This is a genomic window from Bradyrhizobium sp. 26S5 (assembly GCF_036923295.1).
Classification (GTDB): domain Bacteria; phylum Pseudomonadota; class Alphaproteobacteria; order Rhizobiales; family Xanthobacteraceae; genus Bradyrhizobium; species Bradyrhizobium septentrionale.
The window spans coordinates 2,857,706-2,973,048 of record NZ_CP145948.1; the positions used below are offsets into that span (position 1 = coordinate 2,857,706).

Here is a 115,343-nt window from a genome sequence, read left to right on the forward strand (position 1 = left end):
ATTGCGCGCACGCTGATGGGCAATCCGTCGCTGGTGCTGCTCGATGAGCCCTCGGAAGGCCTGTCGCCGAAGATCGTCGAGCAGATGGTCGATGCGATCCTGGCGATGAAGAAAGAGGGCGTCAGCATCGTCGTCTCCGAGCAGAATCTGCATTTCGCCCGGCTGATCTCGGATCGCGCCTACATTATCGAGCGCGGCCGGATCTGTTTCGGCGGCACCATGGCGGAGCTCGATGCGCGTCCGGATGTCCGCGACGCGCATCTGTCGCTGTAAGGGCGGGGTAAAACAATGGCGAGGAGTGCTGCACAGAAGCGAAACGGGAAGGCGGCGAAGCCGGGTTACGTGCTGGACGAGCAGATCGGCTTCATCCTGCGTCAGGTGTCGCAGCGCCACGCCACGATCTTCGCCCGCGAGATCGGCATCAACCTGACGCCGACGCAATGGGCCGCGCTCTCGAAGCTGTCGGAGGTCGGCGCCTGCTCGCAGAACCAATTGGGGCGGCTGACCTCCATGGACGTTGCGACCATCAAGGGCGTGATCGATCGCCTGACCGCGCGCGGCCTGACCGAGACCTCGCCCGATCCCGACGATGGCCGCCGGCTGATGGTCAGTTTGACGCGCGCCGGCCAGCAGATGGCCGACAAGGCCGCGCCGAACGCGTTTGTGATTTCGAAGGAGACGCTGGCGCCGCTCGACGCCAAGGAGCGCGAGACGCTGATGGCGCTGCTCGGTAAGTTGCGGTGATCTATCTATCACCGTCACCCCCGCGCAAAGGCTTCGCCTTTGTCGCTGGAGGAGCCGCGCGGAGCGCGGCGTCTCGAAGGGTCGACGGCCCGGCTGTCTGCCATGGGCCGTGCATCCTTCGAGGCTCGCCCAGCGCCGCAAGGCTCGCACCTCCAGCGACAACGGCAGAGCCGTTGCGCGGGGATGACGGGTCATCTATCGCGCCTACGTCGCCACGACCTCCGCCACCTTGCTTGCTGACGGGCGCATCACGCGCGAATTATGTCGCAACACCAAGGGCCAGCGCGACGGCGCCGACCAGCACCAGGCTGAGCGCCCAAACCGCGTCCAGATTGAACCAGCTCCGCGCCACGAATTTGAGACCCAGATAGCGGTAGACCAGCCACGCCAGACATCCACCGGCGGCGATCATCGCGCCGGCATGGACGAGGGAGACCAGCACGGCCATCGTGAGGCTGGTGTCGATCAGGCTGTTGGCGGCGGCGTGGCCCTGGTCCGGCGCAGCCTCGCGGCACAGCCCCAGATAGATCGGCACCAGCATCAGCGCCGCGCCGTGGGCGATCGCCACCGCGAAGGACCACAAGGCGAGTTGCGTCGGTGGTATCCGCGCCAGGGCCCGTGGATGGCGCCGGTCGATCAGCCGATAGAGGCCGAACAAGATCACAAGCAGGCTGGCGCCGATCCGGATCGTGCGCTGCCATTCGACAAGAGTGACGAGCAATGCAAAGGGCAGGATCACGAGCAGCATCGCCAGCAGGTGGCCGATTGCCAGCGGGCCGAGCGCGGCGAGCAGCGCGCGCGAACTCCTTTGCATCAAACCCGCTGAAACCGCGAGCGGCCAGCCCATGCCCGGGTTGATCCCGTGGTAGAGGCCGCTCGCGATGACCGCCAGCCAGAGCCAGGCCGGTGTCCAGTGGGCTGCACTCACATTCAGGCCGACGGATAGCAGAACGAATCCGTCGAGCAGTCGCCGCCGTCGAGCCGGATCTGGTGGGCGCGGTAGCCGTCGGGGAAGGTGACCCAGTAGTTCTTTGCCAGTTCAAGGCCGCCGCCCGGGCTCGCATTCGCCATCACCTGGGCGCCGGGAATGCCTTGCGGATAGAACTGGTCGTCCCAGGTCGAGTAGAGCGAATTGGTCCAGTAGACCCGCTTGCCGTCGCGGCTGATCTCGACCATTTGCGGACCGCCGGCAAATGGCTGGCCGTTGGGGTGAGGAGTGCGGCTGACGATACCGCCGATGCGGACCGATCCGGCGAGCTTTGGCTTGCGCGGATTGCTGACATCGTATTGGCGCATCTCGCCGGTGGCCCAGCAGGCGACATAAAGGAATTTGTCGTCCATCGACAGATCGATGTCGGTCACCAGCGGCGGCACGGCGCCGAAGCCTTGCAGCAGCGGCGGCAGTTGCTCCTTCGGTGCGGGCTCGGGCGGTATCGTCACCGTCTTCTCGATATGAAACTTGCCGCCCTCGCGCCACCAGGTCCAGATCGAACCTTCGAGGTTGGTGGTATCGACCACGACCCCGACGAAGCCGTATTCGCGAACCGGATCGTGCGCGGGACGTACCTCCAGCGCCATTTGATGGTTGGCGCCGAGATCGATGGTTTGGACATTGCGCCGCGCGCGCAGATCCCAGAAGTGGAGGCGATGTCCGTATTTGTTCGAGAGCAGGTCCTCCGGCACGATCCCGTTCTCGAATTGCGGCGGCAGCGCCCATTCGCTGCTCACCATGTAGTCGCGCGGCAGGTTCCACCAGAAGTCATAGTGCTTGGTCTGGGGACCGCGATCGATCTCCCAGCGTCCGAGCACCTCGAATGTCTCGCAGTCCATGATGAAGACGCCGGGCGGCCCATCGGTGCCGTCCTTGCCGCCGCCGCCGAGCGTGGAGACGTAAATGCCGTCCGGTCCGCAGTGGATCGTATGCGGCCGCGAATAGCCGGTCTTCCTGAACACCTCCTCGGGCTCGATGATCTTGTGGATCTTGGCCTGCGTCGGATCCGGCTTGGTGTCGATGATGTAGATCCGCGACGACCGCATGCCGGGGACGATGAGATAGCGACGCTCGATAAAGGCATGTCCCGCAAGCGGCGACAACGCCGACGAACACGCGTTCCAGCCGAAATGGTGAAACTCGTCGCCCTTGTTGGGCATCGTCACGGTGTGGACGATCTTGCTGTAGGTCGGCGAGCCCGGCTTGACGTCGATGACGGCGAGCGCGTCGGGCTTTGAAAAGTCCGGGCTGAGCAGCACGGTGTAGGCGAAGTTCTCTGCCGGAGCTTCCATCGCAAGCTTCGGCGACGCGTGAAACGTGGGATCTGGCCTGATCGTCATCGTGCTGCCTCCTGTTTGTCTGCTGTGGACCAACACGGCGCGGCGGCATGCGGCAGGAACTAATCCGGATCGTCGCGTGTCTCTTGTGAGTGCCGCCGGCTAGGTTCGCGTGGCGGCACGATACACCCCAATGGTGACAGGTGAAAACAAGGTTCAGCTTCGGAGGCGGCGCGGCAAAGACGCGCGGCGCCGTGCCCGTGATCCAGCAGCTTCTTCAAGAGGTTGGATAAGCGCCGCTTTGCTGTCCTCTACGGACCAATCTTTCACCGTCACCCTGAGGAGCGCGCAGTGCGTCTCGAAGGGTCGACGGCCCGGTTCTTGGCCGCGGGCCGTTCATCCTTCGAGGCACGCTGCGCGTGTACCTCCAGCCACAACGGCGAAGCCGTTGCGCGGGGGTGACGAGGCCACTTATCGCGATTACTTCGCCACGATCTCCGGCACCTTGCCCGCGGGCGGGGTGTTGCGGCTGCGCTGGGTACGGACGATGCCGTCGATAATGGTCATGCCGATGCCCGGGAGATCGCCGAGCTGAACGCTCTCCAGGATGTTCCTGCCCGGCGAGTGCTGGGCCTTGTCCATCAGCACGAAATCGGCGGAGCGGCCGACCTCGATCAGGCCGCAATCGAGCTCGCGCATCCGCGCGGTGTTGCCGGTGGCGAGGCAGAACGCCAGCTCGGCGGGCAGTTCCCCCAGCGAGGACAGCAGCGAGACCATCCGCAAAATGCCGAGCGGCTGCACGCCGGAGCCGGCCGGCGCATCGGTGCCGAGGATGACGCGGTGCAGGTCGCCCATCTCGCGCGCGATGCGCAGCGTGAACAGCGCCGAGCGCTCATTGCCGTTATGCACCAGCTCGAGCCCGCGCTTGCAGCCCTCGCAGATGCAGCGGATCTGGTCGTCCGGCAGCGCGGTGTGGCCGCCATTGATGTGGCCGACCACGTCGGTGTCGGCCTCCAGCACCACGTCCTTGTCGATCAGGCCGGAGCCGGGGATCGAGGGGCCACCGGTGTGGATCGTGCTCTGGATGCCGTATTTGCGGGCCCAGCCGACCATCTTCCGCGCGGTGGGGCCGTCCTTGACGCCGCCGAGCCCGACCTCGCCGAGCAGCTTGACGCCGGCGGCGGCCAATTCCTTGAAATCGTCCTCCACCATCTCGCATTCGATCACCGGCGCGCCGGCATGCACTTTCACGCCGCCCGGCCGCAGCGTCCAGAACGCGCGCTGCGCGAAGATCGCCATCGCCTTCAGTCCGACCACGTCGCGCGGACGCCCGGGCATGTGCACCTCGCCGGCCGAGATCATGGTGGTGACGCCGCCGTGCAGATAGCTGTCGATCCAGTTGATCTGGTTCTGCCGCGGCGTCCAGTCGCCGGCGACGGGATGGACGTGGCTGTCGATCAGGCCGGGCGCGACCGTGGTGCCGTTGGCATCGACGATGGTGGTCGCGCCTTCGGTGTCGACGTCCTTGAACCGGCCGATCGCGGTGATCTTGCCGTTCTCGGCGACGATGGTATCGGCGTCCAGAATCGGCCTTTCCAGGGCTCCCGACAGCAGTAGCCCGATATTGCGGATCACCAGCTTGCTGGGGCCGGTGGCCTGGGGCGCGTCGTGAGCCATGGGTGTTTTCCTTCTGTTTCTGCCGAAATTGCCCGGGAATTTGAGCCCGGCTTGACTTTCGGATCAAGCCGGATTATTCGTTTGTATACGAATGATCGTATACAAACGATCCGGCCGGTCAACGGGGTTCAAGTCCTCGACCCGCCGCAGCACAGATCAGGGATTGGTGCGATGAGCAATTTCAACCAGGAAAGCGTCCTCAGCGTTCATCACTGGACCGACACGCTGTTCTCCTTCACCACCACCCGCAACCCGTCGTTCCGCTTCCGCAACGGCGAGTTCACCATGATCGGTCTCAAGGTCGGCGAGAAGCCGCTGCTGCGGGCCTACAGCGTCGCCAGCGCGAATTACGAGGACACGCTCGAGTTCTTCTCGATCAAGGTTCCGGACGGCCCGCTGACCTCGCGCCTGCAGCACCTCAAGGAAGGCGACGAGATCATTGTCAGCCGCAAGGCCACCGGCACGCTTGTCATCGACAACCTTGAGGACGGCCGCAACCTCTATCTGGTCGGCACCGGCACCGGCCTCGCCCCGTTCCTCAGCGTGATCAAGGATCCCGAGACCTATGACCGCTTCGAGAAGGTCGTGCTGCTGCACGGCTGCCGCCGTGTCAAGGAGCTCGCCTATGGCGAGATGATCACCGAGCGGCTGCCGCAGGACGAACTGATCGGCGATCTGGTGCGCGACCAGCTGATCTACTACCCGACCGTGACGCGCGATCCGTTCCGCAACCGCGGCCGCATCACCGACCTCATCACCTCGGGCAAGCTGTTCGCCGACATCGGTCTGCCAGCGCTCGATCCCGCGCATGACCGCGTCATGATCTGCGGCTCGCCGGCGCTGGTCGCCGGCACCCGCACGCTGCTGAATGGCCGCGGCTTCGTCGAGGGCAATCACGGCGAGCCCGCGCAGTTCGTGGTCGAGAAAGCGTTCGCCGAGCGCTGATCTTCGCACTGATCTCCAGCCCCGTCATTGCGAAGAGTTCGCGACAAAATTGCAATGCAATTTTGCGCTGAAGCGACGAAGCAATCCATCTTCCGGTACAGCCGGAAGCAATGGATTGCTTCGCTCCGCTTGACAAAGCTGATGCGGCTTACGGCCGGACCGCCGGCGCTTCGATCGGCATGCCGCGCGCCCGCGACATCAGGTAGAGCTCGAGCTCGACGAGCTCCGGCGAACCATAGTCGTAGGCCTGCGCGCGGATGCCGGTGATGCAGGCGCGCAGCCGCCGCTGCAGCGACCCGAGCGACTGCCATTCCAGCCGATAGAGCGGATAGCCGGTCGGCTGCGCCTGCGTGATCGCGCTGCCCGCGAGCTTCTTGTCCCAATTGTCGTCGTGGCAGTTAGTGCAGCCGAGATTGAGCTGGCCCTGCCGCTGCATGAACAGTGCGTGGCCCTTCTCGACGAAGGGCGCGAGCTCCGGATCGTCGCCGGTTGCGATCGGCATCCCGCGCGACTGCTGTGCGACATAGGCTGATAGCGCCAGCAGCTCGCGGCTTTCATAGGCGAATGGTGACGCCTGCTGGTGGTTGGTGCGGCAGAGGTTGATCCGCCCTTCGAGGTCAACCGGCTTTCCCAGGGCCTTCTCGAACGCCGGATAGTGTGCCGCGACGCCCTTCATGCTGACGCGCGCATCATGGTGGCAGTCGGCGCAGGCCTTGTCCGCGCTGCCGGCCTTGCGCTTCCACAAAGCCTCGCCGTCGAGCACAAACAGCATGCCGGGATTGGCGGTGTCCTCGTCCTGCATCGCCCTGGTGTCCGCGCTCATGAAGCTATAGCCGGAGCGGCGCTCGGCCTGCGGGATCTCGGTGGCGCGCGCTGCGCCCGCCATCGCCGTCAGCAGCGCAATGCAGACCGCAATCCTCATTCGACCGTGATCGAAGCCTGCGCGGTCTCCGAAAACCCCTTGTCGCCGATCCACTCGAATTCGAACTTGCCGCTTTCGGTCACGGTGGTGAAGAAGGTGATGAACGGATTGGCGGCGATTGCCGGATAAAGGTCGGCGCGGAAGATCTGTGTACCGTTGAAGCGACAAGTGAAGCTTGTGATGATGTCCCGCGGCACCACGTCGCCCGACGCGGTGTGGCGGTAGCCGGTCTCCATGGTGTGCGACATCAGCGTCTTGATCTCGATGATGCTGCCGCGCCTGGCCTTGGCCGGCACGTTGATCAAAGCCGATGGCATCAGATCGCCTCCTCGGTGCAGGCGGCGAGCGTCACCACGACATCAGCGGTCGCCGACCAGAACGTGTCGTCGGAGAGCCGCGCAATCGCCGTGACCTTCTGGCTGTCGGCGAGGCGGATGCGGGTCGATACCTGGGCGCGGCCGGCGCGCGGTGTGAGATAGAAATTGCCGATGTTCGGCTGCGGGTTCTTCTCGTTGAAGATGTGGATGCTCTTCACATACTCGTCCGGCGTCATCGGGCTCGCGACGCTGACCGTCATCGGCACGGTGTTGCCGTTCTCGACCAGCGGCGGGATGTCGAGCTTCACCTTGCCGGTCCGCACATCGGCTTCGCCGACGACATTGCGGATCGCGGACTGCAGCATCGCGGGCGTGGCGTCGGCCGGCCGCACGATCACCAGCACCGCGGCACCGCCGGTGAGGCTCAGGAACGTGCGACGTGTGGTGTGGTCCGAATTCGTCATTCCTAGGTCCTAGTTCCGTAGCGTTACCAGATAGGCCACGATGTCCTCGATCTGCTCCGCCGACAGGATCGGCTTGTCGCGCCATGAGGTGCCGACGCGCGTGAGCCCATCGACTCGATAGTAGGACGGCATGATCGTCGCCGCGTTGAGATGCGCCGCATCGACCAGCCGGAGCCGCAACTGTCCTTCCGACCAGCGGGCGCCGCTCCCAGTGAGGTTCGGCGCGAGGTCGCCCTGGAACGCCTGCTCCGGAAATGGGCCGCTGTGGCAGAGGATGCAAGTCGAGGAACGCTCGACGATCAGCGCACGGCCACGAGTCGCGTCGCCCTTTGTTGCCGTCAGCGGTTGCGGGATCGCCTCGCCGACCACGGTATAGGGGCGCAGTGCTTCGGCGCCGGCAGGCACGTTAGCTGCGAACGCGGCTACTGCGAGCAACGCCATGAGGGAGAGCCTAGCCAAAGGCCTCTCCCGTGATGGTCCTGAACCAGTCAAGCGCCTGATCAGCCTCGCGTTGGCGCACCTCGCGCGGCGCGTCGACCGGGCTCGTGGTCACCTCGGCCTCGCCGTATTGATCTTCCTTCGGCTGATAGATGCCCTTCAGGGAGAAGGCGTAGCCCGGGGCGACCGTGTTGTAGCATGCGCCATCGAGCCGCGGCATCTCCGGCGCCTTGCCTGCAAGTGAATTCACGATCGCCGCCGCACAGGCCCGGCCTTGCGCGGCCGCCGCGGAAGCGGATTTCGGAATCCCGCCGGCGATCGCGGCGTCGCCGATGACATGGATGTTGGGCACGAGCTTCGAGGCAAAGCTGACCGGATCGATCGGGCACCAGCCGGTGTGGTCGGCGGCACCGGCGATCTCGGCGATGCGGCCGGCTCGCTGCGGCGGGATCACATTGGCGACCGCGGCGGTGTAGTTGCCGAAGTCTGTGACGATCTCATTGGTCGCCGGATTGACCGACGTCACCCGGCCGCCTTGTGATAGCGCGATCCGTTCAATCATGCCGGGATAGAGTTCCGCCCAGGCTCTCTCGAACAGCTTCTGCTGCGAGTAATTGTCCTTGGCGTCGAGCACCAGGATTTTTGAGCGGGGCTTCTTCGCTTTCAGATAATGCGCGATCAGGCTGGCGCGCTCGTAGGGTGCCGGCGGACAGCGCAGCGGCGCGGCGGGGACGGCGATCACGACGAGGCCGCCATCATCCATGGCTTCGAGCTGCCCGCGCAGCAGCATGGTCTGCGCGCCGGCCTTCCAGGCGTGCGGCATCTTCTCCGCCGCCGCCTCGTCATAGCCGGAGAGCGCGTCGAAGCGCATATCGATGCCGGGCGCGAGCACGAGCCCGTCATAGAGGAGCGTTGTGCCATCAGAGAGAACGATGCTACGCGCTTGCGCATCGACTTTAGTGGCTGCCTGTGCGGCAACCGCGATGCCGTCGGCTGCGACCTTGTCGTAGGTGAATTGCTGCGCGGAAAGCTCGCGCAGGCCTGCGATCACCTCGTTGCTGAACGGGCAGGCGGTGAAAATCTTGTTCGGTTCGACCAGCGTAACCTGAAGTTTTGCGTCGAGTCGCCGCAGCGCCCGCGCACAGGCCGCGCCGCCGAAGCCGCCGCCGATCACCGCGATCCGCGGCGCGCCTTGCGCCAACGACGGATGCGCCAACGCGGCCGCCGCTACGATAGTAGCGGCGCCACGGACGACATCCCTGCGCGTCTGAAGACGCGAGACGGCCATGCACGATAATCCTGGGGAGGGGGCGGCGGCCGCTCGGGCCGCCGCTTCTGGTTTGATCAGGCGAAGCTGATGTTCTGGTTGCGCAGCGGGAAGTTGCGGATGCGTTTTCCCGTCGCCGCGAAATAGGCGTTGAGCACCGCCGGCGCCGCGACGCCGATGGTCGGCTCGCCGACGCCGCCCCAGAACCCGCCGCTCGGCACCATCACCGATTCCACCTTCGGCATTTCGTTGATGCGCATCGAGTTGTAGGTGTCGAAGTTGGTCTGCTCGATGCGGCCATCCTTCACGGTGCAGCCGCCGTAGAACAGCGCGCTGAGGCCATAGACGAAGGAGCCCGCGATCTGTCGTTCCACCTGCGCCGGATTGACGACATAGCCGGGATCGGTGGAGGCGACGATGCGATGCACCTTGATCTTGCTGCCGTCGGTCACCGAGATCTCGGCAGCGCCGGCAACATAGCTGCCATAGCCCATCACCTGCGCGATGCCGCGATAGACGCCCTTCGGCGCCGGCGTGCTCCAGCCGATCTTCTCGGCCACGGCGTTGAGCACCGCGAGGTGCTTGGGGTTCTTGCCCATCAGCTTGCGGCGGAATTCGAGCGGGTCCTGGCCGGCAGCCAGCGCCAGCTCATCCATGAAGCATTCCATGTAGATCGCGTTGTGATTGACGTTGACGCCGCGCCAGAAGCCCGGCGGGACGTGCGGGTTGCGCATCGAATGCTCGACCAGCAGGTTCGGCACCGAATAGCCGATCGCGGCCTCGCCGGCTTGCGCGACGCCCTGGAACGCGGCGGGGTCCATGCCGTTCTGCAGCGCTTCCGGGCGCACGGAGAACAGGATGGATTGGCCGGACAGCCGGTAGTGCAGCGCGACCAGGTTGTTGTCGGCATCGAACGCGCCGGTCAGCTTGCACTGCGTGATCGGGTGATACTTGCCGTGCTGCATGTCTTCTTCGCGCGACCACAACAGCTTGATTGGCGTGCCCGGCATCTGCTTGGCGATCGCCACCGCCTGCCGCACATAGTCGGTCATGCCGCGCCGGCCGAAGCCGCCGCCGAGCATCAGCTTGTGCACGTCGACCTTGTCCGCCGGCAGGCCCGAGGCCTCGAGCGCTGCGGCGAACGCCGCCTCGCCATTCTGGGTGCCGCACCACACCTCGCACTTCTCAGGCGTGTAGAGCACGGTGGCGTTCATCGGCTCCATCGTGGCGTGGTTCTGGTAGGGATAGCTGTAGACCGCCTCGACCTTCTTGGCCGCACTGGCGATCGCCGCCTTGGCATCGCCGTTCTGGTTGCCGACATAGGCCGGCTGGGTATTGTCGAGACCCTCGGCGAGCCATTTTGCGATCGTCTCGCTGGAGACCTTTGCGTTGGAGCCTTCGTCCCAGACGATCGGCAGCGCATCTAGCGCGGTCTTGGCGTGCCACCAGGTGTCGGCGACGACGGCCACGGCGCTGTCGCCGACCGGCACCACCTTCCTGACGCCCTTCATGCCGGCGATCTTGGCTTCGTCGAAGCTTTTCACCTTGCCGCCGAACACCGGGCAGTCCTTGATCGCGGCGTTCAGCATGCCGGGCAGCTTGACGTCGATGCCGTAGGTCATCTTGCCGGTGGTCTTGTCGACGGTGTCGAGCCGCTTCAGACCCTTGCCGGCGATGGTCCAGTCCTTCGGGTCCTTCAGCTTGACGTCGGCCGGCGGCTCGAGCTTGGCCGCGGCTTCTGCAACCTTGCCGTAGGTCGTGGTCTTGCCCGACGGCGTATGGGTGATGACGCTGTTGGCCGCCTTGCACTCCGAGGCCGGCACCTTCCACTCATTGGCCGCCGCCTGGATCAGCATCACGCGTGCCGTGGCGCCGCCCTTGCGGACATAGTCCTGCGAGGTGCGGATGCCGCGGCTGCCGCCGGTCGAGAAATCGCCCCAGGCGCGCTTGCGGGCGACGCTCTGGCCGGGCGTCGGATATTCGGTGGTGACCTTCGACCAGTCGCACTCCAATTCCTCGGCGACGAGCTGGGCAAGACCGGTGAGCGTGCCCTGGCCCATCTCGGAGCGGGCGATGCGGATCACCACGGTGTCGTCGGGTCGGATCACGACCCAAGCGTTGACTTCCGGTGCACCGTCGGCCGCGCGCACCACGGAGGGGCCGCCGAACGGAAGATCGAGGCCGAGCGCGAGACCGGCGCCGGCGGTTGCCGTGCCGATCACGAAGGCGCGGCGATTGAGCCTTGAAGAGAGCTTTGGCATGACGTGCTGATTCATTGCTGCTTCCTCATGCGTTCGCGGCAGCATGAATCGCCTCGCGCACCTGCTGGAAGGTGCCGCAGCGGCAGATATTGGTGATGGCGTCGTTGATGTCGTCGTCAGTCGGCTTCGGGTTCTCCTTCAGCAGCGCCGCCACAGCCATGATCATGCCGCTCTGGCAATAGCCGCATTGCGGCACGTCGTCGGCGATCCAGGCGAGCTGAACCTTGTGCATCACGCCGCCCGCCGCGAGGCCCTCGATGGTGGTGATGTCCTTGCCGGCGGCTTCGCTCACCGTGACGCCGCAGGAGCGCATCGCGACGCCGTCGATATGAACGGTGCAGGCGCCGCACTGTGCGATGCCGCAGCCGTATTTGGTCCCTGTCAGTCCGACATTCTCGCGAATCGCCCACAGCAGTGGCGTGTCGTCCTCGACGTCTACATTGATTGTTTTGCCGTTTATTTTGAGATTTGCCATCGCTTTTCCCTGAATAGTCCAATCCACCGATTGGACTGCGGCGCGATGGTGGCCTTGAAACTGGAACGGTTCAAATCAAGAAAATGCGCTCGCAGCGCGGAAGAAAGTTGATGGCGCGGTGTTTGGTCGCGCATCGCGCTTTGCATGCCTGTTATGTCTTTTGCGACGAGGTGACTGCCAGGCGCAGGAAACTCATGACACTGCCGAGCGCGGCAAATCCCGCGCCTAGTGCCAGCGCGACGGTGGCGCCCTCGCGGTCGGCCAGCGCAAAGCAGAGTGCGGCGAGTGCGGCACCCGTGGTCTGCCCGGTCAGCCTCGCGGTTGCGACAATGCCGCTGGCGCTGCCGCTGCGATGTGACGGGGCGCTCGACATGATCGCCTTCATGTTCGGGGTCTGGAAGAAACCGAAGCCGATGCCGCAGATCATCGTGCGCCAGACGATGTTGGCGACGCTGGGCTCGGCCGGCAGGGTCGCGAGCAGCACCATGCCAAGCCCGAGCAGCAGCATGCCGATGCCGCCGAGGATGCCGGCCGGATAGCGGTCGGACAGCCGGCCCCCGATCGGCGCCATGAAGGCGACCACCAGCGGCCACGGCGTCATGAAGAAGCCGGTCTCGACCTGCGAGCGGTGCAGTATGTCCTCGAAGTAGAACGGCAGCGAGACAAAGGCGAGTCCCTGCACAGCAAACGAGCAGACGGCGGTCGCGGCCGACAGCGCGAAAATCGGCCGGCGAAACAGGTCGATCGGCAGCATCGGCGCCGGATGATCGGCATGCCGCCGGGTCAGGATCCAGCCGAACAGGATCGCGCCGACAAGCTCGGCGATGACAAGCGCAGGCGCCGTCTTGTGGGCGGCGCTGCCGATGCCGATGATGAAGAGGCCGAGGCAGGCGCAGGCCAGCGCGGCGCCGGCGAAGTCGAAGCTGTGGGTGGCGCGCGGCGTCTTCGGCAGCGTCTTCATGCCGATCAGCAACGCTGTGATGCCGAAGGGAATGTTGACGGCGAACAGCCACGGCCATGGACCGAGCGCGAGGATTCCCGACGCGATCGTTGGTCCCAACGTGAACGCGGTCGCGACCACGAGCGCATTGTGGCCGAAGCCGCGGCCGAGCATCCGGGTCGGATAGACGAAGCGCACCAGCGCGGTGTTCACGCTCATCAGGCCGCTGGCGCCGAGCCCCTGCAAGGTGCGCGCGACCAACAGGCTCGGCAGCGACCACGCCAGCGCGCAGCCGAGCGACGCCAATGTGAACAGCAGGAGGCCGCCGAGATAGATGCGCTGGTGGCCGACGATTTCGCCGAGCGCGCCGAGCGGCAGCAGCGTCGCGACCAGCGCGATCTGATAGACGTTGACCACCCATACCACTTCGGCGGGGCTGACATGCAGATCGTTGGCGATCGCGGGCAGCGCGATGTTGGCGATCGCGGTATCGAGCGAGGCCATCGCCAGCGCCGTGAAGATCGCGGCCACCGCCCAGCGCCGGGTTTCCCACGGCAATCCATCGGTGATCGGCGCCGCAGCCGCGCCGGTGGTGGGGGTCTTTTCGAGCATGCCTGACAATGTCTCCAGGCCGCCATGTACTACGCCGGCACCCCGTTCCCCAGCCGCGCCGCTGCATGATGCGTATGCGAAGCGGCCTTGCCGGGAGCGCTCAAAGGTCCGCGTGCGGCCCGAGCAGATATCCCTCGATGGCGCGCAGTACCCGGCGGTTGGCGGCGGCCTGCGAGAGGTCCTTTTGAAGCGCATGGTCGACCATGGCGCGGCTGATCACGATCAGGTCCTCGATGATTTCGTCGTCGACTGGCCTTGCGATCTCGCGACGGTGCCGGGCGAGCAGGGCGGCGACCAGCTCCTTCAGTTCGCTGGCCGCCGAAGAGTCTGATGACGCCGGGCGCAGGCGATCCTCCTCGGTCTCCAGGATGCGGTTGAGCCCGGCTCGCTCGGCATGCGCCTCGAGCTGGGCGCGAATGATGAGGTTGAGCGACGCGGTCAGGCTCTTGCCCTCGGACGCTGCGACCGCGTCCCGCACCTTGGCCAGCAGCGCGTCCTCGAACCGGCCGATCAAAGCCAGCGTCAGCGCGTCCTTGTTGGGAAAGTACTGGTAGACCGAGCCGACGCTGATGCCGCCGCGCTCGGCCACCGCATTGGTGTTGTAACCCTCGAGCCCGCGTTGCTCCAAAACGCGAGCCGCCGCCTCCAGAATGACCGCCACGGTTTCCCGCGAACGCTGCTGCAGCGGCTGTTTCCGAGCCTTCATGCGCCGCTTCGCCGGCATGGAGAGCCGCTCCTGGAACGCGAGTTGTGGAATATGAGTAATTGCTCACATTATGGACGCGAAAGGAGAACCGATCAATGGTTACACTGCAAACGACGTCGTCCCCCGTGCTTCCCGAGCACGAGGACGATCCGCACAATTTTCACATCTTCGTCATGGTCAAGACCACGCGGCATTGGCTCGATCTGAAGACCGAGCAGCGCCTCGCCTTCCTGCACGAGGAGGTCATTCCGCTGCTCCGGCGCCGTCCCGAGCTGAGGGTGCGCTGGTTCGAGCCGGAGGCCTTCTCAACCAGAGCGACCGACGTCATGATCTGCGAAACAAGCGACCTCTCGGCCTGGGCCTGGTTCTGCGACCATTTGCGCGAGACGAGGTTTTGGGACCATTACTTCGAAGTGCTCGACATCATGCCGGCGCTCGAAGGCAATTATCTCGCCTAGAGCCGAACGCCGGCCCGGATCGTTTCGGGCCGGCGCGTCGGCAGGGTGCGGCCGAGGGCGGTCTTGCGGTGAAGTTTCTTCGCTTTTTCAGAATTATCCCTCTGATCGAGAGAGGGTGAAACGAGAAGCAAACCTCGGACAAATCATGTCGCGAGAATGCGAAGCTATGTCCCCCCACTTGTCATCGCACGGCTCGACCGGGCGATCCAGTACGCCGCGGCCCATCGGCTCAATCACCGACGTCTCTGGAATACTGGATCACCCGCTTTCGCGGGTAATGACACCGAACTAGCTGTTTGACACTTGAATCAGAAAAGGCTGGACGGCCCCGCCGGTGGCCGTCGATCCTTCGAGGGCCGCCGAAGAAGCGGCCACCTCAGGATGACGGGTCCGATGGTCGCGTGTGCTGGGCGATAACCATGCCAGTGTCGTCCCCGCGAAAGCAAGGCCGCGCCCCCGCTGCGTCACAGAATCGCGCCGAGACGACTTTCGGATAGCTTGCGTCACAGTCGCGATCGACTACCCTTGGTATGCAAGCAGGCGCGACGTCAGATCGCGCCGCAAGAGGGGACGCGCGCATTGCACGGACAGGCCGACGGGCGCAGCGATGCCATGCGAAGCGCCGGCGAGGGAACTCGGCGCCGCGCATTCACCGGCCTTTGGGTCGCAACACTGCTGGCGATTCTCACCTTCCTGGTGATCTATCCCGTTTTCATGCTGCTGCTCGGCGCGCTCACCGACACCAATCCGGTGGTCGACGGCATCCGGCTCAGCCTGAGCCATCTGTCGATCGCCAATTTCCTCGCCGTGCTGGCCAATCCGAACGTCGCCGAAGCGCTGCTCAACACGCTGATCGCCTGCGGCGGCGGCACCGTGATCGCGGTCGCGATCGGGCTGTTGTTCTCCTGGATCGTGGTCCGCACCAACACGCCTTTCAAGGGCTTCATCGCCGCGGCCAGCATCCTGCCGCTGTTTGCGCCGCCGCTGGTCGCCGGCGTGGCCTGGGCCATCCTCGGCTCGCCGAAGACCGGGCTGATCAACACGATGTTCAAGTGGATGGGCTCCGACCTGCGCATCGATCTCTATTCGATGTGGGGCCTGGTGTTCGTGTTCGGCATCTACTACGCGCCCTATGTCTACATGTTCACGTCCTCGGCGCTGCGCAACATGGACCCGAGCCTGGAGGAGGCTGCGGAGATTTCCGGCGCCAGCGCGTTCGCCACTTTGTTCACGGTGACGTTCCCGCTGATCATGCCGGCGATCGTCTCGGGCATGCTGCTGTCGTTCATCGTGATGCTCGGCATCTACGGCATCCCGGCCGTGCTCGGCGCGCCGACCAACCTGAACGTGCTCACGACCTACATCTTCAAGCTCACCAACTGGTCGCCGCCGCTCTACAACACCGCAGCCGCCGTGGCGATCATCCTGATGGTGGTCACGGGCCTCCTGGTCTATCTCCAGCAGAAATTGCTGAGCGGACGCAGCTACACGACCGTGGCGGGCAAGGCGTTCCGGCCGCGCAGCCTCGATCTCGGGCCGTGGCGCTGGCTGACCTTCGCGCTCGGGATGGGTTATCTCCTCATCGTCGTGGTGCTGCCGTCGCTGGCGCTGATCGTCGCGGCGTTCCGCAAGTTCATGTTCATCCGCGACGCCGCGAGCCTGTTCGACATGCGGCAGTATTCGCTGGTGCATTTCGAGAGCATCTTCGACAATCCGCTGACGATGCGGTCGATCTACAACGCGGTCGAGGTCGGCGTCATCACGGCGGTGGTCGGCGGCGCGCTCGCCTTTGCGATCGGCTATACCATCCATCGCACTCGCGTCACCGGCCGCAGCGCCATCGACCTGATCTCGACGGTGCCGGTCGCGATCCCCGGGCTCGTGGTCGGCGTCGCCTATCTCTGGGCCTGGATCGGCGTGCCCGGCGGGCTCTACGGCACGATCTGGATTCTCGCGCTCGCCTTCATCGCGCGCTTCATGCCCGACACGGTGAAGGCGCTGTCGACCTCGTTCCTGCAGATTCACCGCGAGCTCGAGGAGGCCGCCTGGGTCTGCGGCCGGGGCATGCTCGGCACCATCAGGACGATCGTGCTGCCGCTGGCGCGGCCGGGCGTGCTGGCGTCGATGACGCTGCTGTTCGTGCTGGCGATCCGCGAGCTCGGCTCGTCGCTGTTCCTTTACACCAGCAACACCATGGTGATGTCGGTGCTGCTGCTCGACTATTACGAGGGCGGCAATATCGGAAAGACCGCGGCCTTCAGCCTGGTGCAGACGGTGCTGCTCGGCGTCCTGATCGGCGGCGCCAACTGGCTGTCGCGCGGCGCCGCGCAGGGCAATGTGGCGCGGACCGGATAACAACAAGAAGAGGGAAGGATTGGCGATGAATAGACGGACCTTCACCACACTGGCCACTATGCTCGCCTTGGCGGGCGTCGCGGCATTCGCGCCGGCGCCGGCCGCATCGGCGCAGGAGTTCGGCTCGCCGGAATTGATCGCCGCCGCGAAGGCCGAAGGCAAGTTCGTGTTCTACACTGCCAACTTCGCCGAGATCGAGCAGCAGGTGATCAAGGCCTTCAACAAGCGCTTTCCGGAGATCAAGGTCGAGATGGTGCGCGCGCCCGGCGGCCAGCTCATCACCCGCGTGAAGACGGAGGCCGCCGCCGGCAAGCTGATCGCCGATGTCGTCGACCACTCCGATCGCGCGCTGATGCAGCCGCTGGAAGACCTGTTCCAGGACTATGCGCCGCCGAACGCGGCCGACTACGATCCGCACGCGCTGATCTCGCCAAAATTGTGGCCCCGTGCCACGATCGCCTGGTCGATCGGCTACAACACCGAGCTGGTGAAGGATCCGCCGAAATCCTGGATGGATCTGACCAAGCCGCAATATGACAAGCTGATCGGGCAGGTGTTCGCGCAGTCCGGCGGCACCACCTGGACCCGGATCATGTTCGAGCGCCAGGTGCTCGGCGAGGGTTACTGGGCCAGGCAGGCCGCGACCCATCCCGTGCTTTATCCCTCCGGCGCGCCGACGGCCGATGCCCTGGTTCGCGGCGAGATCGCGATAGCGCCGCTGCTCTACAACGTGATCTATCAAAAGAAGAAGGACGGCGCGCCGATCGAGATCTTCTTCCCTCCGGAGGGAGCGCCGGTCAATCCCTATGCGAGTGGCATTCCGAAGACGGCGGCTCATCCCAATGCGGCAAAGCTGTTCCTGAACTGGTGCCTGTCGAAGGAAGGGCAGACCTTCATGATCAAGGAGCTCGGCAATCTCACCTCGCTCAAGGAGCCGCCGGCCTTCCCGGAGGGATTCGATCCTAAGGTGGTCAAGCTCTGGTATCCGAAGTTCGACGACTATGTGAAGCTGCACGCGGCGTGGGTCGCGGAGTGGGACAAGACGTTCGGTTACCGGCAATAGGTGCGGGTGAAGCGATGACTGCGACGCTCGAGGTCACCGATCTCAGGAAGCAATTTGCGATCGGCCGCCCGGCGATCGACGGCGTCAGCTTTGCCGTGCCGGCCGGCGAGATCGTGGTGCTGCTCGGCCCCTCCGGCTGCGGCAAGACCACGACGCTGCGCTGCGTCGCCGGGCTCGAGCATCCGACCGGTGGCGAGATCAGCATTTCCGGGCGGGTGGTGTCGTCGCCGGCGCGCGGCATCCTGGTGCCGCCGCGCGCGCGCAACCTCGGCATGGTGTTCCAGTCCTATGCGGTGTGGCCGCATATGACGGTGCGGCAGAACGTGGTCTATCCGCTGAAGCACCGCAAGATCGGGCGTGCTGATGCCGGCCGCATGGTCGACGAGGCGCTGGCGCTGGTCGGACTGTCCGACTATGCCGACCGGCAGGTGGTGGCGCTGTCGGGAGGCCAGATGCAGCGCGTCGCGCTGGCGCGCAGCATGGTGTACCGGCCGCAACTCTTGCTGCTCGACGAGCCGCTGTCGAACCTCGATGCCAAATTGCGCCTGCGGCTGCGCGACGACCTCCGCGTCATTCTCAAGCAGACCGGGATGACGGCGCTCTATGTCACCCATGATCAGGCCGAGGCGGTCGTGCTTGGCGACCGGATCGGCGTGATGCGCGACGGCAAGCTGCTGCAGATGGACACGCCCGACATGATCTACAACCACCCGGCCGATCTGTTCGTCGCCAATTTCACCGGCGCGACCAACGAACTCGCCGGCACGCTGGTCGCGTGCAATGACCGGTTTGGCGTGGTCGATTTCGGCGACGGCAGGCAAGGCGAAGTCGCCCTGTGTCAGACGCTGAAACCCGACGAGAAGGTCCGCGTCGCGCTGCGGCCGGAGAATATCGCGATCGGCCGACCCGATGGCGCCAACACATTCTCGGCAAAAGTGCTCGACCGCCGCTATCAGGGCACCCAGACCGCCTACGGCATCGAGCTGTTCGGCAAACGGCTGGAAGCGATCGAGCTCGGCACCGCCGCGCGCCATCAGGTCGGCGTCGAGGCACAGGTCGCGCTGCCGCGTGAATGCTTGTGGGCCTATCGCGACAACGGGCAGTCATCGCATGATTAGCTGTGCGGAATCCGCCCCCTTCCGCAATCGTATTGACATCGGTTAATCTGCCACGGAACAGACATAAGAAACGGCTGAAACGAGGCGCCTTCCGATGACGATGACCGAGCAAGCCCGCGACGCAAAGCCCTCCGCGATCGACAAGGAACGGTTGCGCCTGAAATATCAGGAGGAGCGCAACAAGCGGCTGCGTCCCGACGGCAACGACCAGTATCTCCAGATCAAGGGCCGGCTCGCGCATTATCTGGACGATCCCTACACGCCGGTCACCGAGCGTGCGCCGAAGACCGATCATGTCACCTTCGCCTTCATCGGCGGCGGCTTCGCCGGGCTCGCGACCGCGGCGCGGCTGACCGAGGCCGGTGTCAAGGATGTCCGCATTGTCGAGAAGGGCGGCGATTTCGGCGGCACCTGGTACTGGAACCGCTATCCCGGCGCGCAGTGCGACACGGCGTCGATGGTCTACATGCCGCTGCTCGAAGAGACCGGCCATATGCCGTCGGAGAAATACGCGCACGCGTCTGAAATCCTCGCGCATTGCCAGCGCATCGGCCGGCAATTCAATCTCTACGACAATGCGCTGTTTCACACCGAGGTGACGAGCCTCGATTGGGATGCGGCGCAATCGCGCTGGGTCATCCGCACCACAAGAGGCGACGTTTTCACCGCGCAATATGTCGGCATCGGCACCGGCCCGCTGCATGTGCCGAAGCTGCCCGGCATTCCCGGCATCGAGCGCTTCAAGGGCCACTCGTTCCATACCAGCCGCTGGGATTACGATTACACCGGCGGCGATCCCAAGGGCGCACCGATGACGAAGCTCGCCGACAAGCGCGTCGGCATCATCGGCACCGGCGCGACGTCGGTGCAGTGCATTCCGCACCTCGCACGCGCCTGCAAGGAGCTCTACGTGTTCCAGCGCACGCCGTCGTCGGTCGACGTGCGCGGCAACGGCCCGATCGATCCCGACTGGTTTGCCGATATCGCGACGCCGGGCTGGCAACAGCGCTGGCTGGAGAATTTCACCGCCAACCAGGCCGGTGGATCGGCCGAGGAAGATCTGGTGCAGGACGGCTGGACCGACCTGTCGAAGCGGATCCGCGCCAAGGTCATGCTGCTGCCGCGCGAGCAGCGGACCCTGGAAAACATGCGCGCCGCCTTCGAGGATTCTGACTTCGAGAAGATGGAGGAAATCCGCAACCGGGTCGACACCATCGTCCGCGATTCGGAGACGGCCAAGAACCTCAAGGCCTGGTACGGCCAGCTCTGCAAGCGGCCATGTTTCCACGATGCCTATCTGCAGGCCTTCAACACGCCGGGCACGCATCTGATCGATACCGACGGCAAGGGCGTCGAGGAGATCACCGAGAACGGGATCGTCGTCGCGGGCAAGGAATACGCGCTCGACTGCATCATCTACGCGTCGGGCTTCGAGGTCGGGACCGAATATCGCAGGCGTGCGGGCTTCGATCTGACCGGCCGCGACGGCGTCAAGGTGTCGGAGCATTGGGCCGAGGGCATGCGCACCAAGCACGGCATCCACGTGCACGGCTTCCCCAACGTGTTCTTCGTGCAGCCGACGCAGGGCGCCAATCTCATTTCCAACGTGCCGCACAATCTGACCGAAGCGGCGCGCACCATCGCCTTGATGGTCGGCCATGCCAAAGATAACGGCTTCAAGGAAATCGAAGTCAGCAAGGAGGCTGAGGATCGCTGGGTCGAGCTGCTGTTGACCAGCGTCGGCCGGATGATCGGCGGACCCGATTGCACGCCCGGCTACTACAACAATGAGGGCCGCGAGCCGGGTCCCGCAGCCAAGCTCAATGTCGGCCATCCCTCGGGCGCGTTGGCCTATTTCAAGTACATCGACGGCTGGCGCACCAGCGGCCAGTTCGAAGGCGTGCAATTCCGCTGAGTGAAGCGCGATCGAGACCGATTTCCGGTAAGTATAAGGAGTGCTTGAGGATGACCCAGACAACCGCAGCTGAAACGTCGCAGCAACTTCCAAAAGCGGCCTCCGCGTCCGTCATCGCGCAGCACGAGGCGACGCTGAAGGCGCTGCCATTCGCCGACACCAGGGATTTCGACGATGCCGCGCGCGGCTTTCTCGGCACCATCGAGAACGCGCGCGTCACCTCGGCCCAGGGCAGGGTGGTCTGGAGCCTCGAGCCCTACGGCTTCCTCTCCGACGAGAAAGCGCCTGCGACCGTCGATCCGAGCCTGTGGCGGCAGTCGCGGCTCAACATGCATCACGGCCTGTTCGAGGTGGTGCCCGGCGTCTACCAGGTGCGCGGGCTCGACATCGCCAACATGACGCTGATCGAAGGCGACAAGGGCGTGATCGTGATCGATACGCTGACCTCGATCGAAGGCGCACGTGCCGCGATGGAGCTGTACTTCCAGCATCGCGGCAAACGGCCGGTCGCCGCCGTGATCTTCACCCACACCCACACCGACCATTGGGGCGGCGCGCGCGGCGTGCTCGACGACGCCATGCTGGCGGCGGGCGTGCCGATTATCGCGCCGAACTTCTTCATGGAGCACGCGGTCTCCGAGAACATCATCGCGGGTCCGGCAATGCTGCGCCGCGCGCAGTACCAGTTCGGGCCGTTCCTTGCCAAGGGCGTCCGCGGCCAGGTCGATTGCGGCCTCGGCAAGACCATGGCGGCGGGCGGCGTGGCGCTGCTGCGGCCGACCGACCTGATCATCGCGACCGGCGATACGCGCATCATCGACGGCGTCGCGTTCGAATTCCAGATGGCGCCGAACAGCGAGGCGCCGGCGGAGATGCATTTCTTCATTCCGCGCTACAAGCTTCTGAACCTCGCCGAGAACTGCACGCACAATTTCCACAATCTGCTGCCGTTCCGCGGCGCCGATGTGCGCGATGCGCTGGCCTGGTCGAAATATCTCGGCGAGGCGCTGCAGATGTGGGGCGGCAAGGCGGAAGCGATGTGCGGCCAGCATCATTGGCCGGTGTGGGGGCGGGAGCGGATCGACACCATGATCCGGCAGCAGCGCGATCTCTACAAATACGCGCATGACCAGACCATCCGGCTGATGAACCACGGGCTCAACGCAGCCGAGATTGCCGAGGCGATCCGGCTTCCGCAAAGCCTCGAAGGTGCCTGGCACGGCCGCGGCTATTACGGCCACATCAGGCACAATGTGAAGGCGATCTACCAAAAATATCTCGGCTGGTACGACGCCAATCCGGTCAATCTCGATTCCTTGCCGCCGGTCGAGGCCGGGAAGAAGTACGTCGAGTATATGGGCGGCGCCGACGCGATCCTGAAGCGCGCCGCGGCCGATTTCGCCAAGGGTGAATTCCGCTTCGTGGCGCAGGCCGTCAGCCATCTGGTGTTCGCCGAACCGGATAATCAGGCGGCCCGCGCATTGTTGGCCGATACGTTCGAGCAGCTCGGCTACGCCGCGGAAAGCTCGACCTGGCGCAACGCCTATCTGTTCGGTGCGCAGGAGCTGCGGCAGGGCATGCCGAAGGCGCCGCCGCGCTCGCCGATGCCGCGCGAGACATTGGCTGCGCTGCGCACCGAGCAGCTCTGGGACGTGCTCGGCATCCGCCTCAACGGCCCCCAGGCCGAAGGCAAGCGCATCGTGCTGAACTGGAGTTTTACGGATACGGGCGAGACGTTTGTGCTAAACCTCGAGAATTCAGCGCTGACCTACGTCAAGGGTGCGCAGGCCGCCGATGCGCACGCGAGCTTTACCCTGGCGCGGGGTGTGCTGGACGAGGTGATCGCCAAGCTGATCACGTTTCCGGAAGCGGTCGGCGCCGGCAGGATCAAGGTATCAGGCGAGCCGCAGCGGCTCGATGAGTTGATGGCGCTGATGGACGAATTCCCGCGCATGTTCGAGATCGTCGAGCCGAAGCGGACGGTGGTGAGCTAGAGCCGCGTCCTCAGAACGTCGACCGTCACCCTGAGGAGCCGCGCAGCGGCGTCTCGAAGGGCGACAGCCCGGCCGTGCATCCTTCGAGGCTCGCTCCGCTCGCACCTCAGGATGACGGGATGACCACGTGTGGGCAAGGCGTCATTGCGAGGAGTGCAGCGAGGAAGCAATCCAACTATCCCCGGGTCGAGCACTCCCGTCACCGTCACCCTGAGGAGCGCGCATCGCGCGCGTCTCGAAGGGCCGACGGCCACCAGCCGGGCCGTTCATCCTTCGAGGCTCGCACCTCAGGATGACGGTTCGAGTCCTCTCAAATCCCCAGATACGCCGCCTGCACCTGCTTGTTGTTGGCTAGCTCGGCGCTGCTGCCCTGCATGATCACGTTGCCGCTTTCCAGCACATAGGCGCGCTGCACCAGCGACAGTGCGCGGCTGACATTCTGTTCGACCAGCAGGATCGCGGTGCCCATCTTGTGGATCTCGCCGATCTTCTCGAAGGTGACGTCGGTCATCACGGGGGCCAGGCCGAGCGAGGGCTCGTCGAGCATCAACAGGCGCGGCTTGAGCATCAGGCCGCGGCCGACCGCGAGCATCTGCTGCTCGCCGCCGCTCATGGTGCCGGCGAGCTGTTTCTTGCGGTCGGCAAGGCGCGGGAAGATGCTGTAGACCAGCTCCATCGTGCGCGCGCGGTCCGCCTTGGCTTTGGGCGTACAGGCGCCGATCTCGAGGTTTTCCTGCACCGTCATTTCCGGGAACACCTGGCGTCCCTCCGGGACATGCGCGATGCCGAGCTCGGGAATTCGGTAGGGAGGCAGCGTGGCGAGGTCGACGCCGTCGAACGTGACCTTGCCGGCGAACAGTTTGACGAGGCCGGAGACGGCGCGCAGCGTTGTGCTCTTGCCGGCGCCATTGGCGCCGAGCAGGCCGACGGCTTCGCCCTCGCCAATGGAAATGCTGACGTCGGTGATGGCGGGAACGGAGCCATAGCTGGCGCTGACGCGGGAGAGCTCAAGCATGGGCGTCTCCCTGCGCCGGCGGATGCACGTAGGAGCCGAGATAGGCGCGGATCACCTCGGGATTCTCCACGATCTCCTTCGGCGCGCCCTCGGCGATCTTCTGGCCGTGGTCGAGCACCACGATGTGGCGCGCGACCGCCATGATCGCGCGCATCACATGCTCGACGATCACGATGGTCAGGCCGCTGGCGGAAAGTTTTTTCACCAGCGCCACCGCCTGGTCGATCTCGGCCGGGTTGAGCCCGGCCATCACCTCGTCGAGCAGCAGGATCTTCGGCTGCGTCGCCAGCGCGCGCGCCATCTCCAGCCGGCGCTGGTCGATGGTTGTGAGGTCCTTGGCCGGCGTCTGCTCCCTGGCGCCGAGGCCGACAAACTCGATCGCCTCCAGTGCCTTGGTGCGTGCGGCAGCGACATGCCGATCGCGCAGGAAGGCGCCGGTCATCACATTGGCGAGCACCGTCATCGCACCGAATGGCTTTGCCACCTGGAATGTGCGGGCGAGGCCGAGCGCGCAGACGTCATGCGGCTTGAGCCCCACGACCTCCTGGCCGAAGGCGAGCACCGAGCCGGAGTCCGGCCGGTGAAATCCCGTGATCAAATGAAAGCTCGTGGTCTTGCCGGCGCCGTTCGGCCCGATCAGCGCGACCGTCTCGTTCTCCTGCACGGTGAAGCTGACGTCCTGCACCGCGCGCAGGCCGCCGAAGCGCTTGCTGAGACCCTTGATGACCAGTGCTTCTGCCATCGCAACGACCTCAGGCCCGCGCCGGCTTGCGCCGGATGGTGCGGTGATAGATGTCGGTCGCAAACCCGATCAGCCCGGTCGGCCGCCACAGGATCACGGCCATCAGGATCAGGCTGTAGACCGTGAGCTGGATGCCGCCCACCGAGCTGCCGAGCCAGCTCTGCAGCAGCGCCGAGGTGGTCTCCAGCAGCACGGTGCCGATCACCGGACCCCACAGCGTGCCGATGCCGCCGACGATCGACACCAGCGCCGCCTCGATCGAGACGCTGAAGGAGAACGCGGTCGCGGGATCGATGAAGTAGATGTATTGGGTGTAGAAGGTGCCGGCGAGCGCGGTCAGGAACGCGCTGATCATGTAGATGTCGCGCTTTACCTTCGGCGCGTTGACGCCGATCGCCTCAGCCGCGTCCTCGTCCTCGCCGATTGCGACGAGGTAGTAGCCGATCCAGGATTTCTCGATTCTGTGGGTGATCCAGAGGCCGACGACGAGCAGCCCGAGCACGACGTAGTAATAGGACGACTTCTCCTCGAACTGCATCATCAGCGGCGCGCTGCCGAGGTTCGGGATCGTGGTGCCTTCGGCGCCCCAGGCGAAATCGCGGAATTTCAGGAAGATCAACATCAGCACCTGGGCGGTCGCGATCGTCGCGATGGTGAAATAGGGGCCGCGCAGGCGGAAGCAGAGCCAGCCGATCGGCAGGCTCGCCAGCATCGCCACCACGCCGCCCGCGATCATTCCGATCCAGGGCGAGATGCCGTAGTTCACCTGCATGATCGTCGAGGTGTAGGCGCCGAGCCCGAAATAGGCGGCGTGCCCGAGCGACAACTGCTTGGCATAGCCGCCCATCAGATTCCAGGCGACGCCGATGAAGGAGAACAGCAGGATGCGGATGAAGATGTCGATTGCGAACGACGAAGTGACGAACTGGGGCAAAGCGAGCATGACGACGGCCCCGATCGCCAGCCACAGCCATTTCATGTTGCCGGACGTCTGCATCAGCGGCCCCTCCTGGCGCCAAGGCCGCTCGGCCTGAAGGCGAGCGTCAGCAGCAGCAGCGCGAACACCACGATCAGGCCGGAATCGGCGCCGACGAACTGGATGCCGAGCGATTCCGCGACACCCATCATCAGGCTCGCGACCAGCGCGCCCATCACATTGCCGAGCGTGCCCATCACGACGGCGACGAATGCCATCAGCACGAACACCTGGCCGACGAATGGATAGGCCGAATAGAACGGCATCAGCAGCGAGCCGGCCGCACCGGCGAGCGCAAGTGCGGTGCCGAACGCGACCGCGAACACGCGGTTCGGGTTGATCCCCATCAGCATCGCGACGTCGCGGTTCTGCGAGGCCGCGCGCATCGCGCGGCCGAGGTCGGTGGTGTGCAGGAAGACCCAGAGCAGGCCGCTCAGCGCCATCGCGACCGCAAAGGCGATCAGTTTTGCGACCGGGATATAAAGTCCGCCGATGTGGAACGCTTCATCCGAATAGGACGTATGGACCGTACGGTAATTCGCGGTGAAGAGCATCAGCGAGAGATTGAGCAGCAGCAGCGACAGCGCGAAGGTCAGGAAGATCTGCGGCATGTCGTTCGGTCCGAGCACCCTGCGGATCAGGAAGTGCTGGATCAGGACGCCGGCGAGGAACAGAACCGGCATCGAGACCACAAGCGAAACCAGCGGATCGATGCCGAACTGGGTGGCGAGGAAGAACGAGATATACATCCCGATCATCACGAACTCGCCCTGGGCGAAATTGACGATCTTGACCACGCCGAAGATCAGCGTGACGCCGATGCTGACAAGCGCGTAGATGCCGCCGATGAGCAGGCCGTTGATCACGGCCTGGGCCAGTGTCTCCCACATGCGATACTACCGCGGCTCAGGTCTTGATCAGCGGGGCGCGGGCGTCTTCCTTGGGGAAGATGCTGGCGAGGTCGGCGTTCTGCCACTGCACGCCGACTGGACGGCCATAGACGTTCTTGCCGTCGGGGCCGAACTTCACCTTGCCGCCCGGCGCCATCGCGGCAAAGCCCGAGGAGACGTCGAGCGTCGAGAGCGCCTCGCGCACCTTCTTGGGATCGGCGGAGGCGGCGCGCTCCAGCGCGTCGGCCAGCATGAAGGTCTGCGCGACGAGGCCGCCGGCATATTCGAAGGCGAACTCGCCGGTGCGCTTCTTGAATTCGGCGTTGACCTTTTGCGCGTCGTCGTTGACGTCGTGGTTCCAGTGCGCGACGCCCTGCAGGCCTTCGGCTGCCTTGCCGACATTCTTGTAGAAGTCCGGCATCACGAAGCCGCCGGAGCCGCCATTGATCGCGATGTTGAGCCCGACCTGCTTCACGGTGCGGACGATCAGGATAAGGTCGTTGAGATAGGACAGCGAGAACAGCGTGTTGGCGCCGGAGGCCTTGACCTTGTTGATCAGCGGGCTCGCATCGGTGAAGCCGGCCGAGTAGGGCTCGAACATCACGATCTCGACGCCTTCGCCCGGCGCCAGTTCCTTCAGCCCGTTCGAGGTCGAGGTGCCGAACGCGGTGTTCTCGAAGATGACGGCGACCTTGGCCTGCTCGCTGACCAGCTTGGCCATCTGCAACTGTGCCTTGGCGAATTGCGAGGCGCGCGCGAACGGCGTGAAGGTGTAGGTGCGGCCCTTGTTGAGCTGGTCGGAGCTCGATCCTGATATGATCGGAACCTTGGCGCGCTCGCAGACCTCGCTCGCGATCAAGGTCAGCGCGCTGGCGTAGCAGCCATGGATCGCCGACAGCTTGTTGCCTGATATCAGGCGGTCGGTCTCGGTGCGTGTCACCGTGGTGTCGCTCTGCACGTCCGAGACGATCAGGTTGAGCTTGGCGCCGCCGAGCGACCTGATGCCGCCGGCCTCGTTGACCATGTCGACCGCGAGTTTGGCCGCGGCGACGCAGCCAGTGCCGATCTGCGCCATGCTGCCGGTGGTCGGATAGAGCGCCCCGATATTGATCGGGTCGGCGGCCCAGCCCCGCAGTGGAACGGCGCCGAACGCGCCGGCCGCGAGCACGCCGCCGGTTTTGACCAGGAATTTGCGGCGGTTCAGCTTGTTCTGCGAGGCTTTGGCCGGCGCGGCATTATTAATGGCCGACGGCTTGCGGTCCCCTGTCATGGCGTTCCCCCTGCGCGACCGCGGCACGGTTGTCCCGTCCGCTCGCTTATTATTTTTTGCTCAAGCAGGACGCATAAGAGCACGTAATTCGGCAATCGCAAAGGCGATATCGGCCGAGCGCATGGGGAAAGCTGTCACGACTGGTGCGTCGCAGCAATCGCGCGGCGCGCGCATGTGGATGGCTTCGCTGCGCGGGAGTTGTCGCCGGTTACGGCGGTATTATTGACAATCGAATGACCCGACGGACCGGCACGGTGGTGCCGGCCGGCCCGCCGGATCATTCGATCGGCCGCTGCAACTCCTACTCCGCGCTCGACACCAGCTTGAAGCGCGCCTTGGCTTCCATCAGGCCGCGATAGGCGGCGAGATAGTCCAGCGCCATCCGGCGCGCGGTGAAGCGGGTCTCGAACTGCTTGCGGATCGCGTCGCGATTGAGCGTCGCAAGGCGGCCGACGGAGGAGATCGCGCTGATCTCGTCCTCGACGATGAAGCCGGTCAGGCCATCCTCGATAATCTCGGGCACCGAGCCGCGGTTATAGGCGATGACCGGCGTGCCGCAGGCCATGGCTTCGATCATCACGAGGCCGAACGGTTCCGGCCAGTCGATCGGAACCAGGAGCCCGATCGCGCCGCTGAGAAAATCCGGTTTCTCGCGATCGCTGATCTCGCCGATGAACTCGACCAGCGGATTGCTCGTGATCAAAGGCTTGATCAGCTCGTCATAATATTCCTGGTCGGCGCGATCGACCTTGGCCGCGATCTTCAGCGGAATGCCGCAGCGGGTTGCGATCTTGATCGCGCGATCGACGCCTTTCTCCGGCGCGATGCGCCCGAGCACGGCGAGATAGGATGGCTTGACCGGTTGCGGCGTCAGCAAATTTTCGGGCAGGCCGTGATGGATGGTGCGCACCCAATGCGCCTGCGGCACCGGCCGCCGCTGCGCGTTGGAGATCGAGATCACCGGGATTTTGGAGAAAGTGTTGAAGACGGGCTGGTGTTCCGGCAGGTCGAGCCGGCCGTGCAGCGTGGTGACGAACGGCGTTGGCTGCCGCGCGAACAACGACCACGGATAATAGTCGAGATGGAAGTGCAGAAAATCGAACTCGTCGTCGTCGGCTTTCTGCCGGACGCGTTCCAGCATCACCATGTGCAGCGCATTGGGATCGCGGACGGAGCCGTCGAGGCGCAGTGCCTTCGGCCAGGTCGCATCGAGCTTCGCGGAGGTTTGTGAATCCCCACTGGCAAACAACGTCACGTCATGTCCAAGTGTTACAAGTTCTTCGGTCAGCCAGTGCACGACCCGTTCGGTGCCGCCGTAGAGTTTCGGGGGAACAGCCTCCGTCAGCGGGGCAACCTGCGCGATGCGCATTTCTCCGTCTCCTGTTTTGTAGTGTGGGATGAACCAGACCCCTCAGCCCTGTGATGGCACTGACATGCCGAAGACGGGAACGTTCTCGCACGTGCGAGGTTCCTTATGGGTGGGTGAATTCCCGCTTCTTTCTTCCATCACACTGTGGTCTTGCTGATGCCATCACGCTCCAACACGTTTTTGCCGACGCCAGCGTTGCAAAATTGTTGCGCAGTGATGGCTGCATCAAGGAACCCCGCCGCTGCTCTTCACGTCATCGTGCACGAGAGTTTCGACTAAAAATTTCTCGTTCACCCTCAACAGGTTTTGCAGGACGTCATGGACCATCTGTCAGGCTATGCGCATCGCCCCTTTCCCTTCGTGCTGCGCTATCTGCGCCGAAGGCTCCCGTCGCATGTCGTCATTCTGTCGGCGGTCGTCGCGGCGGTTGCCTGCTCGGTAGGCACGCAATACGGCGTCAAGAACCTGGTCGACGCCTTGTCGGCGGGGCCGTCGGCCGCGAATGGCGTATGGCTGGCATTCGCTTTGCTCATGTCGCTGATCGCCGCCGACAACTTCATGTGGCGGATCGCGAGCTGGACCGCGAGTTACACCTTTGTCAGCGTCACCGGCGATCTTCGCCGCGACATGTTCCGCCATCTCACCGGCCACGCGCCGAGCTATTTCACGGATCGGCTGCCGGGCATGCTGACCAGCCGGATCACGGCGACGTCGAACGCGGTGTTCACGGTCGAGAACATGTTCGTATGGAACGTGTTGCCGCCTTGCATCGCGACCTTCGCGGCCATCACCCTGGTTGGAACCGTCAGCGTGACAATGTCAGCAGTGCTGATCCTGATCGCAGGAACCATGGTGGCGATCATGTTCCGCTTGGCGGCCGCCGGCCGGCCGCTGCATGACGATTTCGCCAACAGAGCCGCGGCCGTCGACGGCGAAATGGTCGATGTCATCAACAATTTGCCGCTGGTGCGCGCGTTCTGCGGCCTCGGCTACGAGCACGACCGCTTCGACGCGACCGTCAATCGGGAACTCGTCGCGCGCGGCCGTTCCCTGCGCTACCTTGAGAAGCTTCGCCTTTTTCACGCCGGCGTGACCGTGATCCTGACGATCGCGATGCTGGCCTGGGCCCTCTCGCTCTGGCAGCAGGGCGCGGCGACCACCGGCGACGTCGTGCTGGTCTGCACGCTCGGCATCTCGATCCTCAGCGCCACCCGCGATCTCGCCGTTGCGCTGGTCGACGTCACCCAGCATGTCGCCCGGCTCACCGAGGCGCTGGCGACGCTGCTGCAGCCGCACGAGCTGAAGGACCATCCGGAAGCCGAAGCGCTGGTGAAGAGCGGCGCGGCGATCGCCTTCAACAATGTCGGGTTCCGCTATCCCGGCGGACTTCAGGTGTTCGATCGCTTCAGCCTGCGCATCCAGCCCGGCCAGCGCGTCGGCCTGGTCGGCCAGTCCGGTGGTGGCAAGTCAACATTGTTTACCCTTCTGCAGCGCTTCTACGACGTCGAGCAGGGCAACATCACGGTCGACGGCCAGGACATCTCGCGCGTCACCCAGCAGAGCCTGCGCGCGGCGATCTCGGTGGTGCCGCAGGACATCTCCCTGTTCCACCGTTCGATCCTGGAGAACATCCGCTACGGCCGGCCCGATGCCACCGACGACGAGGTGCTGCGGGCGGCGATCGCGGCGCGCTGCGATTTCATCGAAACCCTGCCCGAGGGCATGAACACCATCGTCGGCGATCGCGGCGTCAAGGTCTCCGGCGGCCAGCGCCAGCGGATCGCGATCGCGCGCGCCTTCCTGAAGGACGCGCCGATCCTGCTGCTCGACGAAGCCACCGCGGCGCTCGATGCGGATTCCGAGGAGGCGATCCGCGAGGCGTTGTCGCGGCTGATGCGCGGGCGTACGGTGGTGGCGATCGCGCACCGCCTCGCGACGCTGCGCAGCTTCGACCGCGTGCTCGTGCTGCAGGGCGGCCGCATCGTCGAGGATGGTCCGCCCGATATCCTCGTGAAGGGAAGGGGCCCCTACCGCGACCTGGTCGCGCGCGAAATGGGCCGCCTGTCCACCAGCGCGGCCTGACCCCGCGTCATCAGGCCTGTTCTTGCGTTCCGGTGCGTTCGTTCGAGTCAGGAAAACGGCAATAGAAGTCGCCAGAGGTTCAGATGGCAGCTGACGTCGTTACGCAGATCATCACTGCTCGCATCACTGAGCACGTCGCCGAATCGCCGTTCTACATTCCGATGACCGGGCCCGCGGCGCGGCCGCGGCGCTCGCTCAAGCATGACGACACCTTCATCGTGCTCGACAGCCATGGCGATATCGGCGCATCGGCCGGCGGGCCGGACGGCCTGTTCAACGCCGACACGCGCTACCTCGCGCGGCTGGAAATGGTGCTGGAGGACGTGCAGCCGCTTCTGCTCGGCTCCAACATGCGCGACGACAATTCGGCGCTGACGGTCGACCTCACCAATTCCGACGTCTATCGCGACGACCGCCTGACGCTGCAGAAAGACACGCTGCACATCGTCCGCTCGATCTTCCTGTGGCGCGGCACGTTCTATCAGCGCATCGGCCTGCAGAACCACGGCGATCATACCGCGAGCTTCGATCTCACCCTGTTGTTCGACAATGATTTCGCCGATCTGTTCGAGGTGCGTGGCGAGCGCCGGCCGAGGCGTGGCATCGGCTCGAGCAAGCTATTGGGGCCGACCGACGTCGTGCTGGAATATTGCGGGCTCGACGAGCAGTCGCGGATCACCGCACTGCATTTCGATCCGCGGCCGACGCGGCTGTCGGTCAATGCGGCGACCTATCATTTCGAGCTCGAACCCGGGCACGTCACCTCGCTGTTCGTCGCGGTCTCCTGCAACAAGCCGATCATGCAGAAGCCGGTGCCGTTCTTCCGCGGGCTCCTGGCGCACCGCCGCGAGATGCGGAATTCAACGGCCGGTGCGGCCAGCATCGAGACCTCGAACAACATCTTCAACGAGGTGCTTTGCCAGGCGATGGCCGACCTCAACATGCTGATGACGGAGACGCCGCAGGGCCGTTACCCGTATGCCGGCATTCCCTGGTATTCGACGACATTCGGCCGTGACGGACTGATCACCGCGCTGCAGATGCTGTGGCTCGATCCCAGGATCGCCAAAGGCGTGCTGAAGCGGCTCGCGCTGTTTCAGGCCAAGACGGTCGATCCGCTGGCCGATGCTGCGCCGGGCAAGATCCTGCACGAGATGCGCGGCGGCGAGATGGCCGCGCTTCGTGAGGTGCCGTTCGCGCATTATTACGGCAGCGTCGATTCGACCCCGCTGTTCGTGCTGCTCGCCGGGCTCTACCTGGAGCGCACTGGCGATGTGGAGACGCTGCGCGAGCTGTGGCCGGCAGTCGAGGCCGGCTTGCAATGGATCGACGGCCCGGGCGATCCCGACCGCGACGGTTTCGTCGAGTACCAGCGCGCGACCGACGATGGCCTTCGGAACCAAGGCTGGAAGGATTCCTTCGACGCCATCTTCCATGCCGACGGAACGCTTGCCGAAGGCAATATCGCGCTGTGCGAAGTGCAGGCCTATGTGTTCGCGGGCAAGCAGCTTGCCGCCCGTGCGGCGCGCAAGCTTGGCTTTGCCGACAAGGCCGCAAAGCTGGAAGCCGAGGCCGAGCGGCTGCGCGAGCGGTTTGAGGCGGCGTTCTGGTGCGAGGAGCTCGGTACCTATGCGCTTGCGCTCGACGGCGCCAAGCGGCAATGCAAGGTGCGCACGTCCAATGCCGGACAAACCTTGTTTTCCGGCATGGTGCGCGAGGACCGCGCGCGACGGGTCGCTGCCGACCTGATGAGCCAGAAATTCTTCTCGGGCTGGGGCATCCGCACCGTTGCCGCGGGCGAAGCGCGCTACAACCCGATGTCCTATCACGACGGTTCGATCTGGCCGCATGACAATGCGCTGATCGCGCTCGGATTGGCCCGATACGGCCTCAAGCATTCGGTCGCGCATCTGTTCAAGGGCCTGTTCGACGCCGCGAGCTATATGGAGCTGCGGCGGCTGCCGGAGCTGTTCTGCGGCTTCCGCCGCGAGCGCCGGCGCGGCCCGGTGCTTTATCCGGTGGCTTGCGCGCCGCAGGCCTGGGCGAGCGCGACGCCGTTCACGCTGCTGGAGGCGGCGCTGGGCCTCGAATTCGATACCACGCGCGGCGAGATCCGCCTGCGCGATCCGCGGCTGCCGGAATTCCTCAACGACGTGGTGTTGCGCGACCTCAGGCTCGGTGCGTCCAGCGTCGATTTGAGGCTGCGCCGCCACGGCGACGAAGTGTCACTCGAAGTGTTGCGCACGCGCGGCCAGATCCAGGTGTCGATCGTGCTGACGCATTGAGCGTCGTCACACGGCACGCGCGCGCCAGGAAATCGCGGGGAGAGGTACATGGGTCCGAGGTTCATGCTCATGCTGGTCGCAGCCGCGCTGCTGACATTCGCTGGTGTCCGCGCCGCCGACGATGAGACGCCGCCGGCAGCCCAGACGCCGCCAGCGGCTCCTGTGGTACCGAAGGAGCAGGCCAAAGAGCCGTCGAAGGAGCCTTCGCCGCCGCCGTCGGTCACCGTGATCGGCGCGCGCGATGCGCACGGCATTCTCGGGCGCGATGTGCGCAGCTCCGCCAATGAGGACATGGGCCGCATCGTCGACGTCATCGTCGATCGCGACGGCAAGGTCCGGGCCGCCGTGATCGATTTCGGCGGGTTCCTCGGCGTCGGCAGCCGCAAGATCGTGGTCGACTGGAACGCCCTGCGTTTCGCCGGCGTTTCCAGCAAGAGCGACAGCATCACGCTGGACCTGAACAAGCAGCAGGTGAGCGCTGCGCCGGAATACAAGGAAGATACGCCGCTGATCGTGCTGGGCGCGGCCGGCAGTCTCCATCCATGGGATTACGAACATTAGGGGGCTCGAGCTGGTCGCGCGTCCGAACTCTTCCTTCGAGACGGTTGGCGACGGTCGTGGCGAGCGATCAGCCGGCGGCACCAAAATTGTGCCGCGTGTCCCCGATCAGCCCAGTCCCGAGGAATCGCGCACGCCGTCGCGCGAAAGCCAACGCGGGCTCGACTGGTTCATCTTCTTTCTGGCCGACGTGCAGACCGGCTTCGGCCCGTTCATCGCGGTCTATCTGACGACGCAGAAATGGACCCAGGTCGAGATCGGGTTCGTGCTTTCGATCGGCGGTATCATCGGCCTGCTCGGCCAGATGCCCGGTGGAGCGATCGTCGATGCGGCACGCTCGGAGCGGGTGGTGGCCGGCTGTGCGGTGGCCGCGATCGGCGCCAGCGCGCTGGCCTACGCGCTGTGGCCGATCTTTCCCGTGGTGACGCTCGCCGCGACATTGCACGCGCTCGCAAGCTGCGTGCTCGGTCCGGCGATCGCCGCGATCAGCCTCGGGCTGGTCGGACCGCTTGCGATCGGCGAGCGGCTCGGCCGCAACGCACGCTTCGCCTCGCTCGGCAGCGGCTCGGCCGCGGCGCTGATGGGCGCCTGCGGCTACTTCCTGTCGAGCCGCTCGGTGTTCCTCGTCACCTTCATCCTGGTGATCCCGACCCTGTTGTCGCTGGTGCGGATCCGCGAGCGCGAGATCGACATCGCGCAGGCCCATGGTGAGGTGAAGCGCGAGGTTCCGGACAAGCGCGCCACCAGCGTCGTCGGCCTGGTGCGGCAGCGGTCGCTGCTGATCTTTGCCGGCGCGATGATGCTGTTCCAGCTCGCCAATGCCGCGATGCTGCCGCTGATGGCGGGCGTGGTCACGACGCGGTCGAGCCAATGGGCGCCGGTCCTGATCGCCGCCTGCATCATTGTGCCGCAGGCGATCGTCGCGTTGTGCTCGCCCTCGGTCGGCCGCAAGGCTCAGGCCTGGGGCCGCCGGCCGCTGCTCCTGATCGCGTTCGCCTCGCTGGTGATCCGCGGCCTGCTGTTCGCGACGGTGCGCGATCCCTATCTGCTGGTTGCGGTGCAGATCTTCGACGGCATCACCGCGGCGATCTTCAGCGTGATGGTGCCGCTGATCGTGGCCGACGTCGCGTTCGGCAGCGGCCATTTCAACCTGGCGCAGGGCATTGTCGGCACCGCGGTCGGCATCGGCGCCTCGCTCAGCACGGTGCTGGCCGGCTATGTCAGCGACAAGCTCGGCAGCAGCACGGCCTTCATGGGCCTGGCCGGCGTTGCCGGGTTCGGGCTGTTCGTGATCTGGCTGGTGATGCCGGAGACGCGGCGGACGGCATGACGGTGGGGCGCGGCCGCGGCGCCATGCGCCGATACCTTCCAGACCAGGGATATCGGCGACGATGGGGCGGTTTTGCCGTGCCGCACCCTTCCTCCTGCATGCGCCGTCATATATGAGTGATTTGCTGCTGGAACGCGCCGATGCTCCGCCGGATTAATCAATCCAAAATCGCGATCTGGTACGGATCGACGCAGCGCGAGCAGGCATTTCGACCGAGGAATGGCATGGTAAATCGAACGACGACGGCGCAGACCACCGGAGCGATGCGGCGTTGGGGGCATCCCGCCTTTGTGACCTTCGCGGCGATGGTCACATTTGCGGCACTGACCGGTGGCGCCGCTGCGAAGCAGCAGCGTCCCGAGCCAACCGTCGAGGCAACCGCGCCGCGCACCGCGGGCGAGCCGATCATGGCGATCGTGTCGATCAAGGCCCAGAAGGTCACCTTCTACGACGCCGACGGCTGGATCTACCGCGCGCCGGTGTCGAGCGGCGTCAAGGGCCGCGAGACGCCGGCCGGCGTCTTTGCGCTTCTTGAAAAGGACAAGGACCACCACTCGACCCTCTATGACGATGCCTGGATGCCGAACATGCAGCGCATCACCTGGAACGGCATCGCGCTGCATGGCGGGCCGCTGCCGGGATATGCGGCCTCGCATGGCTGCGTGCGGATGCCCTACGATTTCGCCGAGAAGCTGTTCGACAGGACGCGAATCGGGATGCGGGTGATCATCGCGCCGAACGATCCGGCGCCGGTCGATTTCACCCACCCGGCGCTGTTCGTGCCGAACGCGCAAGCCATCGCGGCTGCTCCGGCGCGCGCCCAGACGCTTGCTCGCGAGGCCGCGGATGCCGCGAAGGCGGCCGACGAGGCGAAGAAGGCCTCCACGGCCGCGACAAAGGAAGCTGCACTGTTCACGCCTGCGTCACTGCGCAAACTGGAAAAGGCCAAGACTCGTGCCGATGCCGAGGTTGCGTTCGCCGACAAGACGCTCGCTAATGCCAAGACCGATCAGACCCGGGCGCGCGCCGAGGATCTGAAACAGAAGGCCGCCGCCAGGGCCGCGGAAGCGACCACGCAGTTCGAAGCGGCCCAGGGCGACGCCAAGCCGAAGCTCGACGCCGCGGCAGCCGCAAAGGACGCCGCCAAGGCGGCCGAGACCAAGAAGGCCGACACCGCGAAGGCGGCGACCGAGGCGAAGCTCGCACTCGAGCCGGTCTCGGTCTACATCAGCCGCGCGACGCAGAAGCTCTACGTCCGCCGCAACACCCACAAGCCGTGGGCTGATGGCGGCGAGGTGTTCGATTCAAGCATCGAGGTTCCCGTCACGATCCGCGATCCGGACAGGCCGATCGGCACGCATATCTTCACGGCGATGGCGCGTAACGACACCGGCCTGCGCTGGACCGAGGTGACGATCGACGAGGGCGACAACGCCAAGGATGCGCTCGACCGCGTCACCATCCCGCAGGACGTGCTGGATCGCATCGCGCCGACCGTGGTGCCGCGGTCTTCGATCATCATCTCGGACGAGCCGCTGAGCAGCGAGACCAACTACCGCACCGAATTCGTCGCCGTGCTGAGCAACCAGCCGCAGGGCGGTTTCATCACGCGCAAGCCCACCCGGCCCATGATGCCCGACGACATGGTTGCGAGCAACGAGGACGGTTTCGGCTTCTTCTATCAGCGCAGCTGGAATCCCCAATCCGGCACCCAATACGGCGTGCCCCAGTACGGCAGCCGCCAATACAGCAATCCGCAGTACGGCAATCCGCAGTACGGCAATCCTCAGATTTATGGCAATCCTCAAGCCGCCAATCCGCGCCGGCGCGGCGGCCAGCCCTACTGGCAATCGCAACAGGACTGGTAGCAGGGCGCCGACGGCGTAGGACGCCAGCCGAGGAATCCGACTAACCCTGTGTGCATGGGACGGCGGCGTGATGCCGCCGTCCAACTGCGCGGTAGGATAGCCTCCGCGTTACGGGCGAGCTTCCAGGATCAAATTGAACGGCGTTTCCGCCGCGCGGCGGAAGCGGGAGAAGCCACCCTGGCGCGCCACCTCGCGCAGTCTTGCCTCTCCGGCTTGGGCGCCGAGCGCAAGCCCGACCTCCTGGTCCAGCGAGGCAGGGGTGCAGATCATCGTCGAGGCGGCGTAGTAGACGCGTCCGATCGGATTGAGGTTGTCCTCCAGCCGGTCGTTGGCGAATGGCTCGATCAAAAGGCAGGTGCCGTCATTGGCGAGGGTGGAGCGGGTGTGCTTGAGGGCGCCGACCGGATCGCCCATGTCGTGCAGGCAGTCGAAGAAGCAGACCAGGTCATACCCCTTGGCCGGGAATGTCTTGGCGGAATGCGTTTCGAAATGGACGCGCTCCGACAATCCCGCCTCCTTCGCCGACATCAGCGCTGCCTGGATCGAGCCGTCGTGATAGTCGAAGCCGTAGAAGGTGGACTTCGGAAACGCCTCCGCCATCAACCGCGTCGAGACGCCGTGGCCGCAGCCGACGTCGGCGACGACGGCACCTTTCTTCAGCTTGTCGACGACGCCCTCGAGCGCCGGCAGCCATTCCTGGACCAGATAGTGCTTGTAGCTGGTGCGGAAGAAGCGGGCGGTGCCGCAGAACAGGCACTCGCTGCGCTTGTTCCAGCCGACGCCCTTGCCGGTCTTGAACGCGTCGGTAATTTTCGGCTCGTCGAGGAAGGTCGCGCCGACCAGGCTTCCGACGGCACCGAGGAACACCGGGCTCTCCTCGTCGGCGAGCGCGAGCGCCTGCTCGGGCAGCATCGAGAATTTTCCGGACGCCTTGTCGTATTCGATGTAGCCGGAGGCGGCCTGCGCCGAGAGCCATTCCTGAACGTAGCGCTCGGCCGTTCCGGTTGCCTTGGCGAGCGCCGCGGCATTCATTGGTCCTTGCTGCGCGAGAGCCTTGTAGAGCCCGAGCTTGTCTCCCAGCAGCATCAGCGAGGCGTTCATCGCCGCGCCGACATCGCCGATCATCTTTCCCATGAATAAATTGAGGCGCTCCTCGTTGACGTCCATGATGTTCCTCCATCGCAATCGCGTTTGGCCAAAAGTCCATCATTCGCAATTTCGTCACGCGCCTTCGCCAAGGCGGGCAGCCATAGGGCGACGTGATCGCATGAAAGGTTCGCTGCAATGAAGCGATTGTTACTGGGCTGCTGGGATCCCAGATGGGCTTGATGTCACAAGCCTGCGAGGCGGGCGGCCTAAGCCGCCGCCCGCAGCATGACCAGCCTCTTGTACAGCGCGCTGTAGCAGGCGGCCGACAGGTCCCAGCTGTAGGACTTGGCCATCGCGCTGGAGCGCATGGCGTTGAGGCGGTCCTTGGCGCGATAGGCGTCGAAGGCGCGCCTGACCCCGCCGAGGAAGGATTCCGCCGACGGCTGCGGGAACAGGAAGCCGGTCTCGCCGTCGGCGATGGTTTCGGCAAGGCCGCCGGTCTGGTGGCCGATCGGCAGCGAGCCGAAGCGCTGCGCATACATCTGGCTGAGACCGCAGGGCTCGAAGCGCGACGGCATCAGGGTGAAATCGCTGCCGGCGAAGATCCGGCGCGCCTGCGCGTCGTTGAAGCCGATGATGACGCCGATCGCGTCCGGGCGGCGCCGGTGTGCGGCAACCAGCGCGTCCTCGAGGGCGGGCTCGCCACTGCCGGTGACCACGATCTGGCCGCCATCCCTGATGATCTGATCGGCGGCCGACAGCACGAGGTCGACGCCCTTCTGATGCACGAGCCGCGCAACCAGGCCGAAGATCGGCCCGCGTGAGACCGCAAGCCCGAACTGCCGGCGCACATAATCGGCGTTGGCCTGCTTGCCCTTCCAGTCGCCGGCGCCGAACGGCTGCGCCAGCTGCGCGCAATGACGCGGGTCCCAGCTCTCGTCGATGCCGTTCAGGATGCCGGTCAGCTGGTCGGCGTCGGAGCGGACGCGCAGCACGCCCTCCAGCCCGCAGCCGAGCTCCGCGGTCGTGATCTCCTTCGCATAGGTCGCGCTCACCGTGGTCAAATGCGAGGCGTAGACGAGGCCGCCCTTGAGGAAGGAGAGCTTGTCGTAGAACTCCAGCCCGTCGATGTGGAAGGAGCTTTCCGGTGCGCCGATCCGCCGCAGCGAGTCCTTCGGAAACAGGCCCTGATAGGCGAGATTGTGGATGGTCAGGATCGACGGAATCCGCAGCTGACGCCATGCAAGGTAGGCCGGTGTGAGCGCGGCCTGCCAGTCGTTGGCGTGAACGAGGTCGGCTGCCCAATTCTTGTCCAGCGTTCCAGCTGCAAGTTCGGCAGCGGCGGAGGCAAAGCGGCCGAACCGGATGTCGTTGTCCGGCCAGTCGCGGCCGGACTCATCGCCGTAGGGATTGCCCGGCCGGTCGTACAGTTGCGGGCATAGCAGCACGTAGACCGGCATGCCGTCCTTGGTCGATGAGCGCCCGAGCGTGCAGGCGGGCATCTCGGCAAGCGCAGGGCATTGTCCAACGATTTCAATGTGAGTGAATTGCTCGACCACGTCCCGGTAGCCGGGAAGCATAATCCTGACGTCGCTCCATAGGCGGAGCGCCCGGGGAAGTGCAGCGGAAACGGCGGCAAGCCCGCCCACGCGGACGAAATCGTCCATCTCCGTCGTGACGAATAAGACCTTCAACAAGCGCCCTCGTTCCAGCCCGTGACAGGGCTATGCAAGATCGGGTCCAATCTGCCTTTGAGTAAAAGGCAAGACGGCCCGCGGGTCCGGTCTGGACGAGACGCTTTCCTGTCAGGGCGGCTCACTTTAGGGTCGCGCGGCGCCGAACAATGAGAACCACGCGGTGGAGGAAGCCTTGGCCACGACAATAGCTGCTGACGATGAGGGGAATTTGACACGGAGCTTCGACGGCCTTCGGGTGCTGGATTTTTCGACCACGATCGCCGGACCTCATTGCACGCGGATGCTCGCCGACATGGGCGCGGAGGTGATCAAGATCGAGTCCGCCGAAGGCGAGACGATGCGAACGCGGCCGCCGCTGCGCAACAATTGCTCGACGGCGTTCGGCCAGCTCAATGTCGGCAAGAACAGTCTTGTGCTCGACCTGAAGTCGCCCTCCGGCGTCGAAGCCGTGCGCCGGCTGATCGCGACCGCAGACGTGCTGGTGGAGAATTTCCGCCCCGGCGTGATGCGGCGGCTGAAGCTCGACCATGCCTCGATCAGGGACATCAACCCGAAGCTGATCTACTGCTCGATCTCCGGCTACGGCCAGACCGGCCCGTCGGCGGAATTGCCGGCCTACGCGCCGGTGATCCATGCGGCTTCGGGTTATGAGATGGCGCATCTCGCCTATCAGCCGGGCCGCAGCCGGCCAGACTATTGCGGCATCTATCACGCCGATGTGCTCACCGGCGTCTATGCCTTCGGCGCGATCTCGGCGGCGCTGTATCAGCGCAGCACCAGCGGCAAGGGCCAGCATATCGACGTCTCGATGCTGGAATCGATGCTGAGCCTGACCCTGAACGAGTTGCAGTGGTCACAATTCGAGGTGAAGCAAACGCAGCGCCCGATGTTCGGCCCGATCGAAACCACCGACGGCTATGTGATGGTGGCGATCGCCAGCGAGAAGACGTTCCAGAACCTGATGCAGGTGATCGGCCATCCCGAATGGGTCTCCGATCCGCGCTTCGCCAGATATTCCGATCGGCGGGAGAACTGGGCTGGCCTGATGGAGGGCGTCGAAGCGTGGTCGCGCGCAGTGAGCACGCAGGCCTGCCTCGCCGAGCTCAATGAATATGGCGTGCCGTCGTCGGCCTATCGCACCGTGCGCGAAGCGCTCGCCGATCCGCAAATCGCCCATCGCGGCGCGCTGGCCGAGGTCGAGGACGGCGGCGGCGCCTTCAAGGTGCTCAACCTGCCGTTCCGCATGTCGGGCGCGACGGTCGGCGCCGCCAAGCAGATGTCGACGCTCGGGGAGCACACGCTGTCTTATTTGAAGGAGATCGGCCTCTCCGACGATCAGATCGCGGGCTTCGCAGCGCAACCGGCAAAAGCCGCGCGCAGTTAGAGCATGATCCGGACCCGGAGGGCCGCGTTAGCGCAAAGTGGATACCGGTTTTCCGAAAGGTCATGCTCAAACAAGTCAATGAGATCATGATGCGGTCTTGCGTGATCGCATCGTGATCTCCCTGCGGCTTTTCATCCGTATTGCGGTCTTGTCGCGCGCGGCGATTCCGGACAAGCTGCCGCCCAACACACGACGATCCGGAACACCGGACGTCGCCCACCTGGGAGGGAGCACCGATGAAGCTGGCCGGGCGCGCGCACGCCGTTGCGCGCATATTTCTTGTGGCGGGATTAGCTGCAGCAGCGTTCGCTGTGCCCGCCAGCGCGCAGAAGCAGGGCGGCACGCTCTCCGTCGGCCAGGAGCTGGACATTCCAGGCTTCGATCCGCTCAAGGTCGGCGTCTACGACACATCGGCCAACACCGCAGCAGCCGCGATCTTCGATACGCTGACCTCGCTCGACGCCAAGGGTGAGGTGCAGCCGAAGCTTGCCGTATCGTGGGCGCATTCCGAGGACTTCAAGACCTGGACCATCAAGCTGCGCCCCGGCGTCAAATTCCATGACGGCACGCCGTTCAATGCGCAGGCGGTGAAGGAGAATTTCGACCGCCAGAAGGACCCCGCCAACAAATGCCGCTGCGCGTTCTACATCACGAACATCATCAGCGTGAACACGGTCGACGACCTGACGGTGGTCTACAATTTCACCGACCCGGCGGTGAACTTCCCGGCGACGCAGACCATTCAAAGCTCCAACAACGTCATGCAGTCGCCGACCGCATGGAAGACCAAGGGCGACGACTACAACCGCAATCCGGTCGGCACCGGTCCCTACATCCTGAAATCCTGGACCGCCGGCGACCGTATGGTGCTGGAAAGGAACCCGGACTACTGGAACAAGGGCAAGCCTTATCTCGACCGCATCATCCTGAAGCCGCTGCCTGACGCGCAATCGCGCTTTGCTTCGCTGCAATCCGGCGAGGCCGATATTATCTGGGACGACGAGTACGACGCTGACAATATCATCAAGGCGCAAAAGGATCCGAGCCTGTTCGTGAATTCCTATGCGGGCTCCGGCGCACAGGTCTACGCGTTCAATACCAAGACGCCGCCGTTCGACGACATCCGCGTGCGCCAGGCGCTGGTGATGGCGCTCGACCGCAAGAAGATATCGCAGGCGATCACCAACGGTCTCGCGCGGCCAGCCAGCAACCCCTATGGCGACGGCTCCTGGGTCAAGTGCAAGGACGACGGCGCGCTGCCGGAAGACGCCGCGAAGGCCAAGGAGCTGATCACGGACTACGGCAAACCGGTCGAATTCAAGATGATCGTGTCGGCGACGCCGCGCGGCCGCACCGTCGGTCAGGTGCTGCAGCAGCTCTGGAAGCGGGTCGGCGCCAACATGGAGATCGAGCAGGTCGACCAGGCGACCATCGTGCCGCGGGCCTTCATGCGCCAGTTCCAGCTGACGCCGTGGCGCATCGTCGATCTCGCCGATCCCGATCCGCAGATGTATGCCAATTTCCGCACCGGCAGCCCGGTGGCGCTCGCGAACTACTCCAATCCGGAGCTGGATCGGCTGCTGGAGCATGCGCGAACCACGGCCGACGTCGCCCAGCGCACCGAGGACTATTGCGCGATCAGCCGTCTTATCAACAAGGAGGCGATCTGGTTCTGGACCTTCCAGAACACCTACTACTCGATCTCGAGCGCGAAGGTGAAGGGCGTACTGAAGATGTTCAACGGCGTGCTCGACGTCTCCGAGGCCTGGAAGGAATAGCGCTTCATGCTGTTCTTCGTCGCGCGAAGGCTCCTTTACCTGGTGCCGGTGCTGATTGCCGTCTCGGTGTTGACCTTCGTGATTGCGTCGCTGTTGCCGGGCGATCTCGCTTACGTGATCCTCGGCGACCAGGCGACGCCTGAAAACGTCGCGGCGCTGCGCCACGACATGGGGCTCGATCAGCCGATCTGGCTGCGCTATCTCGGCTGGCTCTGGCATATCCTGCAAGGTGATTTCGGGCGTTCGTTCCGCACCGGGCAGACCGTGTTGCAGGCGGTCAGCGAGCGGCTGCCGGTTTCCATCGAGCTGATGATTCTTGCCGAACTGATTGGGCTTGCGATCGGCGTGCCGCTCGCGATCGCCTGCGCGGCCAAGGCCGGCAGCGCGTTCGACCGCCTGATGACCGGCTCGGCCTTCGGCATGCTGTCGGTGCCGACCTTCCTGTCCGCGATCCTGCTGATCTATCTGTTCGCGGTCGAGCTGCGCTGGCTGCCCGCGACCGGCTACGTGCCGCTCGGCGAGGATCCGATCGCCAATCTGCGCTTCATGGTGCTGCCGGCGCTGACGCTGGCGCTTGCGGAGTGGCCGGGCATCATGCGCGTGCTGCGCTCCGACATGATCGCAGCGCTGCAGGAGGACTACATCGCGCTCGCCAAGGCGAAGGGCCTGAAGCCGTCGCGTATCCTGTTCGTGCATGCGTTGAAGCCGTCGTCGCTGACGCTCGTCACCATCACCGGCATCAATATCGGCCGCCTGATCGGCGGCGCGGTGATCGTCGAGACCATCTTCGCCTTGCCCGGGATCGGCCGCCTGTTGGTCGGCGCGATCTATACCCGCGACCTCATCATCCTGCAGGGCGTGGTGTTGCTGGTCGCCGCCGGCTTCGTGATCATGAACTTCATCGTCGACCTGCTCTACGCCGTGCTCGACCCGAGGATCCGCCATGGCCACGCTTGAGCTCAGCCTCGATGAGACCGAAGCGACGCCGGTGCGGCGCAGGCGCCGGGTCGGCACGCTGTTCTGGTGTGCGATCGGCTGGATGGTGCTGGTGTTCGCGGTCGCGATCCTTGCCGATCTGTTGCCGCTGCCGAGCCCGACCGACATGGACATGCTGGAGCGGCGGGCGCCGTTTTCCGCCGAGCATTGGCTCGGCACCGACGGCCTCGGTCGGGACGAGTTGTCGCGGCTGATCCATGGCGCGCGGATCTCGCTGATTGTCGGCCTTTGCGCGCCGGTGATCGGGGTCACCATCGGTGGCGCGCTCGGCATGCTCGCCGGCTATTTCCGCGGCCGTTTCGAATCCATCGTGGTCGGCAGCATGGACGTGCTGCTGGCGTTCCCGCCGTTGATCCTGGCGCTGGCGGTGACCGCCTATCTCGGCCAGTCGATCTTCAACCTGACCTGCATCCTCGGCGTGCTCGGCATTCCCGCCTTCATGCGGGTGGCGCGGGCATCGACCCTGACGCTGGCGCGGCGCGAATTCGTCATCGCGGCGGAGGCGCTCGGCGCCTCGCATGCGCGCATCCTGCTACGCGAATTGCTGCCGAATGTGCTGCTGCCGCTGCTCGCCTTCTTCCTGCTCGGCGTCGCCGTCACCATCGTGGTCGAGGGCGCGCTGTCCTTCCTCGGCCTCGGCGTGCCGCCGCCGATCTCGAGCTGGGGCAGCATGATCGGGGAGGGCCGTGAAAGCCTCGACGTGGCGCCGCGGCTCGCCTTCATTCCGGCGATTGCGATGTTCCTGACCGTGCTCTCCTTCAACCTGATCGGCGACACTATTCGCGCGCTGACCGACCCCAGGCAGGGTGCGCTATGAGCGGCACGCTGCTTTCGGTCGAGAACGCGGTGGTCGACCTGCCGACGCCGCGCGGCAATCTGCGGGCGGTCGATCACGTCGATCTCGCCGTCGGTGCGGGCAGGACGCTCGGCATTGTCGGCGAGTCCGGTTGCGGCAAGACCATGCTGTCGCGCGCTGTCCTGCAACTGCTGCCCAAGAAGGCGAAATTGTCCGGCCGGGTGATGTTCGACGGGCAGGACCTGACAAGACTGCCGCCGGAGAAACTGCGCAAGCTGCGCGGCCGCTCGCTCGCAGTGGTGTTCCAGGATCCCATGACCTCGCTCAATCCGGTGCTGACCATCGGCACCCAGCTGATCGAGACCATTGTGGAACATCTCGAGCTCGATTTTGCCGAGGCTAGGCAGCGCAGCGTCGAGCTCCTCGCAGCCGTCGGCATTCCCGCGCCCGAACAACGCCTGACGCAATATCCGCATCAGCTCTCCGGCGGCATGCGCCAGCGTGTCGCGATCGCGGTTGCGCTGTCCTGCGAACCAAAACTCCTGATCGCCGACGAGCCGACCACCGCGCTCGACGTCACGATCCAGGCGCAGATCCTCGACCTGCTGGCACGCGAGCAGCAGCGCCGTCATATGGCGATGATCATCATCACGCATGACCTCGGCGTGGTCGCCGGTCGCACCGACGAGGTCGCGGTGATGTATGCCGGGCGCGTCGTCGAGCGCGCGCCGACACCTGCTCTGTTCAAGCAGATGCGGATGCCCTACACCGAGGCGCTGCTCGCCGCGCTGCCGAAGCTCGACGTCCCGCCGCATACGCCGCTGCCGGCGATTTCGGGGCGACCGCCCGATCCGACCCGGCCGCTGAAAGGTTGCTCGTTCTCGCCGCGCTGCCGCTATTCCGCCGGGCGCTGCGGCACCGAGAAGCCGCCGCTCTGCGCGGCGGAGACATCAGACCATCTCTATGCCTGCTTCCATCCGATCGCGGCGGGGGTCGGCGCATGATGCAGCAGGCCGCATCCGATCCGCTGATGAAGGTGGAGAATCTCGTCGTCGAGTATTCGGTGGGGGGCAAGACCATCCATGCCGTGTCCGACGTCAGCCTCGAAATCGCCCGTGGCGAGACGCTGGGGCTGGTCGGCGAATCCGGCTGCGGCAAGTCCACGCTCGGCCGCGCCGTGCTGCAATTGCGCCAGGCCGTTTCGGGCAAGGTGCTGTTCGACGGCCACGATCTCACCGCCCTGCGCGGCGAGGCGCTGCGCATGATGCGCCGGCGCGTGCAGCTGATCTTCCAGGACCCGATCGCTTCCCTCAATCCGCGGCGGCGGATCGGCGATATCGTCGCCGAGCCGCTGGTGATCGCGGGCGTCAAGGATCCCGAGGAACGAGGGCGCCGCGTCAACGAGGTGCTGTCGGCGGTCGGCCTCGATCCCGCGCTGGTGAGCGGACGCCTGCCGCATGAATTCTCCGGCGGACAGTGCCAGCGCATCTGCATTGCCCGCTCGCTGGTGCTCAATCCCGAATTCGTGATCTGCGACGAGCCGGTGTCCGCGCTCGACGTCTCGATCCGCGCGCAGATCCTCAATCTGCTGGAGGAGATGAAGGCGCGCTACGGCCTGACCCTGCTGTTCATCGCCCACGACCTCGCGGTGGTGAAGGCGGTCAGCGATCGCGTCGCGGTGATGTATCTCGGCCGGCTCTGCGAAGTCGGCCCGTCGGAGCAGCTTTTTGCACAGCCGGCGCATCCCTATACCGCGCTGCTCATCGAAGCGATCCCGGTGCCCGATCCGGATGTCCGCCCGACCCAGAGCGTGCCGGTCGGCGAGCCGCCGTCGCCGATCGCGCCGCCGTCCGGCTGTCGCTTCCGCACCCGCTGCCCGCGGGCCGATGCGCGCTGCGCCAGCGAGGTGCCGGAACTGCGCACGGTTGCGCCCGGCCAGTTCGCGGCTTGCCATCATCCCTTGATCTAAATATGGGGAGACCAACACCGCGTTTGTCCCCGGCGGGCAGGCGTGGCAAGGTCCGCCGCAAGAACAAGCTTCGGGAGAGCAGCGATGAAGAGTTTCCAGGTCGTCGATTTCAACGCCCCATTGAAAGAGGTCGATCAGCCGACGCCGCAGCCGTCGGGCACGCAGGTGCTGATCAAGGTCAAGGCCGCCGGTGTCTGCCACAGCGACCTGCATATCTGGGAAGGCGGCTATGATCTCGGCCATGGCCGCAAACCGCTGTCGCTGAAGGATCGCGGCGTCTCGCTGCCGCGCACGATGGGCCACGAGACAGTCGGCGAAATCGTCGCCTTCGGGCCCGACGTCAAGGATGCCGACAAGGGCGGTCTCAAGCTCGGCGATGTCGCGCTGGCCTATCCCTGGCTCGGCTGCGGCAAATGCCCGACCTGCCTCGGCGGCGACGAGAACATGTGCGCGATCAAGCCGAATGCGCTCGGCGTCTATTGCGACGGCGGCTACGCCGACCACATGACGGTGCCGCATCCGAAATATCTGCTCAACCTCAACGGACTCGATCCGGTCACGGCTGCGCCTTACGCCTGCTCCGGCGTCACGACCTACAGCGCTCTCAAGAAAGTCGAGAAGGATCTCGACACGCCGATCGTGATTTTCGGTGCCGGCGGGCTTGGTCTGATGGCGCTCTCGCTGTTGAAGGCGATGGGCGGCAAGGGCGCGATCGTGGTCGATATCGACGCCAGGAAGCGCGAGGCGGCCGAGGCCGCCGGCGCGCTTGCCACGGTCGACGGCAAGGCGCCCGACGCGCTGGAGCAGCTCGTCAAGAAGGCCGGCCAGCCGATCCGCGCCGCGATCGACCTGGTCGGTAACGCCCAGACCTCGCAGCTCGGCTTCGACTGCCTGACCAAGGGCGGCAAGCTCGTGATCGTCGGCCTGTTCGGCGGCGGCGCGACCTGGGCGCTGCCGCTGATCCCGATCAAGGCGGTCACCATCCAGGGCAGCTATGTCGGCAATCTGCGCGAGACGCAGGAGCTGCTCGATCTGGTCCGGACCAAGAAGATTCCGGCGATCCCGGTCACGCCGATGCCGCTGGCGAAGGCGAACGAGGCGCTGACCAATCTGCAGAAGGGCCAGCTCGTCGGCCGCGCGGTGCTGACGCCGTAAGACGACATATCTCGCGTCATGGCCGGGCTTGTCCCGGCCATCCACGTCTTGCTTGCTGATGCGCGGTTAAGACGTGGATGCCCGGGACATCTAGCGCGAAGACGCGCTTCGCGCTTCTGCCCGGGCATGACGAGTTTCACAACTGAAGCTGTCAGGGAATCTCCATGTCCGCCAACGACGCCCTTCACATCGCAGTTCTCGGTGGCGACGGCATCGGCCCCGAAGTGATGGCTCCGGCGCTCGAGGTGCTGCGCAGCATCGAGGCGTCGGCCGGCCTCAAATTCCGCTTCACCGAGGCGCCGGCCGGTGCCGGTCATTACAAGGAAACCGGCAAGTCGATGCCGGAGAGCACGATCCGGCTGTGCGAGGAGGCCGATGCGATCCTGCTCGGGGCCTGCGGCCTGCCGTCGGTGCGCTACCCCGACAACACCGAGATCGCGCCGCAGATCGAACTGCGCATGATCTTCGATCTCTATGCCGGTGTGCGGCCGGCGCGATTGATCCCTGGCGTGCCGAGCACGATCGTCGGCGCCGATCAGAAGGGCATCGACCTTGTCGTGATCAGGGAATCGACCGAGGGCCTGTTCGCCTCGATGGGCAAGGGCGTCGTCACCGACAGCGAGGCGCGCGAGACGATGGTGATCACGCGCCGCACCTCCGAGCGGCTGTTCGAGTTCTCGTTCAGGCTTGCCGAACGCCGGAAGGCGCGCGGCCGCGTCGGTGGCGGGCTGACTTGCGTCGACAAGGCAAACGTGTTCAAGGCGTTCGCGTTCTTCCGCAACATCTTCGACGAGACGGCGAAGCGTCATCCCGACGTCAGGGCAGATCACCTCTACATCGACGCGACTGCGGCCGCGCTGGTGAAGCATCCCTGGGACTTCGACGTCATGGTGACCGAGAACATGTTCGGCGACATCCTGTCCGATCTCACCGCCGGCCTGATCGGCGGCATGGGCATGGCGCCGTCGGCCGACTTCGGCGATCGCTACGCGGTGTTTCAGCCTTGCCATGGCACGGCGCCCGACATCATGGGGCAGGGCAAGGCCAACCCGACCGCGATGATCCTCTCAGTCGCGATGATGCTGGACTGGCTCGCCGACAAGCACGGTCTCGAAGGCGCTGCCGAAGCCGGAGAGCGGATCGAGCGCGCGGTCGACAAGGTCTATGCCGACGGCATCAAGCCGTTCGAGTTCGGCGGCAGCAATGGCACGGCCGATGTGGCGAAGGCAGTGCTGGCGGCGCTTTAGCGCGCTGGCGCGCTCAATCCCCAACCCGTCATCCTGAGGTGCGAGCTCTTGCGAGCCTCGAAGGATGCACGGCCCGGCTGGTGGCCGTCGATCCTTCGAGACGCCGCTTCGCGGCTCCTCAGGATGACGGGAGGGTGAGGGGGCCGGAGCCCCCTCGTTGATGATCAGCGCCGGTGTCCGCCGTGATGCCCGCCGCCATGGTGTCCGCCGCCGTGATGGCCGCCATGATGCCGCGGCCCGTGATGATGGTGGCGATGGTGGTAGTGCGGACGATGATGCCATCCGTGATGGCGCGGTCCGTAGTAGCCGTAACCGCCCGGCTGCCAGGTGCAGCGGCCCCAGCGATCGCAGACCTGGCGGACCTTGTCGATATTGGACGTTTCGCCTGCGATGTGGCCGGCCTGCGGCAGCCCGTTCGGCATCGCTGACGCCGTGCCGGACATCAGCGCTGCGCTTCCGAGCGCGGCCAGTCCAATAACAGCAAGCTTGATATTCATCGAGATCTCCTTGGTTGAAGCCTGAAAACGTCCATGCGGCCACTTCGTTGCTGCGACAAAAAAGACGCTGCACTTGGTTCTAAGGGACGCCGGTTCAACGCAGGGAATGCGGGAGTTGTGAGGTCGCGCTATGTTCGGGCGGCAATTGGCCGCGCGACAGAATGGCGGCGCGTCCTCCGTGCATGTGCCGCATGAGATGTGCAGTCAAAGCGTGAGCTGGAAAGGCCTGCGCTGATACGCAACGGTGTGCAGGAAGACTGTGCTGTCGAGTCGCGAGATCATGACGCCATGCTTGCCGTCGCTTCATGACCGCGCATTCGGACGCGAGACTGAAGAAGCTCGCCTCGATCACAAATCCTTGAGTAACTGCCTCGGCAAAAGAAAAAGCGCCGCCATCGCCGATGGCAGCGCTTTGTCATTTCCCGGCCCGACCGGCGTATGGCGGCCGCGGTGACCGGCAACCGGCCGATGCGGCGTGGTGGATCGCGTTCGCGGCGTCGCGACCCGACCCGCGGCTCAGTCTTCGTTGGCGGCGATCGATTCCATCAGCGACACCAGCTGGCGCTGCACGGTCTGATCCTTGATCTTGCTGTAGGCGCGCAGCAACCGGAGGCTGAACGCGCTGTCGAGGAACAGCAGGCTCTCGACTTCGCGGGCCTTGTTGTCGCCGTCGTAGAAGAAGGTGACCGGCACGTCCAGCGCGCTCGCGATCTGCTGAAGACGGGCGGCGCCGACGCGGTTGACGCCCTTCTCGTACTTCTGCACCTGCTGGAAGCTGACGCCGAGCTTGTCGCCGAGTTCAGCCTGCGAGATCTTCTGCTCGACACGGCGCAGGCGGATCCGCTTGCCCAACTCGATGTCCGGCTTGCCGGCACTGCGCTGCTTCATCTTCTTTGCTGCTGATCTGTTCATTCTTGTGACCCGTCCTTCAATCGGGAATCCCTGGCCCGGCTGGGTCAGGGACACGTTCATGATGTACCGCGTTAAGCTCGAGTGGATCGTCAGTTCGTCGTGAACCACGAAAATCCAAGAAGATCGCGGGATGGTATCCAAACGCACATCCTTGTTGGAAGCATGCGTATTGGAAGCACCCTTTACCGACACAGCCAACTACCTGAAGTCGACCGCGCCTAGGTGTCTCTCGACACCCCGCCCTCTACATTTGGCAAAATATTGACCAAACCACAACTAGCGCGAGTTTGATCGCCACAGATTTTGCACGCATGCTTACCGGGCGGCCGTGCACTGCGCCCGTAGTTCTACGGGCAACTATATTGTACGGGCGTCTTTGCGTGGATGCAACCCCAGCTAGTGCATCCTGAGGTCGCGCAGACGGGTCGGCGGTTGCTTGACGGAACGGCCCGCTAGGCGAAAAGTTTGACCTAAGTCCAAGTCGGGCTTTCGGAATGTTGCTGGACAATTGCCTGAAAGTTCTCGATCATCGGGAACCAATGTGCGCCTACGACAAGCCGGCGAACTCTGGCGGGAGAGGCCAATGAAGCGGAAGAGGGGAACGCCTCGACTCTACCTCGCGGCTTCGGGAGTGGAAGATATGCCGGTCGCAAATACGGAAGAACGGTTGCTGGCGCTGCTCGCAACCCTGGAAGAGTGTCAGGCCTTCCTGACCGACCGGACCAATACGGAGACGGCGCGGCTTTTGTCCCTTGCCATCCTCGAGCTCCGGATGGAGCTCCACAAGGTGACCGATTCCGAGTTGAAGGCCCTGTGTGACATGATCGCGTCGGACGGGCCGGCGCCGGAACCGGCGACCCGGCAATTGCCGCCGTATCTGAGGCTGGTCAAATAGGTCAGCGCCCCGCGCCACGCGCGGGACGCTGCCGGTCCTGTGCCGTGCCGCTTCAGCCGGCGGTGACGTCGACTGCCTCTGCGCCTTCAAGCACGCGACGGGCCTTGTCACGGTCGAGGTCACCTTCCCATGCCGCGACCACGACGGTGGCGACGCAGTTGCCGATCAAATTGCCGACCGCGCGCGCCATGCCGATGAACCAGTCGACCGAGAGCACCAGCACGAGGCCGATCGCCGGGATGCTCGGCACCGCATTGAGCGTCGCCGCCAGGATAACAATCGCCGAGCCCGGCACGCCATGCGCGCCCTTCGAGGTGATCAGCGACACGCCGAGCACCAGGAGCAGGTCGCCGAACGACAGCGGCGTGTTGGTCGCCTGCGCGATGAACACCACCGCAAGCGTCAGATAGATCGAGAACGCATCGAGGTTGAAGGAATAGCCGGTCGGGATCACGAGGCCGACCACCGAGTCCTTGACGCCGAGGCGCTCCAGCTTGCGCATGATCTGCGGCAGCACGGCGTCGGAGGATGCGGTGGCGACCACGATCGTCAGCTCCTCGCGCAGGTAGCCGAGGAATTTGAGGATGTTGATGCCGGCGAGCGCCATGACGCCGCCGAGCACGCCGAGCACGAAGATCGCGACCGAAACGTAGAACAGCGCCACCAGCGACAGCAGCTGCTTCAGCGAGCCGACGCCGTATTTGCCGACCGTGTAGGCGACGGCGCCGAGCACGCCGATCGGCGCGATGCGCACGATCAGGCCCATGGCGCGGAACAGCACGGTCGAGACCGCGTCGATGAGAGAGGAGATCTTCTCGCCCTTCTCGCCGCCGACCAGCGCCAGGCTGACGCCGAAGATGATGGCGAAGAACAAGACCTGCAGCACGTCGTTGCGCGACAGCGCGTCGAACGAGGTGGTCGGGATGATGTTGAGCAGGAAGCTGCCGACGCCTTCGCCCTTCAGCTTCTGCGCGTTGCTGGCATAGTTGCCGAGCGCCTTGGGATCCAGCGTCGAGGTGTCGATGTTCATGCCGTGACCGGGCCCGAACAGGTAGGCCAGGATCAACCCGACCACCAGCGCGACCGTCGTCATCACCTCGAAATAGACCAGCGCCTTGACGCCGACGCGGCCGACCTTCTTGAGGTCGCCGGCGCCCGCGATGCCGTGCACCACCACGCAGAACACGATCGGCGCCACGATCATCGAGATCAGCTTCAGGAAGGCATCGCTGAAGATCTTCAACCCGATCGCGAAATCGGGCGCGGCCATGCCGATGATGATGCCGAGCAACAGCGCGACGAGCACCTGCACGAACAGTGACGTGTAAAGCGGCTTTCGTGCCACACTGGCTTCCGCTGCGATGGTCGACATGAACTTCCCCCTGTTTCTGGCCGGCCGAACCCACCCTATCTTAGCAACTTGCGTGCCAAGATGTCGCAGGTTCGGCCGCCATTATCAGGTCAATCGCCGGGTTCGAGGGAGCTGGTCACGGTGTAGACGACGCCCTGGGGCAGGAAATCCACCGTGGCTTCGCCGCCGAGCTGGTCGCGGGCGCTGCGCTCGATCAGCCGGGAGCCAAAGCCGCGCTGCACCGGCGCGGCGACCGGCGGACCGCCGGCCTCGGTCCAGATCATCCGGAGCTTCGGTCCGGCGCCTTCCTCCAGGATCTCCCAGTCCAGTGTCACCGTGCCGGTGTCGTTGGACAGCGCGCCATATTTGGCGGCGTTGGTCGCCATTTCGTGCAGCAGCATCGACAGCACCAGGGCAAGCCGCGGCGACAGCGGCACGCGCGGCCCGAACATTTTGACCCGCTCGGAGGCGTTGAGCAGATAGGGCCGCAACACCCGGCTGACCACCTCCTGCAGGTCGGAGCCCTGCCATTTGTCGGTAGAGAGCAGGTTGTGCGCCTCGGCAAGCGCGCCGAGCCGCCCCTCGAACTTGTCGCGCTCGGCGCGGCTCGCGGTGCGAAAGGTCTGCGTGGCGATCGATTGCAGGATCGCCAGCGTGTTCTTGACGCGGTGGTTGAGCTCCTCGATCAGGAGGTCGTGCAGCATCTCGGCGCGCGCGATCGTGGTCGCCATCCGTACCGCGAAGCCGAGGCCGACCAGCAGCAGCACGCCGCCGATCACGCTGGTGATCGCAAGCGAGCGCCACAGCGGCGCTACAAGCGAGTTCTCGGCGATTCCCGCAGCGACGGTCCAGCCGGTGACGCGCGACCGCGTGAAGCCGGTGATCAGCGCCACGCCTTCGAGCGAGACGGTCGGCAGCGTCGCCTCGCTGCGGCGGAACATCTCGGCGAACAGCGACGGCGCGGCGCGCTGCCCGATGGTCGCCTGCGGATTTGGCACGCGGGCCAGGTTGACGCCGTCGCTGTCGAAGATCGAGATGGTCCAGTCCTGATTGAGGCGCTGCTTCTCGATGATGGCCTGGAAGACCTCGATCGGCGGGCTGAACGAGATGTCGTAGAGCACCTCGCCGTCGCGCATCACCGGCACCTCGACGGTGATGATCAGGCGTTGCTTCACCGCGCCGAAGAACAGGTTGGAATATTGCGGCTGCCTGGTCGCAAACACCTTCCCCAGGATCTCGAGATTGTTGCGCGGCGGCAGGCTCGCCGTATCCGCCGTCAGCGAGGAGAACACCTGGCGTCCGCCGCGGTCGGCCACCAGCACCACGCCGTCCTTGCCGTACTGGTCGATGAAGCCGGCAGCGACGCGGCGGAAATTGTCGAAGTCGCTGTTGCGCAGCGAGTTGGTCAGCGCCAGCACCTGCAGCCCGCCGGTCATACGCTGCATTTCCGCATCGAGCAGCAGGCGGATGTTGCGCGCGGTCTCGAGCACGCGCTGCGTGGCGGCCTGGCGGTCCTGCTGGTAATTGTGGAACACTATGCCGACCGCGAAAACGATCAGCGGCAACATCGTTCCCGCGACCAGGAGCGCGAGACGCACTGGCAATGTCAGTTTCGGCACGAAATCCCCGGGTCGGTGCCCATCTGCTGGGAGCTTAGGGGAAGCGGGAAAAGTCCGCCAAACGAAATAGCTGGTGATTGGAAAGGTTCCGCGGCGCTTAGAGCATGATCCGGAAAAGTGTGAAGCGGTTTTCCGAAAGGATCATGCTCAAACGAGGGGTGTGCGCCGCGGAATGGCGTCGTGTCAGAGATTGCTCTCGGTGATCGCGGCGTAGACCATGGTGCGCAGCTCGCGCCGCAGCGGATAGGCGCTCGATGGCAGCACCTGGGTCATGAAGATCGTGATCAGCTCCTCGGCCGGGTCGATGAAGAACGACGTCGTCGCGGCGCCGCCCCAGTTGAATTCGCCCGGGCTGCCCGCGATCAGCGTCTGCGCCGGATGCATCGTGACGGCGAAGCCGAGGCCGAAGCCGATGCCGTTATAGGCGGCTTCGGAGAACAACGAGCGCGACATCGCCGGCAGGTCGACGCCGCCGGGCAGATGGTTGGAGGCCATCAGCTTCAGCGTCTTCGGGCCGAGCAGCCTGACGCCGCCGAGCTCGCCGCCGTTGAGCAGGGCGCGGCAGAAGGTGAGGTAATCTGAGGCGGTCGAGCACAGACCGCCGCCGCCCGAGATCAGCGAGGGCGGTGACAGGAACGAGCTGGTGGCCGGGTCGTCCTGCAGCGTCAGCGTGCCCTTGCGCTCGGCGGCGGCGAGCGGGTTGAAGCCGCCCTGCGGGTCGGCCGAGTAGCAGGCGGCGAAGCGATGCACCTTGTCGGCCGGCACGAAGAAGTCGGTGTCGTTCATGCCGAGCGGCTTGAAGATGCGCTCCTTCAGGAACTGCTCGAACGGTATCCCTGAGATCTTGCCGACGAGATAGCCGAGCACGTCGGTGGCGACCGAGTAATTCCAAGCTTCACCCGGCGAGAACTCCAGCGGGATTTTCGCCAGATCCTCGATCATGCTGTCGAGCGTGCCGGCCTTGATGACTTCGCCGATCTTGTTCTCGCGATAGGCCGCATCCACATTGGAGCGCTGCTGGAAGCCGTAGGTGAGGCCCGAGGTGTGCCGCAACAGGTCGACGATCAGCATCGGCCGGCTCGGCGGGCGGGTCAGGAAGGCGGGCGCGGTGCCGGCGACGAACACGCCGAGGTTCTTCCACTCCGGAATGTATTTGGCGACCGGCTCGTCGAGCGCGACCTTGCCTTCTTCGACCAGCATCATGAAGGCGACCGACGTGATCGGCTTGGTCATCGAATAGATGCGGAAGATGGTGTCGTCCTTGACCGGCACCTTGCGCTCGAGATCGGCAAAGCCCTGCACCGTGGAATGCACGATCTTGCCGCGCCGGTAGATCAGGAGCTGGGTGCCGGGAAAGCGGCCGCCGTCGATGTAGCGGGTCTTCAGATGCGCTTCGAGGCGGTTGAGGGCAGTGGTCGACATTCCCGCGGATTCGGGCGAGGCAGGCGTGGGGGCTAACATCGGGCGTTTCTCCGGCTGGCAAGGCCGTCTTGATAGCCGAAAAGTGTCCGCTGCACCAAGTGGCTGGCGCTTACCGGCAACGGGCCGGTGGTGTACGGTCGCCGTTGCAATCGCGCCCTTCAGGGGCTCCAGGGAAACGCCGAGATGACCCAGTTCAACGAAACCGAGCTCACCACCGCCGTGATCCGCAGCTTCGACCAGACACCCGATCCGCGGGCCAAGTTCCTGTTGCAGGAATTGGTGAAGTCGCTGCACGATTATGTGCGCAGGACCGATCTCACCTTCGAGGAGTGGGACCACGCGATCGGCTTCCTGACCTGCACCGGGCAGAAGTGCACCGATATCCGCCAGGAGTTCATCCTGCTCTCAGACGTGCTCGGCGTGTCGATGCTGGTCGATGCGGTCAACCACCGCGATCGCGACGGCGCGACCGAGACCACCGTGCTCGGCCCGTTCTATGTCGGCGAGCACAAGGTGACGCCGCACGGCACCGACATCTCGGCAAGCCTGCCCGGCGAGCGCATGTTCGTGCAGAGTCGCGTCACCGATCTCACGGGCAAGCCGTTGGCCAATGTGCCGGTCGATGTCTGGCACGCGGACGACGACGGATTCTACGACTCGCAGAAGCCGAGCTATGCCACCGAAGGCCCGTCGTCGCGGGCGCGCTTCGTCACCGATGCCGACGGCCGCTTCTTCTTCCGCACCATCGTGCCGTGCAGCTATCCGATTCCGACCGACGGTCCGGTCGGGCAGATGATCACGCAGACCAACCGTCACCCGATGCGGCCGGCGCATGTGCACTTCCTGGTCAATGCCAAGGGCCATGAGCCGCTGATCACGCACGTCTTCATGGAAGGCGACAAATATATCGACTCCGACGTCGTGTTCGGCGTGAAGGACGAGCTGATCGCCAAGGTTGAACGGCGCACCGATCCTGACATGCCCGATGGCCAGCGCTCGGATGGTCCGTGGCATCTGATGAGCTACGAATTCCATGTGAAACCCGGTGGCGGAATGGCGCCCGCGCCGCTCGGCACCAAGGTCGCCGAGGACGCCTGATCGCTATCGTCGAAGTCGCCTGCTCAATTCTTGTGCGTCGCACAAGAATTGAGCGAATCGCAAATTTTGGGAGCGCGCGGAAAGTTTGCGCGCGCTGCGACATGTTGCGCAAGACTTTGCAATAAAATCAATTTTTGCACTGCGGTAGCTTGGCACAAGGCTTGAATAGTCAGGTGCCGACGCCATTGAAGCCGTCCCTCGAGGCCACCCCATCGGATTTCTGACGCCGCCAGACCGGGGCCTCCCCGGTGCATGCCCTTTTGCGCCCTGCGCGCGTCGCCACCCGAAGGAGGGCGCTCGACGCAAAGACGCAACACCGCAACGCAACGACGCAAAGGACGACCGATGACCAAGCCCACCAACAAGCCCTCAGGCCGTGGCCTCAGCCGCCGTCAGCTCCTGAAGGCAAGCAGTGGCGCCGCCGCGCTGCTCGCCGCAGCCAAGCTCAACTTTCCCGCCGGTGCATTCGCGCAAGGTGCAGGCCCCGAGGTGAAGGGCGCCAAGCTCGGATTCATTGCCCTGAGCGACGCCGGTCCGCTGTTCGTCGCCAAGGACAAGGGCTTGTTCGCCAAATATGGCGTGCCCGATGTCGATGTGCAGAAGCAGGCCTCATGGGGCACCACGCGCGACAATCTCGTGCTCGGCTCCGAAGGCAACGGCATCGACGGCGCGCATATCCTGACCCCGATGCCGTATCTGATCTCGGCCGGCAAGGTGACGCAGAACAACCAACCGACGCCGATGTACATCATGGCGCGGCTCAATCTCGATGCGCAGTGCATCTCGGTCGCAAAGGAATATGCCGACCTCAAGCTCTCGACCGACGCATCGCCGTTCAAGACGGCGCTGGAAAAGAAGAAAGCGTCGGGCAAGGCGGTGAAGGCCGCGATGACCTTCCCGGGCGGCACCCACGATCTCTGGATTCGCTATTGGCTCGCCGCCGGCGGCATCGATCCCGACAAGGATATCGAGACGATCGTGGTGCCGCCGCCGCAGATGGTCGCCAACATGAAGGTCGGCACGATGGACTGCTTCTGTGTCGGCGAGCCCTGGAATCTGCAGCTGATCCACCAGGACATCGGCTACACCGCGGTCAACACCGGCGAGATCTGGAACAAGCATCCGGAGAAGTCGTTCGCGATGCGCGCCGCCTGGGTCGACAAATATCCGAACGCGGCGAAGGCGATCCTGATGGCGGTGATGGAAGCCCAGCAATGGGCCGACAAGGCCGAGAACAAGCAGGAGCTCGCGGCAATCATGGCCAAGCGGCAGTGGATCAACTGTCCGGTCGAGGACGTCTATGACCGCACCGCGGGCAAGTTCGACTACGGCACCGGCAAGGTGGTCGAGAATTCGCCGCACATCATGAAGTACTGGCGCGACTTCGCGTCATATCCGTTCCAGAGCCACGAGCTCTGGTTCCTCACCGAAGATATCCGCTGGGGCAAGTTCGAAGCGGGATTCGATACCAAGGGCCTGATCGACAAGGTCAACCGCGAGGATATCTGGCGTGCGGCCGCCAAGGATCTCGGCGTGCCCGCATCCGAGATTCCAACCTCGACCTCGCGCGGCAAGGAGACCTTCTTCGACGGCAAGGTGTTCGATCCAGAAAATCCGGCCGCATACCTGAAGTCGCTGTCGATCAAGCGCGTGGACGTCTGATTTGAGCAGGGCTGCGCGCTCGTCGCGCGCGGCCCACCCATTTGACCACGGAGATACTTTGTCGATGTCAATGCCTGCCATGAAGACCGAAGTCACCGCAGCGATCGTTCCGGCTGCTGCAACCGCGGCGCCGGTCGTGACGATGACTCCGAAGCGGCCGCCGCGTGCCGAGACATACGCCAAGATGGCGAAGGAGGCGGCGGTGCGCGTCGTGCCGCCGCTGATCGTCCTCGCGCTGCTGCTGCTCGTCTGGGAGCTGGTGTGCCGCCGCGCCGGCTCGGCCCTGCCGCCGCCTTCGCGCGTGTTCAAGGACACCAAGGAGCTGATCCTTGATCCGTTCTTCGATCACGGTGGCATCGACAAGGGCCTGTTCTGGCACCTGTCGGCGAGCCTGCAGCGCGTCGCGTTGGGCTATTCGCTGGCGGCGATCGCGGGCATCGCGCTCGGCACGCTGGTCGGCCAGTCGGTCTGGGCGATGCGCGGTCTCGACCCGCTGTTTCAGGTGCTGCGCACGATCCCGCCGCTTGCCTGGCTGCCGCTGTCGCTCGCCGCATTCCGCGACGGCCAGCCTTCGGCGATCTTCGTCATCTTCATCACCTCGGTGTGGCCGATCATCATCAACACCGCGGTCGGCATCCGCAACATCCCGCAGGATTACCGCAACGTCGCCGCCGTGGTGCAGCTCAATCCGCTGGAGTTCTTCGCCAAGATCATGATCCCGGCGGCCGCGCCCTACATGTTCACCGGCCTGCGTATCGGCATCGGCCTGTCCTGGCTCGCGATCGTCGCGGCTGAGATGCTGATCGGCGGCGTCGGCATCGGCTTTTTCATCTGGGATGCGTGGAATTCCTCGCACATCAGCGAAATCATCCTGGCGCTGTTCTATGTCGGCATCATCGGCTTCGTGCTCGACCGCCTGATCGCGGGATTGGGCAAGATCGTGACCCGCGGCACGGCTGCGAATTGAGGGGACAAGTCATGCAGGCCTATCTGAAGCTCGACCACATCGACAAGATTTTTACCCGCGGCAGCGCCACCACGGAGGTTCTGAAGGACATCAACCTGACGATCCAGAAGGGTGAATACGTCTCGATCATCGGCCATTCCGGCTGCGGCAAGTCGACCTTGCTCAACATCGTCGCGGGCCTCACCGGCACCACCAATGGCTGCGTGCTCTTGGAGAACCGCGAGGTCAATTCGCCGGGGCCCGACCGGGCCGTGGTGTTCCAGAACCACAGCCTGCTGCCGTGGCTGACCGTCTACGAAAACGTCAAGCTCGGCGTCGACAAGGTGTTTGCCAAGACCAAGAGCAGGGCGGAGCGCGACGCCTGGGTGATGCACAATCTCAGCCTGGTGCAGATGGCGCACGCCAAGGACAAGCGGCCGAGCGAGATTTCGGGCGGCATGAAGCAGCGCGTCGGCATCGCGCGTGCACTCGCCATGGAGCCGAAGGTTCTGCTGCTCGACGAGCCGTTCGGCGCGCTCGACGCGCTGACCCGGGCGCATCTGCAGGATTCGGTGATGGCGCTGCATCAGAAGCTCGGCAACACCATCCTGATGATCACCCACGACGTCGACGAAGCCGTGCTGCTGTCGGACCGTATCGTCATGATGACCAACGGCCCGAGCGCACGGATCGGCGAGGTGCTCGAGGTGCCCTTGGCGCGCCCGCGCAAGCGGCTCGAGCTCGCGAACAACCCCGGCTATCTGAAGTGCCGGCAGCGCGTGCTCGAATTCCTCTATGAGCGCCACAGCTTCGTCGAGGCGGCTTGAAGATCATGTCGACATCAGGCGTTTCGGTCTTGAACCGAAACGCCGTGGTCCACGACCAATGCTCGGATTTTGCAAAGTCATTCAGAGCCACGGAGAGTTGAAATGAATCCGGCCCAAATCAAGCTGGTTCAGGATAGCTTTGGCAGGGTCGCCCCGATTGCGGAGCAAGCCGCGGTCATTTTCTACGATCGCCTGTTCGAAGTCGCGCCCGCCGTGAAGGCGATGTTTCCGGCAGACATGAAAGAGCAGCGCAAGAAGTTGATGACGACGCTCGCCGTCGTCGTCAACGGGCTGAGCAATCTCGACGCGATCCTGCCCGCCGCGAGTGCACTCGCCAAACGCCATGTCGGCTATGGCGCCAGGCCCGAACATTATCCGGTGGTCGGCGGCGCATTGTTGTGGACGCTGGAGAAGGGCCTCGGTGATGGCTGGACGCCTGACGTCGCCGCCGCGTGGACCGCGGCCTACGGCACGTTGTCCGGTTACATGATTTCGGAAGCCTACGGCGCGCAGGCGGCGGAGTAGGGAGGCCGCATAGGCACCGGCTGCTGCGGACCAAGCCGCAGCTGGCGGCGGCGAACTGAAGCCTTCCGCGTCGCTGCGAGGACCTGTCCGGTCCGGCCATCGCCCAAGCGGATAGGTGGATTGCTTCGCGGAGCCTGTCATCCGGCGGCGCTTTGCGCCGACCGGGTGGCTCGCAATGATGCAGGCAAGCAACTAAGGTTCGCCCGCTCCGCCAATGGGTGAACCAAAAAAATGATGTTCCTGGAAACGCCGCCGAAACTGATCCCGACCGAGATCTTCTCCGCAGTTCCCGCCGAGTTTCGCCGCAAGGTGGCGAGCGAATGGGCCGACGCCAACCGGCCGGGCGCGGTGACCGACTGCTTCATCGAGGGGCCGTCGTTCGATGCTGCGGGAAATCTCTACATCGTCGACATTCCGTTCGGCCGCATCTTCAGGATCGCGCCGGACAAGTCATGGTCGCAGGTCGCCGAATATGACGGCTGGCCGAACGGGCTGAAGATCGACGCCAAGGGCCGCATCCTGATTGCCGACTATCGGCACGGGCTGATGGAGCTCGATGCCGGATCGGGCAAAGTCACGCCGCTGCTGCGTTCGCGCAATTCGGAATCGTTCCGCGGCTGCAACGATCTGCACATTGCCTCCAACGGCGACATCTATTTCACCGACCAGGGCCAGACCGGCCTGCACGATCCGACCGGCCGCGTCTACCGCCTGCGCGCGAGCGGCGCGCTCGACTGCCTGATCGACACCGGCATCAGCCCGAACGGCCTGGTGCTCGATCCGCACGAAGCGGTGTTGTTCGTCGCGATGACGCGGGACAATGCGGTCTGGCGCGCGCCGTTCATGAAGGACGGCAGCGTGTCCAAGGTCGGCCGCTTCTGCTCGCTGTTCGGCCCGAGCGGTCCCGACGGTATGACGATGGACAGAGCCGGGCGGCTGTTCGTCGCGCACGCCTCGCTCGGCCATGTCTTCGTGTTTGCGCCGAACGGCGAGTGCGTCGCCCGGATCAAGTCCTGCGCCGGACAAAGCTGCACCAATGTCGCGATCGGCGGCGCCAGCCGCGACCGGCTCTACATCACGGAATCGCTGACGGGGTCGGTGCTGGTCGCCGACATCAGCGGGCTCGGCTGATCCGTCTATCCGGCAATCATCGCCTATGCAGCGAGGTTCGGACGCTCAGGAAAGGGCGAGTCGTACAGCCACGCCAGATTATCGCAGAACTGCTCGAGGCTGGTGTCGCGGATCAGCTGATTGCGCAGCAACGCGTGCACGCCGGCCGGATGATAGACATGGGTGCCGAGTTCGCGCGCCTGCAGCTGAACCCGCGCCGTGCGCATCAGCCGAACCTGTCGGTATTTCTCCAGCGCGTGTTCGAAGGCATCAGGTGTTGCGCCCAGTAACTCCGCGAGCCAGACCGCGTCCTCCAGTGCCATGCAGGCGCCTTGCGCGAAATATTGCAGCATCGGATGCGCGGCGTCGCCGAGCAGGACCACGCGTCCGTCGACCCAGCGTTCGGTTGGATCGCGATCGCAGGTCACCCACGCCTTCCAATCCTTGCCGTGGTGAATGATCGCCTTGGCGCGCGGATGGACATCGCGAAAGCCCTCAAGCACCTCCTCATGGGTGACCGGCCTGGCGGCAAAGGCTTCCGGCGGGTCGTTGTGGCAGGTGATGGCAAGGTTGAACACCTTCCAGCCCGAGAGCGGGTAGTGCACCAGATGGCACTTGGCGCCGGCCCATAGGGTCGCGGCGTTCCAGCGCAGATCCTCCGGCATCTGCTCGGTCGGAATCACCGATCGATAGGTGGTATGGCCCGCGATCCGCGGCGGGCCGTCATCGACCATCTGCTGACGGATCCGGGACCTCAGCCCGTCGGCGCCGATCAGGAGGCAGCCTTTGACACGCTCGCCGGATTTCAGCCGCGCGACGACGGCCGCGCCGTCCTGGTCATATCCAACGACATCGCAATCGCTGCGCAGCGTGATGCCGGGATGCGCCTCGCAGGCGCGCAGGAAGATGCCGTGCAGATCGCCGCGATGGACCACCGCATAGGGATTGCCGAAGCGCCGGCGGAAATAGCTGGTCAGATCGATGCTGGTGATCTCTTCCGCCGAGATCGCGTCCATCAGCCGCAACTGGTCGATGAACACCGCGATCGCGCGGGCGGCATCGCCGAGCTCGAGATGGTCGAAGGCATGGAAGGCGTTCGGGCCGAGCTGGATGCCGGCGCCGATCTCCTGATAGCGCGGCGCGCGTTCCAGCACGGTGACCTGAAATCCCTTGCGGGCCAGCGCGACCGCCGCGGCCAGTCCGCCAATGCCGCCGCCTGCAATGATGATCGGATCCCTGCGCATGTCCTCTCCCTGAAGTTGGTGCTATTTCCTCGGTATCTTGCGTCGACGGCCGGTCGTCCCCTTGGCGTCGGACTTCTGTTCGTGGGCATCTTTCGACGCCGCGGGGTGGGGCACCTCGATCAGACCGGCCTCGACCTCTTGCTCGAGCCGATCGAGATTCTTGTAGAGTTCGACCAGCACCTGCTTGAGCTCGGCAGCTTCCTTCGCCGACATCGCGCCGGTTGCGACCTCTTCATAATATTGCGCGATCGGCATCAGCCGGCCGGCGAGCTCGGCGCCCTTCGGCGTCAGCGCGACCTGCAGGCTGCGCTGGTCGTTCTCCGGCCGGTCGCGCGTCAGGAGGCCGGCGCGGCTCATCTCGGCAACGATGCGCGACAGGGTCGAGACGTCGGCCGACGTCAGTTCGGCGATTTCACCGAGCCGCAGCGGCTGTCCCTGCTCCGACAGCGCGGCAAGCACGCGGTACATCGGCAGCGTCAACTTCTCGTGACGGATCACGCGAACGAACAGATCGCCCATCCGCACGCCGAGCCGGGCGAGCAGATAGGGCAGCGAATTCGAAAATCGGTACATGGGCTTAGGTCCGGGCTTCATTCCTGGTGGCAGACGTCCGCCCGGAATAGCCGTCGGTCCTCGCATCGACAACAGTTGCATCTCAATCATTTGCATTTGCAATTTTATCATTGACAAATAATTGGACCGGATGGTTTGCTCTGTCAACACGGAAACGAGGGCACCAGCCCGAAGGGAGCAACCAATGCAGGGAAAGATCGCGCTGGAAGAGCACTTCGCCATCGAGGAAACGGTTCGCGACAGCGCGGGCTTCTCGCCGGCCGATGACTGGGTCGAGCTCAAGGCCCGGCTGCTCGACATCCAGGACCGCCGCCTTGCCGAGATGGACGCGCACGGCATCGAGCTGATGCTGCTGTCGCTCAACGCGCCGGCGATCCAGGCTATCCCCGACCGCAGCCGCGCGCTGGAGCTGTCGCGCCGCGCCAATGATTTCCTCGCCGAGCAGGTGGCGCGGCGGCCGCAGCGCTTCCAGGGCCTGGCTGCGCTGCCGATGCAGGACCCGGAGGCCGCCGCGCGCGAGCTCGATCGCTGCGTGAGTGCGCTGAAATTCCGCGGCGCGCTGGTCAACGGCTTCAGCGAGGTCGAAGGCCACGACGGCGCGGTCTACTACGATCGCAAGGAGTTCTGGCCGTTCTGGTCGGACGTCGAGCGCCTCGACGTGCCGTTCTATCTGCACCCGCGCAATCCGCTGGCGAAGGATGCCGCGATCTACGAGGGCCATCGCTGGCTGATGGGGCCGACCTGGGCCTTCGGCCAGGAAACCGCGGTGCACGCGCTGCGCCTGATGGGCTCGGGGCTGTTCGATGCTTATCCGCGGCTGCAGATCATCCTCGGTCACATGGGCGAAGGCCTGCCGTATTCGATGTGGCGCGTCGACAACCACAACAAGTGGATGCGCGCGCAGAACGTCTATCCCGCCAGGCGCAAGATCGCCGATTACTTCCGGGAGAATTTCTACATCACGACATCAGGCAATTTCCGCACCCAGGCGCTGATCGACGCGATACTCGAGATCGGCGCCGACCGCATCCTGTTCTCGGCCGACTGGCCGTTCGAGAACATCGACCATGCCGCCGAATGGTTCGACACCGCGACCATCGCCGAAGGCGACCGTCTCAAGATCGGCCGCGACAACGCGCTCCGGCTGTTCAAGCTCTAACGACACGCTGTGCCAACCTGCCGCAGAGCAGGGCGCATCATCAACAAGGGAGGAAACCGTGGGCACTTCGCCCGATATCGACGTGCACGAGGAATTGTCCGGTGCGGCCATCGGTCGGCTGCACATCGTGCTCGGCATCCTGATCACGCTGATCACGCTGTTCGACGGTTATGACACGTTCAATCCCGCCTATGTCATCCACTACGTGGCCAAGCCCTGGGGACTGTCGCCGAGCCAGGCGGGGCTGCTGGTGAGCTCGGGCCTCGTCGGATTCCTGTTCGGCGCGGTCGGACACGGCACGGTCGCCGACCGGCTCGGCCGGCGCGGCACGCTGCTGGCCGGGCTCTGGGTCGTCAACCTCTTCACGCTCTTGACTGCAACGGTCGCGAGCGACTTCTGGAGCTTCTGCGCGCTGCGCTTCGCGACCGGCCTCGGCCTAGGCGTGTTGTTGCCGCTGGGCACGACCTTCGTCAACGAACTGGCGCCGCGCCGCGTCAGCAACGCGTTCTCGCTGTGGGGCGTCACACTTGGCTGGTCGCTCGGCGGCGTCTGTGCCGGGCTCGTCGGCGTCTATCTGACGCCGCATTATGGCTGGCAGATCCTGTATTATCTCGGCGCGCTGTCGATCCCGCTGACGTTTGTGGCGCACGCAGTGCTGCCCGAAAGCCCGCAATTCCTGGCGGCGCGGCGCCGCACCGAGGAACTGCGCATGCTGCTCGCGCGGCTTCGCCCGGAGCGGGCCGCCGCCTATCGCAACGCGACCTTTGCCTCAGCCGGCGCCGCCAGCGTGTCGAACCCGATCGCGGCGCTGCTGAGCCCGCGCTATCGCCGCGTCTCGCTGACGATCTGGATCACCGCATTCCTGAGCCTGTTCGCGATCTTCGGCCTCACCGGCTGGATCCCGACGGTGATGCAGAAGCGCGGCGAGACCTTTGCGGCGTCGTTCGGCTTCGGCGCGCTGATGCAGGCGATGTCGTTCGTCGGCGGGCTCACGCTTGCGATGCTGGCCGACCGCAATCTGTCGCTGACGCCGCGCTACCTCGCCACATGGTGGCTCGCCGGCGGCACTGCCGTGCTGGCGCTGGTGTTCGTCAGCGGTCACGGCGTCAATCTCGCGATCGTCGCCATCGCCGGCTTCTGCATCATCGGCGCGCAGCACGTGCTCAACAATTTCACCGCGGGCTCGTACGAGACGCTGCTGCGCGCCAGCGGCGTCGGCATGGAATTGGGCGTCGGCCGGGTCGGCGCGATCCTCGGGCCTTATGTGATCGGACTGCTGCAACAGATGACCGGCGGGCCCGACATCGTGTTCTGGGTGATCGGCGGTGCCGCGATCGTCGGCGCGTTTGCGATCGGCTCGCTTGGCCTCGCCGCCGCGCCCCGGCCCGCGGCCATCGATACTGCGCCCGCGGAGTGACGACGGATCCATATCAAACGCCGCATAGGCAAGTTTAGAACCAACGGAGACAACGCATGTCCACGACAACTCACATTGCGGCCGATGACAAAGCCGCGCGGCTTTCCACTTCCTGGGTCCTGCTGTTTGCCCGGCTCGCCATCGCGCCGCTGTTTCTCTACAGCGGCATCGGCAAGCTGATGGCGTTCTCGGCGACCGCCGGACGCCTCGGCGGCGTCGACGGCATCGGCGCGGTTCTTGCGGCCGGCGCGACGGCGGTCGAGCTCGGCTGCGGCATCGCGCTCGTGCTCGGCCTGTTCGCACGTCAGGCGGCCATCGTCCTGTTTCTGTTCACGATCGCCGCGACGCTGATGTTTCACAATTTCTGGGCCGCGCCGGAGGCGCAGGTCGTGACCCAGACCATCAACTTCCTGAAGAATCTCGGCCTGCTCGGCGCGCTCGCGTTGATCGCGGTCTACGGGCCCGGGAGCTATGCGGTTGGTGCGGGGACCGGCGTGAAGTGCACCTAGCTTCGCCAGACGATCCGCTTTCGAGGCACGCCGAGTCCAGCCGCCACCGCGCGTGGCTGATCAGCGGTCGGAATGCATCTTCTCGAGAAACTCCTTCACGCCGCTGACGGCGCCGGTATTCGAGGCGACATAGCCGGGTAGGGCGCCCACCGCCTTGTGAAACTCGCTGCTCTTCATGATGTCGAGCACCCGCTGCATCGGCTCGGTCTTGAGGAACGCGCGCTTGCTGACGAAGAAGTAATCTTCCGTGAGCAGGCGGATGAAATCGAGGCCGAACTGCCGGGCGGCGGCCTCGACGCCAAAACTCGCATCCGCCATGCCGCTCGCGACATAGGCGGCGACCGCGGCATGGGTGAACTCCATATGCTGGGCGCCGTTGATCTTGCTCTCCGGGATCTTGTGCTGCGCCAGCAATTGATCGAACAGCATCCTGGTGCCGGAATCATGGTCGCGGTTGACAAAGCGGGCCTTGCGGTCGACCAGGTCCTTCAGCGAGGTGATCTTCAAGGGATTGCCGCGCTTGACCATCAGGCCCATCTCGCGCGTGACGAAATTGATCACGCGGTCCTCGCGCGGATCGAGCCATTCCCGGCAGGCCTTGATGCCCTGCGCCCGCAACTCGCCGCGCGGCAGATGCACGCCGGAGAGGTCGCAGGCGCCCTGCGCCAGCGAGACCAGCGAGTTCTGGTTGCTGACGTAACGCAGATCGACGCCGACGCCGCCCTCGCGATCGAGGAATTCGCGCAGCTTGGAGACCGCGAAGCCATGGCTGGCATGGACCCGGATCACCGACGGCCGCTGTTCCAGGAACGGCTTGATCTCGGTGACCAGTTCCTGCGCGAGGTTCTCGAGCTGCAGCCCGAGCCGCGCCTGCATCCGCTCGCCGGCCCACACCAGCTTCTCGCCGAACGGCGTCAGCTTCGAGCCCTTGCCGCGCTGCGTTTCCACCAGCGGCACGCCGAAGAATTCGGTCCACTGCTCGATCAGGTTCCAGACATGGCGATAGGACAGATGCGCGTCGCTGGCGGCGCTGGTGATCTTCCCGGTCTTCCTGATCTCGTTGAGGATGCCGAGCATCACCACCGCGGTCTGTGGTGAATTCTCTTTCCGAAAGCGCCAGACGGTCTCGATCTCGATCTGCAGCATCGCGGTCACCACTTATGAAGTTGACTTCATGTCCTGGTATACCAATAGGCACAAGATATCATATTTACTGCTGAGCAAAGCCCCCTAGATTGAAGCACAACACCAGGAGGAAATATGATGTCGGTTGCATATGACTATGAGCGCGACGCCCGCCACGCCCCGACCGTCCGGGACGAGTTGCTGCTGATCGACGGCGCCCGCGTCCGCTCGCTCTCAGGAAAAACCTTCAAATCGCTCAATCCCGCCACCGAGCAGGTGATCGCAACGATTGCCGAAGGCAATGAGGCCGATGTCGACCGCGCGGTCGCCGCCGCCCGCCGCGCTTTCGAGGGACCCTGGCGCACCATGCGCGCCGCCGAGCGCGGCCATATTCTCCTGCGATGGGCCGAGCTCTTGAAGCAGCACGCCGACGAGATCGCAGCGCTCGAGAGCCTCGATGCCGGCAAGCCGATTTCAGCTGTGCTGCGCCAGGATCTTCCGGCCGCCATCGACACGCTGACCTATTACGCCGGCTGGGCCGACAAGATCAGCGGCGACGTCGTCTCGACGCGTGACGACGCGCTGACCTATACTGTGCGCGAGCCGGTCGGCGTGGTCGCCGCGATCGTGCCGTGGAATTTCCCGCTGATGATCGGCATGTGGAAGCTGGCGCCGGCGCTGGCCTGCGGCTGCACGGTGGTGATGAAGCCGGCCGAGCTGACCTCGCTGTCGGCGCTGCGGATCGGCGAGCTCGCGCTCGAGGCCGGGTTGCCGAACGGCGTGCTCAACATCGTGACCGGCCCCGGCCGCGTCGTCGGCGACGCGTTGGTCAATCATCCCGACGTCGACAAGGTGACGTTCACCGGCTCGCCCGGTGTCGGCCGCGGCATCATGAAGGGTGCCGCCGGCAATTTCAAACGTGTCTCGCTCGAGCTCGGCGGCAAGTCCGCCAATGTGATCTTCGACGATGCCAATCTCGAAGCCGCCGCCAAGGCCGCCGCCGCCGGCATCTTCTTCAACGCCGGGCAGGTCTGCTCGGCAGGCTCCCGCGTCTTGGTGCAGGAGAAGGCCTATGACGAGGTCGTGGAACGCCTGGTCGCCTGCGCCGAAAGCCTGCGCATCGGCGATCCCGCGGATCGCGCCACCGTGCTCGGGCCTGTCATCTCCGAGAAGCAGATGCGCTCGATCCTCGATTATGTCGAGATCGGAAAGAATGAGGGTGCGCAGCTCGCGACCGGCGGCGAACGGGTCGGCGACCGCGGCTATTTCATCAGCCCCGCGGTGTTCGCCAATGTCGCGCACGAAATGCGCATCTCGCAGGACGAGATCTTTGGCCCCGTCGTCAGCGTGATCAAGTTCAAGGACGAGGCCGACGCGCTGCGCATCGCCAACGGCACCGCCTACAGCCTCGCCGCCGGGGTCTGGAGCGCGGATATGGGCCGCGTGCAGCGCTTCGCCAAAAAGGCCCGCGCCGGCACGGTGTGGATCAACACCTACGGCTACACCGATGTGCGGTTGCCGTGGGGCGGCGAGCGCGACTCCGGCCTCGGCCGCGAGCACGGCACCGCAGCGCTCGACAATTTCACCGAGCCGAAGGCGGTGTGGATGAATCTTAACGTGTGACCGCGCGTAACGCGGGCATCACGGGCGCGGATCGGAGGATCCGCGCTGATGAGATTGTACGAGGGCGCACCACAAAACAGCTGTCGTCCCGGCGAAGGCCGGGACCCATACGCCGCAGCAGTTGTAGTGAACGGGACTCGTCGTTCCTGCGACGCTCAACAATATCATTTTGTGGTTATGGGTCCCGGCCTTCGCCGGGACGACGGTGTGGAGACATTGTCGCCCGTTTGCTTTATCGTCCTGCGCGGGGCCAAAAGCGAACCACGCAAGACGAGGCGATCGTGCAGACAAAAAAATTCGGCAACAACGGCCCGCAGGTCTCGGTGATCGGGCAGGGCACCTGGTATCTCGATCGCGGTGACCGCAAGACAGCCGTCGCTGCGCTGAAGCGCGGCATCGATGCCGGCATGACGCATATCGACACCGCCGAGATGTATGGTGACGCCGAGCTCGTGATCGCGGACGCGATCGCTGGCCGGCGTGATGAGCTGTTCCTGGTCTCGAAGGTCTTGCCGAGCAACGCCTCGCGGCGCGGCACCATCACCGCCTGCGAGCGCTCGCTGAAGCGGCTGAAGACCGATCGGCTCGATTGCTATCTGCTGCACTGGCGCGGAACCTATCCATTTGCCGAGACGGTCGCCGCCTTCGACGAATTGATCGCCGCCGGCAAGATCCGTTCCTGGGGCGTCAGCAATTTCGACGCAGACGATCTCGATGAACTGCGCGATGTCGCGGGCGAGGGCAAGATCGCCTGCAACCAGGTGCTCTACCATCTGCGGGAGCGCGCCATCGAGCACGCCGTGATCCCGTGGTGCGAACAGCATGGCGTCGCCGTCGTCGCCTACTCGCCGTTCGGCCACAATGATTTTCCCGCGCCGTCGAGCAAGGGTGGAACGGTTCTGCAATCGATCGCGGAGGCGCATCAGGCGACGCCGCGCCAGGTCGCACTGAGCTTCCTGACGCGGTTGGCGTCGGTGCTCACGATCCCGAAGGCGTCGAATGCGGAGCATGCCGCGGAGAATGCAGCGGCAGGAACGCTCAAGCTCAGTGACATCGAGATATCAGCGCTCGACAAGGCGTTCCCGCGCGGGCCAAAGCCGCGCTCGCTGCCGATGCTCTGAACGGGATGCGCAAAATCAGAGGTTTGCGCCGCTTCGCTCCACACAGTTCTTAACAAACTGTTGCAGTTGCGGCCGCGCACCGGCTGCGGCAGGCCGTCGCGCACCCCGATGCATATCGGAGCCCCGTTTTCGGGCATTGTCCTTGCGGCGGAATTGGCGTTTTGTGACAGCAGCAGATTCCCCCTTGTTGCTTTCGAGATTGCCGTGACTCCGCCTCCCGCAGCAGCCGCCAGGCTGGATAGCGTTTCATTTCCATTGCCCGAGAAGACGGCGCCTGCAACGATAAGCATCGCGCGCAAGGCGCTTGCACGCGCCGACCGGCCGTTCAAGGGCATTGCGCTGATCCTGTTGTCGACGGTGTTTCTCGGTACCTCCGACGTGACAGCGAAATATCTGTCGAAGACGCTCCCCCCGATCGAGATCACCTGGATCCGCTTCGTGGTGTTCGCGCTGATCATGGTGCCGGCGATGCTGCCGGGCTCGCCGTTGTTCGCGCTGCGCAGCAGCCGTCCCGGGCTGCATGTGTTGCGCGGCGCCGCGCTGCTCGGCTCGTCCCTGATCTTCATCACCGGCTTGAGCTTCCTGCCGATCGCCGAAGCCTCCGCCACCAGCTTCGTTTCGCCGCTGTTCGTCACCGCGTTGTCGATCGCATTTCTTGGCGAGCGGGTCGGCATGCGCCGCTGGATCGCGACCGCGGTTGGCCTCGCCGGCGTGTTCATCATCCTGCGGCCGGGCACCAGCGCCTTCCATCCCGCCGCGATCTTTCCGATCGTCTCCGCGCTGGCCTGGGCCGGCACGTTGATCCTGACGCGCATGATGAGCGGCAGCGAACGCCCCCTCACCGTGATGACCTATTCGTCGATTGTCGGCGTCGCCATCGTCAGCGCGCTGGTGCCGTTCGTCTGGGTCACGCCGAGTTGGCACGACGTCATGTTCGGCATCCTGATCGGCGTCGCGTCCACCGTCGGACAGTGGATCGTGGTGCTGGCGTTCCGCTACGGCGATGCCTCGGTGCTCGCGCCGTTCTCCTACACGCAGCTGCTGTGGGTCAGCATCCTCGGCTTCCTGATCTTCGGCGAACTGCCGGACAGCTGGACTATCCTCGGCGCCGGCTTCATCGTCGCCTCGGGCCTCTACACCGCGCATCGCGAGCGAATCCGCCGCTCGCAATTGTTAACCGTGGCGAGCGAGCCGTCGCCCAACGCCTGACCGCGGTACCGAAAATCGTGCGCTGGTTGCGAACGCAGTCTCCGCTAACGTTGCGCGGGTACAACAGTCGGACCGAAACTTCGATCTCCGCAAGCTGAATCGAAGGGTTTCGGAAACAATCGGCAATCTCGCAATTCGCCGCATGCTAACTTGACCCCAACAGCGCCGCAGAGCGCTTGGGGGCGGTGCAGTGCATTTTGGTTTGTTCTTTTTCTTGTTGGGTCGGTCGTCTCGTCGTGCGATAGCCTCGGCGGCCTTTGTCTCGGCGGCCGTCAGCCTGTTTCCAGTCAACCCGGCACAGGCCCAGAGCTTCACCTGGGGCGGCAGCGGCAGCACGACGAGCAGCGCCGACTACCAGCTCCCGACCAACTGGTCGACGACGTCGCCCGGCGCGCCGCCGATCTTCCCGCCCCAGTCCGCGATTTTCGATTCGACGGGATCGGCGACGGTCGCCATCGGCGGCGGTCTGATGCTGCCGGACTCCTGGACCTTCACCGCCAATTCGCAGTCGTACACAATCAGCGGCAATCCAGTTAGTTTCGCTGTGACGGGGCCGACCGGCGGTCTGATCAACCGGGCCAACAGCGGCCAGACCATCACCATCAGCACCAACATCAATGACGGATTTGCGCCCGGGGTGATGGTGCAGCAGCTCGGCAACAGCACGCTGGTGCTCGCCGGCGCCAACGGCTACTCCGGCGGCACGCTGATCTCGGCCGGCACCGTGCAGGTGACCAATGCGGATTCGGTCGGCACCGGCACCATCACGCTCAACGGCGGCACCTTCCAGATGCAGTCGCCGACCGTCTCCAGCGTCGCGTTCTCCAACAACATTGCGGTCAACGCGACCGGCGGCACGGTCGATGCGAACGGCGCGCAGGTCAATCTGCTGGGCGTCATCGCCGACGGTGCCGGCGGCGGCGTGCTGCGACTGATCGACTCCTCCGCGTCAGGATTCTCCAACATTCAGCTCTCCGGTGTGAACACCTACAGCGGAGGCACACTGGTGGTCGATTCGACCGTCGTCGTCACCAACAACAAGTCGGTCGGGTCAGGCACGGTCACGCTGGACAATGCGGCGTTCCAGGCCGACGGCATGAGCAACCTGACCTTCAGCAACAATTTCAACATCAACACGTCGCCGATCGGCAGCGCGATCGACGCCAACGGCGCGATCCTTACGATCGCCGGCAACATCGCCGACGGCAACGGCCCCGGCAAGCTGACGGTGCTGGACAGCTCGGGCGGCCTCGGCCGTGTGGTGCTATCAGGCACCAACACCTATACCGGCGGCACCACGATCTGCGATTGCGCGACGCTGCAACTCGGCGACGCCACCCACACCGCCTCGATCGTCGGCGAGGTCACCGTCGACGGCAAGTTCGACATCGTCAACGCGAACACGTCTGGAATCACCAAGATCGTCAACGACGGTTTCAATGGAATTGCCACCACGACGTTCTACAATGCGACGTCGGCGTCGGCAGCGACGATCGTCAACCAGAATTTCGGCGTCACGGAGTTTCGCGACAGCAGCACCGCGGGCAATGCCACCGTGAGCAACACCAACGGTGCGCTCACGATCTTCCGCGACACGAGCTCCGCCGGCAGTGCCACGTTCACCAACAGCACTGGCGGCGCCGTGGTGTTCGGCGACGCGCTTGGTCCTCCTGGTGGCACCGACACCAGCACGGCCGCCAAGGCCGTGATCGACAACCATAGCGGTGGCAGCGCCGTGTTCCTGGGCCACACCAATGCGGGACAGGCGACCATCATCAATCGCGATAGCGGTTTGACCGAGTTCTTCGAATTCTCGTCGGCTGCGTCGGCAACGATTATTACGGAAGCCAATGGCGGTCTCGGCTTTGTCCAACACAGCACTGCGGCGAACGCCACGATCGACAACAGCGGCACTACCATTTTCGGTGGGTTCAGCGTTGGTGTGGATGCGCCGACCGCCGGCAATGCGAACATCACCAACCGTTCCGGCGGCATGCTGCTCTTTGAGGCCTATGCGACGGCCGGTAACGCCACCATTACGACCGAGAGCGGCGGCACGGTCACCTTCCTCGGCAACTCGACAGGCGGTACCGCGCAGTTCATGACCCAGGGAACCGGCTCTGTGGACTTCGGCGGCACCCTTGGTCCGAATGGCGACGGGCGTGTCACGGCCGGTTCGATCGCAGGGTCGGGCACCTACTACATCGGCGGTGGCAACACGCTGACCGTCGGCGGCAACAATCTGTCGACCACTGTCAGCGGCGTGATCGCCGATCACAGTTTTTGTTGCTTCACGGTCGGGCAAGGCAATCTGGAGAAGACCGGCAGCGGCACGCTGACCTTGTCCGGCTTCAACACCTATTCGGGCACCACCACGGTCAATGGCGGCATACTGCAAGTCGACGGCGGGATCGCTTCATCGTACCTCACCACCGTGAATGCCGGCGGCACGCTCTCGGGCATCGGCACCGTCAACAATACGACGATCGCAAGCGGCGGCATCCTGCTGCCCGGCAATGCGACGCCAGGCACTTACCTGACCGTGGGAGGCAATCTCGCGTTCCAGTCCGGTGCGCTGTACCTGGTGAGCATCGGCTCGACCGCATCGACATCAGCCAAGGTGACGGGCACCGCGACGCTGGCCGGTTCGGTCGGCGTCAGCGCCGCCGCCGGCAGCACGGTTGCCAAGCAATACACCATCCTGTCGGCGGCCGGCGGCCGCAGCGGAACGTTTGCAGGCGTCGATTCAACCGGGCTGCCGTCCAATCTCGTGGCGACGCTCGGCTACGACGCGAATAACGCCTATCTCAATTTCGCGCTCGATTACGGCGCGGCATCGAAGCTCAACATCAATCAGCAGAACGTCGCCACCACGCTGCAGAACTTCTTCAATGCCAATGGCGGCATCAGTGCGGTGCTCGCGGGGCTCTCGCCGAACGGCCTGACCCAGGCCTCGGGCGAGGGCGCGACCGGATCGCAGCAGACGACGTTCAATGCGATGAACCAGTTCCTCGGCCTGTTGACCGATCCGTTCGTCGCCGGACGCGACGGTAGCTTCGGTGGTGGCGCGGGCGCCATGCCGTTTGCCGAGGAGAGCGCGGCGCTGGCTTACGCGGCGCGCAAGACCTATCCGCGCGATGCGCTGGCCGCGATCTATGCCAAGGCGCCGCCGCAGCAGGTCGACTTCGCGCAGCGCTGGAGCGTGTGGGCGGCCGGCTATGGCGGCTCGCAGGTGACCAGCGGCAACGCGGTGCTCGGCTCTAACAACACCACGAGCAGCCTCTCAGGCACCGCGGTCGGCGCCGACTACCGCTTGTCGCCGAACACCATTGCCGGCTTTGCGCTCGCCGGTGGCGGCACCAGTTTCAGCGTCAACGGCCTCGGCTGGGGCCGTTCGGATCTGTTCCAGGCCGGCGGCTTCGTCCGCCACAGCGTCGGCGCGGCGTATTTGAGTGCGGCGCTCGCCTATGGCTGGCAGGACATCACCACGGACCGCATCGTCACCGCCGCAGGCGCCGATCACCTGCGCGCCAACTTCAATGCCAATGCGTGGTCGGGCCGGCTCGAGGGCGGCTATCGATATGCGACGCCATGGATTGGGCTCACGCCTTACGCCGCCGCGCAGTTCACCAGCTTCGAGCTGCCGAACTATGCCGAGACCATGGTCTCCGGCGGCGGCGCCTTCGCGCTGAATTATGCCGCAAAGAGCGTCACCGACACCCGCAGCGAGCTAGGCCTGCGCTCCGACAAATCCTTCGCGGTCGACGGAGGCATCGTGACGCTGCGCGGCCGCCTCGCCTGGGCGCATGACTTCAACCCGGACCGCAATGTTGGCGCCGTGTTCCAGACGCTGCCGGGCGCGGCCTTCGTGGTCAACGGTGCGGCGCAGGCGAGCGACTCCGCGCTGACCACGGCCTCGGCCGAGCTGAAGTGGCGCAACGGCTGGTCGGCGGCCGCGACCTTCGAAGGCGAATTCTCCAGCGTTACCCAGTCCTACGCCGGCAAGGGCGTGGTGCGTTACGCATGGTGATGTCAGCCAAAGCGCGCCGCGCTTTGGTGTCCCGTACTTGCGTTTTCGGGCGAAGCGGCTATCCCTTTCTGAAGAAAACGCAACAATGAGTGGGCCAAACCCACACGGGAGGTACGATGCGCGCAGCGATCTTCAGGAACGGCGAGATTGTCGTAGGCACCATGCCGGAACCGAAGCCGGGCGCCGGGCAAGTGCTGGTCAAATCGCTCGCCTGCGGCATCTGCGGTTCCGATCTGCACGCGCGCAAGCACGCCCACCGCATGGTGGAGCTGAGCAAGTTCCTTCCGGGACGTACGCCGATGGATCTGTCGCGCGACGTCGTGTTCGGCCACGAGTTCTGCTGCGAGATCCTCGATTACGGCCCTGACACCACGCGCAAGCTGAAGACCGGCACACGCGTGTGCTCGCTGCCGGCGGTGCTGACGCCGGAGGGCCCCAAGGGCATCGGCTATTCCAACGATTATGTCGGCGCCTATGCCGAGCAGATGCTGCTCAGCGAGCCGCTGCTGCTCGAAGTGCCGAACGGGCTTGCCGCCGAGCATGCCGCGTTGACCGAGCCGCTTGCGGTCGGCGTGCACGCTGTGGCGATGGCCAACATCAGAGGTGGCGAGGTGCCGCTGGTGATCGGCTGCGGGCCGGTCGGCCTTGCGGTGATCGCGGCGCTGAAGATCAGGGGGATCGGCCCGATCGTTGCCGCCGATTATTCGCCGGCGCGGCGCCTGCTCGCCGAGAAGATGGGCGCCGATGTCGTGGTCGATCCGGCCAGGACGCAGCCCTATGCGAGCTGGGCCGAGCACGCCCAGATGACGGAAGCGGAGAAGGCCGCGCGGCCGCCGATGCAGGCGCTATTGCCGCCGCTGAAGCCGGCGCTGATCTTCGAATGCGTCGGCGTGCCCGGCGTGCTGCAACAGCTGTTCGAAGGCGCGCCACGCAGCGCCCGCATCGTCGTGGTCGGCGTCTGCATGGAGACCGACAAGTCCGAGCCGATGCTCGGCATCATCAAGGAGCTCAACGTCCAGTATGTGCTCGGCTATACGCCGGAGGAGTTTGCTTGTTCGCTGCGCCTGATCGCGGAAGGCCAGGTCGATGCCGCCTCGCTGGTCACCGGCCGCGTCGGCATCGACGGCGTCGCGCAGGCCTTTGCCGATCTCGCCAATCCCGAGGCGCACACCAAGATCCTGGTCGAGCCGTGGCGGTAAGCTTTGGCGGTGAGCCCGATTTTGTAGGGTGGGTTAGCGAAGCGTAACCCACCATCTTTTCGCGGCACGAAGTCGGTGGGTTACGCGTTCGGCTAACCCACCCTACACACCGTTGCTCAGGCACGCGGTTTGCATTTCATGACACCGAACCTATAGTTCGTTGTCCTTGCAATACTGACAGTACGCACCGCATGCGCGTTTCAATCATCACGGGAGGCGGCTCCGGCATCGGCGCCGCGATTGCACGCCGGCTCGCCGGCCCCGATCAGTGCCTGATGCTGCACGGACAGGGCGCCGAGGCCGCCGGGCTCGCGCGGCTGACTTCGGTTGCCGAAGAGTGCCGCAGCAAGGGCGCCAGGGTCGAGCTTCTCACCGGCGATCTCGCCAGGGCCGGCGCGGGCGCGGCACTGGTCGTGGCAGCGCGCACAGCGTTCGGGCCGATTGATGCGATCGTGCACGCTGCGGGCTTTGCCGACCGGCGCGACTTCGCCAGCCTGCCGCGCGAGGCGCTGGAGCGCGCGTTTGCGGTGATGGCGGCCGCGTTCCACGAAATCGCGGCGGCCGCGCTGGCCGACCTCGCGCGCAGCGCAACGGGCCGCGTCGTCGCGGTCTCGAGCTTCGGGCCGCATCGTTTCGTGCCCGGCGCCACCTATCCGGGATCGGCCGCGGCGAAGGCCGCGCTCGAGGTACTGGTGAAATCGCTGGCCATCGAGCTCGCCGCATCCGGCGCCACCGCCAACGCCGTGATGCCCGGCTACACCCGCAAGGACCCCGGCCTGTTCGGCGCGCTTGACACTGCGACCTGGGAGCGCGTGGCGAAAGCCAATCCGATGCAGCGCCTCGCCGAGCCCGACGAGGTTGCCGCCGTCGTCGCATTCCTGCTGTCGCCGGAAGCGGGCCACGTCACCGGCGCCACGCTGCCGGTCGATGGCGGCCTGACCTTGATGTGACGGCATGAGCGAGGGCGTTGCTGCGCAACAAGCTGACGTCGTCGTGCTCGGCGCCGGCATGGTCGGCGTCTCGGCGGGCCTTGCCGCACGGCAGCGCGGGCTCTCCGTCATCATCGTCGACCGCCGCGAGCCGGGCAGCGAAACCTCCTACGGCAATGCCGGCATCATCTCGTCCGGCTCGATCCTGCCGCTCAACACGCCGTCGCTGCTGAAGAACCTGCCGAAATATCTCACCAACACGCATCCGGCGCTGCGCTGGAATCTGCCGTGGGCGCTCGCCAACGCGGGCTGGGTGATCCGCTTCCTCGCCGCAGCCGTGCCGTCGCAGACCAAACCGCGCGCCGCCGCGCTGCACGGCCTGATCGGCACCTCGCTGCAACTGCATCGCGACTGGATCGTGCAGGCCGGCGCTGGGCATCGCATCCGCGAGACCGGCTGGCTCAAGGCCTGGCGCAGCGATCGGCTCGCGGCCGCCAGGGCCGAGCAGGCGGCGCTCGCCGAATTCGCCATCAAAAGCGAGGTGCTCGACCGTCAGGCGATCTCGGCGCTCGAGCCGGGCATCATCCCTGCCTACAGCACCGGCCTGCTGCACACCCAGACGGCATCGGTGGATTCCCCCGGCGCGGTGGTGAAGGCCTATGCGCAGATGCTCGCCGGTCACGGCGGCACAGTCAGGCAATCCGAAATCCGGCGGATCGAGCAGCAAGGCGACGGCTGGCGCGTGCAGCTTGCCGACGGCGAGATCGCCACGCGCCATGTCGTGGTCGCGCTCGGCCCGTGGTCGGCCGAATTGCTGCGGCCGCTCGGCTATCGGGTGCCGCTGGCGTTTGAGCGCGGTTATCACCAGCATTTCGTGCCGAACCAGGCACGCAAATTGCTGCGGCCGATCCATGATGCGGAGGGCGGTTTTCTGATGACGCCGATGGAGCAGGGCATTCGCGTGACCAGCGGCGTCGAGCTCACCGCGCGCGACGCGCCGTCGAATTATGCGCAGCTCGAGGCGGTGGTGCCGATGGCGCGCAGCGTGGCCGAATTCGGCGATGCCATCGGCGAGCGCTGGCGCGGCGCGCGGCCGACATTGCCCGACAGCCTGCCGATGATTGGCCCGGCGCCGCGGCATCGCGGCCTCTGGCTCGCCTTCGGCAACCAGCATATCGGCTTCACCACCGGCCCGGGAACAGGCGCCGCGGTTGCGGCGATGATCGCGGGCGATGCGCCGCCATTCGACGTGAAGGCGTTCTCGCCGGACCGGTATATCGCGTGACTCGCGTGAGGCCGCCTGCGATGCTGAGGCGTCCAAAGCGTTTTCGAGCGAAGTGGGCACCGGTTCGCGTGAAGAAAACGCGTCAAAACTAGAGTCAACCGAGGGGCAGGATGAACTACGTTTGGGATTTCGCGATCCTTGGCAAGTACAGCCACCTGTTCTGGCTCGGGCTCGGCTGGACCATGGCCTACACGATCGGCACCATCATCTTAGGCACCTTGATCGGCCTGATCGTCGGCATGCTGCGGCTGCGGCGGATTCCCGTGATCGACTGGCTGCTGATCGCCTATATCGAATTGTTTCGCTGCACGCCGCTGCTGGTGCAGATCATCTGGTTCTACTACGCGTTTCCGGTCGTGATCGGCGTCAACATCCCGGCGCATGTCGCGGCCGTCAGCGTGCTCTCGCTCTATGGCGGCGCATTCTATGCCGAGATCGTGCGCGGCTCGATCGAGAGCGTGCCGGTCGGACAGTGGGACGCGGCGAAGGCGCTCGGCTTCCGCGGCTGGCGGCTGATGCGGCTCGTGATCCTGCCGCAGGCGCTTAAGCCGATGATGGCGCCCTACGTCAACCAGTCGGTGACGCAACTGAAGAACACCTCGCTGGTCTCGATCATCGCGGTGCCCGATCTCGTCTACAACGCGACCTTGATCAACGCCGACACCTACCGGCCGCTCGAGGTCTACACCATCGTGGCGCTGATCTATTTTGCGATCCTGTTCCCATCGACGCTGGTGGCGCGGCGGCTGGAGCGCGGCCTGACCTATGACAAGGTGTGAGTAGCTCGTAGCTGATGCGGCATCGGCGGTTTACCTCTCCCGCTTGCGGGGGAGGTCGCTGCGCGAAGCGCAGCGGGTGGGGGCTCTCTCCAAGGAAAGAGCGTCGCTTGTGGCGATACCCCCACCCCGACCCTCCCCCGCAAGCGGGAGAGGGAGCGCAGTGCCGATGTTGGCGCAGCCTTACCTCAAATACTCAACTCCACCGGCACATCCTCCGGCTTGACGCCGGCAAGCCCGAGGCCCTTGACGAACCATTCGCGCATCTGGCCGATGCCCCGGTTGTAGTCGACCCACACCGAGAGGAAGTCGCGCCAGCGCTTGTCGCCCTCGCGGCGCACCGCCATGCCGCTCGCGATCGTCACCGAGGGCGAGGCCAGGATCTTGTAGCTGCCGAGATTCGGGTTCTTGGCGATCGCGGTCAGCCCGAGCACCAGCGCGTTGACCACGCAATCGACGCGGCCCGACGACATTTCCAGCATCACCTCGTCGCGCGACTTCAGCGACTTGATGGTGGCGTTCGGCGCGAAGCGCCGCGCCACCGCCTCGTTGGCCGAGCCGACGTCGACCGCGATCTTCACCTCCGGCTTGTTGATGTCGGCCCAGGTCTTGGCCTCCAGCCCCTTCTTCAGCATCGCGCCGAAGGGATGCGGGAACACCAGATTGGTGAAATCGACCACTAGTGCCCTCTGCGGCGTCGGGTTGAGCGCGAAGCCGAGATCGATCTTGTTGGCCTGCAAATCAAGAATCGAATTGCCATAGGTCGATTCGACATACTCCAGCTTGACGTAAAGCAGCTTTGCCAGGTCGTTGGCCATCTCGATCGAGAAGCCGGACCAGGTGCCGGAGGCGAGATCCTTGTTGAAATAAGGCAGCTCGCCCGGCAGCACGGCGATCCGCAGCACCTTGTTGGCGCGGATACGATCCAGCGTGTTGTCGGCAGGCGTCTGCGCCGCGGCCGGGGTTGCCATCGCGGCGACCAGCGCGGCGCCGCTGCCGATCCCGAGCGCATAGCGCAGCGCGTCACGGCGATCTTCGGAAATTGTGATGTCGTCGGATTGAGTCAAGCGAGCCTCCCTGCACCAGATCGGGGAAGCCTAGCGTCGGGATTTGGCCGCAGCAATAGTGCGGGCCTGCGCCAATAGTAGGCGAGGCGAGGGCGCGGTTGCCTATGTTCTGAACTTCACCTCTCCCGCTTGTGGGGGAGGTCGAATAAGGCCGCGAACCGCGCCCTTAGGGCTTAGCAACGATAGGTCATGTTCGCCCCTGTGACCGAAGAAAAGAAAACGGCGGGGAAGCTTAGTTCGGCGACCCAATCGAGCACTTGGTTGTCGGTCTGGGTTTCGGGGCTTGAAAGGTGTGGAAACTGAAAAAGGACCGTCCCGTGAATATCCAAAAGAACGAGACGATCGATAACCCAAACATCACCGTCGTCAGTTGAGAAAAATTTTGCCAACAATTCCGCTGTTCCGTCAGAACGAAGCCTGAGAGTTGGGCCGTTGTTCAGGGTGCCGTTCAAGAAACCGGACAGCTTGCAATCGCCATAACGGATAGGCGCGCTCCAACTGAGGTCAAGGGTTTGGACAGCATGTGTCGCAACACCCTTATGAGCTTCTGGCTGGTCGGTCGATGAACTCTTGCTTTCGCGATGTTCCTTCAACATAGCCTAGGCCTCCTTTTAGCCCGCGAATTGCGGGCAACCTCTGGTTTAAGGGGGGTGTGCAAGAAGACCAGTGAGATGCCTCACAATCTACAATCGCGATTTAGTGATCTTCCGCCGCAGCAGGGGGCGGAGCGTGCATGTGGTTAGATCAATACCGTCCCGGCACGTACATCTCCGGCGGGATCGGGCCGCGGTGATAGTCGGGGTTGCGCACCCGGGGCGGCAGCACGACCGGCTGGTGTGCGACCTGCTGATACGGGATCTGGCCGAGCAGATGCGAGATGCAGTTGAGCCGGGCGCGCTTCTTGTCGACGGCGTCGACGATCCACCACGGCGAGTCCTGTAGATGGGTGCGTTCCAGCATCGTCTCCTTGGCCTTGGTGTACTGCTCCCAGCGGGTGCGCGCCTCGACGTCCATCGGGCTCAGCTTCCACTGCTTCAGCGGGTCATGGATCCGCATCGAGAAGCGGAACGCCTGTTCCTCGTCGGTGATCGAGAACCAGTATTTCAGGAGGATGGTGCCGGAGCGGATCAGCATGCGCTCGAATTCCGGCACCGAATTGAAGAATTCCTCATACTGCTCGTCGGTGCAGAACCCCATCACCTTCTCGACGCCGGCGCGGTTGTACCAGCTGCGGTCGAACAGCACCATTTCGCCGCCGGCCGGCAGATGCGACACGTAGCGCTGAAAATACCATTGCGTGCGTTCGCGCTCGTTCGGTGCCGGCAGCGCCGCGACGCGGCAGATGCGCGGGTTGAGCCGCTGGGTGATGCGCTTGATGACGCCGCCCTTGCCGGCGGAATCGCGACCCTCGAACAGCACCACGACCTTCTTCTTCTCGTGCTGCACCCAGTCCTGCAGCTTCACCAGCTCGCCCTGCAGCCGCAGCAATTCGCGGAAATAGATCTTGCGGTCGATCGACGGATGTCCAGCGGACCCGTCATGGTCGAGCCCGTTGAGCCTGTCGTCGTCGAGCTCAAGCTCGAGTTCCTCATCGAGGCTGTCGGCCATCTCCTGGTGGATGCGGGCGCGCAAGGCTTCGTCGCGCAAGGCTTCGTCGCCCAAGGCCTCGTCACGTAAGGCTTCATCTCGGGAGGCTTCGTCGGTGAGGTGGGGCGCGGTCATGCAGGTCCGTCTTTCAGTGTGTTAGATGGATCGACGGGAGCATTGACGGGCGATGTTACCCCTCTATGACAATGGCATGACCGCTGTTTCACGCAGCCGGCGGGACTGTGCTAACAAACGCCAACAACACCGAAATGGGAGACGCCGATGATTTCGCTCACGCCAAAAGACGTCCTGCCGGAGGACGCGACCGCCGGCACGCTGGTCGGACGGGTCTGGTTGCCGCAGGCCGGCGGCCCGGCCGTGGTCGCGGTGCGGGCGGACGGCGTGTTCGATGTCACGGCGCGGTTCCCGACGGTGAGCGCGCTGTGCGAGGAGAGCGATCCTGCAGCGGCGGTGCGCGCGACCAAAGGCGAGCGGCTCGGCGATTTCGACGCGATCCTCGCCAACACGCCGCCGGATCGCCGCGACGGCACAAAACCGCATCTGCTCGCGCCGGTCGATCTGCAGGTGCTGAAGGCCGCCGGCGTCACTTTCGCGATCTCGATGCTGGAGCGCGTGATCGAGGAGCGGGCGCGCGGCAATCCGTCCTCGGCGGAAGCGATCCGCACCGAGGTGGTGCGGCTGGTTGGTGACGATCTCTCCAAGCTGAAGCCCGGCTCCGAGCAGGCGATGAAGCTGAAGCAGGTCTTGATCGATCAGAACGCCTGGAGCCAGTATCTGGAGGTCGGCATCGGCCCGGACGCGGAAGTGTTCACCAAGGCGCCGACGCTGTCCTCGGTCGGCACCGGCATGGATGCCGGGCTGCATCCGAAGTCGACCTGGAACAATCCGGAGCCGGAGGTCGTGCTCATTGTTTCCGGCGCCGGCAAGATTGTCGGTGCCGCGCTCGGCAACGACGTCAATCTGCGCGATTTCGAGGGCCGCTCGGCGCTGCTCTTGTCGAAGGCCAAGGACAACAACGCCTCTTGCGCGATCGGCCCGCTGCTCCGCCTGTTCGACCAGACCTTCTCGCTCGACGACGTCAGGAAGATGGATGTCGGCCTGACCGTGAAGGGCGCGGACGGTTTCGTGCTCGAAGGCCATTCCTCGATCTCAAAGATCAGCCGCGACCCGACCGATCTGGTCGCCCAGACCATCGGCCCCGTGCATCAATATCCCGACGGGTTTGCGCTGTTCCTCGGCACGATGTTCGCACCCGTCAAGGACCGCGACGCCAAGGGTGAGGGCTTCACCCACAAGCGCGACGACATCGTCACCATTGCCGCGCCCCAGCTCGGCAAGCTCGTCAACCGCATGCGCAGCAGCGACGAATGCGAGCCCTGGACCTTCGGCGTCGGTGCCCTGATGAAGAATTTGGCGCAGCGCAAGGTGCTGTGAGGGCGCGGGCAGAGCGTAGGGTGGGTTAGCCGACCACGTCCGCCGTAGCTCAACGAGCGAAGGCGGAAGGCGTAACCCACCATCTTCGCCGCGAGCGGCACGGTAGTTTGGATTGCTTCTGCGTCTCCGGAGACGCGCGCAGCGCAAGCGCAGCTCGAACATGTTCAGAAACCTGCGCGGCAGGTCGATCGTGTGCTGCAACTTGAGCGTGCCGCGTGCAGCGGAATTTTGATTGCCACGTTTTCCCGATTTGTGTGATCTGCTTCACGCTCGCCGGCGCATGATCCGTGTCAGCATATCGGCTGGGACGCGAACAGAAGGAGTCGCGGACATGCGCGAATGGTCAAAGGGAATGCCCGATTGGCTCGCAACGGACATGCTGGTGATTGCCGTCGCACTGGCAATCATCGTGGCCGGCGTGTGGATCGCGCCGTAGCTGGGTTGTTGCGCCGTCGTTCTGCCGATCTGGCGACCAGCTTCATGCCGACGTTCGGACGCCCGCTCAGTCGTAGCCCTGGACCTTCGGCGCCGGTGCGCTGATGAGGACCATGGCGTAGCGCAGCTGCTCTAGCTAGCGCTGCCTTCGCCCTCAGCGAGACGGGGAAAGCTCGGTCAGCTTGAGCGACCGCACCATGTGCGCGGTCGCGGCCTTGTATGTCAGGAAGTGCGGCGTCACGAGATGCGCCTGGTAGGCTTCGGCATTGGCGTACATCTCGAAGATGACGATGCGGGCCGGATCGTTCCTGTCCGGCACCGCATGCAGTGTCAGAACGCCGGGCTCGATGCGCAGCGCGGTTTCGATCTCCTGGCTGAGCGCCGCCATGTAGGCGTCGCGATGCACAGGATCGATCTCGATCTCGGCGAGGCGGATGCAGGGGATATCGGGCGCCTCTCGCATGGCCGCGTCCGTCCGCGTTGGCCGGTCAGTGCGCAACGAAGCCGCCGTCGACGGGTAGCGCAACGCCAAGGATCAGGCTCGCGGCAGGACTGCATAGCCAGAGTACGGTGGCGGCAACCTCGTCGGGCTTGCCCATCCGGCCGATCGGCTGCTGCTTCAGAAATTCCTTCATCGCGTCGGGATCGATGGCGTCGCCCATCGGCGTCTCGATGCAGCCTGGGCAAATCGCGTTGACCCGGATGCCTTCGGCGGCGACATCAAGCGCGGCGCTCTTGGTCAGGCCGATCACACCGTGTTTGCTGGCGTGATAGGCCGCGCGGCCGGGCAAACCCACCAGCCCACCGAGCGACGAACAGTTCACGATGGCGCCGCTGCGCTGCCTCTTCATCTGAAGCAACTCGTGCTTCATGAAGGTCCAGACGCCGCGCGGGTTCACTTGCTGCACGTCGTCGTACCCGTCGCCGGTCTCCTCGCTCATCGGGCACATTGGGCCGAGAATGCCGGCATTGTTGTAGGCCATGTCGAGCCGGCCGAACTGCGCGACCGCGCGATCGACCGCAGTCTTGGCCAGCCTCTCGTCCGACACGTCACCAACGATGGCGATCGCTTTGGCACCGGCGGACGTCAGCTCTCCTGCGACGGCATTCAGTTTCTCCTCGCTGCGGTCGACCAGGACCACGGCAGCCCCGGCCTCGGCGAACGCCCTGGCGGTGGCGGCACCCATGCCGGAGCTCGCGCCGGTGACGAGGGCGACTTGGCCGGCGAAGTCGTAGGTGGGGTTCATGGTGGATTTCCTTTCATGCCGTCGCGCCCGGATCACTTGCCGTATTGCTCGTCGCTGACCTTTTCCAGCCAGTCGACATTCTTGCCATCGCGCGATTCCGTGATGGCGATATGCGTCATTGCAGTCGTTGCGGTCGCGCCATGCCAGTGCTTCTCGCCGGGCGGAAACCAGACGACGTCGCCGGGACGAACCTCCTCGACCGGTCCGCCCGCGCTTTGCACCCAACCGAGACCTGACGTGACGATCAGGGTCTGGCCGAGCGATGGGTGTGCCACATGGTGCGGGCGCCGGGCTCGAAGGTGACGTGGCCGCCGTTGATGCGTGCGGGATCGCCGACCTGGAACAGCGGATCGACGCGGACCGCGCCGGTGAACCAGGCCTCAGGCCCCTTGCCTGAGGGGCGTGAGCCGCTGCGTTTGATTTCCATCACTCCGATCCTTTTCTCTGTCATGTCCGGTGCGGCCGCAGTGGCGGCAAGGCCGCGGCGTGAAGCCCCAACCAGGAGGCCACCCGCAACCGCCAGTACGTGCCTTCGCGTCACCGCAGCGCCTTTGCCGCGCGGGAGCCGCGCGTCCGATCGATCCATGGACCATGGTTCCGTCTGCTCACGCGGCGACACTGTCGAGGTCGCCGCCTGCGCTGGATTTAATGCATGCGGCTATGGCGACTAGCCGCTATAATCGGCATGGACTTAGAAACAGGCTAGATAAATGAAGCGCGGCCATCTCGATGATCTCTCGGCCTTCGTGATCGTCGCCCGCGAGCGCAGCTTCACCAAGGCCGCCGCCAAGCTCGGCGTTTCGCAATCCGCGCTCAGCTACACCATCAAGCAGCTCGAGGCGCGCCTGAAGCTGCGTCTCCTGACCCGCACCACGCGCAGTGTCTCGCCGACTGCGGCAGGCGAGCGGCTGCTGCGCAGCATCGGTCCGCGCCTCGCGGAAATCGAGGCCGAACTCGTGGCCCTGAGCGAACTGAGCGAAAAGCCCTCCGGCACCATCCGCATCACCGCCACCGAATACGCCACCAACGCCGTGCTGCTGCCGAAGCTTGCCAAGCTTCTGCGCTCGTATCCGGACATCAAGGTCGAGATCATCTGCGACTACGGCCTGACCGACATCGTCACTGAGCGCTTTGACGCCGGCGTGCGCGATGGCGAGCAGGTCGCCAAGGACATGATTGCCGTGCGCATCGGCCCCGACGCACGCATGGCGGTGGTCGGGTCTCCGTCCTATTTCCGGTCTCGACGCGAACCGAAGAAGCCGCAGGAACTGGTCGAGCACAATTGCGTCAATCTGCGGCTGCCCACCCATGGCGGGCTCTACGCCTGGGAATTCGAGAAGGGGGCGCGGGAACTCAAGGTGCGGGTCGAGGGCCAGCTGTTCTTCAACGCCACGAGCCAGATGCTGGAAGCTGCGCTCGCGGGTCTCGGTTTGACCTACCTGCCGGAAGGCCTGGTTCAACCGTACATCAACAAGGGCCGCCTCAAGCGGGTGCTCGAGGACTGGTGCGCTCCCTATCCAGGCTACCATCTCTATTACCCGAGCAGGCGCCAGCCGTCTGCGGCATTCGCGCTGCTCGTCGAAGCGCTGCGACATCGCGACTAGCGCGATGGTTATTCGCTCGCTGCGGGCTTGGTTCACCTCAAGGGAGAGGTAAAGCTCCGATGGCTGCTCTCATCGGATCGTATACCCGCCATCCACCGTCAGCGCATGACCGACCATAAAGCTTGCGGCCGAGCTGCACAGCCAGAGCACGGCGTTCGCGATCTCCTCGGGACGGCCGAGCCGGCCGATCGGGACGTCCTTCAGCATCGCGCCAAGCGCGTCGGCCTGGGTTTGCATCATCCTGTCGAGCATCGCGGTATGGATGATGCCTGGGCAAACGGCGTTGATCCGGATGCCTCTTGCCGCATAGTCCAGCGCCGCGCTCTTGGTCAGGCCAAGCACGCCGTGCTTGGAGGCCTGGTAGCTTCCGCGTTTCGCGCCGCCGACCAATCCTCCGATCGACGAGCAGTTGACGATGGCGCCATTGCCTTGCCTCAGCATCTGGCGCAGCTCGAACTTCATGCAGCTCCAGACACCGCGGAGATTGACACCCACGACGCGGTCAAAATCCTCCCGCGAGGCCTCCGCGGCTTCCGCGATCACGTTTTGAACGCCGGCGTTGTTGTAGGCGGCATCGAGCCGCCCGAAGGTGGCGACCGTCTGCTCCACCGTTGCTTCGACCTCCGCATCGTCGGCGACGTCGCATCGAATGGCGAGAGTTTTGTGCCCCCGGGCGGATAATTCCGCGGCGGCGGACGCCACCGCCATTTCGTTGGTGTCGGCCAGCACCACCGCTGCGCCCGACTCGGCAAAGGCCTTCGCCGTCGCAAGGCCGAGCCCCGATCCCGCGCCGGTGACAAGGACAACCTGGTTGTCGAACGATATGTTCATGACGGGTTCCTTTGGCCTCAGCGGGGACGTTTTGCGAACACATCTTTCGCGACGGGCATCGCCGAAAACACATTCGGCCAGCCGACATAGAACGCCAGTTGCGTGATCGCCTCCGAAGCCTCGGTCTGGGTCAGGCCGTTGTCCAAGGCACGGTTGAGGTGCGGCGTCAGCTGCGCGGTCTGCCCGTTGGCGATCAGGGCGCTGACGGTGACCAGGCTGCGATCTCTCGGTGCGAGATCCGGTCGCAGCCACAGATCGCGGAACAGTACGTCGGTGGTGCATTGCACGACTCCCGGAAACGTCGCGCCGAACTGCTCCTCGACGAATGTGGCGCGTTGTGCTTCGGCCGCTTCGTTGATCGGCAGCAGCGTCACGGCAACGGCGGGCAGCTCTTCGGCGCCGATGTTGCGGGCGGCGAAGACGTCCTTTGCAACAGCGACCGCCGACATCGCATTCGCCCAACCGGCATAGAAGGCGAGGTGCGTGATGATCTCCGAAATCTCGCGAGGTTTGACGCCGTTATCGAGCGCCAAGTTGAGATGATACGGCAGCTCGATGGTCTGGTTGCGCGCGATCAGGGCCGCCAGCGTGACGATGCTGCGGTCGCGCGGCGCGAGCCCGGGGCGTTTCCAGACATCGCCGAGCACGCGGTTATGAGTGTAAGCGTCGAGCGCGGGAGCGACCTTGCGCACATCGTCGGAGGTCAGCATCGGCTTCGATCCGGTCATGACGGTCTCCGTTGTGGTCGCTGGTGCCATTGACGCCAGCGACAGCAATGCGATGGCGGCGATGTGAAGCTTCACGGGGAATCTCCTGTGATGGACATCCCGGGTAACGGTCAGCTCGGGTGGACTTTCGGCGAACCACGTCCCCGCCGTCGCGAGAGGAATTGTCCTGCGAACCGATCGAGGCGGTCGTTGTCTGTCGGAGCTGTTATATGGAACGGCCCGCCATGCGATTAGATGGGTGAATTCGTATGGACTTATGAAAACGGCTTATGAATTGCCGTGGAGACCGCGAGATTGAATATCGGATTCCCGGCACGCGATTGGATTTCGGCCAAGCAAATGAGCCTTGCGCCCGTGCCGATGCTGCAGCGGATGTGTTGCCGAATGCCAATCACTGAGTTGCCCGACGGCGCAAGCCCCCACTGCAAAAATATTTCGCTTTATCAGAAGCGCAACTCGGTGTTATAGATTGCCTCGTCTCACCCGATCGAGGGGCGCTTCGCGATCGTCACGAACGCGGTGTGGGATGCGGTGGACGCCGATCATGCAGGCGACGAACGCATGTGAGGCGGACGGTGAAGTCGTGCAGGCCTGACGCCCTAGTGGTAGGTGTCTTATTAGCGGGAAGCGAAGTCTCTCGCTGATGACGGTGACAACCAAGCCAAGTCTCGCCGGGGCGAGCACGTATAAGCCGTAACCCATCGCGCAGGGAAAGCCGGATTGCTCCGGTTACACCTGTGGTCCTACCCCCGAGCTTTCTACCTTTTGCTCGGGGCCCATGGGTGCAATCGGCACCCGGCTTTCCCTGCGCCCTCTTCGAGAGAGGGCGGAACGAGATGCAAAGCTCGGACAGATCATGTCGCGAGAATGCAAAGCTGCGTCCCACCTACACCGTCATCGCCCGGCTCGACCGGGCGATCCAGTACGCCGCGGCCCCTCGGCTTAAGCGCAGGCGTCTCTGGAATACTGGATCACCTGCAAGCGCGGGTGATGACACTGAACAAGCTGTTTGACAGTTGAATCAGAACTCACTCCGTCATCCTGAGGAGCGGCCTCTTGGCCGCGTCTCGAAGGATCGACGGCCACCAGCGGGGCCGTGCACCCTTCGAGGCTCGCTGCGCTCGCACCTCAGGATGACGGGTTAACTGTGATGCGTGGGAAGCCAGCCCTACACCGGCAGTGCGGTCGAGTACTTCACCTGGCTCAGCGCAAAGCTCGACTCGATCGAAGCGATGCCGTCGAGCCTTGTCAGCTTGTTCTTCAGAAATGCTTCATAGGAGGAGAGGTCGGCGGCGACGACGCGCAGCAGATAGTCGCGGTTGCCGGTCATCAGATAGCACTCGAGCACCTCGTCCCATTTCGAGATCGCGCGCGCGAAGCGGTTGAGGTCTTCCTCCTTCTGCCGCGCCAGCTTGATCGAGATGAAGACGGAGACATGCAGCCCGATCGATTTCTGATCGACGGTTGCGATGTAGCGAGAGATCACGCCGCGTTGCTCGAGCAGCTTGACCCGGCGATGGCAGGGCGACACCGACAGCCCGACCTTGTCGGCCAATTCCTGCATGGTCATGCGGCTGTCGGTCTGGAGCAGACTCAGGATCTTGCGGTCGATGGCGTCGAGGGCAGGCATTGGGATGGACTCGTTGGTTGCGGCCGGATCGTGGGAATTTATCCCAATTTTCCCTGTGCTGTCGCGTAGAATTGAGATTTTCGTCGGCCCCCGCAGCAGTAACATCGCAGGTATCGTCCGGAGCATCGCCAGGAACATCGTCATGGGAATCGCGCCTGAACGCCTCGACACGCTGTCCGCCCTGGCCCGCAAGGTGCTGTGGCTGTCGTCGTGGACCATCCATCACGCCAACCATGTCAGGCAAAATAGCGACGGGTTGAAGGTCGGCGGCCACCAGGCCTCGTCGGCCTCGCTCGCCAACATCATGTCGGCGCTGTATTTCTCGGTGCTGCGGCCGCAGGACCGCGTCGCGGTGAAGCCGCATGCGAGCCCGGTGTTCCACGCCATCCAGTATCTGTTCGGCCACCAGACCCGCGACAAGCTGGAGAATTTCCGCGGCTACAAGGGCGCGCAGTCCTATCCGTCGCGCACCAAGGACGTCGACGATGTCGACTTCTCCACCGGCTCGGTCGGCCTCGGCGTGGCGCAGACTTTGTTCGCCTCGCTGGTGCAGGATTACGTCAAGGCGCATGGCTGGATGAAGGACCGGCCTGAGGGCCGCATGATCGCGCTGGTCGGCGACGCCGAGATGGACGAGGGCAATATCTTCGAGGCGCTGCTGGAAGGCTGGAAGCACGGCCTGCGCAACACCTGGTGGGTGGTCGACTATAACCGCCAGTCGCTCGATGCCGTGGTGCGCGAAGGGCTGTGGGCCAAGTTCGAGACCATGTTCCGCAATTTCGGCTGGGACGTGGTGATCGTAAAGTACGGCAAGCTGATGCTGGAAGCGTTCGCCGAGCCCGGCGGCGAGGCCTTGCGGCGCTGGATCGACAATTGCCCGAACCAGATGTACGCGGCGCTCTGCTTCCAGGGCGGTGCGGCGTTCCGCAAGCACCTGCACGACGATATCGGCGACCAGGGCGAGGTGACGGCCCTGATCGATCGCCGCAGCGACGACCAGTTGCTGGCGCTGATGTCGAACCTCGGCGGGCACGACATGGCGAGCATGATCGAGGCCTTCGAGGCTGTCGATCACGACCGCCCAGTCTGCTTCATCGCCTACACCATCAAGGGCGTCGGCCTGCCGATGCAGGGCCACAAGGACAACCACGCCGGCCTGATGACGGTCGCGCAGATGGAGAAGTGGCGCGCCGCGCAGAACATCCGCACCGGCCATGAGTGGGACAAGTTCGAGGGCCTGTCGCAGGAGCCCGCGAAGCTCGAGGCGTTCCTGGCGGAAGCGCCGTTCAACCGCGAGGGACGCCGCCGGCTGTCGGCGCCCGAAATCGACGTACCAGAGCGGCTCGCCTTCAAGGCCTCGGCGCAGATGTCGACGCAACAGGGCTTTGGCCTCGTGCTGCACGAGCTGGCCCGCGGCGACAGCGAGCTGGCCTCGCGCATCGTCACCGCGTCGCCCGACGTCACGGTGTCGACCAATCTCGGCGGCTGGGTCAACCGCCGCGGCCTGTTCGCGAAGGCGGAGAACCACGACCTGTTCCGGCAGGAGAAGATCCCGTCCGCCTTCACCTGGGAATATTCGCCGAAGGGGCAGCACCTCGAGCTCGGCATCGCCGAGATGAATTTGTTCATCATGCTGTCGGCGCTCGGCCTGTCGCACCAGATCAACGGCGCGCGGCTATTGCCGGTCGGCACGCTGTACGATCCCTTCATCGAGCGCGGCCTCGATGCGTTGAACTATGCCTGCTACCAGGACGCCCGCTTCATGGTGGCGGCGACGCCGTCGGGCATCTCGCTGGCGCCGGAAGGCGGCGCGCATCAGTCGATCAAGACGCCGCTGATCGGTCTCGGGCAGGACGGGCTCGCCTCGTTCGATCCGGCCTTCGTCGATGAACTTGCCGTGATCATGGGCTGGGGTTTTGGCCACATGCAGCGCGAGGGCGCCGAGGGCGGTTCGGTTTACTTGCGACTCTCGACACGAACGCTGGAGCAGCCGCAACGGATCATGACGCCGGACCTGCAGCGCGACATCACTGATGGCGCCTACTGGATGCGCAAGCCGGGGCCGAACTGCGACATCGTCATTGCCTATACCGGCACCGTCGCGCCGGAGGCGATCGAGGCGGTCGGCCTGATCGGCGAGAGCCACCGCGACGTCGGTCTCCTGGCGGTAACCTCGGCCGACCGGCTCTATGCCGGATGGTCCGCCGCACGGAATTTGCGGCGTGACCGCCGCGGCGTGCAGCATTTGAGTCATATCGAGCGCATGCTGGCGCCGCTCGGCCGCGACTGCGGCATTGTGACCGTGATCGACGGCCATCCGGCCTCGCTCGGCTGGCTCGGCAGCGTGCGCGGCCACCGCCTCGAGGCGCTCGGCGTCGAGCATTTCGGCCAGACCGGCACGATCGGCGACCTCTATCGCCACTACGGCATCGATGCCAACGCCATCATCGACGCGGCGGAAAGCCTCTCCGTCGGCGCGCCGGTGCGGCATCGCAAGATGGCGGTGTGATTTGCAATGGGCCCCGGACCAGCGTCGCAACGCTTCGCGCTGCGCCGCATCCGGGGCACCAAAGCGGTCGGCCAGGGAGGTGTTTGTGTCCCGGACGCGTCGCGGCACGGAGTGACGCGACGCAGAGCCGGGACCCATTTGGCGCATGCCTTGCCACCACTCGGGCGGCTACCTTATATCCCGTGGGCGTGCACGAGCCGCGCCCCGCATATGGCGGGTTCAATTCGCCCTGCTTTCGTGCAAGGATGCCTGCCGAACGCTTCCGTTCCCCATTCCATACGCCCCGTACAAGAGGTTTCCGATGGTCAATCGCATGCAATTCTACATCGACGGCGCCTGGGTCGATCCGGTCGTCAAAGGCAAGTCCACCCCTGTCGTCAATCCGGCGACGGAAGAGGCGATGTACGAGATTGCGCTCGGCTCCAAGGCCGATGTCGACAAGGCAGTCGCCGCCGCCAAGCGCGCGTTTGAGACGTTTTCCCAGACCAGCCGCGAGGAGCGCGTCGCGCTGCTCACCAAAATCATCGAGGTCTACAAGGGCCGCATGAAGGAGATCGGCGCCGCCGTCTCCGACGAAATGGGCGCGCCGCTGCCGATGGCGGAGAAGCTGCAGGCCGGCGCCGGCCTCGGCCATCTCATGAACACCCTCGAAGTGCTCAAGAAGTACGAGTTCGAGGAGACCATGGGCACCGCCGTGATCGTGCGCGAGCCGGTCGGCGTGATCGGCATGATCACCCCCTGGAACTGGCCGCTCAACCAGATCGCCTGCAAGGTCGCGCCCGCGCTCGCCGCCGGCTGCACCATGATCCTGAAGCCGTCGGAGTTCACCCCGACCTCAGCGCTGATCTTCGCGGAAATCCTCCATGAAGCCGGCGTGCCTAAGGGCGTGTTCAACCTCCTCAACGGCCTCGGCCCGGAGGTTGGTGCTGCGATGAGCGAGCACCCGGACATCGACATGATCTCGTTCACCGGCTCGACCCGCGCCGGCGTCGACGTCGCCAAGCGTGCAGCGCCGACCGTGAAGCGGGTCAGCCAGGAGCTCGGCGGCAAGTCGCCGAACGTGATCCTCGAAGGCGCCGACCTTGCCAAGGCGGTGACCGGCGGCGTGATGCACATGTTCAACAACTCGGGCCAGTCCTGCAACGCGCCGTCGCGCATGATCGTGCCGCTCTCCAAGATGAAGGAAGTGGCCGCGATCGCGAAGGGCGTCGCCGACAAGACCAAGGCCGGCGATCCGCGCGCTGACGGCACCACGATCGGCCCGGTGGTCAACCGCGGCCAGTGGGACAAGATCCAGGCGCTGATCCAGAAGGGCATCGACGAGGGCGCAACGCTCGTCGCCGGCGGCCCGGGCCTGCCCGAGGGCGTCAACAAGGGCTTCTATGTCCGTCCGACCATCTTCGCCGACGTCACCAACGACATGACGATCGCCCGCGAAGAGATCTTCGGGCCGGTGCTGACCATCCTCGGCGCCAAGGACGAGGCTGAGGCGGTGAAGATCGCCAACGATACGCCCTATGGTCTCGCCGGTTACGTCTCGGCCGACTCCGTGGAAACCGCGCGCCGCGTCGGCCGCCAGATCCGCGCCGGCAACGTCAACCTGCAGGGCGTGCCGAACGAGCGCTCTGCGCCGTTCGGTGGCTACAAGCAGTCCGGCAACGGCCGCGAGTGGGGCCGTTACGGTCTGGAAGAATATCTCGAGGCCAAGGCCGTCGCCGGCTACAACGCCGCGTAGGCCGATCCACGAGAGACACGATTTCTGGCGCCGGGGCGGATCACCGCTCCGGCGTCAGATGTTTAGAGTGTGTAATTTTAACCGTCGTCCCGGCGAAGGCCGGGAGGTGGATTCACACTCGAAGTGCAACACTTGGGAGAAGGCCTCGGCGGGAGTTTGGAAGTCAAGAGATTTGCGCGGGGTGTTGTTGTAGGCGTTGAAGGACTGATGGAAGCGGCGGGTCGGGAGGGTTGCGAGGTCGGTTTTGCGCGGGATGAAGCGCCGCATTCGACCGATCGCATTCTCGATGCCGCCCTTCTGCCAGGGCGCGTGCGGATCGCAGAAGAAGGTCTCGATCGCGAGGCGGTGCAGCGCCGTGTGGCAGGCGAACTCGGTGCCATTGTCGAAGGTGACGGTCTGGCACAGGTCCTGTGGCAGGGATGCGAACAAGCGAACGAGATGACGGGCGACCCCGCGCGCAACCTTGCTGGCGAGGCGGATGCCGAGCAGCAGGCGCGAGGTGCGCTCATGCACAGTCAGGACGGCCTGACCGTATTTGGAGAACATCATCAGGTCGGCTTCCCAATGACCGGGAGTGCTGCGATCGGCGGCCTCGATAGGCCGTTGATCCAAGGAAACACGGCCTTCGATGAAGCTTGCGGGGCTGCCGCCCTTCTTGCCGCGGTAACCGCGCTTGCTCTTGCCGCGCGGCAGATAACGCCGCCAGCTGAAGTCCGAGGTGCGTCGGATCTGGGCGTAGATGAAGCGGTAGATGGTCTCGTGGGAGATCACCTTGCGGCCGTGTTCGCGGGCCAGCCGGCCGGCGACCTGCTCGGGCGACCAGCCCCGACCCAGGCGTTCCAACACCGCACGGCGCAGGCCGGGCTCCCGTTCGAGGCGTACGCCCGTCCAGCGCCGTGCTCGCATCTGTTGCTGGGCATAGCTGGGTTTGTAGCCGACCTGGACGCCTCGATTGCGGGTCAGCTCCCGAGAGATCGTTGATGGCGAGCGATCCAAAGCTGCCGCGATTTGCCGGACCGAGCTGCCATTGGCCGAAAGCCGGGCAATCTCGCATCGCTCGTCCAGGGATAGCTGCTCGTAACTCCGCCCCATCGCAACACCTCCTCAAGGAAGTGTTGCACTTCGTTTGTGAACTCAGGGGACCCATTACCACAGGCCCGCGTTTTGCGAATGATGCGGCCCCAGCCTACCAAGCCAAGATCCATCGGGGGCCGGGACGACGAAGAGACTTAACCGCCGAGCGCGCCTTGGGTGTTGACGTAGAGCGCATAGATCGACTGGCTCGCCGCCATGAACAGGCGGTTGCGCTTGACGCCGCCGAAGCAGAGGTTGGCGCAGCGTTCCGGCAGCGCGATGCGGCCGATCATGACGCCGTCGGGCGCGAACACGACGACGCCGTCGAGCTCGGGATCGCCCATGCCCCAGCCGCACCACAGATTGCCGTCGATGTCGCAGCGCATGCCGTCGGGCGTGCCGGGGCCGGCATCGATGAACACGCGCTTGTTAGAGATCGTGTTGCCGTCGGCGGAAACGTCATAGGCCAGGATCTTGCGGTTCGGCTCGCCGCGGGATTCCACGACGTAGAGGATCTTCTCGTCCGGCGAGAAGCACAGCCCGTTCGGGCCGAGCACGCCCTCGGCGACGATCGTCGCCTTGCCGGTTGCGGGATCGAGCCGGTAGACGTTGGGCGCGATCTCGGGCTCGGCCTTGTAGCCCTCGTAATTGCCGAGCAGGCCGAAGATCGGATCGGTGAACCAGATCGCACCGTCGGATTTCACCACGACGTCGTTCGGCGAGTTCAGCCGGTTGCCGCCGAACGAGTCGATCAGCACCGTAATCGATCCGTCATATTCGGTGCGCACCACGCGGCGGCCGCCATGCTCGCAGGTGATGAGACGGCCCTGGCGGTCGCGGGTGTTGCCGTTGGCGAAGTTCGACGGCTTGCGGTAGATGCTGACCGCGCCGGTCTCTTCCTCCCATTTGAGGATGCGCTGGTTCGGGATGTCGCTGCACAACAGATAGCGGCCGTCGCCGAACCACACCGGGCCTTCGGCCCAGCGCAGGCCGGTGGCGATGCGTTCGACGGCGGAGAGTTTCAGCCAGTATTTCTCGAAGCGCGGATCGAGCGCATGGATCGCGGGATCGGGATAGTAGGTCGCGGGACGCCAGCCGGCGGAATGGACATCGGACATTTGCTGTTCTCGTTGTTGTGTTTCGATGGTGTTTCCTTGAGCGCATGGTTTGCTATCATTGTCGGCCTGCGACCGCAATTCGGTCGCGGCGAACAGGAAAAACGAGGGACGGAATGGCACGCATATTGATGACCGGCGCATCCGGTGGAATCGGCACGAGCCTGCGCAGGCTGCTGCCGCCGATCTATCCGGACCTGCTGTTGAGCGACATCAAGCCGCCGGCCGATCTCGGCAACAACGAACAATTCAAGGCGGCCGATCTCGCCGACCTCGCAGAGGTCGAGGCGATCTGCGAGGGCGTCGACGGCATCCTGCATTTCGGCGGCTATTCGGTCGAAGGCCCCTGGGATGCGATCCTGCAGTCCAATATCATCGGCTGCTACAATCTGTTCGAGGCGGCGCGCAAGAAGGACGTCAAGCGGGTGATCTTCGCCTCGTCCAATCACGCGGTCGGCTTCTATCCGCGCCATCACCGCATCGGCACCGACGTCACTGCGCGGCCGGACAGCCGCTACGGGGTGAGCAAGGTGTTCGGCGAAGGCATCGGTGCGCTCTACGCCGACAAGCACGGCATCAAGGTGACCTGCATCCGGATCGGAAATTTCGGCGAGGCGCCGCTCGATCACCGCAGGCTGTCGATCTGGCTCAAGCCGGAAGATCTGGTGCAGCTCTGCCGCATCGGGCTCGAGCATCCCGACATCCATTTCGAGGTGCTTTACGGCGCGTCCTACAATGAGCGCTCGTGGTGGGACAATCACCGCGCTTACGATCTCGGCTATCGCCCGAGCGGTCGTGGTGAAGATTTTCGCGAGCACGCGATGGCCGAGCAGGCCAAGCTGCCGCCGGATCCCGTCGGCGACTATTACCAGGGCGGCGCGTTCTGCAGCATGGAGTTCGACGGCGACAAAAGCAGGGTGATCGACTGGAAGAAGTGATCAGTCCTCGCATTGCGGCAGCTGCTTCACCGCTTCGGTGTGCTCCCGCTGCGGCTCCTTGGAGCCTTGCCCTGACGTCTTGGGCGGGCTCCCGGGCCCGTCGAAAGTCTCGGCGAAATGGGTGAGGGGGAAGTTGAGGCTGATGGTCTGCCCGGTCAGGCTCTTGGCCTCGACGGCGATGGTTTGCGCATGCTTCAGCCGCTCGAGCATCTCGCCGTCGGCTTCGAGCGCGCCGCCGCAGCCGAGCGTGTAGCAATGCGGCCTGGCGATCCGGATCGGCTCGTCCTGATCGATCCGCAGGCTGATCGTTCCTTCCAGCATGGTCCGCGTTCCGACATTCGCGCTGACGATCGCGCGCTTGCTGGTCTGCGGCGAAATGCTGATGCTGCCGCCCGACGGCGAACACTGGCCGCGGGCGGCGGCGCCGACGAAGCAGCTTGCCTGGGTCAGGCAGGTCTTGGTCCAGGGCTCGTAGCTGAGCTGCGTCGCGCGCGGGTCGGCCGCTTCACCGACAGTGCCAAGCGCAAGCAGCGCGGCGAACGATCCAATCAACAAGGCCACATGACGCATCGCCGTCTCCTTCACGAGGAGGCCGGGTATCGCGCTATTGCGGCTTTTTGTCGTTGGAGATGCGGACGAGATAGTCCGCCTTGCTGTACTGCATGTGATCGACGCAGAGCTGCGCCAGCGCCCAGCTGTCGCGGCCCTTCAGCAGCTCGATCATCAATTCGTGCTGGCGGCGCGACAGCGCAAGGCCCTCGCTGTCGGCAAGATTCTTCGCGCGCATCGGCAGCGTCAGGTTCATGTAGTCCTGCAATGAGCGCACGAGGTAGGGATTGCCGCAAGCGGAGAACAGGGCGAGGTGGAACGCATCGTTGGTCTCATGGATGCCGCGCATGTCCTGCGCGTCGGCCTTGATGCAGTAGTGCCGTTGCAGCTCGCTCAATTGGTCGATCAGGTCTTCCGGTGCGGGCAGCGCGATCATCAGCGCGGCCTGGCGCGTCAGCATCTCGCGTACCTGGTAGATCTGCCGGACTTCTTCGGCCGAATAGAACCGCACCGTGGCGCCGACATTCTTCTCGCGCAGCACGATGCCCTGGCGCTCGAGCTGGAACAGCGCCTGGCGGACGAAATGCCGGCTCGCGCCGTAGCGCTGCATCAGGGTATCCTCGACCAGCCGCAGGCCGGGCGCGAAGCGGCCGAAGATGATGTCCTCCTCCAGCCGGCGGATCACTTCCGCCTGCTCCTCCTCGCGCGAGGGGGCCTGGATTTCGGGCAACGTGGGCTGGGCTTTCATGTGCTCTGGGCTTCGGATCGATGCCTGAGGTCAGCATGGCGGAATGGTTATTGTCAATAATGGGGGTAATTTTGCCGCAGAGCAGCTACGCCGTCGCGCCGGATTATCTCATATTGACAATAATTCCCACCGCTCCTTAAGTGCGGGCGAACAACCACGGGACACAAGAAAATGGCCGACGGACTTCGCAAGGGACTGACAAGCTATGGTGACGCCGGCTTCTCGCTGTTCCTGCGCAAGGCCTTCATCAAGGCGATGGGCTACTCGGACGATGCGCTCAACCGCCCGATCGTCGGCATCACCAACACCTACAGCGACTACAATCCCTGCCACGGCAACGTGCCGCAGATCATCGAGGCCGTGAAACGCGGCGTGATGCTGTCGGGCGCGATGCCGTTCGTGTTCCCGACCATCTCGATCGCCGAGAGCTTTGCGCATCCGACCTCGATGTATCTGCGCAATCTGATGGCGATGGACACCGAGGAGATGATCCGCGCCCAGCCGATGGATGCGGTGATCGTGATCGGCGGCTGCGACAAGACCTTGCCGGCGCAGCTCATGGCCGCCATCAGCGCTGATCTGCCGACGGTGGTGATTCCGGTCGGGCCGATGGTGGTCGGCCATCACAAGGGCGAGGTGCTCGGCGCCTGCACCGACTGCCGCAGGCTGTGGGGCAAATATCGCGCCGGCGAGATCGACGATGCCGAGATCGAGGCGGTGAACGGCCGTCTCGCGCCGTCGGTCGGCACCTGCATGGTGATGGGCACCGCTTCCACCATGGCCTGCATCACCGAGGCGCTCGGCCTGTCGCTGCCGATGAGCGCGACGATCCCGGCACCGCATGCCGAACGCTTCCGCTCCGCCGAAGCCAGCGGCCGCGTCGCCGCCGAAATGGCGAAGACCAAAGGACCGAAGCCGAGCGAGATCCTGACGCCGTCGTCGTTGCGCAACGCCCAGGTCGTCATGCAGGCGATCGGGGGCTCGACCAACGGGCTGATTCACCTCACCGCGATTGCCAACCGCTCGCCCTACAAGATCGACCTCGAGGCGTTCGACAGGCTCGGCCGCGAAGTGCCCGTGCTGGTCGACCTCAAGCCGTCGGGCGAGCACTACATGGAGCATTTCCATCACGCCGGCGGGGTGCCGAAGCTGATGGCGCAGCTCGGCGACCTCATCGACCTCGACGCCAGGACCATCACCGGCCAGACCTTGCGTGAGGTCGTCGCCGGCGCGGAAGAGGTCCCGGGGCAGGATGCGATCCGCTCCAAGGCGAACCCGATCAAGGCCGAAGGCGCGATGGCGATCCTGCACGGCAATCTCGCGCCGCGTGGCGCCGTGATCAAGCAGTCCGCGGCAAGCCCAAAGCTGCTGCAGCACACCGGTCGCGCCGTGGTGTTCGAGTCGGTCGAGGATATGACGCTGCGGGTCGACGATCCCGCGCTCGATGTGACCGCCGACGACGTGCTGGTGTTGCGCAATGCCGGCCCGAAGGGCGCCCCGGGCATGCCCGAGGCGGGCTACCTGCCGATCCCGAAGAAGCTCGCGCGCGCCGGCGTGAAGGACATGGTGCGCATCTCCGATGCGCGGATGAGCGGCACCGCGTTCGGCACCATCGTGCTGCACATCACGCCGGAGTCCGCCGTCGGCGGCCCGCTTGGCCTGGTGCGCAACGGCGACATGATCCGGCTCGACGTTGCCAAGCGCAGCATCGATCTCCTGGTCGACGAAGCCGAGCTGCAGAAGCGTCGCACGGCGCAGGCGCCGGCCGGCACGCCAGATTGGGCCAAGCGCGGCTACGCACATCTGTTCAATGAAACGATCCTGCAGGCCGACGAAGGCTGCGATTTCGACTTCATGCGCGCCAAGGGGAAGTAGCCGGCAAATAGCTGGCGTTGTTCGTCACAGCGGCCGTATTGTCGATAATTCCGGCGATGCGGCGCTCAATGGCGCCGGAAGCTGCCTGATTTCTCCTGTTTTATTGACAATCCCGCGGGACTGGTGGGATGATCGCGTCAATCAAGAACAGGGGGAACGTCACGATGGGCTATCCAGCCAGGATCGTCGGGATCGCCATGGCCGCGGCAGCGTTGCTGCTGCCGGCAAGCGCGGGCGCGCAGGAGGTCAAGCACTTCCGCTTCGCCTATGACCAGCCGCGCAACACCGGCTATTCGGTCGCCGGCGATCTGTTCGCCGACAAGCTCAAGGAATTGAGCAAGGGGACGCTGATCGTCGATCAATATCCCGGCGCGCAGCTCGGCCAGGAGCCGCAGCTGCTGCAACTCGTGAAATCAGGCGACATCGAGTTTGCCATCATCTCCTCCGCCAACACCGCGACGATCTCGCCGCAGGCCGGCGTGATGTCGCTGCACTTCCTGTTCCGCAACGACGCCCATGTGATCAAGGCGCTGGCGGACCCGCAGGTGTTCGACGCCATCAGGACGATGATCGATGAGACCGCCCAGGGCCTGCATGTGATCGGCACCGGCTCGCAGGGCGTGCGGCACATCTACAGCAAGAAGGAAATCCACAACGTCGGCGACCTCAAGGGCATGAAAGTCCGGGTGCAGGCCACCGCGACCGAGGACACCATGTTCCCGGCCTATGGCGCGCAGACCGTGCACATGCCGTTCGGCAGCGTCTATACCTCGCTGCAAACCGGCGTGGTCGAGGCCGCCGAGAACAGCATCAACGTCTATCTCGTCAACAAGCACTATGAGGTCGCGCCCGTGCTGTCGATCACCGAGCACGAGGCCAACAATGCCCTGCTGTTCGTCTCCGACAAGCTCTGGCAGAGCCTCTCCGCCGAGCAGAAGCAGTGGGTGCAGGCCGCTGCGAACGAGGTGAGTGCGAAGGAGCCGCAGAAGGCCTTCGAGCTGGAACGCAACGCGCTGACCAAGCTGAAATCGTTCGGCGTCAAGGTGGTCGAGGACGTGGACAAGAAGGGCTTCACCGCGATCGCCGATCCCTATCTCGACAAGCTCGCCAAGGAGCTCGGCCCGCATGCGGAGAAGATCAAGAATCTGATCCGCGCGATCAACTAGACAAGCGTCGTCCCGGCCTAGTGCGCAATTGCGCACGGGGGCCGGGACCCATACGCCGCGGCCTTTCAGTTGAACGACTAAGGTCGCCGACTTTCTGCACGCAACTCGAGCCGGGGGTTATGGGTCCCGGCCCCCCGTGCGCAATTGCGCACTAGGCCGGGACGACGAGGAATTTCGAGCCATGGCGATTGCCGACCGACTGGTGCTGCAACGGCAGCGGCATCTGAAATGGCGGGCGCTGGATCGGCTCGAGCTGATCCTGATGATGCTGTGCGGCCTGTTGTGCTTCGGCTTCTCGCTCTCGGTGACCGCCGATATCGTTACCCGCACCATCGGTCACCCCTGGCTGTGGCTGCAGGAGGTGACCTCGACGCTGTTCATCTATGCGATCTTCATCGGTGCCGCGGTCGCGACAAGGCGCAACGATCATCTGTATCTGACGGCGATCTCGGAGGCGATGCACGGGACGCCGCGGCTGATTGTCGAGATCGTCATCCGCCTTGTCGTTCTGGGCGTCGCCTTCTGCCTGGTCTGGTATGGGTACCAGAACTACCTCCGCGGCTTCGGCAGTTTCCGGCTGCCGTCGGGCACGCCGATCGCGTCGCTCTATGCGGTGATCCCGCTCTCCGGCATCCTGATCGGCCTGTTCACGATCGAGCAGCTCGTCAACGGCGTCCGCAACGGCTTCGATCATCCGGAACCGCCCGATGACGACCTTCCGATTCCGGCGATCAACACCGGCGCGACCACGGGAGCGCAGCCGTGAGCGCACCGGTCGTGCTTGTGCTGATGTCGTCCTGCTTCCTGTGCTATCTCGGCGTGCCGGTGCCGTTCTCGCTGATGGCCGGCGTGTTCGTCGGCGCGCTGCTGTCTGACGTCTCGCTGGCGGCGATCATCCAGAAGATCTTCGACGGCGTCGATTCCGAGGCGCTGCTTGCGATCCCGTTCTTCCTTTTGGTCGGCGAGCTCATGAGTTCGGCCAACGTCGTGGTCCGCATCGCCAACCTGTCGGTCTCGCTGGTCGGCCACATCAGGGGCGGGCTGTCGCAGGTCGTCGTCGTCTTCAGCATGTTCTTCTCGGAGATGTCCGGTTCGACCACCGCTGACGTCGCGGTGATGAGCCGGGCGCTGGGCGGGCCGATGAAGCGGGAAGGCTACGAGCCGGCGTTCATCGCCGCGATCATCGCCTCGGCGTCGACCATCGCGGCGCTGGTGCCGCCGAGCATCACGGCGGTGGTCTATGGCGCGGTCGGCAATGTCTCGATCGCCGGCCTGTTCATGGCGGGCGTGGTGCCGGGGCTGATGATCGGCTTCGGGTTGATGATCTATTGCTATTTCTTCGGACCCTCGGGCCTGCGCAAGCCGCGCGCGCCGCTGCGCCAGATCGCGTTCGCCGCCGGCGACGCCGCGCTGCCGTTGATGATCCCGGTGATCCTGCTGGGCGGCATCCTGACCGGCTGGTTCACGCCGACCGAGGCCGGCGTGGTCGCGGTCGTCTACATCATCGTGGTCGTGATCCCGGCGCTGAACCGCGGGCACTTGAAGAAGATCCCATATGACTTCTGCCTCGCCGGCCTGATCTTCTCGCTGCCGCTGATCACGATCGGGGCGGCGAACGCATTTGGCTGGATGCTGGCCTATCTCCGCGGCGCGATCTACATCGCTGACTGGATTACTTCCATCGCCGGCAACGATCCGCACCTCATCATGCTCTTGATGGTGCTGCTGTTCACCGTGGTCGGCGACTTCATCGAGCCGGTGCCGACCATCATCATCTTCATGCCGCTGGTCAACGCGCTGACGCAGGCCGGCGACATCAACGGCGTGCACATGGGCGTGGTGCTGATCGCAACCCTCGCCTTCGGCCTGATCACGCCGCCCTATGGGCTCGTGCTGCTGATGGCCTCGAAATTCGTCGGCATCAGCTTCGCAAAAGCGCTGCGGGCGGCGCTGCCGATCTACGTCGTGTTCCTGGTGACGATCTGCTTCACGATCTATTTCCCGAAGGTCGTGCTGTGGCTGCCCAAGCAGGTGATCCCGGAATCGGTCGGCTGCTTCAAGGCACCCGGCGGCACCGGCTACATCTGCCCGAACTAACCAACCTCTATTTCGATTTGCTGGTGAACCTCTTCACCGCGATGCGGAATTCGTCCGTGTTCATGCAGCCGATGATCGCGTCGCGCTCGGCGTCGAGTTGCGCCTCGATCGGCGTGGTCGGCGCCTGATGGACCAGCGCCTTGGTGGCGGCGAGCCCGGCCGGGGCGTTCTGCGCCAGCCGCAGCGCGAATTCGCGGGTCGCGGCCTTCAGCTCGGCCGCCGGCACCACCTTGGCGACGAGACCCCATTGCTGGGCCTGCTGCGCGGTAAAGCCGTCCTCGGCCAGGAAGATCTGCAGCGCGCGGCGCGGGCCGACGCTGGCGGCGAGGCCGACGGTGCCGCCGCCGTCGGGCGACACGCCGATCTTGGCGTAAGCCGGCGTGAAGCGGGCGTCCTCGGCGGCGATGCAGAGATCGGCGACGAAGGCCAGTGACAGGCCGGCGCCGGCCGCCGAGCCGTGCACGCTCGCCAGCACCAGCTTCGGCATCCGCCGCAGCGCGGTGATGAAGGCGTGGTAATGCGCGAGCATCTCGCCGACCACCGGGGCGATATTGTTGGCTTCGGCCGCGGCGCCGATGGTCTGCAAATCGCCGCCGGCGCAGAAGGCCCGGCCTTCGCCCTCGATGACCAGCACGCGGACGTCCTTGTTGGCCTCGACCTCGGCGCCGAGCTGTTCGAGCTTTTTGGCAATCGCCATGTCGATCGCATTGAACGCGGCCGGCCGGTTCAGCGTGATGGTTGCGATGGCGCCGTTGATCTGGAGCAGGGCGGGGTCGTTGGGGGAGGTGGGTTCTGGCATATTGAAGACCTTGGGCTTGTTGTTCCCGGCATTTAAGGCCCTGCCGGGAGAGGTGGCAATCCATCCCCTGGCGCGAGGAACGTTTCTGCGCCCCGGATTCGCCCAGAGACCCCCTTGCATCGGCGCGAGCCATGAGGCCAAATAGCGCCGCCTTCGGTACGCAGACACGAGCGCTGTGGGGACGGAGGCAAGCAAGCTAACATCGACAAGAGGAAACGGCATGGGTCACTCCTGCTCGCTCGCATTTGGGTTGTTCCGATGACAGGTGGGGTCATCATCGTCGGCGCCGGACATGCCGGCTTCCAGCTCGCGGCGTCACTGCGCCAGGCCGGATTTTCCGAGCGCATCGCGCTGATCAATGACGAAGGCCATTTGCCGTATCAGCGGCCGCCTTTGTCGAAGGCTTACCTGAAGGGGACCGGCGGGCCGGAGACCCTGATGTTCCGGCCCGAGAAGTTCTACCAGGACAACAAGATCGAGCTGATCACTGATCGGGCGCACGCGATCGACCGCCATGCGCGGAAAGTGGCGCTCGGCTCCGGCGCATCGCTCGACTACAGCCATCTGGTGTTCGCGACCGGCGCGCGGAACCGGCTGCTCGATATCCCCAACGCGAAGCTCGACGCGGTCCGCTACCTGCGCATCCTCGACGAGAGCGAGGCGCTGCGCCATTTGATCGCACCCGGCATGCGCGTCGTCGTGATCGGCGCCGGCTTCATCGGGCTCGAATTCGCGGCGACCGCGCGTGGCAAGGGCCTCGAGGTCGACGTGGTCGAGCTCGCCTCCCGGGTGATGGCGCGGGCGGTCACCGCGGAGATCTCCGAGTTCTCGCAGTCCCGCCACAGCGCGGCCGGCATCCGAATTCATCTCGGCGTGCAGGTCACGGCGATCGAGGCCGACGGCGCCAAGGTCACCGGCGTCAGCCTGAGCAACGGCACGCATATCCCGGCCGATCTCGTCGTGGTCGGCGTCGGCGTGCTGCCGAATGTCGAGCTTGCGGGCGAGGCCGGGCTGCCGGTCGCATCCGGCATTATCGTCGATGAGCATCTGTCGACCGCCGATCCGAATGTCTCCGCGATCGGCGATTGCGCGCTCTACACCAGCAAGCGCTTCGGCGGATCGCTGCGGCTGGAGTCGGTGCAGAATGCGACCGATCACGCGCGCTGCGTGGCGGCGCGGCTGACCGGCAAGACCGAGGTCTATGACGGGCTGCCGTGGTTCTGGAGCGACCAGGGCCCCGACAAGCTGCAGATGGCGGGCCTCACCACCGGCTACGATCGCGTCGTGCTGCGTGGCGACCGCGCGCAGGGGGCGTTCTCGGCGTTCTGCTATCGCGGCGACAGGCTGCTCGGCATCGAGTCGGTCAATCGCGCCGGCGATCACATGTTCGGCCGCAGGCTGCTCGGCGCCGGCGGTTCGATCACGCCGGAGCAGGCGGCGGACCCGGGTTTTGATCTCAAGGGTGCGCTGGCGTGACGAACAGATTCGTCGTCCCGGCGAAGGCCGGGACCCATTACCTCAAATCTCAATTGTTGCGCGACGCTGGGGCGACGATCCCGTTCATCACTGAATGCGGTGGTTATGGGTCCCGGTTCCGTGCGCAATCGCGCACTCGGCCGGGACGACGTGTGGAAAGAGCGTCCTCCACTTCCCGTGCCGTCGGCATCGACGGCGCGGCCCCCATCCGTTGCACGCAAATCGAGGCGGCGGCGTTGGCGTAGGCCAGCGCGTCGCCGAGCGGCTTGCCGATGGCGAGCTGGGAGGCGAGGGCACCGACGAAGCAGTCGCCGGCGCCTGTGGTGTCGACGGCCTTGACCTCGCGCCCCGGCACCAGCAGCGGTTGGTCCTCGACCAGCGCCAGCACGCCGCGCTTGCCGAGCGTGACGCAGACGATCTTGCCATGCCCCAGGGTCCGCGCCGCCTCGGAGAAGCGCTCCGGCGCGTCGTTGTCCCGCAGCTCCGTTCCGGTCAGGAAGCCAAGCTCGGTCTCGTTGAGAACAAGGATGTCGACGAGATCGAGCAGCGCCCTGTCGGCCTGTTTCGCCGGGGCCGGATTGAGGATCGTGGTGGCGCCGGCGGCTCGGGCGCGCCTGAAGAACGCCGTGATCGTCGGCAGCGGGATCTCGAACTGGCTGACCGCGACGTTACCCTTGGCAAGTACGGGTGCCGCGACATCGTCGGCATCGACCAGCCCGTTGGCGCCCGGAACGACGACGATCATGTTGTCGGCATTGGCAAGCGTGATGATCGCCGTGCCCGAATGCGTGCCGGCCGTGTCCTTGACCAAGCTGAGATCGACGCCTTGCGCGGCAAGGAAGGTTCGCAGCTCCTTCCCGAACGCATCGGTGCCGAGCCGGCCGATCAGCGTGGTCGGTATGCCCTGCTTGGCCGATGCCACGGCCTGGTTGGCGCCCTTGCCGCCGGGAAAATAAAGTACGGCCTCGCCGGCGACGGTTTCGCCGACCCGCGGATGGCGCTCGGCGGTCGCCACCACGTCCATGTTGATGCTGCCGGCGACGAAGACCCGCCCCATGGCCTAACCTCGCCAACGCGCGATGATCGCGCTTTGGCTCCCTTGTTTGCGCATGATCTCCGCGCCAACGCGTTCCGCGTTTGTCGCGAGGAAAAACCACTTCACACTTTTCCGGATCATGCGATCGGCCCGGTCAGGCCTCGGTGCGAAACTCCTGCTTGACCGCCGCGATATCGGCGAGCGTCGGCAGGCCGGCCTCGTTGCCGAGCTTCTGGATCTTGAAGGTCGAAGCGGCGCGCGCGAACTTGAAATGCTCATGCCAGCCTTTGCTCGGGTTCGAAAGGTAAGAGTAGATGTAGGCGCCGTGGAAAACGTCGCCCGCGCCGTTGGTGTCGATCACCCGCTCGCGCGGGATCGGAAACGCCGGCAGCGTGCGCACCGTGCCCGCCTCGTCATACCAGAGCAGGCCGCGCTCGCCCATGGTGATGCCGCCGACCCGGCAGCCGCGGCTCTTCAGATACTCGAGCATCTGCTCCGGTGTCTTGTCCATCTGCTCACACAGCCGCTCGGCGACGATCGCAACGTCGATGAACTCGAGCAGCTCATGGGTGTTGGTGCGCAGGCCGCCGCCGTCGAGCGAGGTCATGATGCCGTCCTCGCGGCAGAGCCTTGCGTAGTGGATCGCGGCGTCCGGCTGATGGCCGTCGATATGCAGCGCGCGGCAGCCCTTGATGTTCAGCAGCGGAAAGGGATGGATGTGCTGGTCGTCGCGGCAGCGGACAATTGCGCGCTTGCCGTCGTTGGGCATGATGAAGGACAACGAGGAGGAGTTGACCTTACGGGGATGGAACGAGATGCCGTACCTGTCGGCCATGTCCCAGAACATCCGCCCCAGCCAGTCATTGGCCATGGTGGCGATCAGGTCCGGCTGGATGCCGAGCTTGGCGCAGCAGAACGCCGCGGTCACCGCGTTGCCGCCGAACGACACCGCATAGGCGTCGGCGACGTGTTTTTCGTCGCCAACGGGCATGTGGTCGGTGATGAAGGTGACGTCGATATAGGTCTGTCCGATGAAGAGAGCCTGCATTCGCTTTCCGTCGTGGCTTGCTGTGGTCCCGGCCACCATCCAGACTAGAGCATTTTCGGTTCTGATTGAAATCAGAACCGAAGCTCTAGATTCAGGCATTTGCGCGTTTTCTTCACGCGAACCGGTGTCCACTTCGCTCGAAAACGTTTTGGCACCGCTGGTCGGCCGGTATCACTGAAATTATTCGCATCCCTGCTTGGTTTGCGGGTAGAGATGTGGCGGGCGAGCGGATCGAGGGCCGCTCTGGCATGCGGCATAACGGCCGGCCGCGGTCCACGGTTCCTGGTTGCACAGGGGAGAGCACAATGACGGCAGATTCGGGGAGGCCGCTTCCATGATCACCGGCCTCGATCACGTCGTCGTCCTGACCGGCGACATCACCTCGGCCAGCGCCGCCTATCAGACGCTGTTCGCGCGGGCGCCGGCCTGGCGCAACAGCGGCGACGGCGCGGACCGCGTGCTGTTCACGCTCGACAACACCACGCTGGAATTGATGGCGCCGCGTGGCGATGATGCCGCCGCGCAGCGTGTCCGCGGCGCGCTCGTGACCCAGGGCGAGGGGCTCGCGAGCCTCTGCTTCCGCACCAGCGATATCGCGAAAACACACCGTCGGCTGGAGCGGCTGACGCTGAAGCCCGAGCCGATCGCCGAGGTCGAGAGCCGCGACGAGACCACCGGCGCCACGCTGTCGTGGAAGCGGACGCGCGCTGCGACCGATACGGCGCGGGGCGTGCGTATGTTCTTCCTGGAACGCCAGCAGGAGCGGCCGCTGTCGGTGCGCACCACGCCCGGCTCGATCACCGCGATGGATCATGTGGTGGTCTCGACCGCCGATCCCGAGCGCGCCGCCGCGCTCTATGGCGCGCGGCTCGGGCTCGACATGGCGCTTGACCGGTCGCATCCCGAATGGGGCCGGCTGATGTTCTTCCGCTGCGGTGACCTCGTGGTCGAGGTCACGCACCGGCCGGGCAAAGCGGAGGCGGACGCGCCGGACCGGCTGCGCGGCATCTGCTGGCGCGTTACCGACATCGATGCCACCCGTGCGCGACTGATTGCCGCTGGCGTCGACGTCTCCGAGATTCGCACCGGCCGCAAGCCGGGCACGCGCGTGATGACGGTGCGCAACGGCACGTGCGGCGTGCCGACGCTTCTGGTGCAGCCTTCGCAGGGAAAACCAGACTAGGTCGGATTTCATCCGCGCGTCGTCCCGGCAACGTGCGCGGCGGGCAAATGAATTTCATTTGTCATTCCGGGGCGTGCGCAGCACGAACCCGGAATCCATCGAGCAACATGTTCCGTGGATGAATGGATTCCGGGCCCGCGCCAAATAGCGCGCCCTCAGGTGCGCAATTGCGCACCGGGGAATAACGAAAGCGGCAGCTGCGACAAATATTCCCGCGCGACCATCACAACAACATTCGTTCTCAAACGTCGCGTGTCATGCTACATTCATCAACCCAGCATCACGGGCGATCGATTTGGCCAAGGCAAAGCGAATACAGCGATGGCAGCGCGACCCTGCGGGGATGCGGCTGCGGATTCTCGAGGCGGCCAAGCAGGAATTCGCCGCCCATGGCCTCGCCGGCGCGCGGGTCGACCGCATCGCGGCCAATGCCGACGCCAACAAGCGCATGCTGTACTACCACGTCGGCAACAAGGAGGACCTCTATCTCGAGGTGCTGGAAGGTGCCTATGAGAAGATCCGCGCCGAGGAGCGTGCGCTCGATCTCGAACACCTCGATCCGCCCGAGGCGATCGGGCGCCTGATCGACTTCACGTGGAACTACTTCCTGCGCAATCCCGAGTTCCTGGCATTGCTGAACACGGAAAACCTCGCCAAGGCAAAGCACCTGAAGCGCTCGACCAAGGTCAAGTCGATGCACTCGCCGTTTGTCGAGATGATCCGCACCGTGGTGACGCGCGGGGTCGAAAGCGGCGATTTCCGCGTCGCGGTCGATCCGGTGCAGCTCTATATCTCGATCGCCGGGTTGGCGTTCTTCTATCTCTCCAACAGTGCCACCTTGAGCGTGATCTTCGGCCGCGACCTGCTCAAGAAGGACGCCCGCGACGAGCGCCTCGAGCACATGACTGCGCTGGTGCTGGCGGCGCTGACCGGCAAGTCCACGGCCGCCTTTAGCGGCGCGATGCCAGTGCTGCGCGCGGCGGAACACCGGGTGGTGTGAACGCTGGCAGCCCGCAGCCCGGATGAGCGAAGCGACATCCGGGGAGCTGCATCCGGGGATAATCCGGTCCCGGATTTCGCTTCGCTCATCCGGGCTACAGAGCATTCAAGCCCAAAAAATCTCGCCTGACGAAAGTAGCGTGCTTCGCCGCGATTTTGCCGCGCGCGAGGGGCTGGACAGTATTTATCCAACGGGTTAATTTCGTCGCGAGCAGAAAGACTGCAAGAAAGACCGTGAGGGAGCGTGACGTGGCGGAGGCAAAAAGCCCTTCGGGCGTATCGAAGGTGCTGAACGCGGCGTGGCTGCGCCCGTTCCTGTTCCTGGTCGTCATCGTGGCCGCCTGGGACCTCGCGATCCGCCTGTTCCACATCCCGGCCTATCAGATCCCGTCGCCCGGCGACGTCGTCGCGGTGCTCTGGAGCGACTGGCCGGAGTTGCTGCGGCAGTCCTGGCCGACCACTTACGCAACGATCTGCGGCTTCCTGCTCTCGGCGCTGTTCGGCATTCCCACAGCGATGCTGATCGCGGGCTCGAAGACGGTCGAGAGCTACGTCTATCCGCTCCTGGTGTTCTCCCAATCGGTACCGAAGATCGCGATCGCGCCGCTGTTCGTGGTGTGGTTCGGCTTCGGCATCATCCCCAAGGTGATCTCCGCCTTCCTGCTCGGCTTCTTCCCGGTCGTGGTCTCCGCGGTGCAAGGCTTCAAGTCGGTCGACCCCGACATGGTCGATCTGGCGCGCGCGATGCAGGGCAGCCGCTTCCAGGTGTTCCGCGCGGTCAACCTGCCGCACGCGATGCCCGCGATCTTCTCCGGCCTGAAGGTCTCGGTGACGCTCGCCGTGGTCGGCGCCGTCGTCGGCGAGTTCGTCGGCTCGAATTCCGGCATCGGCTACGTGATGCAGCGCTCTATCGGTACCTTCGACCTGCCGACGATGTTTGCGGCGCTGGTGATCCTGGCGCTGCTCGGCGTCATCCTGTTCTGGATCGTCGACCGCATCGAGCGGCTGGTGATCCCTTGGCACGTCAGCCAGCGCGACGACATCAGTTTCGCTTCCTAGCGCAGCAACCGGACAAGCGGCCCACGCAAGGGCCGCGGCACAATAAGGGGAGAACAATCATGAAGCGATTGATTGCGGTGGCCGGCGCCGCGCTGGCCTGGACCGCGCTTGCGGTGGCTCCGGTATCCGCGGCCGACAAGGTCGTGCTGATGCTGAACTGGTACGTCTATGGCGAGCACGCGCCGTTCTACTACGGCAAGGCCAAGGGCATCTATGCCGCCGAAGGCATCGACCTCGAGATCCAGGAAGGCCGCGGCTCAGCTGCGACCACGCAAGCCGTGGCGGCCAAGACCGCGGATTTCGGCTATGTCGATGTGCCGACGATGATGCGCGCGGCGGTGAAGGGCGCGCCGGTGATCGCAACAGGCGTGCTGCTGCAGACCAGCCCGATGTCGGCGATGAGCCTTGCCGACAAGAACATCCGGAAGCCCGAGGACATCAAGGGCAAGACGGTTGCGATCACGCCGGCGGATTCGATGACGCAGATCTGGCCGCTGTTCCTGAAGAAGACCGGTCTGAAGGAGAGCGACTTCCAGACCGTCGCCGGCGACGGTCAGACCAAGCTCAACGCCGTCATCAACGGCCAAGCCGATCTGCTGCTCGGCTACGTCATGGACCAGTCGATGAAGATCAAGGACGCCACGGGTAAGGACGTCTACCCGATCAAGTTCGCCGACTACGGCATCAACATGGTGTCGTCGGGCATCATCGCCAACGCCGACTATGTGAAGGCCAATGCCGATCTGGTCCGCCGCTTCATGTCGGCGACGACAAAGGCGGTGGAAGCCGCGGAGAAGGAGCCGAAGGCCGCCGCGCAGTCGATCCTCGACGCCAATCCGAAGGGCGGCAAGATCGACACGTTGACGCAAGGTTTCGAGCTCACGATCCCGCTCTATCGCACGCCGGAGACCAAGGCCAAGCGGCCGTTCCATGTCACCGACCAGAACATGACCGAGTCGGTCAACCTGATGGTCGAATATGGCGGCCTCGACGCCAAGGCCAAGGCCAATCCGAAGGCGTTTTACACCAACGACTATCTGCCGAAGGGTGACTCGTAAGCCATGAAATCGGCGATCAAGAGTGCTGCCGAGCAGCCCGCCGCGCATCTGCGCCTGGTATCGGACCGCGCGGCCGGCGCTGCGCCGGGCATCAAGCTCTCGGGAGTGTCGAAGACGTACCGGTCGCGCGACGGCGACGTGCCGTCGCTGCGGCCGCTCGACTTCACCATCAATGACGGTGAGTTCTTTGTCGTGGTCGGGCCGTCCGGCTGCGGCAAGTCCACGCTGCTCAAGATGATCTCGGGCCTGTTGCCGCCGACGACGGGCGAGGTGCTGGTCGACGGCGAGCCCGTGACCAGGCCGCACGGCAATGTCGGCATCGTGTTCCAGAACGCGCTGCTGCTGCCGTGGCGCAACATCCTCTCCAACGTGATGCTGCCGATCGACATGAAGCAGCTGCCGCGGGACAAATATCGTGCTCGCGCCGGGCAACTGCTGAAGCTGGTCGGCCTCGAAGGTTTTGAGAAGAAGCTGCCCTGGCAGCTCTCCGGCGGCATGCAGCAGCGCGCCTCGATCTGCCGCGCGCTGGTGCACGATCCCAAGATCATGCTGATGGACGAGCCGTTCGGGGCGCTCGATGCCATGACGCGGGAGCGGATGAATGTCGAGCTGATGCGGATCCAGCGCGAGACCGGCAAGACCGTGCTCCTGATCACGCACTCGATTCCCGAGGCCGTGTTCCTCGCCGACCGCGTGCTCGTGATGACCGAGCGCCCCGGCGCGATCGCCGCGATCTACGACGTGCCGATGCCGCGGCCGCGCTCGCTCGACACGATGTCCGATCCTGTTTTCACCGAGCTGGTGCAGCGGATCCGGAAGCATTTCTTCACGCAAGGGACGCTGGACTAGGGCCAGACCGATCGATGCCGCTTCGCCTCGCCGTCAACGATATCGCCTTCTTCGAACGACCGCTGGTGTTCGCGCGGCCGTTCCGCTTTGGTGCCGTGACGATCACGGCGTCGACGCAAATGTTCGTGCGGGTCGAGATCGAGGTGGAGGGCAAGGGCCGGGCGACCGGCGCCAGCGCCGAAATGCTGGCGCCGAAATGGTTCGACAAGCGGCCGCATTTGACGGAAGCGCAGTCGCTCGACGGACTTCGCCGCTCACTTGCGAGTGCGCGCGAGCTCTATCTGGCGAACAAGGGTTTTGATACCGCGTTCGGCCTGCACGCCCGATGTATCGGCCCGCAGCTTGCGGCCTGCGCCGCGGAAGACATTCCGCAACTCGCCGCCGGCTTCGGCGCGGCCGAGATCGACAAGGCGATTCTGGATGGGCTGCTGCGCGCGGCCGGCGTGAATTTCTTCGACGGCATGGCCGGCAACATCGCCGGCATCGACGCGCGGTTGACGCCCGATCTCGATGATCGGGCAATCACGGGCTTCCTCTCGGCGCGCAATCGGCTCGATCGCGTCGCCGTCAGGCACACCGTTGGGATGGACGACAAGGTTGAAGGCGAGGGCGGCGTCGCCGACCCCAACGAGAATGCCGGCGCGCGCTATTTCAAGCTCAAGCTGAACGGCGATCCCGCGCACGACGCGGCGCGGCTGGCTCGGATCGGCAACGAGCTCGCACGGCTGCCTTACGGTATCAAGGTCACGCTCGACGCCAACGAGCAGTATGCCGACCTCGCCGCGCTGAACGCGCTGATCGACCGGCTCGACCATGACGTGGCGCTTCAGCCCATCGCCGCAAACTTGCTCTACATCGAGCAGCCGATGCCGCGCGATATCACAAAGACGTCGCCGCTCGGGAACCTGGCTACGCGCAGCTTCATCATCGACGAAGCCGACGATTCCT

The 115,343-nt window shown here is 64.8% G+C and carries 100 protein-coding genes and 1 pseudogene (2 of these 101 running past the window's edge); 57 read left to right on the forward strand and 44 right to left on the reverse strand.

Annotated features, from left to right (window positions below; translation table 11 throughout):
• Positions 1 to 273: the end of an ABC transporter ATP-binding protein gene (locus V5279_RS13285; protein WP_338697954.1), read on the forward strand. 432 nt of this gene lie to the left of the window's left edge; 273 of the gene's 705 nt are visible here — the last part of the coding sequence; the start codon falls outside the window, past its left edge; it ends in the stop codon at positions 271 to 273.
• A gap of 15 nt (positions 274 to 288) precedes the next feature.
• Positions 289 to 744 (forward strand): MarR family winged helix-turn-helix transcriptional regulator, encoded by a 456-nt coding sequence (locus V5279_RS13290; RefSeq protein WP_338697956.1) that lies wholly within the window; start codon positions 289 to 291, stop codon positions 742 to 744.
• 259 nt (positions 745 to 1,003) lie between these two features.
• Here V5279_RS13290 and V5279_RS13295 read toward each other — a convergent pair whose 3' ends face one another.
• The 3 genes from V5279_RS13295 to V5279_RS13305 form a co-directional block, all read right to left on the reverse strand.
• Positions 1,004 to 1,591 (reverse strand): hypothetical protein, encoded by a 588-nt coding sequence (locus V5279_RS13295; RefSeq protein WP_338697958.1) that lies wholly within the window; start codon positions 1,589 to 1,591, stop codon positions 1,004 to 1,006.
• An 83-nt stretch (positions 1,592 to 1,674) separates the two neighbouring features.
• On the reverse strand, positions 1,675 to 3,075 hold the full coding sequence (locus tag V5279_RS13300) for a selenium-binding protein SBP56-related protein (RefSeq protein WP_338697960.1): 1,401 nt from the start codon (positions 3,073 to 3,075) through the stop codon (positions 1,675 to 1,677).
• Positions 3,076 to 3,492: 417 nt separating this feature from the next.
• Positions 3,493 to 4,689, reverse strand: coding sequence for an amidohydrolase family protein (locus V5279_RS13305; protein ID WP_338697961.1), 1,197 nt, complete (start codon positions 4,687 to 4,689; stop codon positions 3,493 to 3,495).
• A 171-nt stretch (positions 4,690 to 4,860) separates the two neighbouring features.
• Here V5279_RS13305 and V5279_RS13310 point away from each other — a divergent pair, with 171 nt between their 5' ends.
• A complete protein-coding gene (locus V5279_RS13310; RefSeq protein WP_338697962.1) occupies positions 4,861 to 5,634 on the forward strand; it encodes a ferredoxin--NADP reductase in 774 nt (257 codons plus the stop codon).
• Between the two features lie 148 nt (positions 5,635 to 5,782).
• Here V5279_RS13310 and soxA read toward each other — a convergent pair whose 3' ends face one another.
• The 9 genes from soxA to V5279_RS13355 all read right to left on the reverse strand — a co-directional run bounded on the left by soxA (position 5,783) and on the right by V5279_RS13355 (position 14,036).
• On the reverse strand, positions 5,783 to 6,556 hold the full coding sequence (gene soxA / locus V5279_RS13315; protein ID WP_338697963.1) for a sulfur oxidation c-type cytochrome SoxA: 774 nt from the start codon (positions 6,554 to 6,556) through the stop codon (positions 5,783 to 5,785).
• Entirely contained in the window at positions 6,553 to 6,873 is a 321-nt protein-coding gene (soxZ, locus tag V5279_RS13320; protein WP_338697964.1) for a thiosulfate oxidation carrier complex protein SoxZ, read from the reverse strand. Before soxZ ends, soxA begins: the two co-directional genes overlap by 4 nt.
• Positions 6,873 to 7,337: a SoxY-related AACIE arm protein gene (locus V5279_RS13325; protein ID WP_338697965.1), complete on the reverse strand. Its 465-nt coding sequence runs from the start codon at positions 7,335 to 7,337 to the stop codon at positions 6,873 to 6,875. The genes soxZ and V5279_RS13325 overlap by 1 nt, the downstream gene beginning before the upstream one ends.
• Before the next feature lie 9 nt (positions 7,338 to 7,346).
• Positions 7,347 to 7,778 (reverse strand): sulfur oxidation c-type cytochrome SoxX, encoded by a 432-nt coding sequence (gene soxX, locus V5279_RS13330; RefSeq protein WP_338701155.1) that lies wholly within the window; start codon positions 7,776 to 7,778, stop codon positions 7,347 to 7,349.
• A 10-nt stretch (positions 7,779 to 7,788) separates the two neighbouring features.
• Positions 7,789 to 9,063, reverse strand: coding sequence for an NAD(P)/FAD-dependent oxidoreductase (locus tag V5279_RS13335; protein WP_338697967.1), 1,275 nt, complete (start codon positions 9,061 to 9,063; stop codon positions 7,789 to 7,791).
• A 56-nt stretch (positions 9,064 to 9,119) separates the two neighbouring features.
• A complete protein-coding gene (locus V5279_RS13340; RefSeq protein ID WP_338697969.1) occupies positions 9,120 to 11,318 on the reverse strand; it encodes a xanthine dehydrogenase family protein molybdopterin-binding subunit in 2,199 nt (732 codons plus the stop codon).
• Positions 11,319 to 11,328: 10 nt separating this feature from the next.
• Positions 11,329 to 11,778 (reverse strand): (2Fe-2S)-binding protein, encoded by a 450-nt coding sequence (locus V5279_RS13345; protein ID WP_029078187.1) that lies wholly within the window; start codon positions 11,776 to 11,778, stop codon positions 11,329 to 11,331.
• A 151-nt stretch (positions 11,779 to 11,929) separates the two neighbouring features.
• Positions 11,930 to 13,330, reverse strand: coding sequence for an MFS transporter (locus V5279_RS13350; protein ID WP_338697972.1), 1,401 nt, complete (start codon positions 13,328 to 13,330; stop codon positions 11,930 to 11,932).
• A gap of 100 nt (positions 13,331 to 13,430) precedes the next feature.
• Positions 13,431 to 14,036: a helix-turn-helix domain-containing protein gene (locus tag V5279_RS13355; RefSeq protein ID WP_338697974.1), complete on the reverse strand. Its 606-nt coding sequence runs from the start codon at positions 14,034 to 14,036 to the stop codon at positions 13,431 to 13,433.
• Positions 14,037 to 14,131: 95 nt separating this feature from the next.
• On the opposite strand from V5279_RS13355, the gene V5279_RS13360 reads away from it, so the two are divergent.
• The 6 genes from V5279_RS13360 (at position 14,132) to V5279_RS13385 (ending at position 22,939) form a co-directional block, all read left to right on the forward strand.
• Complete coding sequence (locus V5279_RS13360; RefSeq protein ID WP_338697976.1) at positions 14,132 to 14,494, forward strand: darcynin family protein; 363 nt, start codon at positions 14,132 to 14,134, stop codon at positions 14,492 to 14,494.
• Positions 14,495 to 15,073: 579 nt separating this feature from the next.
• Positions 15,074 to 16,849, forward strand: a complete 1,776-nt coding sequence (locus tag V5279_RS13365; RefSeq protein ID WP_338697978.1) for an iron ABC transporter permease — start codon at positions 15,074 to 15,076, stop codon at positions 16,847 to 16,849.
• A gap of 25 nt (positions 16,850 to 16,874) precedes the next feature.
• On the forward strand, positions 16,875 to 17,912 hold the full coding sequence (locus V5279_RS13370) for an ABC transporter substrate-binding protein (RefSeq protein ID WP_338697980.1): 1,038 nt from the start codon (positions 16,875 to 16,877) through the stop codon (positions 17,910 to 17,912).
• Between the two features lie 14 nt (positions 17,913 to 17,926).
• Entirely contained in the window at positions 17,927 to 19,030 is a 1,104-nt protein-coding gene (locus tag V5279_RS13375; RefSeq protein ID WP_338697982.1) for an ABC transporter ATP-binding protein, read from the forward strand.
• Positions 19,031 to 19,124: 94 nt separating this feature from the next.
• Positions 19,125 to 20,945 carry an NAD(P)/FAD-dependent oxidoreductase gene (locus tag V5279_RS13380; protein WP_338697984.1) on the forward strand — a complete coding sequence of 607 codons (1,821 nt, stop codon included), beginning with the start codon at positions 19,125 to 19,127 and terminating at the stop codon, positions 20,943 to 20,945.
• A gap of 50 nt (positions 20,946 to 20,995) precedes the next feature.
• Positions 20,996 to 22,939 carry an alkyl/aryl-sulfatase gene (locus V5279_RS13385; protein WP_338697985.1) on the forward strand — a complete coding sequence of 648 codons (1,944 nt, stop codon included), beginning with the start codon at positions 20,996 to 20,998 and terminating at the stop codon, positions 22,937 to 22,939.
• A 310-nt stretch (positions 22,940 to 23,249) separates the two neighbouring features.
• Here V5279_RS13385 and V5279_RS13390 read toward each other — a convergent pair whose 3' ends face one another.
• The 6 genes from V5279_RS13390 to V5279_RS13415 all read right to left on the reverse strand — a co-directional run bounded on the left by V5279_RS13390 (position 23,250) and on the right by V5279_RS13415 (position 29,201).
• On the reverse strand, positions 23,250 to 23,954 hold the full coding sequence (locus V5279_RS13390; protein ID WP_338697986.1) for an ABC transporter ATP-binding protein: 705 nt from the start codon (positions 23,952 to 23,954) through the stop codon (positions 23,250 to 23,252).
• The gene (locus V5279_RS13395; RefSeq protein WP_338697987.1) at positions 23,947 to 24,696 is read right to left on the reverse strand and encodes an ABC transporter ATP-binding protein; all 750 of its coding nucleotides are present in this window, start codon (positions 24,694 to 24,696) and stop codon (positions 23,947 to 23,949) included. The genes V5279_RS13390 and V5279_RS13395 overlap by 8 nt, the downstream gene beginning before the upstream one ends.
• 10 nt (positions 24,697 to 24,706) lie before the next feature.
• Positions 24,707 to 25,693 carry a branched-chain amino acid ABC transporter permease gene (locus V5279_RS13400; RefSeq protein WP_338697988.1) on the reverse strand — a complete coding sequence of 329 codons (987 nt, stop codon included), beginning with the start codon at positions 25,691 to 25,693 and terminating at the stop codon, positions 24,707 to 24,709.
• Positions 25,693 to 26,562: a branched-chain amino acid ABC transporter permease gene (locus V5279_RS13405; RefSeq protein WP_166297911.1), complete on the reverse strand. Its 870-nt coding sequence runs from the start codon at positions 26,560 to 26,562 to the stop codon at positions 25,693 to 25,695. The genes V5279_RS13400 and V5279_RS13405 overlap by 1 nt, the downstream gene beginning before the upstream one ends.
• 16 nt (positions 26,563 to 26,578) lie before the next feature.
• Positions 26,579 to 27,832, reverse strand: coding sequence for an ABC transporter substrate-binding protein (locus V5279_RS13410; protein ID WP_338697991.1), 1,254 nt, complete (start codon positions 27,830 to 27,832; stop codon positions 26,579 to 26,581).
• Between the two features lie 301 nt (positions 27,833 to 28,133).
• On the reverse strand, positions 28,134 to 29,201 hold the full coding sequence (locus tag V5279_RS13415; protein WP_338697993.1) for a glycosyltransferase family 4 protein: 1,068 nt from the start codon (positions 29,199 to 29,201) through the stop codon (positions 28,134 to 28,136).
• A gap of 318 nt (positions 29,202 to 29,519) precedes the next feature.
• On the opposite strand from V5279_RS13415, the gene V5279_RS13420 reads away from it, so the two are divergent.
• The 5 genes from V5279_RS13420 (at position 29,520) to V5279_RS13440 (ending at position 37,324) form a co-directional block, all read left to right on the forward strand.
• Positions 29,520 to 31,283, forward strand: a complete 1,764-nt coding sequence (locus tag V5279_RS13420; RefSeq protein WP_338697995.1) for an ABC transporter ATP-binding protein — start codon at positions 29,520 to 29,522, stop codon at positions 31,281 to 31,283.
• 83 nt (positions 31,284 to 31,366) lie between these two features.
• Positions 31,367 to 33,568, forward strand: coding sequence for an amylo-alpha-1,6-glucosidase (locus V5279_RS13425; RefSeq protein ID WP_338697997.1), 2,202 nt, complete (start codon positions 31,367 to 31,369; stop codon positions 33,566 to 33,568).
• Between the two features lie 48 nt (positions 33,569 to 33,616).
• On the forward strand, positions 33,617 to 34,129 hold the full coding sequence (locus V5279_RS13430) for a PRC-barrel domain-containing protein (protein WP_224741510.1): 513 nt from the start codon (positions 33,617 to 33,619) through the stop codon (positions 34,127 to 34,129).
• A gap of 88 nt (positions 34,130 to 34,217) precedes the next feature.
• Positions 34,218 to 35,456 (forward strand): MFS transporter, encoded by a 1,239-nt coding sequence (locus tag V5279_RS13435; protein WP_338698000.1) that lies wholly within the window; start codon positions 34,218 to 34,220, stop codon positions 35,454 to 35,456.
• 224 nt (positions 35,457 to 35,680) lie between these two features.
• Positions 35,681 to 37,324: a L,D-transpeptidase gene (locus V5279_RS13440; protein ID WP_338698002.1), complete on the forward strand. Its 1,644-nt coding sequence runs from the start codon at positions 35,681 to 35,683 to the stop codon at positions 37,322 to 37,324.
• 108 nt (positions 37,325 to 37,432) lie between these two features.
• Here the strand turns inward: V5279_RS13440 and V5279_RS13445 are convergent, their stop codons facing one another.
• Positions 37,433 to 38,491 (reverse strand): class I SAM-dependent methyltransferase, encoded by a 1,059-nt coding sequence (locus V5279_RS13445; protein WP_338698004.1) that lies wholly within the window; start codon positions 38,489 to 38,491, stop codon positions 37,433 to 37,435.
• Between the two features lie 188 nt (positions 38,492 to 38,679).
• A complete protein-coding gene (gene glgA, locus V5279_RS13450; protein ID WP_338698006.1) occupies positions 38,680 to 40,107 on the reverse strand; it encodes a glycogen synthase GlgA in 1,428 nt (475 codons plus the stop codon).
• 175 nt (positions 40,108 to 40,282) lie between these two features.
• On the opposite strand from glgA, the gene V5279_RS13455 reads away from it, so the two are divergent.
• The 8 genes from V5279_RS13455 (at position 40,283) to V5279_RS13490 (ending at position 49,435) form a co-directional block, all read left to right on the forward strand.
• Complete coding sequence (locus V5279_RS13455) at positions 40,283 to 41,494, forward strand: CaiB/BaiF CoA transferase family protein (protein WP_414645926.1); 1,212 nt, start codon at positions 40,283 to 40,285, stop codon at positions 41,492 to 41,494.
• A 236-nt stretch (positions 41,495 to 41,730) separates the two neighbouring features.
• Entirely contained in the window at positions 41,731 to 43,272 is a 1,542-nt protein-coding gene (locus V5279_RS13460; protein ID WP_338698008.1) for an ABC transporter substrate-binding protein, read from the forward strand.
• Between the two features lie 6 nt (positions 43,273 to 43,278).
• Positions 43,279 to 44,229, forward strand: coding sequence for an ABC transporter permease (locus V5279_RS13465; protein ID WP_338698010.1), 951 nt, complete (start codon positions 43,279 to 43,281; stop codon positions 44,227 to 44,229).
• Positions 44,216 to 45,085, forward strand: a complete 870-nt coding sequence (locus tag V5279_RS13470; RefSeq protein ID WP_338698012.1) for an ABC transporter permease — start codon at positions 44,216 to 44,218, stop codon at positions 45,083 to 45,085. Before V5279_RS13465 ends, V5279_RS13470 begins: the two co-directional genes overlap by 14 nt.
• A complete protein-coding gene (locus V5279_RS13475; RefSeq protein WP_338698015.1) occupies positions 45,082 to 46,068 on the forward strand; it encodes an ABC transporter ATP-binding protein in 987 nt (328 codons plus the stop codon). Before V5279_RS13470 ends, V5279_RS13475 begins: the two co-directional genes overlap by 4 nt.
• The gene (locus V5279_RS13480) at positions 46,065 to 47,033 is read left to right on the forward strand and encodes an oligopeptide/dipeptide ABC transporter ATP-binding protein (RefSeq protein ID WP_338698017.1); all 969 of its coding nucleotides are present in this window, start codon (positions 46,065 to 46,067) and stop codon (positions 47,031 to 47,033) included. The genes V5279_RS13475 and V5279_RS13480 overlap by 4 nt, the downstream gene beginning before the upstream one ends.
• Positions 47,034 to 47,117: 84 nt before the next feature.
• Positions 47,118 to 48,188, forward strand: coding sequence for an alcohol dehydrogenase (locus V5279_RS13485; RefSeq protein ID WP_029078158.1), 1,071 nt, complete (start codon positions 47,118 to 47,120; stop codon positions 48,186 to 48,188).
• 164 nt (positions 48,189 to 48,352) lie between these two features.
• Entirely contained in the window at positions 48,353 to 49,435 is a 1,083-nt protein-coding gene (locus V5279_RS13490) for an isocitrate/isopropylmalate dehydrogenase family protein (protein ID WP_338698020.1), read from the forward strand.
• 164 nt (positions 49,436 to 49,599) lie between these two features.
• Here V5279_RS13490 and V5279_RS13495 read toward each other — a convergent pair whose 3' ends face one another.
• Together V5279_RS13495 and V5279_RS13500 are read right to left on the reverse strand one after the other, a co-directional pair.
• Positions 49,600 to 49,932 carry a hypothetical protein gene (locus V5279_RS13495; RefSeq protein WP_338698022.1) on the reverse strand — a complete coding sequence of 111 codons (333 nt, stop codon included), beginning with the start codon at positions 49,930 to 49,932 and terminating at the stop codon, positions 49,600 to 49,602.
• A 516-nt stretch (positions 49,933 to 50,448) separates the two neighbouring features.
• Positions 50,449 to 50,844 (reverse strand): helix-turn-helix domain-containing protein, encoded by a 396-nt coding sequence (locus V5279_RS13500; RefSeq protein ID WP_094194089.1) that lies wholly within the window; start codon positions 50,842 to 50,844, stop codon positions 50,449 to 50,451.
• A 583-nt stretch (positions 50,845 to 51,427) separates the two neighbouring features.
• Between V5279_RS13500 and V5279_RS13505 the strand changes: the two genes are divergently transcribed.
• Positions 51,428 to 51,739 (forward strand): hypothetical protein, encoded by a 312-nt coding sequence (locus V5279_RS13505; protein ID WP_224496676.1) that lies wholly within the window; start codon positions 51,428 to 51,430, stop codon positions 51,737 to 51,739.
• 52 nt (positions 51,740 to 51,791) lie between these two features.
• Here V5279_RS13505 and V5279_RS13510 read toward each other — a convergent pair whose 3' ends face one another.
• From V5279_RS13510 to V5279_RS13520, 3 genes are all read right to left on the reverse strand, one after another.
• Entirely contained in the window at positions 51,792 to 53,111 is a 1,320-nt protein-coding gene (locus V5279_RS13510) for a dicarboxylate/amino acid:cation symporter (RefSeq protein WP_166297896.1), read from the reverse strand.
• Positions 53,112 to 53,200: 89 nt separating this feature from the next.
• Positions 53,201 to 54,709, reverse strand: a complete 1,509-nt coding sequence (locus V5279_RS13515) for a sensor histidine kinase (protein WP_338698026.1) — start codon at positions 54,707 to 54,709, stop codon at positions 53,201 to 53,203.
• Positions 54,710 to 54,892: 183 nt separating this feature from the next.
• Positions 54,893 to 56,170 (reverse strand): serine hydrolase domain-containing protein, encoded by a 1,278-nt coding sequence (locus tag V5279_RS13520; RefSeq protein ID WP_338698028.1) that lies wholly within the window; start codon positions 56,168 to 56,170, stop codon positions 54,893 to 54,895.
• 144 nt (positions 56,171 to 56,314) lie between these two features.
• Between V5279_RS13520 and V5279_RS13525 the strand changes: the two genes are divergently transcribed.
• The 6 genes from V5279_RS13525 to V5279_RS13550 all read left to right on the forward strand — a co-directional run bounded on the left by V5279_RS13525 (position 56,315) and on the right by V5279_RS13550 (position 62,320).
• The gene (locus tag V5279_RS13525) at positions 56,315 to 57,229 is read left to right on the forward strand and encodes a dioxygenase (RefSeq protein ID WP_338698030.1); all 915 of its coding nucleotides are present in this window, start codon (positions 56,315 to 56,317) and stop codon (positions 57,227 to 57,229) included.
• A gap of 345 nt (positions 57,230 to 57,574) precedes the next feature.
• The gene (locus V5279_RS13530) at positions 57,575 to 58,891 is read left to right on the forward strand and encodes a CmpA/NrtA family ABC transporter substrate-binding protein (protein WP_338698032.1); all 1,317 of its coding nucleotides are present in this window, start codon (positions 57,575 to 57,577) and stop codon (positions 58,889 to 58,891) included.
• A gap of 64 nt (positions 58,892 to 58,955) precedes the next feature.
• Positions 58,956 to 59,858, forward strand: coding sequence for a nitrate ABC transporter permease (ntrB, locus tag V5279_RS13535; protein WP_338698034.1), 903 nt, complete (start codon positions 58,956 to 58,958; stop codon positions 59,856 to 59,858).
• An 11-nt stretch (positions 59,859 to 59,869) separates the two neighbouring features.
• On the forward strand, positions 59,870 to 60,664 hold the full coding sequence (locus V5279_RS13540) for an ABC transporter ATP-binding protein (protein ID WP_338698035.1): 795 nt from the start codon (positions 59,870 to 59,872) through the stop codon (positions 60,662 to 60,664).
• A gap of 102 nt (positions 60,665 to 60,766) precedes the next feature.
• A complete protein-coding gene (locus V5279_RS13545; protein WP_166297889.1) occupies positions 60,767 to 61,189 on the forward strand; it encodes a globin family protein in 423 nt (140 codons plus the stop codon).
• A 231-nt stretch (positions 61,190 to 61,420) separates the two neighbouring features.
• Positions 61,421 to 62,320, forward strand: coding sequence for an SMP-30/gluconolactonase/LRE family protein (locus V5279_RS13550; protein WP_338698037.1), 900 nt, complete (start codon positions 61,421 to 61,423; stop codon positions 62,318 to 62,320).
• A 23-nt stretch (positions 62,321 to 62,343) separates the two neighbouring features.
• Here the strand turns inward: V5279_RS13550 and V5279_RS13555 are convergent, their stop codons facing one another.
• The gene (locus V5279_RS13555) at positions 62,344 to 63,543 is read right to left on the reverse strand and encodes a 3-hydroxybenzoate 6-monooxygenase (RefSeq protein ID WP_338698039.1); all 1,200 of its coding nucleotides are present in this window, start codon (positions 63,541 to 63,543) and stop codon (positions 62,344 to 62,346) included.
• A 21-nt stretch (positions 63,544 to 63,564) separates the two neighbouring features.
• Positions 63,565 to 64,116 carry a MarR family winged helix-turn-helix transcriptional regulator gene (locus V5279_RS13560; RefSeq protein WP_338698041.1) on the reverse strand — a complete coding sequence of 184 codons (552 nt, stop codon included), beginning with the start codon at positions 64,114 to 64,116 and terminating at the stop codon, positions 63,565 to 63,567.
• 184 nt (positions 64,117 to 64,300) lie between these two features.
• On the opposite strand from V5279_RS13560, the gene V5279_RS13565 reads away from it, so the two are divergent.
• From V5279_RS13565 to V5279_RS13575, 3 genes are read left to right on the forward strand one after another with little or no spacing between them, the layout of a single operon-like run.
• Entirely contained in the window at positions 64,301 to 65,275 is a 975-nt protein-coding gene (locus tag V5279_RS13565; protein WP_338698043.1) for an amidohydrolase family protein, read from the forward strand.
• 58 nt (positions 65,276 to 65,333) lie between these two features.
• The gene (locus V5279_RS13570) at positions 65,334 to 66,692 is read left to right on the forward strand and encodes an MFS transporter (protein WP_338698045.1); all 1,359 of its coding nucleotides are present in this window, start codon (positions 65,334 to 65,336) and stop codon (positions 66,690 to 66,692) included.
• A gap of 56 nt (positions 66,693 to 66,748) precedes the next feature.
• A complete protein-coding gene (locus V5279_RS13575) occupies positions 66,749 to 67,201 on the forward strand; it encodes a DoxX family protein (RefSeq protein WP_338698046.1) in 453 nt (150 codons plus the stop codon).
• A 60-nt stretch (positions 67,202 to 67,261) separates the two neighbouring features.
• Here V5279_RS13575 and V5279_RS13580 read toward each other — a convergent pair whose 3' ends face one another.
• Complete coding sequence (locus V5279_RS13580; protein ID WP_338698047.1) at positions 67,262 to 68,347, reverse strand: substrate-binding domain-containing protein; 1,086 nt, start codon at positions 68,345 to 68,347, stop codon at positions 67,262 to 67,264.
• Positions 68,348 to 68,464: 117 nt separating this feature from the next.
• Between V5279_RS13580 and V5279_RS13585 the strand changes: the two genes are divergently transcribed.
• The 8 genes from V5279_RS13585 (at position 68,465) to V5279_RS13620 (ending at position 80,501) form a co-directional block, all read left to right on the forward strand.
• A complete protein-coding gene (locus V5279_RS13585; RefSeq protein WP_338701166.1) occupies positions 68,465 to 69,949 on the forward strand; it encodes an aldehyde dehydrogenase family protein in 1,485 nt (494 codons plus the stop codon).
• A 281-nt stretch (positions 69,950 to 70,230) separates the two neighbouring features.
• Positions 70,231 to 71,070, forward strand: a complete 840-nt coding sequence (locus V5279_RS13590) for an aldo/keto reductase (protein ID WP_338698048.1) — start codon at positions 70,231 to 70,233, stop codon at positions 71,068 to 71,070.
• A gap of 255 nt (positions 71,071 to 71,325) precedes the next feature.
• A complete protein-coding gene (locus V5279_RS13595) occupies positions 71,326 to 72,279 on the forward strand; it encodes a DMT family transporter (RefSeq protein WP_338698050.1) in 954 nt (317 codons plus the stop codon).
• A 214-nt stretch (positions 72,280 to 72,493) separates the two neighbouring features.
• Entirely contained in the window at positions 72,494 to 76,309 is a 3,816-nt protein-coding gene (locus tag V5279_RS13600) for an autotransporter domain-containing protein (RefSeq protein WP_338698052.1), read from the forward strand.
• Positions 76,310 to 76,425: 116 nt separating this feature from the next.
• On the forward strand, positions 76,426 to 77,508 hold the full coding sequence (locus V5279_RS13605; RefSeq protein ID WP_338698054.1) for a zinc-binding dehydrogenase: 1,083 nt from the start codon (positions 76,426 to 76,428) through the stop codon (positions 77,506 to 77,508).
• A 191-nt stretch (positions 77,509 to 77,699) separates the two neighbouring features.
• Positions 77,700 to 78,458 (forward strand): SDR family NAD(P)-dependent oxidoreductase, encoded by a 759-nt coding sequence (locus V5279_RS13610; RefSeq protein WP_338698056.1) that lies wholly within the window; start codon positions 77,700 to 77,702, stop codon positions 78,456 to 78,458.
• Between the two features lie 4 nt (positions 78,459 to 78,462).
• Entirely contained in the window at positions 78,463 to 79,722 is a 1,260-nt protein-coding gene (locus V5279_RS13615) for an FAD-binding oxidoreductase (protein WP_338698058.1), read from the forward strand.
• Positions 79,723 to 79,832: 110 nt separating this feature from the next.
• Entirely contained in the window at positions 79,833 to 80,501 is a 669-nt protein-coding gene (locus V5279_RS13620; protein WP_166297878.1) for an amino acid ABC transporter permease, read from the forward strand.
• A gap of 185 nt (positions 80,502 to 80,686) precedes the next feature.
• On the opposite strand, the gene V5279_RS13625 is transcribed toward V5279_RS13620, so the two are convergent.
• The 3 genes from V5279_RS13625 to ppk2 form a co-directional block, all read right to left on the reverse strand.
• A complete protein-coding gene (locus tag V5279_RS13625; protein WP_338698061.1) occupies positions 80,687 to 81,565 on the reverse strand; it encodes a transporter substrate-binding domain-containing protein in 879 nt (292 codons plus the stop codon).
• Between the two features lie 173 nt (positions 81,566 to 81,738).
• Positions 81,739 to 82,161, reverse strand: a complete 423-nt coding sequence (locus V5279_RS13630; protein WP_338698063.1) for a DUF6294 family protein — start codon at positions 82,159 to 82,161, stop codon at positions 81,739 to 81,741.
• A gap of 148 nt (positions 82,162 to 82,309) precedes the next feature.
• On the reverse strand, positions 82,310 to 83,173 hold the full coding sequence (gene ppk2, locus V5279_RS13635; RefSeq protein ID WP_338701168.1) for a polyphosphate kinase 2: 864 nt from the start codon (positions 83,171 to 83,173) through the stop codon (positions 82,310 to 82,312).
• A gap of 261 nt (positions 83,174 to 83,434) precedes the next feature.
• On the opposite strand from ppk2, the gene V5279_RS13640 reads away from it, so the two are divergent.
• Positions 83,435 to 84,607, forward strand: a complete 1,173-nt coding sequence (locus V5279_RS13640) for a fumarylacetoacetate hydrolase family protein (protein ID WP_338698065.1) — start codon at positions 83,435 to 83,437, stop codon at positions 84,605 to 84,607.
• Between the two features lie 589 nt (positions 84,608 to 85,196).
• On the opposite strand, the gene V5279_RS13645 is transcribed toward V5279_RS13640, so the two are convergent.
• The 3 genes and pseudogenes from V5279_RS13645 to V5279_RS13655 form a co-directional block, all read right to left on the reverse strand.
• Positions 85,197 to 85,505: a putative quinol monooxygenase gene (locus tag V5279_RS13645; RefSeq protein WP_338698067.1), complete on the reverse strand. Its 309-nt coding sequence runs from the start codon at positions 85,503 to 85,505 to the stop codon at positions 85,197 to 85,199.
• A 25-nt stretch (positions 85,506 to 85,530) separates the two neighbouring features.
• Entirely contained in the window at positions 85,531 to 86,289 is a 759-nt protein-coding gene (locus V5279_RS13650; protein ID WP_338698069.1) for a glucose 1-dehydrogenase, read from the reverse strand.
• Positions 86,290 to 86,321: 32 nt separating this feature from the next.
• Positions 86,322 to 86,716: pseudogene (locus tag V5279_RS13655) on the reverse strand ((R)-mandelonitrile lyase).
• 283 nt (positions 86,717 to 86,999) lie between these two features.
• Between V5279_RS13655 and V5279_RS13660 the strand changes: the two are divergent.
• Positions 87,000 to 87,893 (forward strand): LysR family transcriptional regulator, encoded by an 894-nt coding sequence (locus V5279_RS13660; protein ID WP_338698071.1) that lies wholly within the window; start codon positions 87,000 to 87,002, stop codon positions 87,891 to 87,893.
• A gap of 69 nt (positions 87,894 to 87,962) precedes the next feature.
• Here V5279_RS13660 and V5279_RS13665 read toward each other — a convergent pair whose 3' ends face one another.
• Entirely contained in the window at positions 87,963 to 88,724 is a 762-nt protein-coding gene (locus tag V5279_RS13665; RefSeq protein ID WP_166297872.1) for a glucose 1-dehydrogenase, read from the reverse strand.
• A 17-nt stretch (positions 88,725 to 88,741) separates the two neighbouring features.
• On the reverse strand, positions 88,742 to 89,527 hold the full coding sequence (locus V5279_RS13670) for a carboxymuconolactone decarboxylase family protein (protein ID WP_414645927.1): 786 nt from the start codon (positions 89,525 to 89,527) through the stop codon (positions 88,742 to 88,744).
• A gap of 219 nt (positions 89,528 to 89,746) precedes the next feature.
• Here V5279_RS13670 and V5279_RS13675 point away from each other — a divergent pair, with 219 nt between their 5' ends.
• A complete protein-coding gene (locus V5279_RS13675; RefSeq protein ID WP_338698075.1) occupies positions 89,747 to 89,920 on the forward strand; it encodes a hypothetical protein in 174 nt (57 codons plus the stop codon).
• 700 nt (positions 89,921 to 90,620) lie between these two features.
• On the opposite strand, the gene V5279_RS13680 is transcribed toward V5279_RS13675, so the two are convergent.
• Positions 90,621 to 91,082, reverse strand: coding sequence for an Lrp/AsnC family transcriptional regulator (locus V5279_RS13680; protein WP_029078130.1), 462 nt, complete (start codon positions 91,080 to 91,082; stop codon positions 90,621 to 90,623).
• Between the two features lie 142 nt (positions 91,083 to 91,224).
• Here V5279_RS13680 and V5279_RS13685 point away from each other — a divergent pair, with 142 nt between their 5' ends.
• Positions 91,225 to 93,591 (forward strand): transketolase, encoded by a 2,367-nt coding sequence (locus tag V5279_RS13685; protein WP_338698078.1) that lies wholly within the window; start codon positions 91,225 to 91,227, stop codon positions 93,589 to 93,591.
• Positions 93,592 to 93,892: 301 nt separating this feature from the next.
• Positions 93,893 to 95,326 (forward strand): aldehyde dehydrogenase family protein, encoded by a 1,434-nt coding sequence (locus V5279_RS13690; RefSeq protein ID WP_166203434.1) that lies wholly within the window; start codon positions 93,893 to 93,895, stop codon positions 95,324 to 95,326.
• A 54-nt stretch (positions 95,327 to 95,380) separates the two neighbouring features.
• Here V5279_RS13690 and V5279_RS13695 read toward each other — a convergent pair whose 3' ends face one another.
• On the reverse strand, positions 95,381 to 96,418 hold the full coding sequence (locus tag V5279_RS13695; RefSeq protein WP_338698084.1) for an IS30 family transposase: 1,038 nt from the start codon (positions 96,416 to 96,418) through the stop codon (positions 95,381 to 95,383).
• Positions 96,419 to 96,555: 137 nt separating this feature from the next.
• Entirely contained in the window at positions 96,556 to 97,518 is a 963-nt protein-coding gene (locus tag V5279_RS13700; RefSeq protein ID WP_338698086.1) for an SMP-30/gluconolactonase/LRE family protein, read from the reverse strand.
• Positions 97,519 to 97,631: 113 nt separating this feature from the next.
• Between V5279_RS13700 and V5279_RS13705 the strand changes: the two genes are divergently transcribed.
• A complete protein-coding gene (locus tag V5279_RS13705) occupies positions 97,632 to 98,453 on the forward strand; it encodes an NAD(P)-dependent oxidoreductase (protein ID WP_338698088.1) in 822 nt (273 codons plus the stop codon).
• On the opposite strand, the gene V5279_RS13710 is transcribed toward V5279_RS13705, so the two are convergent.
• Together V5279_RS13710 and V5279_RS13715 are read right to left on the reverse strand one after the other, a co-directional pair.
• Complete coding sequence (locus tag V5279_RS13710; RefSeq protein WP_338698091.1) at positions 98,454 to 99,023, reverse strand: invasion associated locus B family protein; 570 nt, start codon at positions 99,021 to 99,023, stop codon at positions 98,454 to 98,456.
• Positions 99,024 to 99,057: 34 nt separating this feature from the next.
• Positions 99,058 to 99,750 (reverse strand): GntR family transcriptional regulator, encoded by a 693-nt coding sequence (locus V5279_RS13715; protein ID WP_338698093.1) that lies wholly within the window; start codon positions 99,748 to 99,750, stop codon positions 99,058 to 99,060.
• Between the two features lie 171 nt (positions 99,751 to 99,921).
• Here V5279_RS13715 and V5279_RS13720 point away from each other — a divergent pair, with 171 nt between their 5' ends.
• From V5279_RS13720 to V5279_RS13735, 4 genes are all read left to right on the forward strand, one after another.
• A complete protein-coding gene (locus V5279_RS13720; protein ID WP_338698095.1) occupies positions 99,922 to 101,625 on the forward strand; it encodes an IlvD/Edd family dehydratase in 1,704 nt (567 codons plus the stop codon).
• A 164-nt stretch (positions 101,626 to 101,789) separates the two neighbouring features.
• Positions 101,790 to 102,791, forward strand: coding sequence for a TRAP transporter substrate-binding protein (locus V5279_RS13725; RefSeq protein WP_166307080.1), 1,002 nt, complete (start codon positions 101,790 to 101,792; stop codon positions 102,789 to 102,791).
• 181 nt (positions 102,792 to 102,972) lie between these two features.
• Positions 102,973 to 103,557 (forward strand): TRAP transporter small permease, encoded by a 585-nt coding sequence (locus tag V5279_RS13730; protein WP_166297864.1) that lies wholly within the window; start codon positions 102,973 to 102,975, stop codon positions 103,555 to 103,557.
• Positions 103,554 to 104,888 (forward strand): TRAP transporter large permease, encoded by a 1,335-nt coding sequence (locus tag V5279_RS13735; RefSeq protein WP_338698097.1) that lies wholly within the window; start codon positions 103,554 to 103,556, stop codon positions 104,886 to 104,888. The genes V5279_RS13730 and V5279_RS13735 overlap by 4 nt, the downstream gene beginning before the upstream one ends.
• 7 nt (positions 104,889 to 104,895) lie before the next feature.
• On the opposite strand, the gene V5279_RS13740 is transcribed toward V5279_RS13735, so the two are convergent.
• A complete protein-coding gene (locus V5279_RS13740) occupies positions 104,896 to 105,687 on the reverse strand; it encodes an enoyl-CoA hydratase/isomerase family protein (RefSeq protein ID WP_338698099.1) in 792 nt (263 codons plus the stop codon).
• A gap of 258 nt (positions 105,688 to 105,945) precedes the next feature.
• Between V5279_RS13740 and V5279_RS13745 the strand changes: the two genes are divergently transcribed.
• A complete protein-coding gene (locus tag V5279_RS13745) occupies positions 105,946 to 107,163 on the forward strand; it encodes an NAD(P)/FAD-dependent oxidoreductase (protein WP_166297863.1) in 1,218 nt (405 codons plus the stop codon).
• A 103-nt stretch (positions 107,164 to 107,266) separates the two neighbouring features.
• Here V5279_RS13745 and rbsK read toward each other — a convergent pair whose 3' ends face one another.
• Both rbsK and V5279_RS13755 read right to left on the reverse strand, forming a co-directional pair.
• On the reverse strand, positions 107,267 to 108,220 hold the full coding sequence (rbsK, locus tag V5279_RS13750) for a ribokinase (protein WP_338698101.1): 954 nt from the start codon (positions 108,218 to 108,220) through the stop codon (positions 107,267 to 107,269).
• Positions 108,221 to 108,353: 133 nt separating this feature from the next.
• Positions 108,354 to 109,247: a sugar kinase gene (locus V5279_RS13755; RefSeq protein ID WP_166297861.1), complete on the reverse strand. Its 894-nt coding sequence runs from the start codon at positions 109,245 to 109,247 to the stop codon at positions 108,354 to 108,356.
• 334 nt (positions 109,248 to 109,581) lie between these two features.
• Between V5279_RS13755 and V5279_RS13760 the strand changes: the two genes are divergently transcribed.
• The 6 genes from V5279_RS13760 to V5279_RS13785 form a co-directional block, all read left to right on the forward strand.
• Positions 109,582 to 110,430 (forward strand): VOC family protein, encoded by an 849-nt coding sequence (locus V5279_RS13760; protein WP_338698103.1) that lies wholly within the window; start codon positions 109,582 to 109,584, stop codon positions 110,428 to 110,430.
• A gap of 343 nt (positions 110,431 to 110,773) precedes the next feature.
• Positions 110,774 to 111,430, forward strand: coding sequence for a TetR/AcrR family transcriptional regulator (locus V5279_RS13765; protein WP_166307074.1), 657 nt, complete (start codon positions 110,774 to 110,776; stop codon positions 111,428 to 111,430).
• Between the two features lie 248 nt (positions 111,431 to 111,678).
• Positions 111,679 to 112,488 (forward strand): ABC transporter permease, encoded by an 810-nt coding sequence (locus V5279_RS13770; protein ID WP_029078113.1) that lies wholly within the window; start codon positions 111,679 to 111,681, stop codon positions 112,486 to 112,488.
• A gap of 59 nt (positions 112,489 to 112,547) precedes the next feature.
• Positions 112,548 to 113,546: an ABC transporter substrate-binding protein gene (locus V5279_RS13775; protein ID WP_414645928.1), complete on the forward strand. Its 999-nt coding sequence runs from the start codon at positions 112,548 to 112,550 to the stop codon at positions 113,544 to 113,546.
• Between the two features lie 3 nt (positions 113,547 to 113,549).
• Positions 113,550 to 114,395 (forward strand): ABC transporter ATP-binding protein, encoded by an 846-nt coding sequence (locus V5279_RS13780; protein ID WP_338698109.1) that lies wholly within the window; start codon positions 113,550 to 113,552, stop codon positions 114,393 to 114,395.
• 14 nt (positions 114,396 to 114,409) lie between these two features.
• Positions 114,410 to 115,343, forward strand: partial view of a hypothetical protein gene (locus V5279_RS13785; RefSeq protein ID WP_338698111.1) — the 5' portion only. It continues 473 nt past the right edge of the window; the window shows 934 of its 1,407 coding nt (coding positions 1-934); it begins with the start codon at positions 114,410 to 114,412; the stop codon falls past the right edge of the window.

Bases quoted from the DNA above. Each gene is read 5' to 3' on its own strand.
- V5279_RS13350 (WP_338697972.1), bottom strand. From the start codon at position 13,330: ATGCTCGAAAAGACCCCCACCACCGGCGCGGCTGCGGCGCCGATCACC.
- V5279_RS13715 (WP_338698093.1), bottom strand. From the start codon at position 99,750: ATGAAAGCCCAGCCCACGTTGCCCGAAATCCAGGCCCCCTCGCGCGAG.
- V5279_RS13755 (WP_166297861.1), bottom strand. From the start codon at position 109,247: ATGCAGGCTCTCTTCATCGGACAGACCTATATCGACGTCACCTTCATC.
- V5279_RS13565 (WP_338698043.1), top strand. From the start codon at position 64,301: ATGCAGGGAAAGATCGCGCTGGAAGAGCACTTCGCCATCGAGGAAACG.
- V5279_RS13300 (WP_338697960.1), bottom strand. From the start codon at position 3,075: ATGACGATCAGGCCAGATCCCACGTTTCACGCGTCGCCGAAGCTTGCG.
- V5279_RS13665 (WP_166297872.1), bottom strand. From the start codon at position 88,724: ATGAACATATCGTTCGACAACCAGGTTGTCCTTGTCACCGGCGCGGGA.
- V5279_RS13495 (WP_338698022.1), bottom strand. From the start codon at position 49,932: ATGAATATCAAGCTTGCTGTTATTGGACTGGCCGCGCTCGGAAGCGCA.
- V5279_RS13525 (WP_338698030.1), top strand. From the start codon at position 56,315: ATGACCCAGTTCAACGAAACCGAGCTCACCACCGCCGTGATCCGCAGC.
- V5279_RS13745 (WP_166297863.1), top strand. From the start codon at position 105,946: ATGACAGGTGGGGTCATCATCGTCGGCGCCGGACATGCCGGCTTCCAG.
- V5279_RS13545 (WP_166297889.1), top strand. From the start codon at position 60,767: ATGAATCCGGCCCAAATCAAGCTGGTTCAGGATAGCTTTGGCAGGGTC.
- V5279_RS13765 (WP_166307074.1), top strand. From the start codon at position 110,774: ATGCGGCTGCGGATTCTCGAGGCGGCCAAGCAGGAATTCGCCGCCCAT.
- V5279_RS13700 (WP_338698086.1), bottom strand. From the start codon at position 97,518: ATGTCCGATGTCCATTCCGCCGGCTGGCGTCCCGCGACCTACTATCCC.
- V5279_RS13395 (WP_338697987.1), bottom strand. From the start codon at position 24,696: ATGGCAGAAGCACTGGTCATCAAGGGTCTCAGCAAGCGCTTCGGCGGC.
- V5279_RS13370 (WP_338697980.1), top strand. From the start codon at position 16,875: ATGAATAGACGGACCTTCACCACACTGGCCACTATGCTCGCCTTGGCG.
- V5279_RS13640 (WP_338698065.1), top strand. From the start codon at position 83,435: ATGATTTCGCTCACGCCAAAAGACGTCCTGCCGGAGGACGCGACCGCC.
- V5279_RS13295 (WP_338697958.1), bottom strand. From the start codon at position 1,591: ATGGGCTGGCCGCTCGCGGTTTCAGCGGGTTTGATGCAAAGGAGTTCG.
- V5279_RS13730 (WP_166297864.1), top strand. From the start codon at position 102,973: ATGGCGATTGCCGACCGACTGGTGCTGCAACGGCAGCGGCATCTGAAA.
- V5279_RS13510 (WP_166297896.1), bottom strand. From the start codon at position 53,111: ATGTCGACCATCGCAGCGGAAGCCAGTGTGGCACGAAAGCCGCTTTAC.
- V5279_RS13580 (WP_338698047.1), bottom strand. From the start codon at position 68,347: ATGCTGCAGATCGAGATCGAGACCGTCTGGCGCTTTCGGAAAGAGAAT.
- V5279_RS13490 (WP_338698020.1), top strand. From the start codon at position 48,353: ATGTCCGCCAACGACGCCCTTCACATCGCAGTTCTCGGTGGCGACGGC.
- V5279_RS13760 (WP_338698103.1), top strand. From the start codon at position 109,582: ATGATCACCGGCCTCGATCACGTCGTCGTCCTGACCGGCGACATCACC.
- V5279_RS13610 (WP_338698056.1), top strand. From the start codon at position 77,700: ATGCGCGTTTCAATCATCACGGGAGGCGGCTCCGGCATCGGCGCCGCG.
- V5279_RS13460 (WP_338698008.1), top strand. From the start codon at position 41,731: ATGAAGCTGGCCGGGCGCGCGCACGCCGTTGCGCGCATATTTCTTGTG.
- V5279_RS13680 (WP_029078130.1), bottom strand. From the start codon at position 91,082: ATGCCTGCCCTCGACGCCATCGACCGCAAGATCCTGAGTCTGCTCCAG.
- V5279_RS13705 (WP_338698088.1), top strand. From the start codon at position 97,632: ATGGCACGCATATTGATGACCGGCGCATCCGGTGGAATCGGCACGAGC.
- V5279_RS13775 (WP_414645928.1), top strand. From the start codon at position 112,548: ATGAAGCGATTGATTGCGGTGGCCGGCGCCGCGCTGGCCTGGACCGCG.
- V5279_RS13660 (WP_338698071.1), top strand. From the start codon at position 87,000: ATGAAGCGCGGCCATCTCGATGATCTCTCGGCCTTCGTGATCGTCGCC.
- V5279_RS13720 (WP_338698095.1), top strand. From the start codon at position 99,922: ATGGCCGACGGACTTCGCAAGGGACTGACAAGCTATGGTGACGCCGGC.
- V5279_RS13305 (WP_338697961.1), bottom strand. From the start codon at position 4,689: ATGGCTCACGACGCGCCCCAGGCCACCGGCCCCAGCAAGCTGGTGATC.
- V5279_RS13615 (WP_338698058.1), top strand. From the start codon at position 78,463: ATGAGCGAGGGCGTTGCTGCGCAACAAGCTGACGTCGTCGTGCTCGGC.
- V5279_RS13425 (WP_338697997.1), top strand. From the start codon at position 31,367: ATGGCAGCTGACGTCGTTACGCAGATCATCACTGCTCGCATCACTGAG.
- V5279_RS13540 (WP_338698035.1), top strand. From the start codon at position 59,870: ATGCAGGCCTATCTGAAGCTCGACCACATCGACAAGATTTTTACCCGC.
- ntrB (WP_338698034.1), top strand. From the start codon at position 58,956: ATGTCAATGCCTGCCATGAAGACCGAAGTCACCGCAGCGATCGTTCCG.
- V5279_RS13725 (WP_166307080.1), top strand. From the start codon at position 101,790: ATGGGCTATCCAGCCAGGATCGTCGGGATCGCCATGGCCGCGGCAGCG.
- V5279_RS13340 (WP_338697969.1), bottom strand. From the start codon at position 11,318: ATGAATCAGCACGTCATGCCAAAGCTCTCTTCAAGGCTCAATCGCCGC.
- V5279_RS13375 (WP_338697982.1), top strand. From the start codon at position 17,927: ATGACTGCGACGCTCGAGGTCACCGATCTCAGGAAGCAATTTGCGATC.
- V5279_RS13430 (WP_224741510.1), top strand. From the start codon at position 33,617: ATGGGTCCGAGGTTCATGCTCATGCTGGTCGCAGCCGCGCTGCTGACA.
- V5279_RS13390 (WP_338697986.1), bottom strand. From the start codon at position 23,954: ATGCTTGAGCTCTCCCGCGTCAGCGCCAGCTATGGCTCCGTTCCCGCC.
- V5279_RS13310 (WP_338697962.1), top strand. From the start codon at position 4,861: ATGAGCAATTTCAACCAGGAAAGCGTCCTCAGCGTTCATCACTGGACC.
- soxA (WP_338697963.1), bottom strand. From the start codon at position 6,556: ATGAGGATTGCGGTCTGCATTGCGCTGCTGACGGCGATGGCGGGCGCA.
- V5279_RS13505 (WP_224496676.1), top strand. From the start codon at position 51,428: ATGAAGCGGAAGAGGGGAACGCCTCGACTCTACCTCGCGGCTTCGGGA.
- V5279_RS13575 (WP_338698046.1), top strand. From the start codon at position 66,749: ATGTCCACGACAACTCACATTGCGGCCGATGACAAAGCCGCGCGGCTT.
- V5279_RS13740 (WP_338698099.1), bottom strand. From the start codon at position 105,687: ATGCCAGAACCCACCTCCCCCAACGACCCCGCCCTGCTCCAGATCAAC.
- soxZ (WP_338697964.1), bottom strand. From the start codon at position 6,873: ATGCCATCGGCTTTGATCAACGTGCCGGCCAAGGCCAGGCGCGGCAGC.
- V5279_RS13345 (WP_029078187.1), bottom strand. From the start codon at position 11,778: ATGGCAAATCTCAAAATAAACGGCAAAACAATCAATGTAGACGTCGAG.
- V5279_RS13520 (WP_338698028.1), bottom strand. From the start codon at position 56,170: ATGTTAGCCCCCACGCCTGCCTCGCCCGAATCCGCGGGAATGTCGACC.
- V5279_RS13470 (WP_338698012.1), top strand. From the start codon at position 44,216: ATGGCCACGCTTGAGCTCAGCCTCGATGAGACCGAAGCGACGCCGGTG.
- V5279_RS13360 (WP_338697976.1), top strand. From the start codon at position 14,132: ATGGTTACACTGCAAACGACGTCGTCCCCCGTGCTTCCCGAGCACGAG.
- V5279_RS13685 (WP_338698078.1), top strand. From the start codon at position 91,225: ATGGGAATCGCGCCTGAACGCCTCGACACGCTGTCCGCCCTGGCCCGC.
- V5279_RS13710 (WP_338698091.1), bottom strand. From the start codon at position 99,023: ATGCGTCATGTGGCCTTGTTGATTGGATCGTTCGCCGCGCTGCTTGCG.
- V5279_RS13445 (WP_338698004.1), bottom strand. From the start codon at position 38,491: ATGGACGTCAACGAGGAGCGCCTCAATTTATTCATGGGAAAGATGATC.
- V5279_RS13385 (WP_338697985.1), top strand. From the start codon at position 20,996: ATGACCCAGACAACCGCAGCTGAAACGTCGCAGCAACTTCCAAAAGCG.
- V5279_RS13530 (WP_338698032.1), top strand. From the start codon at position 57,575: ATGACCAAGCCCACCAACAAGCCCTCAGGCCGTGGCCTCAGCCGCCGT.
- V5279_RS13605 (WP_338698054.1), top strand. From the start codon at position 76,426: ATGCGCGCAGCGATCTTCAGGAACGGCGAGATTGTCGTAGGCACCATG.
- V5279_RS13485 (WP_029078158.1), top strand. From the start codon at position 47,118: ATGAAGAGTTTCCAGGTCGTCGATTTCAACGCCCCATTGAAAGAGGTC.
- V5279_RS13480 (WP_338698017.1), top strand. From the start codon at position 46,065: ATGATGCAGCAGGCCGCATCCGATCCGCTGATGAAGGTGGAGAATCTC.
- V5279_RS13630 (WP_338698063.1), bottom strand. From the start codon at position 82,161: ATGTTGAAGGAACATCGCGAAAGCAAGAGTTCATCGACCGACCAGCCA.
- V5279_RS13400 (WP_338697988.1), bottom strand. From the start codon at position 25,693: ATGCAGACGTCCGGCAACATGAAATGGCTGTGGCTGGCGATCGGGGCC.
- V5279_RS13290 (WP_338697956.1), top strand. From the start codon at position 289: ATGGCGAGGAGTGCTGCACAGAAGCGAAACGGGAAGGCGGCGAAGCCG.
- V5279_RS13560 (WP_338698041.1), bottom strand. From the start codon at position 64,116: ATGTACCGATTTTCGAATTCGCTGCCCTATCTGCTCGCCCGGCTCGGC.
- V5279_RS13415 (WP_338697993.1), bottom strand. From the start codon at position 29,201: ATGCGCATCGCGCAGGTTGCCCCGCTGACGGAGGCTGTTCCCCCGAAA.
- rbsK (WP_338698101.1), bottom strand. From the start codon at position 108,220: ATGGGGCGGGTCTTCGTCGCCGGCAGCATCAACATGGACGTGGTGGCG.
- V5279_RS13380 (WP_338697984.1), top strand. From the start codon at position 19,125: ATGACGATGACCGAGCAAGCCCGCGACGCAAAGCCCTCCGCGATCGAC.
- V5279_RS13475 (WP_338698015.1), top strand. From the start codon at position 45,082: ATGAGCGGCACGCTGCTTTCGGTCGAGAACGCGGTGGTCGACCTGCCG.
- V5279_RS13355 (WP_338697974.1), bottom strand. From the start codon at position 14,036: ATGAAGGCTCGGAAACAGCCGCTGCAGCAGCGTTCGCGGGAAACCGTG.
- V5279_RS13500 (WP_094194089.1), bottom strand. From the start codon at position 50,844: ATGAACAGATCAGCAGCAAAGAAGATGAAGCAGCGCAGTGCCGGCAAG.
- V5279_RS13405 (WP_166297911.1), bottom strand. From the start codon at position 26,562: ATGTGGGAGACACTGGCCCAGGCCGTGATCAACGGCCTGCTCATCGGC.
- V5279_RS13410 (WP_338697991.1), bottom strand. From the start codon at position 27,832: ATGACAGGGGACCGCAAGCCGTCGGCCATTAATAATGCCGCGCCGGCC.
- V5279_RS13325 (WP_338697965.1), bottom strand. From the start codon at position 7,337: ATGACGAATTCGGACCACACCACACGTCGCACGTTCCTGAGCCTCACC.
- V5279_RS13420 (WP_338697995.1), top strand. From the start codon at position 29,520: ATGGACCATCTGTCAGGCTATGCGCATCGCCCCTTTCCCTTCGTGCTG.
- V5279_RS13440 (WP_338698002.1), top strand. From the start codon at position 35,681: ATGGTAAATCGAACGACGACGGCGCAGACCACCGGAGCGATGCGGCGT.
- V5279_RS13550 (WP_338698037.1), top strand. From the start codon at position 61,421: ATGATGTTCCTGGAAACGCCGCCGAAACTGATCCCGACCGAGATCTTC.
- V5279_RS13555 (WP_338698039.1), bottom strand. From the start codon at position 63,543: ATGCGCAGGGATCCGATCATCATTGCAGGCGGCGGCATTGGCGGACTG.
- V5279_RS13780 (WP_338698109.1), top strand. From the start codon at position 113,550: ATGAAATCGGCGATCAAGAGTGCTGCCGAGCAGCCCGCCGCGCATCTG.
- soxX (WP_338701155.1), bottom strand. From the start codon at position 7,778: ATGGCGTTGCTCGCAGTAGCCGCGTTCGCAGCTAACGTGCCTGCCGGC.
- V5279_RS13695 (WP_338698084.1), bottom strand. From the start codon at position 96,418: ATGGGGCGGAGTTACGAGCAGCTATCCCTGGACGAGCGATGCGAGATT.
- V5279_RS13335 (WP_338697967.1), bottom strand. From the start codon at position 9,063: ATGGCCGTCTCGCGTCTTCAGACGCGCAGGGATGTCGTCCGTGGCGCC.
- V5279_RS13690 (WP_166203434.1), top strand. From the start codon at position 93,893: ATGGTCAATCGCATGCAATTCTACATCGACGGCGCCTGGGTCGATCCG.
- V5279_RS13585 (WP_338701166.1), top strand. From the start codon at position 68,465: ATGTCGGTTGCATATGACTATGAGCGCGACGCCCGCCACGCCCCGACC.
- V5279_RS13465 (WP_338698010.1), top strand. From the start codon at position 43,279: ATGCTGTTCTTCGTCGCGCGAAGGCTCCTTTACCTGGTGCCGGTGCTG.
- ppk2 (WP_338701168.1), bottom strand. From the start codon at position 83,173: ATGGCCGACAGCCTCGATGAGGAACTCGAGCTTGAGCTCGACGACGAC.
- V5279_RS13620 (WP_166297878.1), top strand. From the start codon at position 79,833: ATGAACTACGTTTGGGATTTCGCGATCCTTGGCAAGTACAGCCACCTG.
- V5279_RS13645 (WP_338698067.1), bottom strand. From the start codon at position 85,505: ATGCGAGAGGCGCCCGATATCCCCTGCATCCGCCTCGCCGAGATCGAG.
- V5279_RS13650 (WP_338698069.1), bottom strand. From the start codon at position 86,289: ATGAACCCCACCTACGACTTCGCCGGCCAAGTCGCCCTCGTCACCGGC.